Here is a 115,343-nt window from a genome sequence, read left to right as displayed (position 1 = left end):
CGATGATGGCTGTGGGCAGCGCGATCAAACCCCGCGCATGGGCGGTCATCGCGGCGGAACCGAAAGTGAACGAGCACCCGCTCGCGACGAGGTTCGACATGGCTTGCACGACCGCGCAGCGCGAGACCGGCTTGTAATTCAGAAACCTCCAAAGCAGCGGCGCGCCCGTGAAGGCAAGCGTCAAGGCCCAGACGAGGATCAGGAAGGGTCCGTCGAAAAGGCTAAAGAAAATGAAAGACAAGATCATCACTCTGAAGCGTCCGGCGTTTGACGTCATAGCCCGCGATCAGGTTCAAATGCGTCAGGTCTCTGCAGCTCCATAGACAGACTGCGGCCTGTCCCGTTGACGAGCCCGCGTTCAAACAGCTAAATTGGCAATGTCGGAAAAGGCAGATTTGGTCTGGTAAGCCCAAGTCCTTTCGGTAACGAAAGCTCTGGTCTTTGGCCTCAGGCCTGAGATCCCCACGACGAACGCGATCGCTGTTCAGGCGATCACATGTTCGTCCGTGAGGTCCTCAGGTCCGGGAAACGCTCCGGTCGATCATCGACAACGGAGCATTTTATGCAGACCCCCGACACGATTTCCTATGACGTCATCATCGCAGGCGCTGGTCCCGTCGGCCTCTTTCTGGCTTGCGAGCTGCGGCTTGCCGGCTGTTCGGTGCTGGTGCTGGAGAAGGCGCGAGACCCGCACTCGCCGCTGAAGAGCCCGCCCTTCGGCTTGCGCGGCCTGTCGGTGCCGACCATCGGGAGCTTCGACCGCCGCGGCTTGCTGGAGTGCTTGAAAGCTCGCGCGACGAGCCGCGACACGCCGGCGGCTGCGCACTGGATGCAGCAGCAGCGTCGCCCCGGCGGTCATTTTGCCGGCATCCAGTTCTTCCACGACCAGATCGACGCTACGCAATGGCCATACCGCCTGCCCGGCCCGATCACCAACATGGCCGCCGACATGGCAAGCATCGAAAACGTCCTTGCGATCCGCGCCAAGGCGCTGGGCATCGAGATCCGGCGCGGCTGCGGTGTCGAGGCGTTCGTGCAATCGATCGATGGCGTTGCCGTCGAGGTGAGCGGCGAAACCGTCCACGGCCGCTGGCTTGTCGGCTGCGACGGCGGGCGCAGCAGCGTGCGAAAAGCGGCTGGTATCGGCTTCACCGGGACCGATCCGGAGTTCACCGGCTATTCTGTTCAGGTCGAGCTGGCCGATCCAATCTTGCTAAAGCCGGGTCGCCACTACACGCCTTCGGGCATGTACACCTATGTGGCGCCGGGGACGATCGCGATGGTCGATTTCGACGGCGGCGCCGCCCACCGTAGCGAGCCGGAACGCGACCATGTCGAGGCGGTGTTGCGCAGGGTCTCGGGCATCGACGTGACGGTAACTGCGCTGCTGCTGGCCACAACCTGGACCGACCGCGCTTATCAGGCAACCGACTATCGCATGGGCCGAATATTGCTGGCGGGTGACGCCGCGCATGTCCATTCGCCGCTGGGCGGCCAGGGCCTGAACCTCGGCCTCGGCGATGCCATGAACCTCGGATGCTCGCGGCGACCATTCGTGGCGATGCGCCGTCCGGCCTGCTCGACAGCTATTCGACCGAGCGACATCCGGCAGGAGCACAAATCCTGGACTGGTCGCGCGCACAAGTCGGGCTGATGCGCCCCAGCAAGAGTTCGCGCGCGCTCGAAGCCATTGTGCGTGATCTCGTCAATACGCGCGACGGCACGACCTACTTCGCCGAGCGCGTGTGGGGCGTTTCGCTCCGTTACGATCTCGGCGGTCGGCATCCTCTGGTGGGCCGAAGCGCGCCGGACTTCAAGTTCGCCGACGGGACAAGACTGAACGAGCACCTTAGAACGGGACAAGGGCTGCTGCTGGATTTTGGCGTACGGCCATCGCTTCAAGCGCTTGCGAGCCGCTGGAGCGGCCGGATCACCTATGTCGCAAACGAAGCAAAGGATCGATTGGGCTTGATCGCTTTGCTCGTGCGCCCCGACGGCGTCGTGGCCTGGGCCAGCGAACAGGCTCCTGACGAGGAGGAAACCTCGCAGGCCGCAGCGCGATGGTTCGGTGAGCCCAATGTCTGCTAGGGCCGTTTCACGTCGCCGATATCGGCCTTACCATGCGCTAGCCTGAATTCGGACGGTGCTCCTGAAAAGCGGCTCTGAGTTCGGCCAGCTCATCGCTTGTCGCTCCCAGTTCCCCATCGGTACGGCTTGCAGGTAAATCCTTGTAAGCAATCGGCTGATCGAACTGGCTCGCCGTGAAGTCATACCGCCGGCCTGTGATGCGATTGTAAAAATGGTCGCCGGCCGGCAGCGGCGTCTTCAGCAAGTCGCCGCCGAAGAGCTCGTGAATCAGCAGCGAGGTGACGTTGCATTGCCCTGCCGCCGGATTGCTCGCCGTCCATTGACTGGCCGTTGCCAACGACCAGGCCTTGCGCAGCGCGCGTTGAACCTCATCGGGATCGAAGTTCATCGTCAACCCAGGCCAGCCGCCGAGGCGCTCATTTCGGATTTTGCGATAATGCCTTTATGCCACTGTTTTGCCCGACGAGTCAAACGATCTCGCTGAAGCACGCGCTTGGTGCGCCTCCCGCTTTCGCTCCCAAAATGCGAAGTTGCCATCGACCGCGCGATGCTCGGGCCCGCCTGCCAATAAACTCCATTGCATCAAGCTGTTGGCTCCACGCGCAACGCCTTGTCCTCTCATCCCTCGTCTACTGTGCATGGGGTTGTTTTTCAGATTTTTTGTTGGAGGCCCCGCCCGTACGCGGCGACAACGCCGCTCGGCGGCTTCCGCCTCGCCTGTTCCGATCGCGTCGTCCCAAAGAAAAAGCCCGGCCTCGCGAACGAGACCGGGCGTGTCGTCTTGCGACTTGTTCGAAGATCAGCCGCGGGTGCGCGAGCGGATCATGAAGCTGTCGTAGGTGTATTCGGCGACCTGCCACCACAGATATTCGTCGGAGCGGTAGGCCTGCATGGCATCGATCGATTTCTTGAAGTCGGGATTCTTGGCCGAGATCTCGCCCCACAATTCGTTGGTCGCCTTGAGACAGGCTTCCAGAACCTCATTGGTGAACGGGCGAAGCTGCGTTCCGCCGGCGACCAGACGCTTCAGCGCGCCGGGGTTCACCATGTCGTAGCGCGCGGCCATCCAGGTGTTGGTGTTGACGGTCGCGTTGGTGAGGATCGCCTGATAGTTCTTCGGCAGCTCGTTCCACTTGTCGATGTTGGCGAAGGCGTGAACGGTGGGACCGCCTTCCCAGAAGCCCGGGTAGTAATAGTACTTGGCGACCTTGGCGAAGCCGAGCTTCTCGTCATCGTAGGGACCGACCCATTCGGCGGCGTCGATGGTGCCCTTCTCCAGCGACGGATAGATGTCGCCGCCGGCGAGCTGCTGCGGCACCACGCCGACCTTCTGGAGCACCTGGCCGGCAATGCCGCCGATGCGCATCTTGAGGCCCGAGAGGTCGGCAACGGTCTTGATCTCCTTGCGGAACCAGCCGCCCATCTGGGTGCCGGTGTTGCCGCAGGGGAAGCCGACCACGTTCGACTTCTTGAAGAACTCGTTGGCGAGCTCGTTGCCGCCGCCCTGGTACAGCCAGGAATTCTGCTGGCGTGCGTTCAGGCCGAAAGGCACCGACGCGAAGATCGCGAAGGTCGGGTCCTTGCCGACGTAATAATACGACACCGTGTGGCACATCTCGACGGTGCCCTTCTGCGTCGCGTCCAGCGCCTGCAGGCCCGGAACGATTTCACCCGCCTGGAAGACCTGGATCTGAAACTTGTTGTCGGTCATCTCGGCGACGTATTTCGCCATCTGCTCGGCACCGCCATAGATGGTGTCGAGCGACTTCGGGAAGCTCGACGTCAGGCGCCACTTGATCTCGGGCGAGGACTGCGCGATCGCCGGCGAGGCCACCGCGGCGGTCGCCGCCGCACCGGCTGCCGACACTTTCAGGAAATCACGACGCTTCATCTTCAGTCTCTCCTTGTTGGGGCGTTTCCCCTAACTTCCTCTTTGCTGCCGCTCATTCCGGCGACGCGTTCTTGGGCCGCGTCGAACCGAAGGGGCTTGACTGCCGTGGGCCTTTAACACGGAAGCCCCGCTTTCGAAACGCGACATTGGCATGACAGGGCTCTACGAAAGTCGCATGTCCCCAGAGTATTGGTTTGAAGGGGTTGGCTTGAAGGTATTGCCTTGGATCTGCTCAGGCCGCGGCGATGACGCCCTTGAGCTGGTCCCGCACCTGCCCCGCAATGGCGCGGTAGATCGCCGCATGGGGACCGTCCGGCTCGCTGTCCACAACGGGCGTGCCGGCGTCCGAGGTGGCGCGAATCGCCATGTGCAGGGGGATCTCGCCCAGGAACGGCACCCCGAGCTTCTCGGCCTCGTGGCGCGCGCCGCCATGGCCGAAAATGTCGGATTTCGTGCCGCATTGCGGACATTGGAAATAGCTCATGTTCTCGACGATGCCGAGCACGGGCACGTTGACCTTCTTGAACATCGCAAGCCCCCGCCTTGCGTCGATCAGGGACAGGTCCTGCGGGGTCGAGACGATCACGGCGCCCTTCAAGGGGACGTTCTGCGCCAGCGTGAGCTGGGCATCGCCGGTGCCTGGCGGCATGTCGACGACGAGCACATCGAGCTGGCCCCATGCGACATCGCGCAGCATCTGCGTCACCGCCGACATCACCATCGGCCCACGCCAGATCATCGCAGTCTCTTCCTCCACCAGGAAGCCGATCGACATGATGGCCAGGCCAAAGCGCCTGAGCGGAATCATCTTGCGCTCGTCGTTCAGCTCCGGCTTCTCATGCAGGCCTGTCAGCCGCGGCACCGAGGGGCCGTAGATGTCGGCATCGAGCAGCCCGACCTTGAGGCCGAGATCGCGCAGGCCCAGCGCAAGATTGAGAGCGGTGGTGGACTTGCCGACGCCGCCCTTGCCCGAGGCGACCGCGATCACGGCCGCGACGCCCGGAATCTCGGACTGCCGCGCCATCGGCGATTGGGCGCCGCCCTGCGGCGGCGGCTTGTGGGCATGGACCGGCTGCACGCCTGGCGCACCGCGGCTGGGAGTTGGCGGCGGTGGTGGCGCCGCACCGGCCTTGCGCTCGGCGGTCAGCGCCACCATCACAGTGGTGACGCCGGGAATGGCGCGGACCGCGGCCTCGGCCTCGGCCCGGACGGATTCCCAGGCTCGCGCCTCGGCGGCATCGACATTGATCGAGAAGAACACCTTGCCGTCGGCCGCGCTGATCGCGCTCAGCACACTGGCATTGGTGAGCGCGACCCCGCGGGGCGACTTGATCCTGGCGAGGCTGTCGAGAACCTGTTGCTGCGTCACGCTCAAAGCGCATCTCCTAGAATTCAAGATGCCCCATTAGAGCGGAAACGCCCAAAAGGCTACTGCCTGCCGATATCGTCAGCCATCTCGGCGGGCGACGCCCCCTGCTCCAGGGCCGCCTCGTAGTTGAGCTCGATCATGACCCCGTTGGGGTCGTGGACGAAGATCTGCCAAAGCTCGCCGCCGGGCACCTGGCGGGAGTCGAACTTCATCCCCTTTGAGGCCAGCCGCTGCTTCATGCCGTCAAACCCGCGGCTGGCGAAGGCGACGTGGTGGACAACGCCGGAATCCGGCTTTTGTGGCTCGGCAGTCGGAGAAATATCGACGAGGTGCACCACCGGCTGACCCTCGCTGTACATCCAGGCGCCGGGGAAGGCGAAATTCGGCCGGGCGCCCTTTTCCAGGCCCAGCACGTCCTCATAGAAGCGGACGGTCTCGGCCAGATTCCGGGTCCGGATATTGAAATGATCGAGCACGCCCACGCTTACGCCGCCCATGCCTTCGCTCCCTTTTTTTGAAGTCCTTAGGTCCGCCATCCTAGCACAGGCGGGGGCCAAACGAAGCCGTTGCCCTCCGGCCTCAAGGGTTTATGGTGCGCCCGATCTGCCGCAATGGCGGAACCGGGCGCCCCCCGCCCGGCAAGAACCGTAAAACCCAAACTACGGACAAGGTACCACAGATGGCTAAAGTCGCTTTCCTCGGTCTCGGCGTGATGGGCTTCCCCATGGCCGGACACCTCGTGAAAAAAGGGGGCCATGAGGTCACCGTCTACAACCGAACCGCGGCCAAGGCGAAGGAGTGGGCGGACAAGTTCGGCGGCAAGACCGCAGCGACCCCGAAGGCTGCAGCCGAGGGCCAGGATTTCGTGATGTGCTGCGTCGGCAACGACAACGATCTGCGCGCGGTCACGATCGGTGCCGACGGCGCGTTTGCCGGCATGAAGAAGGGTGCGACCTTTGTCGACCACACCACTGCTTCCGCCGAGGTCGCGCGTGAGCTCGATGCTGCCGCCACCAAGGCCGGCTTCAAGTTCATCGACGCACCCGTGTCCGGCGGCCAGGCCGGCGCCGAGAACGGCGTGCTGACGGTGATGTGCGGCGGCACGCAGGACGCCTATTCCGGCGCCGAGCCGATCATCACGGGGGCCTATGCACGGATGTGCAAATTGCTGGGGCCGGCCGGCTCCGGCCAGCTGACCAAAATGGTCAACCAGATCTGCATCGCCGGCCTCGTCCAGGGCCTCTCCGAGGGCATTCACTTCGCCAAGAAAAGTGGCCTCGACGTCGCCGCCGTGATCGAAACCATCTCAAAGGGCGCCGCGCAGTCCTGGCAGATGGAAAACCGCTACAAGACCATGAACGAGGACAAATACGATTTCGGCTTCGCGGTCGAATGGATGCGCAAGGATCTCTCGATCGCGTTGGCGGAAGCCCGGCGCAATGGCGCCAATTTGCCGGTGACCGCGCTGGTCGACCAGTTCTACGCGGAGGTCGAGAAGATGGGTGGCAAGCGCTGGGATACGTCGAGCCTGCTCGCGCGCCTCAATCGCTGACACCTGACGAAGTGATCCTGCCTTGCTGATCGCACTCGCCGCAATCTTCGTCCTCGCCTATGCGGCGATCGCGCTCGAGCATCCCATCGGGGTGAACAAGAGCGCGTCTGCGCTACTCGGCGCAGGCGTGCTCTGGACAATCTACGCGCTCGCGACCGGCGATCATACGCTGGTCGGCCGTCAGCTTGATGAGTCCGTCGCCGCCACCGCGCAGATCGTGTTCTTCCTGGTTGGCGCGATGACGATCGTCGAAGTGATCGACGCCCATGACGGATTCGAGGTCATCACGTCCCGCATCAGCACGACCAGCCAGGTCCGTCTGATATGGCTGATCGGCTTCGTGACCTTCTTCCTCAGCGCAATCCTCGACAATCTGACCACCACCATCGTCATGGTCTCGCTGATCCAGCGGTTGATCGCCAAGCGCGACGACCGCCTGCTGTTCGCCTCCCTCATCGTCATCGCCGCGAATGCCGGTGGTGCATGGACTGTGATCGGCGACGTCACCACGACCATGCTGTGGATCGGCGGACAGATTTCGCCCCTGAAAATCATGGGCGGGGTGTTCCTGCCCTCCCTGCTCAACCTGCTGGTGCCGCTCGCATTCATCAGCTTTTCGCTCAAGGGCAAGACCATCGCAACGCCGCCGAAAGAGGACGGATTGCAGGGCGTCGATCCGTTCGAGCGGAACGTGATGTTCTATCTCGGACTCGGCGTACTGATCGCGGTACCCGCCTTCAAGACGGTCACGCACCTGCCGCCCTTCATGGGCGTCCTGCTCGGGCTTGGCCTCGTGTGGCTGGTCGGCGAGATCGTTCATCGCGACAAGGATGAGCATGTCCGCGGTCCGCTCACGCTTGCGAATGCGCTGACGCGGATCGACATGGGCTCGATCGTTTTCTTCCTCGGCATCCTGCTCGCGGTCGCCTGCCTCGAACATGCCGGCCTGCTCTCCATGCTGGCCAAATCGCTGGATACCGCGATCGGCCGACAGGACATCATCGTGATCGTGCTCGGCCTGCTCAGCGCAGTCATCGACAACGTGCCGCTGGTCGCCGCGACGATGGGAATGTACGACGTGGGGCATTATCCACCCGACAGCTTCCTCTGGGAGTTCATCGCCTATTGCGCCGGCACCGGCGGTTCGATCCTGATCATCGGCTCGGCCGCGGGCGTCGCCGCCATGGGGCTCGAGCGCATCGAGTTCCTCTGGTACGCCCGTCGCATCGCCCTCCCGGCGCTCGCCGGCTATCTGGCGGGAGCCGTGGTGTACATCGCACAGCACGCGGCGCTGCATTGAGCGGCTCACGCCGGATCCAAAATTAACGCCGGGTTAACGTAATTCTTTAGCTCCTTAAGTCACCTCTTAAGGATTTCTTGCCAGAGATAGACAATGCAGAAGGCCCGCCCCGCGCGGGCAGGAATTGTTGTTGTGCGATGAGTAAACCCGCTGAAAAGCCCGAGGTTGTGCAGCTTCCGGCCGAGCCGGTGAGCGTGCCGTCGGCGAGCCATCGCCGGGCTGCGGCACAACGGGTGCGCGAGGCGCGCGATAAGTTAACGTCGACCAGTGGAACCCGGCCGGCTTTCGACGCCGAAATGCTGCGCCATTACGCCCAGACGCGGCTGTCGGCCTCCTATGTCGTGATGCTGCTTGTGGTCGCGACAGGCGTGCTGTTTGGGCTGTGGATGCAGCCGATCCCGGCCGCGGCCTGGACCGCCGGCATGCTCTGCATCCATGCCGCGATGATCCGCAGCTGCCACCGCTTCCTGGCCGAGCCCGCCTCGCCCGCGGCAACGCGCGCATGGCAGACACGCTTCGTCGTGCTCGACCTGCTCTATGGCCTTTGCTGGATGGCGATCCTGATCCATCCCGTGCTCGACATGATCACGGAATCGCTGATGATGTTCCTGATGCTGCTGGTGATCGCAGTATCGAGCATGCTGGCCGCCAATCTGCCGATCGCCGCCCTCGCCGCCACTGCACCGGTCGCCGTCGCGATGGCGCTGAGCTTCGTGATGACCGGCTCGTTGGATAATTACATCCTGGCCGCGCTCGCCGTCGCCGCCGAAGGCTATTTCGTGCTGCTGGCACATCGCCTGCACTCTTCGACCTTCGCCACGCTGGAGGCGCGCGCCGAGAAGGACGCGCTGATCGGCGAGCTCGAACAAGCCAAGGCGATCTCGGACGAAGCGCGCCACCGCGCTGAATCCGCCAATGTGGCCAAGTCGCGCTTTCTGGCGCAGATGAGCCACGAACTGCGGACGCCGCTCAATGCGATCCTCGGCTTCTCCGAGGTGATGAAGAGCGAGATTTTCGGCGCGCATGCCGTGCCGGTCTACAAGGAGTACTCGGCCGATATCCACAATTCCGGCGTTCACCTGCTCAACCTCATCAACGAGATTCTCGATCTGTCGCGGATCGAGGCCGGCCGCTACGAGCTCAATGAGGAAGCGGTCTCGCTGGTCGGCATTGTCGCCGACTGCCATCATCTGATGAAGCTGCGCGCCTCGAGCCGCGGTATCACCATCCACGAGGTGTTCGAGCAGGCGATGCCGCGGCTGTGGGCCGACGAGCGCGCGATCCGCCAGGTCGTGCTCAATCTGCTCTCCAACTCGATCAAGTTCACTCCGCAGGGCGGCGAGATCTGGCTCAAGGCCGGCTGGACGGCCTCAGGCGGACAATATCTCTCGGTGAAGGATACCGGCTCCGGAATCCCCGAGGACGAGATTCCGGTCGTGCTGGCCTCGTTCGGCCAAGGCTCCAACTCGATCAAGTCGGCCGAACAGGGCGCTGGTCTCGGCCTGCCCATCGCCAAGAATCTGATCGACCTGCATGGCGGTACGTTCACGCTGAAATCGAAGCTGCGCATCGGCACCGAAGTGATCGTCACCTTCCCGCCCGAGCGCGTGATGAGCGCGCTGGCGCCGATGTCGGATGATTCTCCGCCGCTCCAGCCCGAGAGTTCCGCGGTAGCGGACGAGAAGCGCCGGCCCCGTCGCAAGCCGATCATGAGCGCAGGTACGGGCTCGTAACGAGATGCTTGCAGACATGCCCGACCATCCGCCACTATGTCCGAATGAGCAAAGAAACGCCGTGCGTGGCCGTCTGCATGATCGATCCCAAGACCAGGCTGTGCTTCGGCTGCGGACGCACATTGCCGGAGATCGCGCGCTGGCACGCCATGGAGAGCGCGGAACGGCTCGCGGTCATGGCGCTGTTGGCAGCGCGCATGAATCAGGCTGGACTTGCGCCGATCGCGGGATCGCCGGAACGGACCTGACCGGCCTGAGCGCATCGGGAGGTGCGCAATGATTCGCTTCCTGCTCGTTCTCATCATGCTCGCCTGCACGGCAGGTGCCGTCGTCGCCTATGGCGATTCCGACCAGATCGCACGCGCGAGCAGCAAGGTCTCGCATATCTTTCGCACGCAGACCGCAGCGCCCGCGCCCGCCGTGCAGATTCAGCGCGGCCAGGGCGGCGAATTCGCGCTGCGCGCGAAGATCAACGGCGTGGCCGCACCGATGGTCATCGACACCGGCGCGACCTCGGTGGTGCTGACCTGGGAAACCGCCAAAGCGATCGGGCTGCCGCTCGAGATGCTCGAATACGACGTCGATCTCGAAACCGCGGGCGGTCACACCAAGGCGGCCCGCCTCACGATCGACCGCCTCTCCGTCGGGCACCTCGTCGAAAAATCGGTGCCGGCCCTCGTCGTGCAGCGCGGGCAGATGAAGACCAACCTGCTCGGCATGAGCTTCCTGGACCGCCTGGAGAGCTGGGGCGTGCGCGCCGACAAGCTGATGCTCACCGGTTATCCGGAACTCCAGACCAGTCACCGCCGCTCTCGCATCGCGGTCGACTAGACCTTTGCAATCCGCCTCGTCATGCAACTACGGCTAGGCCGCCGCCTCTGCCGGCGCGGGCGCACCGACACGCGCAATCGCATCGCGCAGCACCTCCAGGCCGGCGCCCGGCTTCACCCCCTGCTCGGCAAGATGCCGGCGAAAGGCGCGCGCGCCGGGCACGGCGTGGAATGCGCCGACGAAATGCCTCGTCATGGAGTGCAGCCGCGTGCCGCGCGCGAGCTGTCGTTCGATGTAGGGCATCATCGCTTCGAGCGCATCCTGCATCGAGGCATGCGGCGCCGCCTCGCCGAAAATGTCGGTATCGACCGAGAGCAGCCGCCACGGCTCCTGATAGGCGGCCCGTCCGAGCATCGCACCGTCAACGTGATCGAGATGCGCTTTTGCCTCATGGACACCGAGGATGCCGCCGTTGATGATGACAGGCACATCGGGCATCGCGCGCTTGAGGCGATAGACGCGATCATAATCGAGCGGCGGGATGTCGCGATTCTCCTTCGGTGACAAACCGCTGAGCCAAGCTTTCCGGGCATGCACGATCAGCGCATCGCAGCCGGAGGCAACGACCGCGCGTGCAAGGTTGTCGAGCGCGACTTCCGGATCCTGGTCGTCGATCCCGATGCGGCACTTCACCGTCACGGGCACGGCAACCGCACGCTTCATCGCCTCGACGCACCTCGCCACGAGATCAGGCGCTGCCATGAGGCAAGCGCCGAAACGGCCGTCCTTCACGCGGTCGGAGGGGCAGCCGACATTGAGGTTGATCTCGTCGTAACCGAACTCCTCACCGACCCGCGCGGCCAGCGCCAGCTCGCGCGGATCCGACCCGCCGAGCTGAAGCGCGACCGGGTGCTCGACCACGTTGAACCCAAGCAGCCGCTCCCGGTCACCATGAATGATGGCGCCAGTCGTCAGCATCTCCGTATAGAGCAGCGCCCGCCGCGTCAGGTGACGGTGGAACACCCGGCAATGCCGGTCGGTCCAATCCATCATGGGTGCCACGGAAAAGCGATAGTCCTGATATTTCAATAGTTTATCTTACTCTTCAATGGGATGAATAGCGAACGTGTGCACTCCAAACTAGACGAAATTGCACACGCTTGTACCCGTTTTGACCTCTCAGTGCACACATAGTGCACACGAAAGTCGGAGTGCACACGCGTGGCGACCTTCACACAAATGGCATCTGGGAACTGGCGCGTCCAGGTCCGCCGGATTACCCGCTATGTGGCCGAGACATTCCGACGGCGTAAGGACGGCGAAGAATGGGCGCTCGAGATGGAGCGCAATATCGACCGCAACGGATCGTCCAAGCCACGCGTGGCGCGGAACGTTCGCACGTTTGGCGATCTGATCGACCTGCACGATGAAGACATGCATGAAGTTGGAAAACCCCCTCGCCGGTCAAAAGCTGCTGTGATGGCGTCGCTCAAGACTGAGCTCGGCAGCGTGAAGCTTCCCGCGCTCGATCGAGAACGGCTGATCGAATTCGGAAGAAAGCGCGCCAAGGAAGGCGCTGGCCCTGCAACGTTGGCCATCGATTTATCTTTCATCCGGACAATCATAACTCATGCCGCCGCGGTGCACGGTATCGAGGTTTAAGCCGAGGAAGCCCGCCTCGCACGCGTCGCGTTAAGTCACCTCAATTTGGTTGGAAAGAGCAAAGAGCGCGACCGACGGCCCACACAAGACGAACTCAACGAACTAATCGAATAAAGCAGATGTCGGCCAGGCTCACCCCCTCGCCGACCAGGGCTTGGCGCGCAGGCCGCAGGGCCCGGTCGATCCCGGCCATGTAGGTCGTGAAAGCTTCGTCGGCGCGAGCGTGGACATCCGCGGCAAGTTCGGAGCCTTGCATGGCGAGCAGGTAGATCTGCGCATCGCGGCCGAACACCAGACTGACATCCAGAAAGCTGTCAATCCGCGAGGCCTCGAATGGATCGTGGCCATATAGACCGCTCCGCTCCGCCTGGCGGGCGACCGCGCGCATGATGCTGCTGGACTCGAAAATGCCGACTTATCCGTCCCCGCTGAAACCCGCGGGGACCGTCCCGAACGGCTGCGCCGCAAGGAAGGCGTCGGTCTTGTAGAGCTTGCGGCCCTTGAACCCGATGCGGCCCACCCGCTCCGCGGCTGAGCGTTCCTCTGCGGGCACTTCGCTCAGCGGGCGAGCGTCAAAATCCCAAAGCCAGTCCACGAGTTCTGCGCCCGCGGCGCCCCGCACCTCCAACGCGACGCCGCCGATGCGCGCGGCGATGACCGCCTTCCAAACACGAGGATTGGGCAAGTAGGAAAAGATCCGCACCTCGGCCATAGTGCTGTCTCCGTGGCGCGCCGCTAAGCCGGTAGCGCAGTTATTCGTGCATTGGGCCGTGGAGCTGGACATGCTTGAGCCCTTATTCGACATGTTGAGGGGGACCAGCATGCGCGGAACGCCTGCTCGACGAAGAGGGCCGAAGCGGCCAAGGGGGGGAGGCAGGAGCGGCCACGCTGATGGCGCCGTTTGGCCAGAGGTATCCCTTAGCGCACCTGACGCGGTTGTAAATAAGCGCCGTGCCCCCATCGGCTTCCAACATTGAACCCACACGTGATGGGCATTCCGGTGATGGTTCAAGGAATTGGGCGGTGTTGGGCGGGGTCAACCTTCGGCGCCGATCGGGGGTCAATCCGTACGCCGATAACATGCGGCGACGCGAAGCGTCATAGGTCTCATACGACCGTGAAAGGAACGCGATAGAGAGCATTTCTCTTTCCGTCGTCCGGCTGACTCTCGCCGGAACGGGAGGTCGCGCGGGAAACGATGCTTTGTTGTCCCGCCGCCGCCTCGAAGTCGCACATGAATTGCGTCCACGAATGGCCGGTAGGCTTTTCGACGGCGCAGGCCTTCCAGGAAAGCCCCTCATCCAGGCTGATCTTCACGCCGGCCACGCCGCCATCCGCCCACGCCCAACCTGATGCCCGAACGACGGCCTCCCGCTCGAGCGAAGTCCCGGGCACAGGCCACACGATCACCGATTGCGGAGCGATGTTCCAGACCGGGCGCGTCACGCCCTCGGCGACGACATCGTTGTACCAACGTGTCGTAAAGGGACCAGGAGCGCGCTCTTTGCGAAGCTCGATCCTCCGGAGCCATTTCACGCTGTTGGTCCCATAGAATCCCGGTACGACCAGCCGCAGCGGATGACCGTGCTCCGGTAACAGAGGCTCGCCGTTCATTTCGTAGGCCAGGAGGACCTCGGCCCCCACGCGCGAGCGAGGGAGATCCTTCGTGTAGTGCCCGCAATCCGCGCCGCCGAACTCACCCGCGTCCGCACCGACGGACCAGACAAAGGTAGCCTCCGGGTCCGGTTCGACGCGTTGGAGGACATCGTCCAGACGCACGCCGCCCCATATCACGTTGCAAACACGCTGCGTCGGCTTGTCCGGAGCCAACGGGCTTCCCGCGCATTGGTGCACTGAGGCGACGGTTACCTTCGGCATCCGCTTGAGATCCCGCACGGTGACGCGCATTGGGCGGCCGATCATGCCGGCGATCTCGATCTCCCACGCATCACCGTCGCTCACCTCCAAGACGCCCAGGTGGCAGAGAACGATACAATCCTTCGTCGGCGTCGTCCGCTCGATCAGCTTGTGGGGTTCTGACGGGATCCGCGCGAAGAAGCCTTTGACCTTATATTCGAACGCTTCAGACATCCAATGTTTCCGTAGCAACTGCGCGATGGAGCCGACGCCGGCCGATGACCAACCGAGAAGGAGCGGTCGCATAGACGAGAAAACTAGAACTCGTTGAGGTAGGCGTTGTCCCGCTCGAAGATGCGCGATAGGTGACGGCTCACGGTCCGAACGCGCGCCAGGAACTGCAGGTCCTCGTGAACCGAGTGGAAGACGTCCCGATAGACCTTCACCTGATCGGGAAGCACCGGGATCAGCCTGGGATCGGTCTTCGCAGAGAACAAGGGCAGCAAACCGATGCCGGCTCCCGCAGCGATGGCCTGCTGCTGCGCGTGCATGCTCGACGATCTGAAAACCACGTTGGTGGGATCCAGCACGTCGAGCAACCAGTGAACGGGCTGGATCGCGATCAGATCCTCCACGTAGTCCACGAAGGTATGGGCCGCCAGTTCGTCCCGGTCCCTCGGCGCGCCGCGCTGGGCGAGGTAGGCTTGACTGGCGTAGAGCGCTAGACGGAACGATCCGAGCTTCTTGACCTCGAGTTTCGCTCCCGCGGGATGCACGAAGCTGATAAAGATGTCCGCTTCGCGCTTGGTGAGGCTGATGATGTGCCGTTCGGTCACCAGTTCGACAGTAATGCCGGGACTTTGAACCGCGAGCTCGGCGAAGCGCTGAGCAAGAAAAAAGGCTCCGATACCCTCCATCGTCACGACACGGACCCGGCCCGCTGCAGTCGCATTGTCCGCTCCCATCGCCGGCTCGACGGCCGAGGCCTCCTGTTCGATGCGTTCGGCGATGTCGAACAGACGATGTCCCCGCTCCGTCAGCACGAAGCCGTCCCGGTTGCGATCGAAGAGCTTGACGGCAAGATCCTTTTCGAGCTCCGCGATCCGGCGGCTTACCGTCGTATGATCGACCTTCAACCGGCGGGCGACCGGCGCCAGCCGCCCCTGTCGGGCAAGTTCCAGAAAGAATACGAGATCATTCCAGTCGAACAATGCGGCCGCCCGTGCCTCGATCCACTCGAATAGGCGCCCCGACAAAATGCGGGCCAGCCGACGATATCGACATCCTAGCCTCCCGTCACCCGGCGGCCAACAGCGCCAAGGCAGCTTCGGAGACCGTCGTTTCGGCAATCTCCGCGTTCAAAATGCCTTCCTGAAGCGTTCTGCTGTCCTTCGCGAATGGCCTTAAACTCATGTCTTCTGCAGCGTCGCCAGATATTCCTCCGGCTTCGCGGAGTCGAACTCGCGACCGAAAATCCGCTCCTTGCCGAACACGATCGGCGGAGGCTCGACACCCTCCTCCTTGAGGATCCGCGCCGCGTCGGTCGCCAGCATCACCTTCTCCGCGAGAGCCTTGTAGTCGATGTCCTCCTTGAGCATCTTCCATCGCTTCAACTGCGTCATCAGCCAGACGGCGGCCGAGTATTGCGGAAATGGCCGATAATCGACGCGCTTCGGATCCTCCTTGATCGCTCCCAACCCGTCCGCGTACCGCCCCGTGATGACCTGGTCGATGACGACTTCGGGCGCGTTCAGGTACTGCGGCTGCGACAGGACCTTCGCCATTCCAACCCGGTTTCGGTCGTCGGAGACGTGAAGGCTGGCCGCAACAATCGCCCGGTAGAAGGCCATGAAGGTGTTCGGGTTCTGCGTTATCCAGCTTTCCGCCGCCGATACCGCGCAGCACGGGTGCCCGTCCCATATTTCGCGCGAAATGAGGTGGATGAAGCCTGCCCCCTCGAACACGGCCCGCTGCCCGCCCGGCTCGCCGCCGAAGAAACCATCGATGCTGCCGACCCGCAGATTCGAAACGTATTCCGTGGGCGGCACCACTCGATATTTAACGTCGTTGTCGGGATCCAGTCCGTGGGCGGCGAGATAATTGCGCAACTGCAAGGCCTGATGGCTCTGGTCGAAGGGAATGGCAAACGTCATTCCTTTCCAATTCTTCGGATCGCGATTGTCCCGGTGTTTCATCGCGAGGACGAGCGAGTTGCCGTTCTGGTTCAGAATGGTCAGGATCTTGATGGATTGCTGGTTGCCACCGAGACCTGCCGTCATCGTCAATGGCACCGGCATGACCTGTTGCGAGACATCGAGCTCGCCGTTCAACATCTTGTCCCTGATCAGGGCGATGCCGGCGATCTTTTGCAGCGAGACCGCGAGACCCTCCTTGGCGTAGAAGCCGATCTGTTCGCCGTAGATCAGCGGCGCAGCGCACGTGATGGCCAGGAAGCCGACGTTGAGTTTGGTCTTTTCGAGCGGCTTCTTCTCCTGCGCGATGGCCTGCAGGGTCGACACCGGGAGGATGGTGCCCAGGGCCCCCAAAAGGGTCGCGGCCCCGACCGATTTCAGAAGCTGCCGTCGCAGAACCGGTTCCGGGAACAAGCCGTGCAGGAGCGCCTCCTCGATACCGTTCGCCACCGCCTGTTCAACCGTCGTCCGGGACGCTTGGGCCGGGGCACAGCAGAAGCAGCCCCGGAACCGGCTTAGTCGATCGCGAAATTCATTGCGCAATGCGGCCTCCTCTCGTTGTGACCTGTCGGATCGACGGATCAGCTTGCTGGCTGGATATCGGGGGATGTCTGGAGACGTTCACCCATCTCGATCGCGCCCATCTCGGTTGGCGTATCGACGAAGGTCGCCGGCATCAGACGCTTTCGGCTGACGGTCAGATCGAAGACGTCGAACCGGTTGTAGTAGCCGACCACGTCGTGGAACTGCTTGGGTTCGATGCAGCGGCGCAGATCGAACTCGGCGTATGCGATGCCCTCCTCGTCCTGCAGCGTGTCTCCCAGGGTTTCGCCAGTCGGATCGACGAAGAAGCTCACCGCGCGGGGCGTCGCGTCGATCACGTCTGCGACGGTTGAATCCCGTTCTATGAGGAAGTCGCGCAACGCCTTGTCCATGTAGCCGGCGGTGACGATGCCGAACGCCTTCGCCTCGAACGAGTGCGCGCTGGCACGGATGCGATTGGCGGCGACGTTGTTGAAGTTTCCTCCGCCTTTGGGCCGTCGGGTCGGCCACATGGGTGGCCAACTCGAAATGTGGACCTGCTCGGCCTGAGCCATCAGGGTGTACCTGGCGAGAGGGTTGGTGTTTTCCCCACAGATGAGGTTTCCGACGCGCCCGACCGGGGTATCGACGACCCGTAGACCTTCGCCGTCGCCGGCGGCCCATACGAGCTTTTCGTAGAAGGTCGGCACCAGCTTCCGGTGATGATTGAGCACGTTTCCGTCGGGGCCGATCATGATGTTGCTGTTCCAGATCAGCCCCACGCTGACCGGCGAGCTCTCGCTGATCCCGATCGAGACGGTGACTCCGAGCGTGCGTGCCTCGTTCCGGATGGCGGCAATCTCGGGACCGTTTGCGGCGACGGACTGCTCGGCCATGCGCACGAACAGATCGTGGTTGTCGATCGGCGCCCAGAGAGCGGCCCAGACAGGGAAAGCGGGAATGTAGGTTTCCGGGAACGCGATCAGTTGCGCTCCGGCCTTCGCGGCTTCGCGGATGATCGAAACGGCTTTCGCCGTAGTGGCCGCCCTATCGAGAAACACGGGAGCGGCATGGACCGCGGCGACCTTGACCGGTGAAGACATGACTTTTTCTCGTTTCAATTGGTATGTCGTGAATGTCAGGCGGACAGCTTCTCGCCATCGAAGTAGCTCGAGAGACCCGTCCCCGGCGTGCAGTTCACGTACTCGAAGACGTTCCCCTGCTTCGGAATGACGAACACCTCGTGCCACGTCCGCAACTGATTGGCCTTACCGTACTTGCGGTAGCGCGCGATCGCCGCCGAAAAGATCGCTTCGTGCGACGCGTGATGCTCGGCCCAGTTCTCCATGTGCTTGAGCGACAGGAAGTAGCCCAGCGCGTGCGTCTCGAGCACGGCTTGCCCGGCGACGTCGCAGGTCTGCTGAAAACGTAGCGAAGCGCACCCCGTGGCCGTGGGGCTCTCCTTGAGGAAATCCATACCGCGCAGAAGAGGAGCGCGCAGTTCGCGCATATAGTCGTCCGTCTGGGACGGATCGCAGCGCCCCCAGAAGGCCGCCGACCGGATGATGGCGAGATTTTCCGGGGTGACGATGCGCCAGCGAGCCCCCTTCGTCGCCCTCGCCTGCGGAGCCGGCAGATCGGGCATCGGCGACTCCAGCTTGTCGGCCGCAGCCAGCGGTATTCGGTCCCGCATCGCGCCGTAATAGCCGCAATAAGGCGTCGGATAGATCGCGACTTCCTTGGAGAGCATCAGCCCGGCGGGATAGTCCTGCCAGTAGATACTCTCCTGCCGGTCGACGGGAACGGTGATGCTTTCGCGGAAATAGCCGGTCGGCTCGGCCAGGCGCGCCTCGTCGCCCCACCAGGATTTCACATGGGGGTCGGCCAACCAGTCGTCGCGCTTCTGCCGGTCGACCCAATATGCGGCCACGATATGGGTGTACAGGCCGTTCTGATCGACGAACCACGCGTGATCGTGGACGGTCGGGCCGTTGCGCAGGACGAGGGCCGCTTCGATCCACCGGAAGAACGGCGATGCATGCACGTCCTCCGCCGACCTTCCCTGAACGCCATGGAAAGCGACGCAGATTTCGTCGCAGCCGTTCACGAACGCGGTCGACCAGCGCTGAACGACCGGTTCAAACCCCTTTGGCTTTCGCAGCGGATTGACCCGCTCGTAGATCTGGATGGTCATGTCCCTGCTCTCTCCCTTAATGGACGCCGAAATACGCTCTGTGCAGTTCTGGGTTCTGCATCAGCGTTTCGGCATCTCCCTCGGCCATTACCTGGCCTTGAACGAGTACGTAGCCGTAGTCCGCCACCCGTAGCGTCTGCCGGACGTTCTGCTCGACCAGCAGGATCGAAAGCCCAGCGGTCTTGAGCCTCTTCACGATCGCGAACACCTCCGACACGAACAGCGGCGAGAGACCGAGCGACGGCTCGTCGAAGACAACCAGTTCCGGATCCGTCATCAGGCCGCGAGCGATCGACAGCATCGAGCGCTCTCCGCCGGACAACGTTCCGGCGAGCTGCCTGGACCTTTCCTTGAGCCTCGGAAACGTCTCGAAGAGCTCCTCCATCCGGGCCGCGACGCGGGCATTGTCCCGAATGAGCAGGCCGCCCACCTTGAGATTTTCCGCCACCGTCATCTTCGGAAGGACGCGGTTGCCCTCCGGCACGGTCGCGATTCCGAGGGCGGCGATCCGATGCGTGGGCATGCGCACTATCGCGTCGCCTCCGAAGTAGATCTCGCCCTTCTGCGCCCGGTTGAGTCCAAGGATGGTCCGGATCAGTGTGCTCTTGCCGGCGCCGTTGGCCCCGAGGATGCACGTGACCTGGCCGGGCTTCGCCTCCACGGTCACGTTCCTCAGGACATCGGCCTTGTCGTAACCTGCCGTGACGCCAATGACCGATAGCTTGCGGGAGCTCTCGGAAGCGGTCCTCATGCGTCTTCTCCCAGATAGGCCGTCTGCACGTCACGGTCCGCCATCAGCGCGTCGAACGCCCCTTCGAATATCTTGCGGCCGAAATTCAGCACGACGCAGCGGTCGGATACCCTGCGGATCACGTCCATCTCGTGCTCGACCAGAACCACGGCGAGTTCCGGAAGCTCGGCGCGGAACGCCAGAAGATCGCCCATCAGTTGCCGGGTCTCGTCGTGGGTCATGCCGGCCGACGGTTCGTCCAGCAACAGCACGCGCGGCTTGGCTATCAGAGCCCTGCATATCTCGATGCGCCGCCGGTCGATCATCGTGAACGAGCCGGCGGGCTGGAACAGACGGTCGGCGATCACAGGATTGAAGCGGTGAGCGAGCGACCGGACCTCGCGGATCGAGGCGTCGACTTCGGCCCGCCAGCGTCCACGGCGGAAGATGTTCGTCGTCAGACCGAGATCGAGAGACGTGAGTTTGCCGACCACGATGTTGTCGAACGCGCTCTGTTCGAGCATGAGGCGGGACCGCTGGAATGTCCGGACGATGCCCGCCTGCCCGATCGTCTGGGGCGATTTGGCGAAGAGATCGAGGTCTCCCAGACGGACGGTTCCGGCAGTCGGGCGATAGAGACCCGTGACGACGTTGAAGAACGTCGTCTTTCCGGAGCCGTTGGGTCCGACGAGACCTACGGTTTCGCCGCAGTCGAGTGTAAAATCGAGACGGTCCAGCGCGACGAGGCCGTCGAAACGCATCGTCAGGCCCGTGCAGGCGAGCAGAGCTCCGGTCACAGCCCCTCCTCCCGCCCCGCGGAAAAGCGGGAAAAGTCGCGGAGCGGCCGCGGGAGAATGCCGAACGGTCTGAAGAGCAGGATGCAGAGCACCAGCACGGCAAAAATGAGCAGGCGATACTCCTGGATCGCCTGCAGCTTCTCGGGCAGGACGATGATGATGCAGGCGGCGACGACCGCGCCCCACATGTTTCCCAACCCGCCGAGCACGACGATCGACAGCATCAGGAGCGATTCGCCCAGACCCGCTCCGTTCGGGGTGACGAAGCCGTTCATCATGCCGTAGACGGCACCGGCGACGCCCACGATGGCGTTGCCCAGGATGAACGCGACGGCCTTCCAGCGCACGATCGAAAGCCCGAACACCGATGCGGCCGTTTCGTCGCTGCGGACGGCGTCCAGCGCGACCCCGATCCAGGAGGCCTCGAGGCGCTTGGCGAAAGTGAACGCAAGCGCGAACAGGACGATCGCGAGAATCGCATAAGGGAAGTAGAACGACACCTCCCACGAGCCGATTGATGTTGTCCGGCTGAAGTCGAAGCCCCAGACCGAAAAGCCCTTGATCTTCATTCCCTGCGGTCCCCCGAGGGTGTCGTTCACTTCGAGGAAGGTGCGGAGGAGAAGCCCGAACGCCATGGTCACCAGCGCCGCGTAGTGTCCGCGCGTGCGAAGGACGGGAAGCAGCAGGACGAGGCCCAGCGCGCCGGTGACCAGACCGCTGATCGCCAGGATCGCCAGATGAGGCAGGCCTGGATATGTCGTGAGCACCGCGGCCGCGTACGATCCGATCACGAAGAAGGCGGCCCCAGCGAAATTGACGATGCCGGCGAACGCGAGCTGGATGTTCAGACCAACGCATGCCGTCGCGAACAGGGCGACCGTCGACAGCATCAATAGCGTATAGTGCTCTCCTCTGAAGACAACGGCGATCGTCAAGGCGCCGATCATCGCGACCGTATTGCCGAACCCGCTGAAATCGCCGCAGATCGCCGCGATCTCCCTGCCCGCCGCCGATTTGTCGGCGAGCGCGAAAACGACCAGGAATGCGGCCAGCATGCCGAGCACCTGCGCCTGCGATTCCGAATGGATCACAAGCGCTCCACCTCCGAGAAGAAGCAGCACGGTGAAGACCGCGACCGCGCGCGGGAAACGCTGAAGCCGCATCATCAGGGGCAGGGATGGCGCGGGCGCCGGAATGCTGCTCATCCTACACCCGCTCGCTTCTGCGCTCGGCGATCAGGCCGGTAGGAAACAGCCCGATCAGCACAATCACGGCGGCGAAGGCGATTACATCCTTGTAGGCACTCGAGAACGGCAGCGCCACGACAACCAGCGTCTGCACGCCGGCGAACAGGAAGCCGCCAATGATCGGTCCGAGCAGACTTCCGAGTCCCCCAACGACGGCGGAAGCGAATCCGATGACACCGAGAAGAAGTCCCATGTTGAAGTTGATCTCCCGGTAGTAGAGCCCGAGCATGCAGCCAGCGAAGGCCGCAAGCGCGGAACCGAGGGCGAACGTGCCGAGGACGACCCGCTGGAAATCGACGCCCGCGAGCCGGGCCACTTCGCCGTCCTGCGCCACGGCGCGGATGGCCAATCCCATCGGGGACCGCGAAATCAGAAGGTGCGTCGCGAATACCAGCGCCAGCCCCGCACACAGGATGATGACGCTGTCGAAACCAACGCTGAAGGAGCCGAGCCGGATCGATCCGGCAGGCAGCAACGCCGGGAATGGCTTCGGATTGCCGCCGTTGGGAACGCCCAGTCGGATCGCCTCGCGAAGCACGGTACCCGCCATGAGCGTCGCGAGCAGCACGTTGACCGCGGGTGCCTGGCGCAGCGGCAGGATGAGGAAGCGGCCGATCAACGCTCCGACCAGACTACCGATGGCGATGGCCGCGGCGATGCCCGTCCCCAGCGCGACGAGCGGGGGAAGTGCGACCAGTCCGCCGACGAGCCCGATAGCGCCGAGGCTGGAAAACGCCCCGACCGTTACGACGTCGCCGTGGGAAAACTTGATGACGTCGAGCACGCCGAAGAACAGCGAGAAGCCGACGGCGATCATCGCGTAGATGACGCCCAGCATCACGCCGTTGAACAGCTGCTGCGCCAGTATTCCGAAGTCCATCGCACGATTCCGATGTTCGTGAGGGCGATGGCCTCCGCGCAGCCTGTGCGCGCGGCGGCCGTCCGATCGTCAGTCCTTTGCGAGCTTCTTTTTGCCGGCCGCGTAGTCGCTATCCGGCCAATAGACCCACTTCCCGCCCTGCGCGACGTAGACGTTCGCGCTCATGATGTTCTGACGGTGGTCGTCGAAGTTGATCTCACCGACGAGCGCCTTGTAGCCCTTCGTTCCGTTCAGTTCGGCCTTCACCTTCTTGCGGTCCGGGCCGACCTTTTCGATCGCGTCCATGATCAGGTTCGCGGCCGAGTAGGCAAACGGCCCGTAGGCATCCGGATCTTCGCGGAAACCAGCTTTGGTGTACGCCTCCTGGAAGGCCTGCCCCTCGGCATACTTGCTCAGCGGTGCACCATTGTGGAAGGAGATCGTCCCTTCGCTCGCCGCACCGGCGCCCCCAATGTAGCCTGCCGTCATGATGCCGGAGACGCCTGCGAACTGGGCCTGAACGCCCACGCGATCCATCTGCGACCGCAGGCGGACGCCGAGCGGCGTCAAGCCGCCAACCAAGATCACATCGGGCTTCAGTTCCTTGATCTTGGTGAGTTCTGCGGTGAAGTCTTGCTGGTCCGGGCTCACAGGAAAGGTCGCCAGGTTCTCGCCGCCCGTCGGCTTCAGATACTCGGAGAAATACTTGAACTGGCCTTTACCGTAGTCCGTGGTGTCGTGAATCATGACGAACTTCTTGTAGCCCTGCTTGGTCAGGAATTCCGCGGCCAGCTTGCCCTCGTTGATCATCGTGCCGTTGACGCGATGGACCTCCTTGTAATCGTTGCCGTAGGTGATCTCGGGCAGGATCGCTCCCCAGACGACAACCGGCAGACCGAAGCGCGCATAGGTGTCGACGGTCGCGATGCCGACGGCGGAGCAGTAATGGGTCACGCCGGCGACGATCGAATTGTCGGACGCCGCCTTGGTCGCTACTTGGATGCCGACATTGGGCTTGCACTCGTCGTCGTAAGTAACGAGTTCGTAGGTGTACTTCGCGTTCGCGTCCGCATTCCTCTGCTGCACCGCCAAGGTCGCGGAATTCCGTCCGCCGAGGCCCGGTGCAGAATTGCCGCCCGACAACGGGCCGATGAAGGCGATTTTGACGGTATCCTTTGCCGCTGCCACGACGGATGCCCAACCGCTCAGTAAGACCGCGCTGCCCAGAACAGAAAGAATTCTTCGCTTTGTGATCATGTTGCCTCGCTCCGTCCTCGATATGACAGGAGCGTAACTGCATCCGGATTTCCGCCACCATTGGGAATCTTCGCAAGGCGTCGTGCGGAGACGAACCCGCCTGCCCGTTTAATGCGCCTTGGCTGCATCCATGCGATGCATCGTGCCGACTACTTGGGCCAACGCGCCGGGTTTGAGGTGGCCCGGGGGAAGAAGCGGGCTTTTTTGCAAGGCGCCGCTTCGGCGAACCGGTCGAGCCGGCCTATCGCCTCTCCGCGCGGGATCGCGAACCACGTCCCGCAGCCGCGAAACCACGGCCGGCCGCGAGGCGATCGCGCGTGCGTTCAGGACTTTAGGCTGAAGTCATTCTTAAATTCATAGTCACCCACCGGCTCGCGCGACATATACCTCGCGGGCGTCCTAAACATCAGCGAGACCAATCGCCCCATCAGTGCCGGTTTCGCAGCGAGATCGAACCGCTCCAGTGGGAAGTTTGTGATGTAACTAGGCAGCCGCTTGTGGAAGAACGCGCCGCTATCAAAGGGGCGCGAAAGCGCCCCCCCTAAAGGATTGATAAATTTGCGTATTCGACGGATTTGGCGCCCGAGAGCCGATCGACGCGGTTCGCGCGGATCGTGTGGCCTGCGAAAGCTCGCCATATCGGCGAGACCTTGTCTCGATCATCTGAAAGCGTCCCAAAGATCTGGGCAGAACCGCTCGGTTGGCTCCGCCTCGCCTCTTGGAGCCGGCCGCCGGCCTTAAATCCGGTCGATCGCTGGACTTGGACAAGCATGCTCCAATCCGTGCAGCGTGGTCCAGGCAGCCCTGCACCGTACACTCGCTGGTATGGAGATGCTGCGCCATCTCGCGGGTGGCGCGTTCGGGCCGCGATGCAAGCGGATCTTGAAGCGATTGAAGCCTACTCGGCGGGCCGTGCGACCGCGGCACCAGAGCTCTCCGGGAGGTCGAGCGCAGCAAACGCCTTCGGTTTCCGCAAGCGCACGTAGATCTGCGCTGCCAGAAGCACCACGCACAGGAGCAAAAAGAACGCGCTGATCGGCCGCTCGACGAAGATCATGGCGTCGCCCCGCGAGACCAGCAGCGAACGGCGGAAGTTCTCCTCCAGGCGCGGCCCCAAGACGAAACCGAGCAGGATCGAGGCCGGGTGGAAATCAAGCAGCAGCAGCAGATAGCCGACCAACCCGACGACGACAGTCTCGCCGACCTGGAACATGTCGTTGTTGGTCGAGTAGACGCCGATCGCGACGAAGAACAGCGCGCTCGGATACAGATATTTGTAGGGAATCATCAGGAGCTTCACCCACAGCCCGATTAGCGGGACGTTGAGAAGCACCAGCATGACGTTGCCGATCCAGAAGCTTGCGATCAGGCCCCAGAAGATGTCCGGATGCTCCTTGATCAGCTGGGGGCCGGGCACGATGCCCTGGATCATCAGCGCACCAAGGATCAGGGCCATGACAGCGTCGCCGGGAATGCCGAGACTCATTGTCGGGATGAAGTCGCCCTGCACCGACGAATGCGTAGACGCCTCTGGACAGGCGACGCCTTCGATCATCCCGGTACCGAACTTCTCTGGCGTTTTCGAGACCTTTTTCTCCGCAGCGTAGGAGATGAAGGAGGCGATCGTCGGTCCCGTTCCCGGAATGAGCGAGCAAAGACTTCCGATGATAGTGCCCCGCAACATCGCCGGAATAGAGCGGCGGAGTTCGTCGCGTGATGGACGCAGATCGCGCAGACCGACGTTCGAATAGCGCGTATTCACGTCGGAATATTGATTCACGCTCTTCATGAACTCGGCGATGCCAAATAGACCGAGTGCGAGTCCGACGAGTTCGATGCCGTCAAGAAGGTTCGGAATGCCGAACGTGAAGCGCTCCGTGCCAGTCTCGACATCCGTTCCCACGATTCCCAGGAAGAGGCCCAGCAAGGTCATGGCAATACCCTTGAGAGGTGAGCCCTTCGCCAACGTCGAACCGGCGAGCAGGCCCAGAAGCATCAGTGAACAAATCTCGGTCGGACCGAACTCCAGTGCGACCTTCACCAGCACCGGCGCCAGAAAGATCATCTCCACTATGCCCCAAGAGGCGCCTACGAACGACGACAGTACCGTGATGCCGAGTGCAGCGCCGCCTCGACCCTGCTTCGTCAGCGGAAATCCGTCGAGGCACGTCACCGCGTGCGGTGGATGGCACGGCAGGTTGAGCAGGATGGAACAAATCGCGCCGCCGTATTGCGCTCCATAGAAGACGCCTGACAGCATCAAGATCGCGCCGACCGGGGGAATGCCGAACGTTAGCGGGAGCAGCACGGATATCGTGGCGAGAGGCCCCATTCCCGGCAGGACCCCGACCATGTTGCCAACCAGAACACCGACGAAACACCACATGAAATTCTGTGGCTCGAAGGCGACCCCGAAGCCGTACCAGAGATCGGAAAGCGCGCTCGCCAACATCTAGAACCCCCAACGGTAGAGCGGGAAAGGAACTCTCAGCACGCAGGAAAAGAGGAGACAGCCGGCGACGGTGACGACCGCGGCCAGAACGGCGGAACCTCTGACGGTAGCGGTCCGGTCGCCGAGCGCGGAGACGAAGACGCACATGAAGGTGGCCGCAGCCATGCCGAAATAGACGCCGAATAGGACGAACATCAGCGGACCCGCGAGGATGCAGGCCCAGCCTCGCCATTCCATCGCGGCCGGCAAGATGCGCTCTCCCTCTTCAAGAGGCGTCGCCAATCCCGTGACGAAGATCAACGCTCCAACGATCACCATCATGACACTGAGCATGAACGGAAACATGCCCGGTCCCATGTGCGCGAAGGTCCCGAGCGAATAGGTCGTAGAGTTGAGACCGATCCCGGCGCCCAGCAGCACCATGAGTAGCCCGGCGTAGAAATCCTTCTTTCGCAACGTGATCGGCATTCTCGGCACCTCTATGCGGTTTTGGTCGCTATCACGACGAGCGCCGATGCCGGTTCGGAAGACACCTGGATCAGCTTGTGCGGGATCGTGGAATCGAACTGAATGCAGTCGCCCGGATTGAGCGTTTCCTTGCGCTTCCCGATGACGAGTTCGATCCGGCCCGTGAGGATGAACAAGATCTCCTCACCTTCGTGGTGGCTCATGATGCGACCGCGTTTTGCCGTTTTGGTCGGCCTCACGACGAAGGCGCGCATCGTGCGTTCGGGAGCGAGTCCAGCGACGAGCGACAGGTGCGTGTCGACATCGCCCGCTTTCCCGTTCTTCGCGCGGACAATCGTGATCGGATCGTGGTCGTCGGGCTGGCCGTAGAAGTGGTCCAAAGTCGTTCCGAGAGCCTCGGCGATCTTGATCGCGGAGCCTATCGATGGAGAAGAGAGCCCGCGTTCCAGCTTGGAAAGATAGCTGCGGGTCAGACCGGAATCGGCCGCAAGCTGCTCCAGCGTCATGCCGCTCTGCACGCGGAGGAATTTGAGGTTGAGTGTCATTGCGCTCGGATCTTTCCGAAATGATTGCCTGCATCGATCTCGCACCAAACCATCGACAATTCAAACCGTAGAATGGGTTCTCCAAACGATCACAGATCAAGCACCAGTCGCTGTCCCGCGCAGTCGCCCACACAGACGATGAGCTCATTCTGTCGTTCGGCGGGCGACAGCACGCGATCGCGATGGATGGGCGGCCCCTCGGTCCAGCGCGTGCGGCAGGCGCCACAGATGCCTCCGCCGCAGGACACGGGGACGTCGACGCCGAGCGCATCCAGCGTCCCGAGAAGACCGACATCCGGCGTGACGGTTGCCAACTTCTTGCTCGCCGACAGATAGAGTTCGTAGGGAGGCACGTCGCTTTTGGCGGAGACTTTCGGCGGCGTGAACATCTCAATGTGCTTTCGCTCTTCCGGCCAGGCCGAAACGGCATCTTCGAAGGCCTGCAGCATCAGGGCAGGTCCGCAGCAGGCCGCCAGACCAGACCCGACGAACTCCCCCACGATCGCGGCGATGACGGGCTTGGCCTGGGTGGTCGTGTCGTACAGGCGAACACGGCCCGCTTCGATCGCTTGCACAATCATGTCGGGCAGGACCGGCTGCCCGCGACTGGTCCAATGCAGCACGTAATTCGAACGCCCCCGACGCTCGAGATGCCGGATCGCGGAGATGAACGGGGTCACGCCGATGCCTCCCGCAACGAACACGTTCGTTGCCTCCGGATGCAGCGCGATCCCGCCGCGCGGCAGCGAGACGGAAAGCGGCTGTCCCACCTCCACGCGTTCGTGCAGGAAATTCGAGCCGCCGCGGCCCTCGCGTTCCCGCTTCACCGCTATCACGTAGCGCCGATTGTCGTCCGGCTCGTTGCAGAGGGAGTAGGTCCGGACGAGACCCTGCCCAAGATGGACGTCGATATGCGCCCCGGGCCGAAACGGAGGCAGCTCCCAATCGTCCTGATCGACCAGCGTAAAGCGCTTAGCGTCGTTGCCGAGATCCTCGACCTTAGAGACAACGGTGGAGACCGTCTTGATCGCCTTCGCCATCTATATCGGCCTCACTGCGTCACCGACACGCAGCGTGCCTCCGGCGACGATCTTGCAGTTCAGCCCCGACCGGTTGATGAGCGGATCGAAGACCGGCTTGCCGAGTATCTCTTCGATGTGCCGGCACGGCGTCGAAAGACGGGTCGCCTCTACGATCGTCTCTCCCAGCCGGAAGCGACGGCCGACGAGATGATTCAGCGGGACGCCTTCGACGGTCACGTTGCGGCGATGTTCCTCGGGCAGCAACTCGATCTTGTGGTCGCGTCGCAGCGCCTCGAGCGTCTCCACCTCGAACAGGGTGACCTGCCGTCCCTCCTCCGGCTTGTGGGAGTAGAATCCGGTTTCGTGACCGACGAAATATCGATCACCCTCGATCCCGCGTCCGGCGACGAGCTCGAGCGAAGGAAACGAGCGCATCGGCAGAAAGGCTCGCGGGGTCTTGTGCAGGAAGCGCACGACGCCCTGCCAGGACGTCGCGACCTGGGACTTCTCGATTGCGATGGCGTCCATCTTGGTTCTCCTAGGCCTTGATCCGAACGATTTCAGCGTGAAACGGCGAGCGATTTGTCCAGCGTCTGACGCACATCGGATCGCACCTCGATGACGACCGGTCCTTTGGCCGTCATGGCCTCAGCGACCGTCGACGGAGCGCTCTCCGCGTCCTCGACGACGAATCCCTTCGCGCCGAAGGCACGTGCCAAGGCGGCGAAGTCGGGGTTCGAAAGATCAGTGCCGTACGGACGATCGGGGAAGGCCCGCTCCTGATGGGATCGGATCGTCCCGTAGGACCAGTTGTTCGATACGACGATCTTGAGGTCCGCCCCTCTGGCGACGGCCGTCGCCAGTTCGTTGCCCGTCATCAGGAAGCCTCCGTCTCCGCAAAAGGCTACGACCTGCCGCCCCGGAAAGCGAAGGCTCGCGGCGAGCCCGGACGGGACCCCGCTGCCCATCGCGCCGCAAGCCGAGCCGAGTAGTCGTGCGGTCGGCTCGAAGCTGAAGATGCGATGGACCCATCCGGCGAAATTGCCGGAGTCCGTTGTGACGACGCCGTCGGGCTTGAAGTGTATGGCGATGGCCGCCACGGCGTGACCGAAGACGTCTGCGGACGGTACGCCGAAACGAGGCCAACCGTGCGTGGCCGTCCGCACCGCGGCGGCTGCTCGGAGCCACTCGGTCCGGTCCGGCGCTGCCGTGGAAACGGCCAGCATGGCCGACACGAACGCATGCGATCCGGAAACGACCGCGACGTCGGTCTGGACGCGCTTTCCGATCGCATCGGGATCCGGATAGACGTGGACCAACGGCTGGCGCGGCTCGGCCTGTCTCGGAAACGCAAAGCCGAGCGAGGACAGGTCGCCCAGACGCGTTCCGACGGCAACGACGAGGTCGGCTCGTTCGAGCAGTTTGGCGTGAGGTTGGGAGGGAAAGAACCCAAACTGACCGCCCCACAGCGGGTGAGCGTTCGGAAATTGGTCCTGCATCTTGTTCATGGTGACGACTGGGACGTTCCACTTCTCGGAGAACGCGACCAGATCTTCGCGGAACGATGCCGTCCGGCATTCGCCGCCGACCAGCAGGATCGGCCGCTCCGCTGCCGTCAACGCCGCCGCCGCTTTTTCGATGGCCGCACTGCCTGGCTCCGGGCGCGCGAGTCCATTAGTCCTGATGGCAAGTCCCTCTGCCGCTTCCTCTAGGAGATCCTCAGGCAGCTCGACGGCGACCGGGCCGGGCGTTCCCGCATGGGCCACCGCGAACGCGCGGGCCATCATCTCAGGAACGAGATCCGCCGAGTTCAGACGCACGGACCATTTCAGCACGCCATCGAACGAACGGCCACAGTCGATCTCCTGCACAGCGTCCCGCGCAAGGTTCGGACGGTCGACTTGACCGACCAGCATCACCAGCGGAATCGCTTCCTGCGCGGCGACATGCAGTCCAAGCGCGGCGTTGAAGGCGCCTGGGCCACGGCTCGCCATCACGACTCCGGCGCGACCCGTGAGCTTGGCGTCGGCGACGGCCGCAAGGCTTGCACTTCCTTCGTGCCGACAGGTCACCAGATCGAAATCGCTGCGGTCGCGCAGCGCATCCAGCAGCGCCAGAAAGCTTTCTCCCGGCACGCCGAAGGCCCGGTCGATCCCATGGGCGACGAGACTGTCTGCGACCAGTTCGGCGACGCAATAGGTCATGCGACGCTCCCGTCCTGCTTGATGGTCCGGACCTCGCCGGCGACGTGCAGCGGCGCCTCCGTCCGATCGCGCAGCGCCTGAATCGTGAGGCCGTCGAGCAGCGCCCAGACCGCCAGCCCTCCCTCCGTCACGTCGATGATGGCGAGGCTGGTGAATATCCGGGTCACCACTCTACGCGCGGTGAGTGGATACCCGCATCGCTCCACGATGCGGGGACGACCATCCTTCGTGGTGTGATCCATCATCACCCAGATCGACTTCGCGCCGACGGCTAGATCGATTGCTCCACCGATGCCGGGCGGAGACCCATTGTCTCCGGTCGTCCAGTTGGCAAGGTCGCCGTCCTTGGAGACCTGGAACGCGCCCAGCACGGCGACGTCGAGATGGCCGCCCCGCATCATCGCGAATGAGAGGCTGGAGTCGAAGTAGGAGCCACCTGTCCGAAGCGAGATCGGCATTTTCCCGGCGTTGATGAGATCCCAGTCCTCTTCGCCTGCCGCTGGCTTTGGGCCTACGTTGAGGATGCCGTTCTCGCTGTGAAGGATTACGCCCGAACCGGCCGGCAAGTAGTCGGCCACGTGCGTAGGAGCGCCGATCCCGAGATTCACGAAGCCCTCCGCCGGCAGATGAAGCGCGACCGTGCGCGCCAATGCGTCGCGTGAAAGCGGGGTCATCGAAGGCTCCTTGCGAAAACGCGGTCGACGAAGATGCAGGGCGTGACAATGGCTTCCGGATCCAGATCGCCGGCTTCAACCACGCGGTCGACCTCCACGGCCACCGTCCGGCCGGCGGTCGCCATGACCGCGCAATGATTGCGCGCCGTCTTGTTGTAGGTGACGTTGCCGAGCGTGTCGGCGAGATGCCCCTTGACGAAAGCAAAATCTGCCCGAAGCGGAAGCTCTAGAATGAACTCTCGTCCTTCGACGACGATCTTCTCTTTGCCCTTCGCAAACACCGTTCCGACGCCGACGGGAGAAAGGAAGCCGCCAAGACCGGCGCCACCCGCTCGGATGCGTTCCACCAACGTGCCCTGCGGAACGAGTTCGAGTTCGACAGTGCCGGCACGATATTGCTCAGCGAATTGCTTGGCACTGCGCGGGTAGGAGCAGACGATCTTACGGACGATCTTGGCCTCGAACCACAACGACAGATCGTCCTCTGTGGAGCCCGCGTTGTTCGATACCAGCGTCAAGTCGCGGACCCCCCTGTCGAGCACCGCCTTGACCACTCCGAGCGGAAGACCCGCTCCGCCGAACCCGCCCATCATGACAGTGTCGCCGTCCTTGATGCCTTCCACGGCCGCTGCCGCATTCTCAACCACTACGTTGCGCATCGTTTCGTCCGCCGTGTTTGCTACGGGATTGACTTGGGGTACGTCGTCGACAGGCCGCGACCGACCCGATCGAGCAGCATCTCGTTGGTGCCGTCGGCGTAGGCCGCCATCCGGACCTCGGCGAAATGCATGTTCAGACGGTGGGCCCCGCTGGCGCCGGTCGCGCCCACGATCCGGACACACTGATCGATGCCCCACAGCGCCGTATCGACCGCGAACTTCTTGGCTTGCGCGGCGAGCGCGACCGGATTCCCGCCGATCTGTATCTGCTCGGCGGCGCGGAAGACGAGCGCGTTGGCGGCCTCGAGCCGAACCGACACCTCCGCGAGCTCCCAGCGCAGGCCCTGATGTCCGGTCAGCGGCTTTCCGAAGGCCTGCCGGCCCTCGCAGTAGTCGACCGCCTCGCACAGCGCCGCATGCAGCGTCGCGACGCACATGGCGGCCACGTGGACGCGAGCCGCGTTGACGGAAGCCATCGATGCCTTGAGAGCAGCGCCCGGCGCTGCGATCAGACACCACTCGGGAATGAAGTGAGCGTCGAAGGCTACCTCGGCCAGGCGGAAGGAACGCGCTCCCGGAACGACGATCTCGCTTCGCCGGACCGTATTGGCCTCACCGAACGGCACGTAGAAACTGGCGATGTCCCCTGCCCCCGCCGCATCGCCCACGCGGGCCAGGACGATCAAGCCTCCGACCAGCAGGCCGTCCGTCATCCAGGCCTTGGTGCCGCTCAGAGCCCAGCCACCGTCGACCGGAACGGCCGTCGTGGTAAGCGCGGAGACATCGCTCCCGCCCGCAGGCTCGGTCATGGCCGTCGTCAGGAGAAGCTCCCCGCGCAGCGCGGGCTGCAACAATCGCTCGATCTGGATCGGCGCACCTGTCTGGGAAAGGCGCGTCGCTCCGCCCTGGTGATGGTTCAGGCAGAACGCCGCCGCGAAGCCGTGGCGCGCCATTTCCTGCGCGACCCGGATTTTGCAGAGGTAGGACGCTTCCAGACCACCGTGAACTCGCTTCGCCTGAAGCCCCAGCATGCCGAGCTCTGCCCACTCGGCAATCCACTTTTCCGGAAACGCCTCGCCCGCCATGTGCGCGGCCAAGACGCTCTCGGAAAAGGCGCCGGCACAAAATGCCCGTGCCGTCGCCACGTGATCGCGCTCGTCGGCGGAAAGATGAGCGTCGTACTGCTGATAGAAGTCCATGGGTTATCCTTCGGCGGGCTACTTCTGCAGAGGCGCCCCGATATCCTTGGCCCACTTATTCCAGTAGGCCTCTTCCTTTCCGACATCGGACGTGAAGCTCTCCACCGTCGAACCGGTGATCAGGGTGGCGCCGATCGTTTCCAGTTGCTTCAGGAACTCTGGATCACTCGAAGCCTTGTCGAGGGCAGCGCCAACCTTGGCGACGACGTCGGCGGGGAGGCCCGGCGGACCCGCGACCCCGAACCACGGGGAGATATCGATAGGCTTGCCACCCGCCTGTTCGATCGTCGGCAGATCCGGGAAGGCCGGCGACCGCTCGGCTGACGTCACCGCGAGCGCCTTGAGGGTGCCGGCCTTGACCTGCTGACCGATCGTGGCTTCGGTAAAGAAGCCCACCTGTAAAATCCCCGACATGCAATCGACTATCGGTTGATTGCCGCCCGAATAGTTGATGAACGACATTTTCGTGTCGTAGGCCATATCGAACAGCGTGCCACCAATGTGGGATGTCGCCCCGAACGTACCGCCGAAGTTCACTTCTCCCGGGTGCGCCTTCAGATAGGCGACGAGCTCCGGTACGCTGGACACGGGAAAAGTCGGGTTCACGACGAGCAGATTCCGCTGCTTCGCGACCTTCCGGATGTAGGTGAAGCCCTTCTGCTGATCATAGCGCACAGACGCATAGAGCGCCTTGGCGCGAGTATTCGAGGACTCCACCGCGACGAGGAGCGTGTACCCGTCGGGCTTCGCGCGGGAAACGTTTGACGCGGCGATCATTCCGCCGGCACCGCCGTTGTTCTCGATGATGACGGTCTGGTTCAACTCCTTCGAGAGAAGGCGGCCGATCACGCGGCCAATGATGTCCGTCGGACCTCCAGGCGGGAAACCGACGACCAGCTTGATCGTGGTGGAGGGATAAACATCGGCCGCCTCGGCCGGATCGGCGATATGTCCGACGCAAAGAACAGCCACGCCGACGACGATGGACGCGGCTTTTCGGAACAAGCGAAACATGCGACACCTCTCTCGAAGAATGGCCAACCTTCGAACCAAGGACACTTTGTGTCAAGTATGAAACTGACGTAACGCGACGCATAACCGCACAACGACTCGGCAAAAACTGCGAAAAAAGCATTCACTTGCAGCATTTTGTGGCATTTTCAGCGCTATTTCGGTCTCCAGTTCGTCAGGTATTGCGGTTCCATGCTTGCTCAAATTCGGCTTTTGTGTTCTAGACGATCGGTCTATTAAGGACACAAATGGCAAAATCTTCAGATAATCGCCGCCAACCGGCCGAGGCGCGGCGACACGACATCGGATACTCGCCGACACGCGACGTTCTGATCCGTTGCGGAATGGAAGTGATGACTCAACAGGGATTTGCCGCCACGGGCCTGGACGCACTGCTGCGCCGCGCCACCGTGCCGAAGGGCTCGTTCTACCATTACTTCGAGAGCAAGGCGGAATACGGTCGCGAAATCATGAAGGAGTACGATTCCTTTTTCCGGCACAAGCTGGACCGCGCCCTCAACGACGAGAGGCTCGCGCCGCTGGCACGCATGCGAGCCTTCGTCGAAGACGCCAAGGCAGGTATGGCGAAATACAGCTACACGCGCGGCTGCCTCGTCGGAAATCTCAGCCAGGAAGTCGAGGCGCTACCCGACGATTACAGGTCCGCTTTGGACGAAATCATCAAGGGCTGGCAGCGGAAGGTGGCGCATTGCCTGGAACTCGCGCGCGACGCCGGCGAGATCGGAGATGCCGCGGACTGCGATGCCTTGGCCGAGTTCTTCTGGATCGGCTGGGAGGGGGCGGTGATGCGGGCGCGCCTCGTCAGGAACGGCGTGCCGCTCGATACCTTCATCTCCGGCTTCGTCGCCGGTCTCCCGCGCCCGGACGGGGCGAAGCCGCGGTCCAAAAGAAACGTGAAATAGGAGTTCAAATTGTTCAAAGCCGTTTTGATCGAAAAGGACGAGCAAGGATACCGCGCCGGGGTGGCCGAGTTGCCCGAGGCTCGCCTTCCCGAAGGAAACGTGACCGTCGACGTGGAGTACAGCACCCTGAACTACAAGGACGGCCTTGCGATCACCGGCAAGGGTCCGATCGTCAGATCCTTCCCGCTGGTGCCGGGGATCGACTTCGCGGGTCTGGTCTCGTCGAGTTCCGACTCGACCTTCTCGCCGGGAGACCGGGTCGTTCTCAACGGCTGGGGGGTCGGCGAACAACACTGGGGCGGCCTGGCCCAGCGAGCCAGCGTCAAGGCCGACTGGTTGATCAAGCTGCCGGATTCGATGCCTTCCCGCCGGGCGATGATCATCGGCACCGCCGGCTACACGGCGATGCTATCGGTCATCGCCCTCGAGAAGTTTGGCATCCGCCCTGGCACGGGCGACGTGCTGGTGACCGGTGCCGGCGGGGGCGTCGGCAGCATCGCGATCATGCTGTTGCACAAGCTCGGATTTCGCGTCGTGGCTTCGACTGGAAGACCCGACGAAGAGCCGTACCTCAAGAGCCTGGGCGCAAACGAGATCATCGACCGGTCCCAATTGTCGCAACCAGGCAAGCCGCTGCAGAAGGAACGGTGGATCGCCGCGATCGACTCGGTAGGCAGCCACACCCTCGCCAACGTGTGCGCCGGCATCAAAGCGGACGGAGCCGTCGCAGCTTGTGGCATGGCGCAAGGTTTGGACTTTCCCGCAAGCGTTGCCCCCTTCATCCTGCGCGGAATCGCCCTGTTCGGCATCAACAGCGTGACGCGCCCGAAGGCGGAACGCGTCGAAGCCTGGGACCGTCTTGCCGCCTTGCTCACCGAGGCCGATCTGGAGAGATCAGCGGTCGAAATCGGTCTGAGTGACGTCGTCGCCTCCGCGGAGCGCCTCATGAGTGGCCAAGTGCGCGGGCGCACGGTCGTCGACGTCAATAGGTGACTTCGACCCCGAAAAACTGCGATGCGACTGTAGCGGGCCGGGCCGTCGAAACCAGACGACGACTACGGCCCACCCAAACGGGAGATTTCGAAACGATGGCCGCTTCGGAACGAACTGCAAGCGAGGAACCCCTGCTCGGGTTCTCGACGCGAGCGATCCACCATGGGTACGACCCTGGCCATCACTCTCGCGCGGTATCCCATCCCATTTACACGACGTCGACCTTCGCCTTCGACAGCGTCGCTGAATTGGATGCGGCGGCTGCATCGGGAGGCAGGCTATACGCGCGGGAGTTCAATCCGACGACCGCGCTGCTGGAATCCCGCTTGGCAAGCCTGGAAGGCGCCGAAGACGCAGTCGTATTCGCATCGGGAATGGCTGCCTTCGGAGCGTTGATCCTTTCGCTGCTATCTCAGGGTGACGAGCTCGTCGTTCATCGAACGCTGTATTCGAATACGACGACCATGACCGAGCAGGGTTTACCCAGGTTCGGTATCAAGACCGTTCCAGTCGATCTGAGCGACCCCGCCAATCTCGATGCTGCTGTTACTTCACGCAGCAAAGCTGTCTATTTCGAGACCCCCATGAACCCAACTGGCGACGTCCTCGACATCGTTGCCGTTGCGGACCGTGCGCGACGAGCCGGCCTCTTGGTCTTCGTCGATGGTACGTTCGCATCGCCTGCGCTGCAAAGGCCTCTGCAACATGGGGCGGACGTCGTGCTGCACTCACTCACGAAGTACATCAGCGGACACGGAGACCTACTTGGAGGCGCTCTCTTGGGTCAGGCCGAACTGATCGAAAAAATCCGAGATCGTGGCCTCCGATATATCACGGGTGCCGTCCTGTCACCTGTGGCTTCGTCACTGATTCTGCGTGGTATCAAAACGCTTCCTCTTCGGATGGAGCGCCACGGATCCAATGCACTTGCAATCGCGCGCATGCTCGATGCCCACCCGTTGGTTGAATGGGTGAACTATCCATTCCTTCCGTCCCATCCACGGTACGCAATCGCGAAAAAGCAGATGTCGGCAGGATCCGGCATGCTGTCCTTTGGTCTCCGTGGAGGCTTTGAATCTGCCCGGCGCTTTCTTGACAATCTCAAACTCATTACGCTGGCCGTCAGCCTCGGAGACGCCGAAACGCTCATAATGCATCCTGCCAGCTTAGTTCACGCCCGGCTCGCGGTTCGTCCGGAAGCGCATCTTCAAAGAGGCGTCGAAGACGATTTGATCCGTCTATCGGTCGGACTTGAGGACGAAGCAGATCTACTCGGAGATTTCGAACAGTCTTTAAGTAGGCTCTAGGGACCTCGGTCCGCAAAGCAAGGATTAGAATATGATCGCCGCACCGCCCGGACTCGAGCCGGCCATGGACTTCGGTCAAATCCCTCTGTCTCAGCAAAAGTAAGTCGTCCGGAAATTCTACAAAGATATGTGGGACCGCGCGGATATCGCTCTGATCCCGGAGATATTTCAGCCGGGCTTCACGTTCAGAGGCTCCCTCGGCCCCGTCCTCGTCGGCTACGACCAATTTGCGGACTACGTCAGATGGGTAACGGACTCGCTCGAGTCCTACACATCGGACATCCTCACCCTGGTCGAGGAAAGCAACCGGGTTTCAGGCAAGCTTCGCTTCCACGGCATCCATCGAAGGCCGATGCTCGGTTACGCGCCGACCGGACGTCACGTCTGGTGGTTCGGAGCACCGTTTTTTACGTTTCACGATGGCAGGGTCACGGATCTGTGGGTTCTTGGCGACATCCACGGGCTCATCGCGCAACTCGCCCCGGACGCGGCGAGCAGACCCGAGTTCGCCACGAACGCCCGGTTGCAATCTTCGCCGTAAACGGACCTCGAAATGTTTAATCTTCAGATGTTCCTACTCTTTTTGGCCGCCGCACTGGTCGTGGCGGTCACTCCGGGACCCGGCATCTTCTACATCGTCGCGCGCACGCTGGCCGGCGGCCGCAACGAGGGATTGGCATCAAGCGTCGGCCTGGGGCTCGGCGGCTTCGTACATGTGCTCGCGGGCGCGATCGGCATCTCGGCCCTGGTGATGGCGAGCGCCGAAGCGTTCACCGCGCTGAAGGTCGCCGGTGCCTTCTATCTCATCTGGCTGGGCATCAAGACCTGGAGGGAAGCGCGCGTGACCGCGCCGACCGACGTCCGGACGACTGGGCCAGGCCATGCGCTGCGCGAAGGCATCGTCGTCGAAGCGCTGAATCCGAAGACCGCCGCATTCTTCCTTGCCTTCATTCCGCAGTTCGTTGACGCGACCGCGCACGTGGCTCTGCAGTTCGTCGTGCTCGGAACGATTTCCGTCGCTTTGAATACCAGCGTCGACCTGATCGTGACCCGTTGGGCGGCCAAAGCGAGGGATGGACTCGCCGGACGACCAAAGTTCATTGCGCGGACGAGACAGACCTCGGGAGCCGTGATGTGCGGCTTGGGAGTCGCATTGCTGGCCGCGCGACGCGCGAGCTAGGGTCCGCAGCCGGCAATACGTTCCCGATTCCGACAATTGAAATTGCTTCGTCGGCACTCGACCAACTCCCGCGCCATCCGAAATTCATCTCGTGAACATCGCACGACGCGGGGCGGCCTTACCCACTTCAGGAGGCCTGCTCACATAGGCTGTGATGAGATTTTTCTTGATCTCGCGGTGCACACGCCGCGCACACGCCGCCTTCTAAGCAATTGAAAAACTTAAATTCTCGCTCCAATCCATCATGGGGAAGTGTGAGCTAGGTCCAGCCAATCAAAGCCAGCGAAATCTAAGTTCGCACACCCGCGGACACAGTGGAGAAGCACTGTGGCGGAGAGAGTGTCAGTCAATCCCCGTTGAAACAGAAAGTATTTTCGATCTTTTTAGACCAAAACCCACCGTTCGAGCTACGGCTGAAACCGGGGTTTCTCCTGCCGGCAACCGCCTGTCCTGCCAGTGGCAACCCTCCGTGTTTGAAAAAGCCATTGTGCGGCTTTGTAGATCGCCATCTGCCTTATTTCTTTCCTGTCTCTGTTCGGCAGCAAGGACCTCAGCCCGGCGGTGGCTTGCAAGACTGAACCACTTCACCGTTACCGGCTGGGGCGAGACCGGCTATTGCCGCGGCTGCTCCTCCTCGCCATGCTGCCGTAGCAAATCGAGCAGGCGCTTGCGCATGATCATGCCGGGCCGATCGGACGGCATATGAATCTCGATCTTGCGGCCCATATCGACGACGGCGTCGGGATCCGTCGATTCCAGCATGTCGCGATCTTCGGCGATGATCGCGGCGTCCCAGTCGATCAGCTCCTGGGTTGAACAGTCGGCCTCGGTGTCGTTGCGGAACAGCAGCTGAACGACCTGGATCTGTCCATCGGAAATCGGCGTCGCGCAGTTGAAGATGATGTGACGGATGCCGGACGGATATTCCATATCGAGGCGCCGACAAAATGGCATGAACCATTTGTTGCGCTGATGCCGCCTCGTCATCGGCTCTTTCGTGCCGGTGATCCTGTAAGCATTGGGCGGATTGCGAACCGAGATGACGGTCTCGGCGTCGAAGCCTGCGGCGTTCTCGGTGATCTCGTACTTCTCGGGCTTTGGCTGATTGATGTCGCCGAAAGTCCCCTTGTGAACAAAAGCGAAGTGCGCGTTGTCGAAGGAGTTCTCCATCAGCCGTAGCGCCGCCGTGTTCCACTTGTCGTAGAATTGGTTGATACGGCGATAGCCGGGCATCTCGTCCTCGGGGATCGGCGGGATGTCGCTCAAGGGCTCATCGAGTGCCACCCAGACGTAACCGTAGCGAGCCTTAGCCCGGAAGGAGCGCGCCTTCGCGTCCGGAACCGGTTGCTCGAATGGAAATTGCGGGATCATGATTAGCTTGCCGTCGCGATCGTATTCCCAGCCATGATAGCCGCAGACGATGTTGCCGTTGTTGCACCAGCCTTTCGACAGCTTTGCGGTGCGATGGCAGCACCGATCTTCAAGCGCGGCAGGCTCGCCCTTGGCATCCAGGAACAGCACGATCGGCTCGCCGAGCAGCGTGAACGGCTTCGGCCCGTCCTTGAGATGATCGACCGGCATCAGCGCGTACCAGAACCGGCGCAACACCGGCTGCTTCGTGCTCAACATGATCTTGCTCCCGGATTCTAGGCTGCCAGACGCGTGATGACGCGCGCGGCATCGGTTTTGAGTTTTTGCAGATCGAGCCCCGGAATGGCTCCGTCCTCGACGACGATCCGGCCGCCAATCAGGAGATAGCGGAGTCTGGCCGAGCCGCCACACGTCACCGGCGCGATCAGGGGATCGTGCATGCCGAAATGTCGGGGCTGGTCGAGATTGAAGATGGCGATGTCCGCCTGTTGCCCGGGCGCGAGCGTGCCGACATGGGGCATGCCGAGCACGCGGGCGCCGCCGGCGGTTGCCCAGTGCACGACGTCCTCGGCGGTCACGGCGCCCGCGCCCTTCACCGCGCGGTGCGTGTGCCAGGCGCTATGCATTTCGCAGAGCATGTCCGCTGCTTCATTGGAGGCCGCCCCATCGACCCCCAGCGAAACGGCTCCACCGAGACGCGCCATCGCATCGGCAGGCGCAATACCCGAGCCGAGGCGGCAGTTCGACTGAGGACAATGCGCCATGCCGGTGCCGGTGCTCGCAAGGATGCGCACCTCCTCCTCGTCCAGATGCACCAGATGCGCGAACCACACGTCCTCGCCGAGCCAATCGTGATCGGCCAGCCATTGCACCGGCCGCTTGCCATGGACGGACAAACAGAACTCGACATAGTCGGCGGTTTCCGATAGATGGCTGTGCACCCGCACCCCCATGCGCCGCGCCGCCGCGATCACTTCGCGCAGCTCACCCGGATCGAGCGACCAGGTCGGCGTGGTCGGCGCCAGCGCAACCCGCGACAGGCTGTTCGGCGAGCCATCGTGGAAACGCTGCGCGCATGCCTCGACCGATTGCAGCATGCGATCGAGCGTTTCGACCGGCATCGCTGCAAACCTGTCCGTATCGACGTGGCGCGCCGTGGTGCCGCCGCCGCGGCAAAATACCAGGCGGAGACCTAGACTTCGCGCAACGTCGAAGATGACCTGCGCCGGATCGAACCGGAAGGTGTCGCTGAAGAGATAATGATGGTCGGCAACCGTCGTCGTCCCCGACAGCAGCAGCTCTGCGAGCCCGATACGAGCCGCGACCGCAAGCGCCTCCTCGTCGAATTTCGACCAGAACCGGTAAGGCACAGCGCGCAGCCAGCCGGCCAGCGGCAGGTCGATCCCGGATCGCACGCCCTTCAAGACACTCTGGAATAAATGATGATGCGTCGAGACCAGACCGGGATAGACCACACCCCCCCGCGCATCGAGCCGCTGCTCGCCCGGCTCCGGCGCGAGCGCACCGATTGCGACGATCACGCCGTCTCGGATGCGGATCTGACCCGCGGTGCGCATCGCAGCGCCCGGCAGGCCTGTGAAGATGCCTGCGGCATTGTCGATCAGGATCGCCGTCATGTTTCTGTCCTGGTCTCGCTGTCGTGCCAGTTGGACAGTACCAGCTGCGACAGCGCGACCATGGCCGCGAACAACAACACCCCGGTCAACGTGATCAGGAATAGTGCGGCAAACATACGGGGAATATCGAGCGAGAATCCCGCATCGAGAATTTCATAGGCGAGTCCCGATGAACGACCGCCGGTGCCCGCGACGAACTCCGCGACCACGGCGCCGATCAGCGCGAGGCCGCTCGATATCCGCAAGCCGCCAAAGAAATAAGGCAGCGCGCCCGGAATACGCAGCTTAACCAGCGTCTTGAAGCGGCTGGCACGATTCATTCGAAAGAAGCTCGCAAGTCCAGGGTCGACGCTGCGCAGTCCAAGCGTCGTGTTCGAGATGATCGGAAACAGCGCCACCAGCGTGGCGCAGATGGTCAGCGAAATCTGTGTGTTCTTGACCAGGATGATGATGAGAGGCGCGATCGCCACCACCGGTGTCACCTGCAGGAGCACCGCATAGGGAAACAGGCTGACCTCGATCGCCCGGCTCTGCACGAACATGAAGGCGATCAGCGTGCCGAGAATGACTGCGGCCACGAACGCCTGCAAGGTCACCCGCAAGGTCACGAGCAGCGCGCGGAGCAGTGAGGGGCCGTGCTGGAGGAAGCTGTTAAAGATGTCGCTGGGCTTCGGAAACAGGTAGACGGGAACGGAGGCGAGTTGAAAGCCGACCTCCCAGACGGCGAACAGCACAACCCCTACCGCAAGCGGGGCCGCGATGCGCACGAACACTTCGGATTCGAGCAGGGGCTTCACTTTTCTCCTCCCCCGACCGATTGCAGGGACGCCTCGGCAAGCCATGTCGACAGCTCGCGGCAATAGGCCGCAAATTGCGGGCTATCGCGAAATCCCTGATCGCGCGGTTGCGGATGATCGATGGTCATGACGCGAAAGATGCGCCCCGGGTTGGCGGCCATGACGATGATCCGGGTCGAGAGGAACACAGCCTCGTAGATCGAATGCGTGACGAACACCGTGGTCAGCTTGCGCTCCCACCACAGGTTGACAAGATCGTCGTCGAGCCTGTTGCGCGTGAATTCGTCGAGTGCGCCGAACGGCTCGTCCATCAACAGGAGATTTGGGTTCGTGACCAGGGCACGCGCGATGGAAACGCGCATCTTCATTCCGCCGGAGAGCTGCCTCGGAAAATGCCGGTTGAACGCCGAGAGACCGACGCGGGCAATGGCATCGGCAACTTTCGGATCCGCCGTGGCTCGCGGCATGTTGGCGAACTCCAGCGGCAAGCGGACATTGGCCTCGACCCGAGCCCAGGGCATTAAGGTCGGCTCCTGGAACACGAATGCGAGACGCCTGCTCTCCTGTCCCACTTGAGCGAAATCGCCGCGCCACCACAGCAGACGGCCGTCGGAGGGCTCGATGAGGTTGGCTATCAACTTGAGCAACGTGCTCTTGCCGCAACCGGACGGCCCGATCAGGGTCAGGAATTCGCCCTCTGCGATGGCAAGATCGATCGGCGCGAGGCCTCGCGCTCCGTTGGCAAACACCTTCTCGGCCGACAGGACCTCGACAGCCGGCGGGCGGTCATCAGCGGTCGTCATCTGCCTTGCCCTCTCGTCCAACGGCTCAACGGGCAACAGCACCGTCATATCGGCATCCCCTATTTCAGACCGATCTTCAGGTTCCTGACAAAACGGTCGTCGAACGACTTCTGCCAGTCCACCTTGGGGTCGAGCAGGCCTCCGGCGACCAGGAAATCGTAGATTTGCCTGTATCGGTCGGCCGTGATGATGCCGACGCCGAGCGTTGCCGCATCGCCACGGTCGATTGCCTTCATCTCCTTCATCCGCTCGACTGCGAATGCGAGCTGGCCATCCGTCATCTTGGGATTGTCGACCTTGATCAGTGCATTTCCGGGCGCCGGATTTTTCATGTAGTCGTACCAGCCCTCCAGCGAGGCCTTGACGAAGCGCTCCACCACACCGGGCTTTTCGGCGATCGTCTTCTCGGTGGTCACGATCGTGGAGCCGTAGGGTGGGTAGCCGCCGTCCGCGAGCAGGAAGAACTTGACCTTCTCTTGCTGCTGCTCGGCTTGATACGGCTCGGAGGACGGATAGGCCTGCTGCGCAATCGTCTTGTCGGCGAAGAAGGGTTGCAGGTTGAAAGTATAGGGACGGATCTGGTCGTCGGTATAGCCGTATTTCGTACGCAGCCAAGGCCAGAATGTTGTTCGGGACGACCCGGCAATCAGGATCTGCCTTCCCTTGAGCGCGGCGAGATCAGCCACGTCGTCATGAGCCATGATGCCCTGCAAGTCGAACTGGAACGAGGAAGCGACTGTCACGAGCGGCAGGTTCTGCTCGCGACCCTTGAGAACCTGGATGTCGTAGCCCATCATGAAATCGGTATCGCCGGCCAATAGAAGCTGTGAGCCGTTCACCTGCGGGCCGCCCATCTTGATCGTGACATCCAGGCCGGCTTTTTCGTACAGCCCCGTAGCCTTGGCCTGGTAGAAGCCGCCGTGCTCGGCCTGGGCGAACCAGCTCGTCAAAAACGTGACCTTGTCGGCGGCCTGCGCGGGCGCGAGGGACGCGACCAGTCCTGCGCTCGCCAACAGACCGGCTGCGATCATTCGGAATAGATTTTTCAAGGCCATGCTGGTGCCCTTCTGCGTCACGCCGGCGCCGGCCGGCAAGACCCGTGCTGCGAGACTTTCCGAATTGAGGATGCACAAGCGGACTGTCACCTCAAAGCATTTTGATTCGAGCAATCCGTTGCCTTTCGAGCAACGCCGTTTTCGTGTGCAGGTGACCCTGCCCTGCTGAAATGAGCCAGCTCTATCGGCTCGTCTGGTCGCAAGCCTCGGTTCGGTAACAGCCGAACCTGGGCTTGGCGGAACGGATCAAGCGCTCCGCATGCTTTTATGCTCTCCAGCACTGCCGCTTTGGCAGGCAACTCGCCGCGAGAAAATGGGCACGCTATAGCGGGAAAAGATGCGCTCCGGGTGCCGGTGACTGGCCGGTCGTCGGCACCCGAGCTCGTCAGAATTTCATTGTCACCCCGGCATAGACCGTCTCTTCCGTGCAGCTATTGTTGCTGGCGCCCTTGAACAGACAGCTTGCACTGCGATTGTGATCGAGGCCGAACTTGTTCTGCCAGTAGCGATAGGCAACCCAGAGATCGACGAAGTGGGCGTATCGCGGTCCCCAGAGGGCCTTGCTGGCGTCGAATGTCAGACGAATAGGTTCGGAGTTCAATGTCACGACGGTCGGCGTGCTGACGACCGGATTTTTCTCGTAGCCTTTCGGTCCCTGCCAGGCGGCCCGGCCGCTGATCGACCAGAACTGCATGCTCTCGGGCAGGAAGCCTAGATCCATGTAGTAATTGGCCTCCACCGACCATGTCACGTCGAAACTCCGCTCGCCGTCGGCGAGACAGGTCGCGCCCGGCGCGGGATACGGAACGCCAGCGCCGAACAGGCCGCATTGGGCGAACGCGTTACGGCTCGCAAACTCCCAATAGGCGAGCGGCGCCACGTTGAAATAGCCCTTGTACGGGAGGTCGAACGCAAACTGGAGACCAGCGACGACCGCGCGCTTGGAGTTCGCAAGGAAGCTGTTCTCCGTGTTCGCATCCATGCCGACTTCGAATGAAATGTTATGGAGCGGTCCGATCGCAAACGCCTTGGTATTGAATATGTCGTTCCAGCCGAAGGTCGAACGAAACAAACCGTAGATCTCCGTCATTCCGGCGCAGCTGGCCGGTAGACCGGAGACGCTGCTCACGATCGCCCCGGATGCGTTCGTGACACAGGGATTGGCAGGATCGTTGTGATCCGACTTGAACATCGAAAGCGAAAGGAAGTTGGTGCCGTACGCCCAGACATCGAAATGCGTGAATGCATAAACCTGCTTCGCCGTCGTCCCGTTGATGGCGCCGTTCGGCTGAACGCTGAAAAGACCTGGGTCCGTCGCCTTCGGCATCCACGCATATGTCAGGCGATCATCGACGACGAGGAAGAATGGAAGATCGGGTGTCTTCCGGGCGGATTTGACTGCGAGGTCGTCCGCGCGGGCAAGACCGATTGATGCCGCAGCCATCAAGGCTAGGGTCGCGGCGGTGAAGAAACGTCGAAGATCGAACATTGTGTGCCCCCTGGTTTGACAAGCGGGCGCCCGCAACCGTTCGCAGCGACGACGTCGTCGCTACGCTCATAGCTCAAGCTCTTTTCAGGGAGCCGCCCCCGGACGGCTGCGTGCTCGCCCGTACTCAAGATGCACAGCCAAGCAGTCGCCTAGAAGCATTTTGATTCGCGCAATGCGTTGCCTTTCGGATGACGCGCGATCGTTTCGGCGAAACGACGTACGGACATCGCCGATGCATGACAATGTTCGTGCGTAGGCAGCATCAAGCACGCAGCTGATGTTTTCGTTAGTGGCTGACGGAGCAAGAGGATCCGCGCGATTTGTCGTCGCTTTCGGAGCGAGCGGCTAGAACCGGCTCATGTCCCGCCGCAGCCGAGCGAGAAAGCGCTTGCGTTTGCCCGCGGTCGCAACGTTCATGTGATAGAGCGCGTAGTAGCGCACGCGCGCCTTGCCGCCGGCGAACCACGGCAGATAGCGCTTGATGATCTTGCGCGGCGGATCAGCCATGGCGATCGCCTGCCAGCGCGGCCGACCATAGGTCGCGATCCCTGTGATGCGTTCGATGTGTAGCAGCATCGGCCTCGCATGAGCGGGATCGGACAAATCGAGCGCGATACCCGGACCGAACATGCGGTCGAACCAGCCTTTGAGCATCGCCGGCGGCCCGAATGACCAGGTCGGAAACTGCACGATCAGCGCGTTCGCCGCCATCAGGCGTACGACATGGGCCTCGTTGTTGGCCCGGTTTCGCAGGGGATCGTGGTAGTCGCGGCGGCCCTCCGCGTTCAGGACGGGATCGAACCCCTCGGCATAGAGGTCGAGCAGATCGACCAAGTGGCCGGCCTCGGCGAGGCCGGCCATCGCCTCGCTCCGAATGGCGGCGTGAAAACTGTCGGCGAGTGGATGGCAATACACGTAGAGCACGCGCATCGCTCATCCCCTCGCGCTGACGAAGCTCCGCATCTTGCCGGGATTGAGCAGGCCATGCGGGTCGGTCTCATGCTTGAACCCGAGCTGATCCGCGTCGGCGCGCTTGTAGCGGCTGCCGTCCTCGATGGTGAAGACGTGCGGATTGGCGATGAAGACGCCGCGATCCTCGTGCAGCCGTATGATCTCGTTCAGGCGGTCGGCATCGCTGTATCGTATCACCGGGAGGCTGCTGCAGGTGAGGCGTCCGCCAAAGCGAATGAACTCGAGATGCTGCATCACCTCATCCGGAAACAGCTCGCGGATCTCAGCGACCTTTTCCAAGACACGGTCATGCGGGTAGAGGCACTGCAGGTAAGTCACGGAACGATCGCTCTTCAGGACCTGGAGCGTGGTGTGATTCCAGCAATATTCGTAGAGCGGCACGCGGCTCGGGCTCTCGTCGGTCGGCATCTCGAGCGTGATCGTGCCTCGACCGCCGAGAAGTGACGTGAAACTTTCGAGGGAGGGTTCGGCGATCATGGCCATGAGCACGCTTTTGCCCTGGGGACAGTACGGCTTCAACGCACCGAAATAGGAGGGCAACGGCCAGGTAATCGGTGAGAGAACCTTCTTCACGATCCCGTCGGCGAGGGCAGCCTCGTAGCCGAATGCTGCGGCCTCGATGAAATCGTCGAAGGCGACCACGACATCGATCCAGTTCCACGCAGGCGCGAGCGGCATTTCTAGCGCCGTGATGATGCCGGTCGTGCCATAGGCGCGGTTGACCTTCTGTGCCGCGTCCCCGCGCAATTCAATCACACGCGGCTCCTCCTCCAGGGTCACAATCCGCGCCGCCAGAATGTTGCCCGGCTCCCGCAAGCCGCCATAGGAGACGGAACCGATCCCTCCCGATCCACCCGCGACAAAGCCGCCGATCGTCGCCATGCGCTTCGTCGATGGATGCAACCGCAGCTCCCATCCCTCGGGCTGCGCAGCCGCATCGATCGCGCTCATCTTGGCGCCCGCGCCGACTCGGACGCTGCCGCGCTTGATCCACTCGATGCCGTCGAGACCCGAGATATCGAGGAGCACACCGCCTTCAAGCGGCACGGCCTGTCCGTAATTGCCGGTGCCGCCTCCGCGCACGGTGAGCGGTACGCGATGGCGGGCGCAAACGGATGCGATCCGAACGACATCATCCTCGTTACGCGGCAGCACCATCAGGTCGGCAGTCTTGCCATCGAGCTGCGCCTTCAGGATGGGGCTATACCAGAAGAAATCGCGCGAGCGCCGGCGCACGACGTTCCGCTCGGTGACGACTGGAATGTCGCCGAAATCTGCAACCAGCCGGTCAAGTGCGTCCACTGCGAGAGCGGTCACGATCGGCCTCCCCTCTGAGCATGCTGGGCGAGCCCGGCCGCAATCGCCTCTGACCCGACGACGAAGCCAAAGCACTGGTTAACATTGTAGATGGTGGCGGCCATGCAGTAGTCGGGCGATGTCGTGGCGGCGCAATCCTCCAAGAGAAGGCAATCATAGCCGCGGAAATTCGCATCCTGAAGCGTGCAGAGCACGCATTGATCGGCGTTCACGCCTGCGAACATCAGCGTGGTCACGCCGAGATTGCGCAGGATGCTGTCGAGCTCGGTGTCCTGAAAACCTGACATCCGATACTTCGCGACGTGGATGTCGGTCGGTTCGACCGCAAGCTCGTCGACAATGGCCGCTGACCAGCTGCCCCGCTCCAGCACCTTCGCGCCCGAGCCTGGCAGCGGGTCACCCAGACCAATGCCGACGCCCGTGGGATTGTACACGTGCAGCAGTGACGGACTGAGATTGAGCCGGTCGGGCCGATTGCCCCAGTTGAGCCAGATGATCGGCACCGACGAGCTGCGCAGGATCGGGAGCAGCCGGCGCAAGGGTTCAATCGGGCGACGCGCTGGCGTGACGTCAATTCCGATATGCGCCAGCCACCCCCCGGGATGGCAAAAGTCGTTCTGCATGTCGACGATGATGATGGCGGTCCGCGCAAGGTCGAGCGTAACCAGTTTGCCATGGGCCTGCACCGTCATCGGGCGCGGCAGCACCACTTGCCGCACCAGATTTGCGTGCGCCTCGGAAACCATCCAGCTGTTCAATCCGCTTGATCCGAGCGGCAACAAGCGCTCGTCCTGCGCGGCCGGATCAGCTGCTACCGCGCCCATCGGTCAGGACCCTTGCAGAACGCGGATGTCCTCGGCGTCGAGCTCCACCGGCTCGCCGCTGCGGATCAACTCGGAAAAACCCTCGTTCGGCGTCATCACCGTGAGCGTATAGAGCTTGCCGGGGCCCGTGTTCTCGATGACGTGCTCGGAGCCGGGATGCAACAGGAGCGAGTCTCCCTTCTTGATCGGCAAGGTCTTGCCGTCGCAGCGCGCGATACCCACGCCGTGCAGCACATGAAAGAATTCATGCGCGGCGGCATGCTCGTTGGGCGGCGTCGCGCCGCCGGGCCTGAATATCTCGATGACGAAGATGTTTCCGATCCGGTCCGTCACCTGATCGAACAGGACAGCAAAATAGTTGGTGTCCTTCGACGAGATGCGGAAAGCTTTCGCGTGCGTGAGTTCGGCGACGCTGAACGCCATATGATGAATTCCTTGAAGGCAGTACGCTTGTCGTCAGCATGGATGTTGCATGCCCCAACGTCACTTCAAAGCGCTTAGATTCGACAGGCCCGTTGCCTTTTCGGCAACGAGACTGCATCTTGCGAACTTCATGGGGGCAAGGATGCTTCACAGCCGGCTACTGAACTATATCGACGAGGTTGCCCGCACGGGCTCGATCCGCAAGGCTGCGGACCGTCTGAATGTCGCTGCGTCCGCGATCAGCCGTCAGATCCTGGCTCTAGAAACCCAGCTTGGAACGCCGATCTTCCAGCGCCTCCCCAAGAAGCTGATCCTCACGGCCGCGGGCGAAGTTCTGATCGGACATGTCCGCCAGACGCTGAAGGAATTGACGCGCGCACAAGTGAAGATCGAGGAATTGAAGGGCCTGCGCCGGGGCGAGATCACGGTGGCGATGATGAGCGGCCTCGCCTCGAACCTCGTCCCGACCACGGTGATGGAGTTTCGAGCTGCCAATCCGAGGGTCAAGCTCAACTTGACGCTGTTCAATACAGGGACGGAAATCCAGCTCGCTGTTGCCAATGGCGAGGCGGATCTCGGCATCGGCTTCGACTTTGGCAAGGACAGCAATCTGAAAGTCTTGGCACGCGGCGTCGGGCGGCTCGGCGCGGTCATGGCACCCAATCATCCCTTGGCAAAGCGAACCAGCGTCCGACTCAGCGATTGCACCGATTACCCGCTGGTCATCGCCGACAGCACCAGCGCGATCCGTCCCTATCTGGATACGGCCTTCGCTCGTGTCGCGATCGACCTGCACCCGGCCATCGAGACGAACTCGATTGAGATCATGCGGCACGCGGTCATTTTGAACGACGGCATTACTTTCCTGACGCCGTTTGACGTCGAGTCAGAGCGGCGCGCCGGCCGGCTTGCCTATGTGACCATACGGGAGCTCTCCCAAGACGCGCAGGCGCTGATGCTGATCGGCCATACGCGTGGGACCAGCGCCATCGCAAGCGTATTGGCAGAGATGCTGAAGACGATGATCGGGGACGTTGCCGACTGAGGCATGGCTAAAACGGAAGCTTGATCATCGCTATCCGCAGCGGCTGCGTTGCCAAAAGGGCAACAGAACAGACGAAATTAAGCACTTTTCATGTCGCTGCCGATATCTGACATTGATCAGCGCCACGCTGGTCCTTCGAACTCGGCGCGTGAGAGCACGATCGTGTGCATGCCGGCAGCCAAAACGGAAAGCGACTGAGATGAAGCTGAAATCGCATTGGTGGTGGGACCTCTCCGCCGAGGACTTCCGTCTCCTCGACATGGAGAGGATCGTCGCTGTACTCCCGGTGGGCGCCGTCGAGCAACACGGACCGCATCTGCCGGTCCGCGTCGACACCGCCATCGTCGACGGCATCGTGCAGCACGCAGTTGCACGGATGGCCGACGACTTCCCGGCCCTGATCCTGCCGACCATGTCCATCGGGAAATCGAACGAGCATTCGGCGTTCCCCGGCACGTTGACGCTATCGGCGGAAACTCTCGGACGCCTCTGGTACGAGGTCTGCGAAAGCGTTCACAGAACTGGAGTCCGCAAGGTTATCTTCGTCAATTCGCATGGAGGACAGCCGCAGATCATGGAGATCGTCTGCCGCGAGCTCCGTGTCAGATTGGGAATGCTTGCCGTCTCCTCACAATGGTCGCGCTTCACGGACATGTCCGACCTTTTCACCCCGACCGAACGCAAGCACGGAATCCATGCGGGTGAAATCGAGACCAGCGCGATGCTTTATCTCCATCCGAATCTTGTCGACATGACCCTTGCCGAGGATTTCCGGTCCCTGTCCCAAACTCTGGAGACGGAATGCGAAATCCTGATGCCGGAGAGCCATGCGGTCGGATTCGGCTGGCAGATGCAGGACATCAATCCCAAGGGAGCATGCGGCAATGCCAGTCTAGCAGACGATAGGCGTGGTCAGGCGGCAATCGACCGTGCAGCTGATCGCTTGATCAAGCTCATCTCCGAGGTCGACAAGTATCCGCTCTCTCGCATCAGAGCGACATCGGACGTTGCGCCGTAGACCACGCAGCGGGTCCATGGCATCCGGCCTTTCGCATGCACGAATTCACTTCGATTGAGATCTGAGCAGATGTCAGCAGAGTCCTTCCGGCTACCCGTCCTTCCGCCCGCGATTGAAACGATGACATTGAAGGACGGAACGCGGCTCGATGCGGACGTCTATCGCCCGGCGGCGCCTGGGCCCTACCCCGTTCTGCTTCAGCGTCAAGCCTACAGCAGGCGCATTGCGTGCAGCATCTGCTATGCGCATCCGGCATGGTACGCCTCGCACGGCTATATCGTCGTGGTGCAGGATGTCAGGGGGCGCGGCACATCGGAGGGGACATTCCGCCCTGGTGAAACCGAAGTCGAGGACGGCGCCGCGACGGTTGAATGGGCAGCGCGTCTTGATGGTTCGAACGGCGACGTCGGGATGTATGGCTTCTCCTACCAGGCCTACAACCAGCTATTGGCGGCTGCGGGAGACTGCCCCTCCCTGAAAGCCCTCGCGCCAGCGATGGGACCTTGGAATCCCGCACATTGGGCCTATGAGAACGGCGCCCTGCAAATGAAGCACATGATCGGCTGGGGCATTCAGATCACGGCCGAAGCCGCACGGCGCGCGGGCGACAACGAGGCCTTCAGCGCGCTGCAGGCGGCGGGAAGCAACTTGCCGCTTAATGGGGCCATCGCGGCGATGCCCCAGCTGCTTCAGAAATACCGGCACTATTCGCACGTCATGGACTGGCTCGAAACGCCGCCCGATTCGCCCTATTGGGACAGCATCTCGCCGGTAACATATGTCGAGGCCATTCGCGCCCGCCGACTTCCAATGCTGTTTGTCGGCGGTTGGTTCGACCCTTTTCTGCCGGCCACGATCAAGTCCTTCCGGGCCCTTGCAAGCAGCAACGAGGAAACGCGGCTCATTGTCGGCCCCTGGATCCATTTTCCGTGGACCCGCAAGGTGGGCGCGGTCGACTTCGGTGCGGAAGCGCAACGCAACGTTGACGTCGATCACATCCGGTTCTTTGACCATGTTCTCAAGGCTGTATCGAATGATGCGGAACACCAAAGGGTCGAGCTGTTCGACATGGGGCTGAAGGCATGGCGACAATACCAGGCTCTGCGTGATGACACGTTGTCATTCTTTCTGGGCGGAACGGGTCGCGCAGCGACGGACGTTGAGGACGGTACTCTCGGTCTTCGGCCGACCCGGAGGATGACGTCGAGCATATCGTGCATGATCCCTGGCGACCCGCACCGACGGTCGGAGGCTACTATGGCATTCCGACAGGGCCGGTCGATCGCCGGGTCACCGATGAACGCGGCGACGTTCTGACCTTCACAACACAAGCTCTTGAAGACGCGATCGAGGTGGTCGGCGAACCCGAAGTCGAACTCGAGCTGAGCTGCGACCATCCGAGCTTTGATCTCTGCTGCATCCTTTCACTCATCACTTCTGACGGAAGGGTTCTTCAGATCTCAAGCGGATACGCGCATTACCGTGTCGCGACCGCTGGCCGATACGAGCTGAAGCTGGCCACTACGTGCACGACGCTCAGGAGGGGTGAACGGTTGCGCCTCTCCATCGCGGGCGCGGACTACCCAGCGTACCCCGTGAATCCGGGGACAGGCGAAGATCCGGTGAGCACCCCAAAGACGCATGCTGTCGTGACCACGATTGCGGTCCATCACGGCCCATCGCGGCCATCGCTTCTGCGCCTGCCTGTTGGGGGCGCCTTTGAAATCGGCTCCGACGGACTCTAGTTGCTTGTCTCTTGAGGACTCCGAGCACCCCAGACTTGCTTACGGCAAGCAGGCCGCGAATGTTGAAGCCTCCAGCCTGCGGACCTTGCACCGATCTGAGTTGAAAAACACAGTGACAAATTCTCGTGTTGAAACGGTCGCCAGTGGAATGCCCATGACAAAGAACGAGGGCCGACGGCCCTCGCAGTTTGGGAGAACAGACTCGCGCAGTATCCGGGCGCCGTCATAACATCGTCGGCATGACGAACTCCGACGTGAAGCGGGTGCAGTGGCACCAATGGTTCACCGCGAATGGCTTGGAAGCACCTGCGCTTCACGGCATGAGATTCGACCGGAGCTTTGTCTGGTCGAGCCTTACCGAAAACACCTGAGCGCCCGGTATTCGCTAGCGCTTGCGCCAATCCACGGCGATGTTTGATCTCTTAGTGCACACATCGTGCACACGGCGCCTTCTAACTGATTGAAAAACTTGAACTCTCGGTCCAATCCATCAAGGGTGCTACAGCAAAGCGTCTCTCTAACATCCTGTTTTCAGTCATTTTTGTAGTTCAAGTCGGTCCAACCGATTTTTGGGCCAGCAAATGATCGGGAGCATAGAACTAGCGTATTTTTCTTTCTTTTCAACTGATTAAAGCAATCCCGGCTTCTTCACGTATTTCGCCTTCGTCGATTCTTTCCTCGAAGCCAGTACTGCATTGCAGTACTGGCTGTGCGCGTGCAGTCTCGCGTTGCTGCATGCTGCCAGCGGCGACTTCGACCACTGCCGTCTCGGTAGCGTCGCACAAGCGAAAGCCTATCAAGTCAGAAGCGAAGTAGCGCTGCGCTTTGTCGGTGCCAAGTCCTCCAATGCGCGGATCGTAATTTCGGCGGCCGTCTTGTGCGCAAAATTAAACCTCGTAGGCTCAAATCAAAAACACGCGACACCCAATTCTTGCAATTGGTCGAACAGGCGAGTCCCCCGGCTCCCCGCACAGCAAGGCCTACTATGGCTAGGGACGCGGGTCCGAAACCCTGCACGTCCTACATCCCGCCTAATCCGCGACATAGCGCGATATTCCGCTTCCTAATCATTCACGGGACGCTTTTTGCGTATGAACAGCCGCTTCGCGCCAGAAGCGGCCGTTCCATGATGGGCGCATTCAACGAATTGACTCTTCGACAAGCGATCGGCGCAAATTTGGCTTGGCGACGACGTCACTCCCCTCCCGATACATCGGCCCGCCGCTGACACTGCAGCGCATTCAGTTAGCCTACTCAGGTTGGTTGTCTCTAGATTTTCTTTCATCTCTCGGTGCAAACGAAAAGGCTACGCGACAATTATCCGATCCGACCTGAGCGGATACGTCTCGATCGCAGCACCAATCCTGGACTGGAACGGCGATGTTGGCTTCACCCTAAGTCTCGTCGGCACCCGGGCCTCCATCAGGATAGAGCCTTTCGAGCGATCACTTGAAAGCACTACTCCACAGGGCCTATCGCAACGCAAGCCCTTTGGCGGCAAGACCGAGGGCCGCGACTAGCCTATTGCTCGGACAACGACAGCCCGTCACGGCAGCCACGCCATGATCCGCCCACTCATCGGCCCGGGGCACCTAGCATATCAGCGCGCGATGCTCCTGGAAAAACGCGCGCAGGGTCGTCGGCTTCCTCTGCAAGATCCGCTCTGCCAAATCGTTCAACGATTGGAATGCAGAATTCTCGGCTTCGTACCTCAAGAACTCCCAAAGGTACTCCGCGACCCCCTTCCTGTTGTAACGCTTCTCCCAGATCCCGGTAAATTCCCGAAGAAACGCCTCCTTTGACCCGTCATGAGAAATCGGCTGGAGCAGAACCTCGCTCATGATCGCTGCAACCGCATCCGAGGTGAGCAGATCCTGACCGTTGTTGATGGTCAGCAACTGGTTGACCTAGCGACGGTCGGGAGACAGCAGAAGACGGGCCGCAATCTCTCCGACCTCCCGCGGGTCGATGTAGGGAATATAGCGTTGCGGCCACACCAGGGACTTCGTCCGCTGGGTAATTTCCGCGATCCTGATGAAATTATCCATATAGGAGGCGCCGATATTGAGGTAGGTGATCGGGAGCCCGCTCGCATCCAGCACCTCACGCGCGATGAAATGTTGTGTCGCGGTGCCGCTTCCGAAGTCACGCAGCCTCTGCGGAATCTGGTCGATCTTCTGTTCCGGCTCGTGCCCGACGATCCGAACGATGTGGACCACCGAGCCGACTGCCTTGATCGAAGCGACGAGGTTGGTCATCGCGACCTTTTCGTCCAGATAGGTCGGCGTGACGATGAATATCCCCTCCGCATCCCGGAGCGCTTCGTCCAAGCGATGCCTGATCGAAATAGTCGGCGCGACATATCTGCGCATCCGGGAACTGCTGCACGAGATGCTCGTCGTTGCCGGATTGCTCGAGATCAACCGCAACTTCACGTGCGGAGCCTTGAAGCGCACAAACCTCGCAAGCGGATTTCCGATGTGCGCGTTCGCCCCGAACACGGCAATGGTGTTCGGAGGCTTGTCTAACGTCGTCGTATCATAGGCGCTGCCTGGCTAGGAACGGTCGCCAGTTCGCGGGCCGCTGACATGCACCGGTCAGATCCAAGCTTCGCAACAAGCGATGCTGACGTTTGCTCGATTGAATGTAGCGCAGCTCTCAGTCAGGAGCTCCGAAGCAGTACTTCAGCTAACGAATTGAAGCTTTGATGTCGGTTAGAACGACGACGCCAGCGTTACACGCCAGGCTCGCGGTTCGCCCGGATGCACATGACGGTCGGCGATGCCGCCGATCGGCTCACCCGGTAGACGCGATAGATAGTAATATTCGACCTGGTTGGTCTGGGCGCCGAACAGGTTGAGCACGTCCAGCTGCAATCGCGCACCATTGTCAAATCGGTAGCCTGCGCGCGCATTGAAGATCAGCGAGGAAGCCGAACGTACGCTATCGTCCTCAATCAATGGACGGGGGCCGAAATAGCGCGCCTTCAGCGCGCCGAACCAGCCTATTTCACGACCGACGATGATGCTGCCGCTGGCGATCCAGGCCGGGGCACCAGGAATGCGGTCGCCCGTGGGATCGAGATCGCTGAAGCGCGCGCGGGTATAGGCAAGATCAAGGTCGAAGGTCAGCCAGGGCGCGGGCTTGTAACTATTGGTCCACTCCACTCCGACACGTCGGCTTGGCCGGCTGGGTTCGGTCGTTCCGGCATCGCCGACGAACAGGAGTTCAGAGTCGAAGTCGAGCACAAACACTGCGACCGAGCTGGTAAGGCCATCGATGGCCCTGGTGCGGATACCCAGCTCGGCGCCACGCGAGCGCACCAGGAGCGGAACACGATCGAGCGAGGTTACCTTATCGCGGGGATCAACGCTGATGGTGGCGCCGCGGATATCATTGCTGTGCAGGCCGTAGCCGGCATTGCCGTAGAATTCGGTCTTGAACCAGGGTCCAAACACGATGCCAGCTTTCGGACTCATCATCGACGCTTGGGCGTTACCAGAATTCTGCGGCGTGTCGCTGAGAACGCGTCCGGCAAAGATGTCCTCGCGAATTCCAACAGTGGTCCGCAACCAGTCGGCCCAGCGCGTGGTGCTATCCATCCAGATGCCGACGCTTCCTTCCTCCACGCGGTCCGCGCGTACGGTCGAAAGCCATGCGCGCTGCTCGGTCCCAAATAAGCCGACCTGGATATGGTCGTGGCGGCCCTGCCCGCCAAAACGGGTCTGTGTTTCGAACCCACCGAAACGCCAGTCGAATGCATGCCGCGCATCGAAGCCGCCGAGTGTGCGACGATCGAGTTGGCTGAATTGGTCGCCGTTCAGCGGATCATCGAGGACATAGGTGAAGTTGTTGAAGAGCTGAAGCTCAGAACGGACGACATAGGCGCTGATATTGCTTTGGCCGTACTCGCCTGAACGAGCCCAACTGCCGGAGAGACTGAAGCGGCTGGAGGTGCCGCCGTCGGTCGGATCGAGCGAGCCGAAGCGGCCGATGACACCCAGATCGACGGCGCGCTGCGCGATCTGATCAGTCGAATTCCAGCCGTTGGAGTAGGCCATTCCAGTGAACGTGAATCCGTCGGTCGCGATACCCTGACTATAGCGCAAGACGCTGTTGATCTTCCGCACCTTGTCCGGCACGTCCCAGGGACCGCCGTATTTGCTGCTCTCGGCAGCGGCGAGCAGTGTACCGTCGCCCACCGCGGTGGAACCCGCCACCAGCGCTCGGCGATACCCAAAACTGCCAAAGGTCATCTCCGCGATGTTTTTCGGCAGCTTGCTCATGTAGTCGATGCTGACCGCGCCAGCGGACGCGAAATCGCCGACGTCCGCGAAGTATGGACCTTTGCGGATGCCAACCGACTGGATCAGCTCGGGGATCAGGAAATTGATGTCGGCGTAGCCCTGCCCGTGTCCGTGCGTTGGCATGTTGACAGGCATGCCGTCGACACCTATCGCGAGGTCCGTACCGTGATCCAGATTGAAGCCCCGCAGAAAATATTGATTGGCTTTGCCTTCGCCGGAATGCTGCGTGACGATCAGTCCAGGAACGACCTCCAGCGCCTCGCCTGGCCGCGAGAACGGAATGGCATTCACCTGCTCACCGCTCACAAGCAAGGCGCTCGCGGCGGCGGACTGAAGAGCTCCCACGGGGCTTGACGATGCACCCCGCATGCCCCCGCGAGTGCCTTCACTGCCTGTTTGCGGCTGATCCGACGGCACAATATTCCTGGTTCGCGATGCCCTATTTTGCGCCGCTTTTGCCCCGACAGTCCGCCTGCGCGGCGCGACATCCGGCGACGTCACCGTGACCGGAGGAAGCTGCATTGGCTGAGCCACCGCAAGCTCTTGCGCCGCCGAGGGCACTGCCGGACCGGTTAGGGCAACGAAAGCTGCCGAGCAGACCAATCGCCGCAGGAATTGCTTCGTCCGGTCACTTCTCACAATGCCACTCTGACGCACCTCTAGAACAGCAGTGCATAGAGACCGACAGAGCTCGCAAACACGAATAGCTCCACTCATGCCCGGCCAAAGCGGATGCCGCCTAGGTTGTCGCGTAACTGTAAGCGATTGCCGTGGTATAGACAGTCAGAGCCCCCAGACCGATTGTAACAGCGCCAACGACACCTTGGATCGCGCGGTTGGTCCACGTCAGCCACCGGGCCGAGATTGCCAGCGGCACGGCGATGATGATCGAAAGGCAGCCCATTCCAAACATCGACCCGATGCCGAACAGCCCGACGTACAGCATTCCGTAAACGGGATTGCTGATTTGCGATACCGCGAGCACCAGCAACGCGGCCGAACCGGCAATCCCATGGACAAGCCCCACCAGCAACGAACGCCAGCGAAACCCGTGGTCATGGGTATGCGCGCGTTGCTGATCTATCGATCTTTCATTCCGATGGCTATGAACGTGAGTGTGCTTTGTTCCGTCGAAATGTCCGTGGCGATGAAAATGAACGCGATCACGCCATAGCTTCCAGAGAACATTGATGCCCAGACCGATCAACATCACGCCAACGGCAGTTTCGAGCGGTAGCGCAAGGCTTTCGGGGATCGCGTGGCCTAGCAGGATGGCGACACCAGCGAAGACGAAAAGGGCGAGCGTATGTCCGAGTCCCCAGGTCAGCCCATGCCTGACGATATCGCCGACATTGGTACGCCGGGCTGCGATGCTGGAGACTGCAGCGATATGATCCGCTTCCAGCGCATGTTGCATGCCGAGCAGGAATCCCAGCCCCAAAATCCCGAACATCTGCGCCCCCGCGGTCTGTGGCAGACATACCCCGCTGCATATCGGGGAACAGCCGGCCGTTCGCACAACAATCAACGTTCGCGCAGATCGCGTATATCCATCTGCGATAGAGAAGCGTCAGAGCAGAACATTGAAGCGAGGACCTAGTCGGCGCAATCAATGCTCTAGGCGAACACAGCCTCGCCTGCCTTGCTCAATTCACGGCGCAACCAGTCGTACCAATCGGCAAGTCCCTCGCCGGTACGCGCTGAAAGCTGAAACACCGTGATGTCCGGGTTAACAGTCCGCGCATTAGTCACCGCCCGCGAGACATCAAAGTCGACATGCGGCAGCAGATCGAGTTTATTCAAAATCATGATCTCTGCAGCACGGAACATGTGGGGATATTTCAGCGGCTTGTCTTCGCCCTCGGTCACCGAGAGGATCACAACCTTTGCGCGTTCTCCGAGGTCGAACATCGAAGGACACACCAGATTGCCGACATTCTCGATCATCACCACTGATCCCGCCCCGGGTTGCAGCTCGCGCAACCCGCGGGCAACCATGTCGGCCTCGAGATGGCACCCCGTGCCGGTGTTGACTTGCACCGCCGGCGCTCCTGCGGCCCGAATTCGCTCACCGTCATTGGCGGTCGCTTGATCGCCCTCGACCACGTAGATCTTTAGCTCGGCAGACAGGTCGCGAATCGTGTGCTCCAGCAGCGTCGTTTTGCCCGAACCCGGCGAGCTGACCAGATTGAGCGCGAGGATTTCGCGACCCGCAAACCATGCCCGGTTTTTGGCCGCCAGCGCATCATTCCTTGCGAGGATCCGTGTCTCCAGCTCGATCACGCTGCCCCCAGCGTGATCGTGTCGATGCTCCACGCTGTGATCATCGTGGGCTGCATGACTATGGCTATGACGTGTGCCATCGGCGTGAACATGATCGTGGACATGATGATGGTCGTGGAGACCGTCATGGGGGTGGTGGTGATCGTGACTATGCATGACACCATCGCCCAGCAAATGTTCATGTTTCAGGTGATGCGCATGCTCATGGCTATGATCATCGTGATGGGAATGGCCGCTCATATCGATTTCCTTCCCGGTCTGAAGATTTAGGACTGTGGCGCCTCGCTTGTCTCCGCATCCGCAATGACCACACATCAAGCGACCTCCTCTTCCAGTTCCATGCTCTTGATGTTCAATTCTTCGCCCTGCAATCGCGTCAGCCGGCGCGAACCGCAGCTACACGCGCTGAACAGAGTCCGGGTGACGAACTCCAGTCCACAAGAATCGCAGCGGGCGCGTCCCTCGATCTTCCTGATCTCCAGCGTTGCGCCTTCCAGCATCGTCCCCCGGGCAACCGTCTCGAAGCAGAAGGCGATCGCGTCCGGCATCACGCCGGACAATTCGCCAACATCAAGATTGACGCGGCGAACCCGACGGCCCTTGGCGGCGTCGCCAACGATCGCGATAACGTTGCGAGTAATACCTAGTTCGTGCATGAGGAGCCTCAGCAAATCCGCGGCAATTGCTCGCCCACCAACATGTCGACGATCCGCTGCCCGCCAAACACGGTGCGCATGGTGACACGCCCTGGCTCTCCCCGTTTGACCCTGCCGACGACTGCGGCCCCCGCGCCCAGCGGGTGAGCCCGCATGGCTGAGAGTGCGGCATCGGCCTGTTCGGGAGGCGTGATCACCACAATCTTCCCCTCATTTGCGAGATAAAGCGGATCAAGGCCAAGTATTTCGCAAAAGGCCTTCACCTCCTCGCGAATAGGAGTGGCGCGTTCGTCGATCTCAATCGCAACCTGGGAGGCTTCGGCGATCTCGTTGAGTACTGTCGCCAATCCACCGCGCGTCGCATCGCGCATGAATCTAACTTCGGGTGCCGCCTCTAAAAGTCTTTCGATCAGGCCATGAAGGCAGGCGCAATCGCTTTCGATCGTCGAATCAAGCGCCATGTCCCCGCGCGCGCACAAAATCGCTGCGCCGTGGTCACCGAGCAAACCATTGACCATCACCACATCGCCTGGCCTGGCGTTGCCGACTTCGAGTTCGAGGTTTCTGCGGATCACACCGATGCCCGTGGTGGTGATGAACAGCTTGTCGCACGCGCCACGTTGCACCACCTTGGTGTCGCCAGTGGAGATGACAACGCCGGCTGCTTGGGCGGTCATTGCCATCGAGCGCGCAACTTGGCGCAAGAGCTCGATGCTCGTCCCCTCCTCGATGATCACTGCACACGATAAATATAGCGGCTTCGCTCCCCCGACCGCGAGGTCGTTGACCGTTCCGCAAACCGCAAGTTCTCCAATATCGCCGCCGGGGAAGAATAACGGATCAACTACAAAGGAGTCCGTCGTGAAAGCGAGCCGGTCTCCATAGCCAGCCAGTTCGGCCAGGCTGAACCGAGCCTGGTCTTCTAGGGGCGCGAGCGAACGATTGTCGAAAGCCGCGACGAACACGTCGTCGATCAGATCCTTCATTGCCTTGCCTCCACCACCGTGGGCAAGCGTGACCTTATCGACACTGACTTTGCCGAGCTTCCGAGCGTGAATGAACGGCGCGACGTTCATACTGCCTCCTTGTAGCTCTTCTGGCCGCCATATTGGTAATAGGCTGCGCAGGCGCCCTCGGACGAAACCATCAACGACCCGAGCGGCATCTCCGGCGTACATGCCGAGCCGAATACCTTGCACTGCCACGGCTTGATAACGCCCTTGAGCACCTCGCCGCACTGGCACGACTTCGGATCGGCGATCTTTAAGTTGGGGATGGCGAACTTTCGCTCAGCGTCGTAGCCAGCATACTTTTCGCGTAGCTTGACACCGGAGTGGTCGATGGAGCCAAGCCCGCGCCATTCGAAGAACTCACGCAGTTCGTAGACGCGTGAGACCGCTTGCAGCGCGGCTGCATTTCCGCCATCCGGAACGATGCGGGCATACTGATTTTCAACCTCGCTGCGGCCATCCTTGATCTGCTTCAACACCATCCAGATGGACTGAAGGATATCGAGCGGCTCAAAACCGGCCACCACCATCGGCTTTCGGTAGAAATTGGCGATGAATTCGTAGGGAGTTGTGCCGATCACCATTGAGACGTGACCGGGTCCAAGGAAGCCATCGAGCTGGAGGCCCGGGCTGTCCAGGATCGCCTTGATTGTGGGAACAATGGTGATGTGATTGCAGAACACCGAGAAGTTGGTAATTTCCTCGGCTTCCGCCTGCAGGACGGTCAACGCCGTCGATGGCATCGTGGTCTCGAACCCGAGCCCGAAGAAAACGACCTCGCGATCCCTGTTCTTGCGGGCAAGCGCCAGCGCATCCATCGGCGAATAGACCATCCGGACGTCGGCACCATCGGCCTTCGCCTGCAGCAGGCTCTTCTTCGAACCCGGAACCCGCATGGCGTCGCCGAAAGTTGCAAAGATGACGCCAGGGTTCTCTGCAATCGACACGCAATCATCCACGCGTCCCATAGGCAACACGCAAACCGGGCAGCCCGGTCCATGAATCAGTTCGATCTCCTTGGGCAACATGCCCTCGAGGCCGTAGCGGAAGATTGAATGCGTGTGACCGCCACAGACCTCCATGATATAAATTGGCCTGTCGGGCGGCAGCGTCATGGTTGAGACCAGCGCTTCGATTTCCCGGACCAGGAAGCCAGCCTTTTCAGAATCGCGAAATTCATCGACATATTTCATGCTGCGGCCCCCTTCGTGGTGGCTGATCCGCGGTCGTCCGCCAGTAGCGTGTGCACGAGATCCCACAAGATATGATAGGCCGCCACGTGACATTCCTGGACGCGGTGGATGGATGTCGTTGGCACCACTAGGCAGAAGTCGACCAGACCTGACGATTTCATCTTGCCGCCGTCGCCGCCCGCAAGGCCGATCGTGACGATGCCAATCTCCTTGGCTTTGGCGAACGCAGCCATCAGATTGGTAGAATTGCCGCTGGTGGAAATGCCAACCAACGCGTCACCGGCTTTTCCCTGCGCCAACAGCTGACGGACAAAGACGTGCTCGAAGCCGAGATCGTTGCCAACGGCGGAGATCATTGCGAGGTCCGCAACGAGATTGGTCGCGGCGAGCGCCGGCCGGCCTGCAGTGATGGGATGAACAAATTCCACGGCCACATGGGAAGCATCGCAGCTTGACCCGCCATTGCCCATCGAGAACAGCCGGCCGCCCCGCCGGTAGACGTGGGCTAGAGCCTTGGCGGCGGCAACCAGAACCGGCCCCTGCTCGTCGAAGAAGCGGGAGTTGGTCTCGCGGGAGTCGCGAGCTTTCTCATTGACCGAATGCAGGAGCGCCGCGTCTAACCGCGCCGGTGACTGAGGTTGTCCGTGCAAAAACGGGTAAAGTGCCGTGAGATCGCTCTCGTTGGACATGGTGAGACCCTCCTTACTGGGCCGCCGACAGCTTCATTGCCTCGATCTCAGCCTGGGCTTCGCCGAGTTCGATCAGTATTTTCAAGGTCTGGGCCGCCTCTTCCTCGTTGATCCGACTCATCGCGAAACCGACGTGAACCAGCACCCAGTCGCCTACGCACGACTCGACCGGATGGTCGTCGTTCACGATGCAGGCGATGTTGATTTGTCGCTTGACGCCACCAACGTCGACCGTTGCGAGGCGCTTGGTCACATCGTCGATCTTCACGATGCGTCCGGGAATGCCGAGACACATGACCTGCTTCCTTCTGTTGACGGCCTTTGTTTATCGATCAGATGCGCGGCAGCGATGGTCGCTTGCCCCAGTGCAAGTCCACCGTCGTTGGCGGGAACCTGAGCATGCGAGAGCACCGAAAACTTCGCCTGTTCAAGACGACGGCTGACTTCCTGGAATAGAACCCTGTTCTGGAAGCAGCCGCCCGACAAGGCGACCGTCGAGAAACGCGGCTGCGTCGCATCGTCCTCACCGCCGGCGAGCTTTCTCGTCATAGCGACTATCGATATCGCCAAGCCCTTATGGAAGCGTGCGGCCATGACTGGCGCCGGCGTGTTCAGGATGAGATCACCGAGCACTGCGGCCCACATTGCTCGCGGCTCGATATAAGGCAGTCCTGACCCGGGCAAGTTCGGAATTGTCAGGGGATAGCCGAGCTCATCCCCCTCATTCAGCATCGTATCAGGATCGACAAGGGCTTCCAGTCGCGCCGCGGCCTCACCCTCGTAAGCCTGCCGCTCACGGCAGACATCCAGCGCCGCGGCAACGGCGTCGAACAGCCGACCACATGACGACGCCGGCAGCGCGTTGATGCCCTTCTTGATCATGGCATCGAGGGTGCCGCGCGGCTTGCCTGAAAAATAGCCATGTAGTGAGAGCTGGTCGAAATTCATCGAGAATTCAGGCCACTTCATCTCGGCCATCAGGTGCGCGTACAGGTTTCGCCAGGGCTCGCGAGCTGCAGTAGCCCCACCGATCATCGCGACCGGCTTGAACGTGCCAAGCCGTTGATAGCCCCGGTAATCGGCGAGCAAGAATTCGCCGCCCCAAAGCGTACCGTCGCCCCCCCAACCCAAACCGTCGAGCACGATACCGAGCACCGCAGGGGCATCCAACGGATAATTGTTTTCGGCAAGGCAGCTCGCGACATGGGCGTGGTGGTGCTGAACTTCAACAAGCGGCAGCCGATTGGCGACGGCGCGCTCATGGGCGAACTTCGAGGACAGATATTCGGGATGCAAGTCGACGGCCAGAGCGGCCGGTGCGTGATCGAACAAGCGAGCATAGAGCGCGAGATTCTTCCGGTAGTCATCGAAACATCTCGCATGCTCCAGATCGCCCTGATGCTGCGACAGGATAGCGGCACCATCCTTGAGAAGGCAGAAAGTCGATTTCAACTCGCCGCCCATCGCCAGCACGTCTGGCGCTGCCTCGAATCCCCTGGGCAGGACTATCCACTCCGGTGCGTAGCCGCGGGCTCGGCGCAGCAGTCTCACGCGGCCGCCGACGACGCGCACGACAGAATCGTCAATTCGGTTCGCGATTTCACGATCGTGGATCAGCGCATAGGAAGCGATCCCGCCAAGCCGTTCGCGCGCTTCCTCGTCTAACACAACCTGCGGCTCGTCCGAGAGGTTGCCGCTGGTCATCACCACCGGCCGGGCCATCCTACGCAACATGATAAGATGCATCGGGGTCGTCGGCAGCATGAACCCCAGCGTTGCAAGACCCGGCGCAATTGAGTCCGGCAGTCTTTCCGGGCCATTGGCCTCGAGCAGCACGATCGGCCCTGAGGGCGCCGCCAACAATGCTTCTTCCTGGGCGCTAACGCTGCAATAGCGACGAATCACGTCGAGATCACGGGCCATTAGGGCGAACGGCTTGGCGTCACGATGCTTCGTTCGGCGCAGCCTTGCTACGGCGGCGGCGTTCGTGGCATCGCAGGCCAACTGATAGCCTCCGAGACCCTTGATCGCGACAATCTCGCCATTCTTTATCAGGCCACACGCGGCATCAACATCATCCATCATCGAGAACTGGTCGAAGCTAAACGCCCGGCCGTCGAAACGAACCAACCTCGCCTTCGGCCCGCAGGCATGACAGGCGATTGCTTCGGCATGGAAGCGGCGATCGGCGGGGTCTTCGTACTCGAGCCGGCAGTCTGCGCACATCACAAATGGCGCCATCGTGGTACTGGCGCGGTCATAGGGGATAGCGCTGACGATGCCGAGCCGTGGTCCGCAATTGGTGCAGTTGGTGAACGGATAGCGATAGCGGCGGCCGAACGGGCTGGTGATCTCCTCGGCACATTCGGCGCAAATCGCGGCATCAGGTGCAACTTGGGTGTTTGCGCCACCGGTAAAGCTCCCGGCGATGACGAATTGCCCTGGCAGACCGCCACGAGCGGGCCTTGTCTCGACTGCATCGATACGGGCCAGTGGTGGCGAGTCAGTGTGGATGCGGGCGATGAGCGCAGCTATGGTGCGCTCGCTGCCGTAAAGGCGGATCAGCACGCCGTCCGCGTCATTTCGAACGTCGCCTGACAAACCAAGCTCACGCGCGAAACGCCAGACCGCCGGCCGAAAGCCAACTCCTTGCACGCGGCCGCGCACTCGAATCTCCGCTCCGACATTAGCGTCCGGTTGCGCGATGCTGCTACGATCGGTCACGAAACCGTCTCCCAGAGGAGCACGCGATTATTGCCAGCGTCAGCCACGACCAGCAGATCATCGCTGGCCGAAGCAGCGTAGGGCCAGCACAGGCTATCGCGCGTGGCAGAACGCCACCTATTGTCTCCTTTGGCCGAGAACATGGGCTGCCCAGCAAGCGCTATGGCAGGAGAATCCATTGATAGCCCGTCTAGTTCGAATCCAAGCAACCGCGAATTGGCGGTATCGGTCACGATCAGCATTCCGCCTTGCACGGTGAGTCCGTACGGCATGTTCATCGCGCTGGATGTCGGGTAATAGGAGGCGCGGTTGTGATCAAGGTTTGCGAAATCGCACTGGCCGAGCACGAAATCGCAGGGCTGTCCGATAGAACGCGGAAACGTTCTCCATGCCATTACGCGATTATTGCCAGCGTCAGACACGAATAGCATTCCGTTGCAGGCCGTAATGCCGTGGGGCCAGCGCATGCCGACCGCGCCGCCGGCCTGCCCAGCATTGTCATCGCGGGTCACAAAGTCGAGCTGCCCCAAGACCAGATCGGCCGGCGTGCCGTTCGAGATTGGAATACGATCCCAAACCAGTACACGGCGATTGCCCGTGTCGCAGACGATGAATTTCCCGTCCACGATCGCCACCCCGTAACACCAGTTCAATGTGTCCGCTTGGGGCGCGTTCGCGCCGCGATTGGCAAGCCCACTGGAAAAATCTGTCTGCCCAAGCACCACATCTGGGGGCTGGTTGGATGTTTCGGGGTAGCTATGCCAGATCAGAATGCGGTGGTTCCATGCATCGGCTACGGCTAGGACGCCATTGGACGCTGCGATTCCAGTCGGCATGTTGAGCGTCGCCGGTCCCACGTCGCCTTTGGCGTTGCGCCCTTCCCGCGAAAAGTCCGGTTGACCGATCACCAGATCAGCCGGTGCCTGATCGGCCAATGGCAAAGATCGCCAGATCATGAGCCGATGATGGCCTGTGTCACAGACAAACAGCGGCCCTTGCGCGCCGGCAAGGCATGCCCCACGCGGGCCGAACAGGGTTGTCGGGCCTGGCACGATTGATTGCGCCAGACCACTCGGCAGCGCCTCGCCCCCAAGGACAGCGCGCGCGCCGCCATGAGCCAAGAGCGGCCGCGCGACATGGTTATCTCCGGCCCTGGCAAGAGCCTGATGCAATCGGTGCGGGGCAAAGGAAACCTGCATGGCTACACCGAAATCCTGACCTCGACCCGAGCGCCTATAACGCGAACAGCATGGGATTGGAGCGCCACCTCCGGAGCGGTGAGGCATTCGCCGCTTGAAAGGTCATACTGAAAGCCATGATGCGGACAGGTGATAATGCCGCTTTCCACCTCGCCGTCGTGCATCGGAAAGCCGAGATGGGCACAAGCATTCTGGAAGCAAGTGACACTCGCACCCGCGCGCGACAACAATAGCTTCTCTCCCCCAATGGTGATCGCGCGAACCCCACCTTCCGGAATGTCGGCCAAAAGACCAGCCGAGAGCCAGTTCCCTTGTGCGTCAAGCGCGAACGGACTGACAAAGCGAACTCCGTTGTCCGTGGAGCTGCCCAGTCCTTTCACCTGTACAATCTCTGTAATTTCTGGACATGCCTCCTCGACTGCCTTCTTCACGCCGGCGTGGAACGTCAATGCGGACGCGGGGCAGCCGTCGCACGCCCCAATGAAACGCACCTCCACCTTGGGTGGGTTCACCTGGACGAGCTCCACGTTGCCGCCATGCGAACCCAACATGGGGCGGACGCCCTCAAGCGCCGCTTCGACTCGTTCGTTGAGACTGGGTTTGACGATCTGATGCCGGCGCAAGACCGCGTAGACGACCTCGTCGGCGACCGCATTCTTCATCGCCGCAAGCGCGGCAGGATCAGTCTTGAGCGCGCGGATCAACCGGCGCAACGCCTCTCCATCCAGCGCCTCGATGGCCAGTTTGTAGGCGCCGACGGCCGCCCGCTGGGTATCGTCCCATGTCGCAAATATGGCCTCCAGTTGCTCGATGTCGCCGACCAAGCCGGCAAGATCGTCGCGCGTGGTCGAGATCATATCGTGGGCGTTCATATCGTTCTCACATGCGGATTCCCGCAGCATCACCGATAGCGGAGGTTCCGAAAGAGATAGGGCTGCAACCCACCGCCGACGAACGCCGCGACGGGCGCCGCCATCCACACCGGGGCACCCAGCTTTGCGATCATGACCAGCAACGATGCAGTCACAAGCACGCCTACAAAAATCATGAGGAATGCTTTGCGCGGTTCGGCAAACAACTTGCCGCGGAAGAACAAAACGATTGAATTCTGAGCCATTGCCCACATGATATCGTTCTCCTCAGCCGACAATTGTAAGGATGGCGAGCCCAAGAAAGGCCCCGGCAACGCCGGCCAGGGGCCCATAGAAGCCCCCCAGTAGCGCGGCCAGTTCATTCCCCAACACCTTGCCGCCGACGACTACGCCTCCGATGACGCCGCCGCCAATCGAGGCAACGACGCCCAGGATAAACGAAACAACCAACATTTCTGGAGAAGACGGTAGGGTCATAGATCGGAAGCTCCGGTTTCGTTCGGTTGACGATTGCTGGGATGAGAACGCACGACCTGGCCATCGGCCGAATTCGATGCCAGCAACTCGCGCTGAATCTGGTCGATCGCTTCGGCAACAACCTTTCCCTTCTCCAAGTCGCCATGCGCCATGAAGATCTCCCGCGCTTCGCCGTAGTAGGCGCGCGCTTGTAAAAGATTGGATCGATTGCCACCGTTCGGATCGGAGGGATCGTCGGGCAAATTCCACAGACAGTTGGCTTTGTTGCAAATAGTGTTCGCGTATTCGAGCGGGGTCGTCTCGGGCGTCCGCACCTTCAGCGCTTCGTCGTAGGCTTCAAGTGCGCGTATGTTGTTTGCGATCGTGTGGCTCGAGGACACATATTGCAGGGCGTTGCCGAGATTGTTCTGCAGCATCGCATATTCAGTTGGATTGTCGATCAGCGTGATGACTTTGAGACCTTCTTCGAAAGCCTGCACTGCAAGTGCTTCACGCATTTTTCCGCGCTCGTCCGTCATGGGGATCGAGAGAAACGCCGTGGCAAGGTTGTTCTGCAGGATCACGAACTCCTGCGGAAACTCAGATCGCGTGAAAGTCCGCAGCGCACGTTGATAAGCGGAAATGGCGTCTGTGATGCGGGCCTTGTTCACGCCTGCAAGATTCTGCAATACTAGCCCGAAATTCATCTCTGCTTCGGCAAGCTCCTCAGGCCTGCCGAGCTCGGTCATGGTCCGGATTGCCTGCTCAAAGGCCGAGCGCGCCTGCTCAAGCGCCGCTGTACCTTCCTCCGGTATGGCCTGTAGCGCAGTGCCTTTGCGCGCCAGAATTCGAGCCGATAGAAGCCGCATGTCCCCAGGACAAATCGCCAGCGCCTTGTCATAGAGGACAACCGCAGCATGAAGCTGATCCGGCGATTTGGGCTGCCGCTGCAGACCCATCGCAATCTCCATCAGCATCTCGGCCCGCTCGGAGGGGCTCGCCTCGGCGTCATCAGCAGCCGCGAGGGCCGCACGCACTTCATCGCCGAGAAGTCCTGTAATCACTGCTTCCTCCGACCAGCGCATTTTTGGCTGCACGCTTGGTACGAGAGCTACTCTAGCAGCACGAAATCCGAACTGTCTATCTATTATGCGTTATGCAAACTTAGTTTGCAGGAAAGCGCCAGCGGCGATGAGCGCACCAGCTTCCGGCGACCACGCGACCGGCAGCTGTGAGGCGACGTATTCATCGACGGCGTGCTCGCGCAGGAAATCTGGCGCATGCACCACTCGGTCTCCTCGGCTGTTGCGAAGCTTGAGGAGATAGCCCCCGGCGGCGGCGTGACGGACTGGCATGATCCAGAGGTCATCCGCGCGGCGTAACAGGATGACCGCCTCCAACCCTGCAAAATAGCCGTCGTATGTTTCGCGGCTCAAATAAAGTGCCCCGCGCGCTATTCTGACAAAAAAGACAGCGGTCACGACGATCCCTCTGGGCCAAGACGTGCATCGATGAGCGTGGCAATGCGGTCGGTCACTTTCGCGACAGCGGCTGATGCGGCATCTGAGAGGCCGATTCCCAATTCGACTGTCTGCGCTTCAATCAAAAGCACGACGACGTCAGAGGGAAAGTCGTCGCGAAAGATCTTCCGGCCTGCGAAAAGTGCGTGATCCCACCGGAAATCGTGCAGGTTAAGCGATGGCTCGTAGCGCTGCTCCAGCTCGCTCCCTGGCACTTCGAAAACCGCCCCTGGCGAAGAGCCCGAGCGACACGCATCTACAACAATCAGCGTCCGGCACCCACGCGCCGCAAACATGGTCGCCATGCCGTCAGTTCCTGCAGCCAGCAGGCGGACGCTTTGTGGGCCCGCTCCAACACCGCGCGCTTCCAGCAGGCGCAGGACTTCAAGACCTGCACCGTCATCGAGGCGATTTGGATTTCCACATCCTATGACCACGATCATCGGGAGCCCGGTACGCTATTCGTCACCATCTGCGATCCCGCACCAGGCGACGATGTCTCATCGTGACATGATGCGCCGGGAACGACGCGGCGTATAGATCTGGTATCGGTCGCCTTCCGGCGCAGCATCGACACCTAAATGCGCCAAAGGCGGCAGGACCATTGGGGCTCAACGGGCACATCCAGCTCAGGCAGCTCGCAATAGCGGCGGTGGACCTTGTAATACATGCACGTTTCACACAGTTGCTCGAGACCCTCGTGTTCGACCGGTTCGAGGGTAAATCCGCCGAGCACGAGCTTCCTCTTCAGCTCGTTTCCTGCGGCTTTCAGCCGGGAAACGATGGCCTGGATGTCTTCATGGGAATCGGCCCGTGGCAGTACCTCCGTTTTGAGGCCACCCGCCAGAAGAGCGCGAATCTCGTCCCGGATCTTTCCGTCGCACACGGCGTCATCTCTCCTGAGGTTCGCTCTCGCGGCTGTCAGTCAAGACATCAGATTCGCCACAATCGGCACCACCACTCTGGCTCGACAGGGACCGCAAGCTCCGGCAGGTCGCACCATCTTCGATGCACCAGATAGTACATGCACTCCAGGCATCGCTGGTTATCCGGGCCGTACGGATGGTTTACAAAGCCTCCGACCACCAGCTTGCCTTCAAGATCCTTCGGATCCAGCCGGCGAAGCTGGAGCAAAATATCGCCAAACTCCTTGTCGGTTTCGGGAAAAGGCTCAACTTCCGTTTTGAGCCCATTCTCGAGCATCTCGGCGATCGCCTTGAGCACAACCTCTTTGTCAGACGCCATGCGCGACCGCCTTTCGCTCGAAAAATTCAGCATATGACGTTACAACCGGCAATTTAAGCACCAGCGTCCCGATACCCACAGCGTGCCCGATGAGCGAACCTCAGGCCGTTCGGAAGCGCGCCAATTCCTCGCCTGTCTTTGCGTCATGTGCGTGGACGGTGCAAACCAGACAAGAATCGTACGAGCGGCAAACGTGACCGACCTCGACTGGGTCGTGCGGGTCCCTGATCGGAGAACCGATCAAGGCCTGCTCCATCGGACCGCGAACGCCATCGGCCGACCTTGGGCCAACATTCCAGGTCGTCGGGGCAATGATCTGGTAATTTTTGATCTTGCCATCCTTGACCTCGATCCAGTGGCAGAGTGCGCCACGAATGGCCTCTGTAGCTCCCCAGCCGCGTCCATCCCGTTCGGTGGGCTTGATATACCAGGGGTCGTTGAGCCGAAATTCACGCAACGCGCGTTCGGCCTGGCGATAAAGCTTAACGCCTTCATGCATGCGGGCGAAGTGCCGCAACATGACGTTTGCCCCACCCAACTTCCTGTACATGTCGAGTACCAGTGGATCGAAGTGCTGCCAGGCTTCCCCATGCGTGCCGCCGGCGATCAGCTGACGAGACAGCGGTCCAGCCTCCAGGCGTCCTGATTCGTCGTGGCGCACGGCCGTCGACCAGGAATATTGGCCGTCCATATTGATTGTGTTCTTCTGCGTAGGCACCGTCTTGCGATCGAAAGGATGCACCCCACCCGGCTCATCGTACCAGGAACGCATCGTATCTTCCCGCGTGTGCTTCTGATCCATCAGCTTAAAGCTGTTGGCGTTACCGTCATAAACACCGCTCTTCATAATCAAAGCAGCGTTACGCCCATCGATCGTCGGCTTCTGATATTTGTCTTCATGCGGCAAGTACCCCCACGAGACGAACTTTTCGTGGCCCTTCCCGAACTTGTCCATCCCACAGTCAACGCTCATCCGCCAGAACATTCCTAGGTCGGAATTTGCGTGCTCGGGCTTCTCGTCGAGCCAGGCCATGAAGTCGTCATAGGATTTAATCTCTTCGTAGCGCTCCAATGAACATCCGAGCCAGATTTTCTCCATCCAGTCACGGCGGAAATATTCCAGGATCGACCACGCTCTCGTGACGTCGGTCAAGGTCGGTGCGCACATCACGCCGCCCGGGACCATGTAGCTTGAGTGCGGCCACTGGCCGCCCAAAAGCGCGTAAATTTCCACTGGCTTGCCAGAGATCGTGACGCCGATTTCGTAATTGCTTCCGGTGAACGGTGCCCAGCGTTTGACGGCTTCTTCGTAGTATTTCGATTTCGAGTAGTTCTTATGCGTGTAATCGATCATGAACAGACCGTAGTGATGACGCGGCAGGCTCTGAAGGCTTTCGACAAGCTGACCGAGATTCCGTGCCAGAATCGCATTGCGGGGCACTTCCGTTTGCCACGCGGTATCGAGCGCCCAGGCCGCGCACGTCAGATGCGAAGCACCGCAAATTCCGCAGGCCCGAGGTGTGACCACAAGGCCTGCCTGGGGGTCCTTGTCACGCAAGATCACCTCGAAGCCGCGGAACAACTCGGCCTGGGTCCAGGCGTCGACGACGACTCCATCCTGAATGTTGACGCGGACATCAAGGTCGCCTTCGACGCGCCCGACGGGAGAAATATCAAGTGTTTGAACGGCTGAGGGCATAGGAATGCATCCTGATTTTACAAGGTGAAATGTCTGCGCGGTTGTTGGGTGAGCTCGCAGCTCAAACGACGAAGATGTCTTCCTCGGCCCAGGCCGGAGACGCCGCCTTGGCTGCTGCCGTGAGCTTGATGTACCCGGCCTTGTCGACGCCGAGCGGCATGTCCTTTGGAACACCCATCATCGTTTGCGTCTTGAAAACCGTGCCCGGCATCAAATCGAAGAATGGGAATTCCGGCTCCGTGCACCCCATGCAGGGCATGCCGGCTCGCGTCTTCGACGACTGGCGATTCCACAGGATACGATTGCAAGGCGAGTGCGTCATCGGGCCGCGACATCCAAGGTCATAGAACAGGCAACCCTTGCGCTGCCCGTATTCGGTCGCGGACACCTTGTAGGCGAAGTGCATGTTGCGGGTGCAGCCCGTTTGCGTGAAACTCGTAAAAAACGTTTTCGGACGCTGGAATTCGTCTAGCGTCAGGTCGCCGCCGCGTCCCGTAGCGACCGCAACAACGATTTGCGTTATCCAATCGGGATGCGCGGGGCAGCCTGGGACATTGATGACGGGCAGCCCGGCCTTGGATTTATAGGACGGCCCGAGAAATCCGCCGTGCTTGCGCTTCAGGAATTGCAGCCCTTCGCTCTCCGACGGGTTCGGTGCCGTTGCAGGAATCCCGCCCCAAGTCGCGCAGTCGCCGATTGCGACGGTATAGCCCGCCACTTTCGCAAGATCGGCGACCCAATCCTTCATCGGACGGCCCGCAAACCGATTCCATTCGCCCGTGCCGTTCGGTGCGTTGACCACCGAGCCTTCGAAGACGAAAATATCCAGTGGCATGGCACCAGACACAAGCGCATTCAGCATTTTTCTGAGATTCTCACCGAGCTCCATGCCGAGCGAGGGGTGCCAGAGAACATTGATGCCAAAATCAGTGACTAGGTCGCAGGCGCTCGGCTCCTCCGCATTGAGGAACGACATCGTATTTCCCGAACATGCGCCGCCTTGGAGCCAAAGAAGATTCGCCATCAATTTCCTCCACTATGTTCTATCGCCAACCAATACGGCGCTTGAACAATAGTACAGCAAGACCTGTGCCGGATTGGGCGACCCTGAAAAGACCTTGTAAAGACAGATGCTTAGTGTGAAGTCGCCCAAGACGCCGAGGTGTTTCTTCTCGTGCATTAGCTGCAAAGAACGTTAGCTATGCAAAGTTAGTTTTCAAATTCGCTGACCGACGTAACGCGATAATGCGCGTCAACGAGCAGGTGCTCACGAGGGAATGACGCTCCAGGAAGAACATATTGCAGGCGGCCAACGCGGAGGGCTCGCTGCGCACACCTTTGGCCTCTTCAGAATTCGCCGCGCGCTTGGCACGCTTTCAACGCACCGGATGTTCTCTAAAATCCTGGCGTCTAGGTGCCGCGTAGTGAATTGTCTATTGAGCTCCGCGCATCGACCGCAGCGAACCGCCATCAGACCGGCAGGCTCAGCGCACGGCGGCTTGCGGCTATCCGTGACGGTTGCCACATGCCGGGCATGTCACTTCCAGCAAGTATCCATACCAGATGCCGCGACACCGGCTGCACCAATGGCCGGTGGCCTGACGCTCGGGCAAGCCAAGAGCTTTCGAAAGCTGACTAGTGCCAAGCTCCCTGAAAGGTTCGGAGCTTCCTGCCGGGTTTACTCGCGATTGCGGGAAGCGCACAATTCGCGCTAAGGGATCGCTGCCGTTTGCATCCTTATTGTCGGGCATCGCAAACTTTCACTTAGCTTCGTCGAGACCATATCGCTTGATCTTGTTGGCTAAGCCAACGCGCGACAGACCGAGTTCGTTCGCAGCCCGGCTTTGGTTCCACCGATGGCGGCTCAGCGCTTCGTTCAGAACCTGCTTTTCGAGGCTCTCGACCTTATCCTTCAGTGTCGTTCCCTGCGGCACAAATGCAAGCGCTGCGGTTAATCGCGGACGTGGTGGCGCTGCGAGAATGGAGGGCGACATATACTTTGTTGTCAAATACTCACCATCTTCCGCCAAGGAGACCATTCTGCGGATTTCGTTTTCGAGCTCGCGGACGTTTCCCGGAAACTCGAACGCTGCCAGCTTTTCAAGGGTCCCAGCGGAAATGCCAAGAATTTTGCGGCCCATCGCATCGGCATGTTTGGCTGCGAAAAACTCCGCAAGGGCCGGAATATCGACAGGGCGTTCACGAAGCGGGGGCACCTCGAGTTCGAAGCCCTTGAGACGAAAATAGAGGTCCTGCCGATATTTTCCCGCGGCAACGAGCGCCTGCAACGGCCGATTTGACGCAGCGATGATGCGAACGTTGCAGGTCTGCGTTTTGTCGGAACCGAGTGGTTTGACTTCGCCCTCCTGAAGAAACCGTAGCAGGCTCACCTGAAAGGATGGCGACACTTCCGATATTTCGTCCAGGAAGACCGTTCCGCCGTCGCCGGCGCGAAACAAACCGAGACGATCGGAGATGGCGCCCGTAAACGCACCGCGCTTGTGGCCAAACAATTCCGAATGAAGCAACTCATCGGACATACCGCCGCAGTTCTGGACCATCAACGGACTGGTCTTACGTGTCGAATTGTAGTGAATTGCGCGAGCCAACAATTCCTTGCCTGTGCCGGTCTCTCCTTGGATCAGAATAGGTAATTCTGTTCGCGCCGCCTTCCTCGCAAGATCGCACAGCTCGCTGAGCTTTTCGCTCACATAGACCAATTTTTCAAAACGCTGGCTCTCGACATGCAACGAAGCGCCATTACGTTGATGAACTCCTACCGTATCGCCTCGAATCTTGAACTCTCGCGACAGCATGCGATGCCGGCGTGAAAGCTCCCGCGACTCCAGCCCGCGCTCGACAACCAAGCCGATTTGCTTTGCATCCAACGGTTTTCGCACAAATTGATAGATCGCCGCCGGCGAAATCGCTTGTTGGCTCAGCTCCGTTTTAGCCTCAAGCGCGAGGACACGAACGATGTCCGGATGGCTGACACGCAAGCCGACGAGGAATGTCAAACCTTCTCCGCCTGACCCGTGTTCTGCCAGAACGAGATCTACGTGAGCGTCCGACAACGCGCTCGTCGCCTCTTCCGCCGAGCGGACGACCAGGACGCGATAGCCATATTCTTCCGATAAAACCACCTCGGCCGCCGACCATTGCGGTCCGCCTCGGGCAACGATGAGGACTGTTCCCTGCGTTTCCATGCAATGCTTCTTGGCTAATTGAAAACCTTCTTAGCAGCAGCGAGCGGAACCTTCAATGGGCATTCCGGGTGGCTTTGAGTGCTTAAAAAAGGCTGGCCGACACTGCTTGCCGCTAAAGGCGGAGAGAGCGGCCTTCACGGATTGCGATCAGACAACGGCCGCGATGAATGTTGAACGTCGGATAACCAGCTCATACAGCCTCACTCAAGCGCGGCTGCTTCTGAAGGACCCTCCGCCCGGGACGCTAACGTTTAGAGGTGGCGGCGTCATTGTCTCGCGCAACTGACCACACACGATCGGCGGCGAGTCGAACCGCACGCGCAGCAATCATACATAGTCGTACGCACCGATTTCCATACGGCCAATGAAGTATAATGAGTTCTGCTGCTGCTAGTCGGAGGCGCTTCTGAGTTGTCATCGCTCGTCGCTGACGTGCTTTCGGCGGATTCTCCGAACGATTGACCAAATCATGATTGCGGCAAGCGGAACAAATCCCGCAATCATGTAGTTCGGCTCAATCGGTACCCGTCCACTGTCATGAGCAGCTTTGACAACATATGCAAATAGCCCCACGACGTAATAAGTTATGGCCGCGACGGATAACCCCTCGACCGTTGTCTGCAGACGCAATTGCAGGCGAGTCCGGGCGTTCATTGATTGCAGGAGTTCCTGGTTCTGTTGCTCGAGCTCAACATCGACACGCGTTCGCAGGAGGTCTGCAGCGCGCGAAAGTTTGACCGAGAGATTGCCTTGCCGCGCATCGAGAGTGATGCAAGTGCGCATAGCAGGAGCCATTCGGCGCGCCAGGAAGGATGACCAAGTCGGAAACCCGCTCAGCTTTCTCTCACCAATCGTCTGCAGCCGCTGCGCAACTATCTCTTCATAAGCACGACTGGCTCCAAAGCGAAAACCGCTGGCGGCTGCGCCTGCCTCGACCTTCGCCGCCATCTCCGTTAGTTCATTCAACAACTGCCTGTTGCTGGCAATGTCGTTCGCCCTGCGCATTTCGTCCATTACTTCAGCTAACCGCTTTTCGACAAGACCTACGGTGGGCGCGAGCCGATGAGCTTCGGGCAAGCCAAGAAGGGCGAATGTGCGATAGGTCTCAACCTCAATGACGCGCTGAACGAGTGCTCCCGCGCGCTCTCGGTCTAGTCCTCGGTCGACAACGAGAATGCGAACAAATCCGCAGGAATCTGGCTGGAAATCGGTGGCATAAACGGCCTTCCCATCCGAGTTCTCTGCCATTGCCAGACTTGCGCGATCAAACAGAAGCTGCGGTGCTGGCCGATCTTGCTGTTCAGGGAGCAGATGCAAATCGAGAGCAACTAACAAGGGGCCTGGCTGGGGAACAAGCCCCATTACAGCTGCGAGCGACGTCGCTCCTGGGCTGAATGGCTCGACGTCGACATCTGATGGAATTTCCCAGGTATAAGTCGTGAACTCGGAATGCTGCTCCCATCGCAGAGCCGTCGTGCCGAGTTGCATGCGATGGTACCTTTCCTCCAGCGACGGTACCACCGGCCCATGTTTGCTGCATAGCTCTGCGAGATTGGCACGATCTATCCGCGCGCGTCCTTCCGAGGTATCGAAAGCGAAGTGCAGGATTCGGCTGGGAATGGAGATTGGCGTAAATGGACGAGCATGCAACTCGCCCAAGACCGCCGAACGCAATTCATGGGTTGATAGACTGCGCGCCTCATTATCAACGAGCAAAACGACATCATTCATTTGCAATTCCCGTGATCTTTAAAAGATGGACACTTCATCAAACGACCGGTACGCAAACTCCAGTGTACGGATGGGCTTCACCACGGCTGCGTTGTAACATCGCACATCCCAGATCCCACACCCCACATCCGAATTCACAAAGGGACGACTGTTCAAGGCTACTCGCCGCAAGCCGACGCCGTTCTGGCTGAACTATGTCGACATTGCCATGATAGTCGGGGGCTTGCCGGCATGGTCCTCGACGGCGCAATTCGCGGAAATCCGTGGCCGCACTTCTCCTGTGTACGCGCGCGGCGTCACCCATCGTGGTCCATATGCCCGTGAACGCGGGCGACATTATTGTAGGCGACCAGGACGGCCTCCTCGCATTCTGCCGTCCCTGGCCGCAACGGTCATCGAGAAAGCATTGGCGCAGGAGCAAAATGAACACGGCACTATCGACGCGGTCCCTGAGGGGCGATGGCATCGCGCCTTCGTCGATACGCTCGGGGCGCGTTGCGCGAACTGAGCGGCAAACGATGACATTCTGATCGCGCAGCCGTCCTATTTGCTCGTCCCACTATCCAAATCTACGACGCGCAAATGGTCGACCTGTACCATTGGGTCTGCGCACGGTGTTTCGGTGGCGTGAGGGCTGCGGAGAGAGTGGCACTCACACACGCAATTTTTTGATCATTCCACCTAGAATGACTGGGACTGCTAGTGGGCACTCACCCGCGCCGGCCCCGGCAAATTCAGAGCCTGCACATGGGCCACAAGCCGGCTGACGTTGGCCGTGACAGGATTTTCCCGGTGCATACGTCGTGCACACGACAGCTTTTAACCGGTTGAAACAATTGAACTCTCGGTCCAATCCATCAGCAAGTTTGAGCTAGCTCCAGCAATGGATATCCGACTGGAGCCAATCAAAGGAAACGTTCGTCCACCCCCTTGCCCGCCGTACGTTCAAATCGTGGAGCTACCGCCGCTTCGACCGCGAACGGCTTGGACTTTGCGCGCCGCGCTAGATCTGGCCTACGGTTTGAGTGGACAAGCAGTGGGCGGAAGGGGTGTCTGGTCAACCTTCTTGAAGTTGCTCCACTTTTTCGAGCTCCGCGCGAGCAATCTACGGTCCTATCCACGGCGAGTTTCGCAGCCTCACGGCCGTAGTTTTCGGCCATCTCGCAGCGCGCCAGCCCCGGCGGACACCCTGCTCTCCTCCCCCAGCCCCCGACACAGTCGCTCCATGCGTGCAAGTTTGTCGATGTCGTGCTGATGGCGCCCTGCAGGCGATCAGACTCCGGATTGCGGCCACCCGTCAAGGAGCGTCCTTATTCGCAAGGGACTTCCTTTTTAATTCCGCGAAGGAAATGCCATTCCCAGTCGTCTGCGGCGTTGACCATCGGCAGCCTGGTTCTGCGTAGGGAAATGCTGAGCCCAATCGTCCGGGAAGTATACGTTCCTTTCAAGTGTAAATGGGCGCGTTGCCGTAGCTAAGACCTCCATCACTTCGGAGCGCCGCAAGAGAATACCCAGATCATGACGATCTCCCAATCCTGCAGAGATCGCATGAACGAGGTAGGTCGCGTTTTCCGGTTGGGGGTAAAGATTAGCGAAGAGAAGGAGACTCTCCAGCTTCTCCGCCACGTCGCCCGCAGAGACGGACCTATTTTTGCTTCCGACCATTGAAAGAAGCTCTTCGATCCTCTCGTTAAGTCCTTCCGTTTCGTATTCAAGAGGATCGCCTCTGACTATCCTCACCTGTCGCCTGGCTAGTGGCTCAAGATGGAAGCTCCTGATAGCTCGTCGACCGACATCGGTAATCAAAGCCCATAAAGCACTCTGATGCGTGGGGACAGGCCTGCACATTGCAAAACTGCAGTTCACAAGCTCAACCGACAGCTTGGCTGAGCGTTACCAGAAAATGCGCCAGGTTGATTATCCATTTGTTCTCACGGTGCGCATTATACGGTGACGTCATTTGCAACCGATTTGCGGATTAAGTGTTCTGGAATATGGAGAGAATGAGCCAGCAAGGTATTTTTGTTCTTCATCGAGCTTTCAAATGGGATCGCGCCGCTCGTGGCGGCACGTTGCCGAAAGATGACCGAAACGTTGGGCGATGGTCAGGTGCGTGATGACGGCATCACGTAGCGTGGCATCGATTGGTCTGGTCCGGCATGCGAACTCAAACCCTCTCGGAGACATCCGCGCCGCTGACGCCAATGAGCGTTCAGAACACCGCTAGCATTGGTTGTTGCTGGATTTTCTTTGATCTCCCGGTGCACACACCGTGCACATGGGCGCCACGGAAAAGCTATAGTGATGCGATTTCAACGACTTACCTTATCGCCTCAATAGGAACGTGCGCATTCTAACCTAGCCGAAATTGCACACGTTTGTACCCGTTTTGAGCTCTCGGTGCACACGTCGGGCCCTAGGGAGTGGAGCTGGTGCGTCCAAGTCCGTCGCAAGAACCGCTATGTGTCAGAGACTTTCCGCCGTCGCAAGGACTGTGACGATTGATATGACCGGCATGATCTGTGGACTTGAGACGGTCATCGCCGCCGCGCACGGCCGGCACAGTTGCGCAGCAACGTGTTGAGCCCGATCAGATCAGGCTCGACCTGCCGCGGCTGAGAACGTCGCCGGCGCCTTTGTCGCCCACGATCCTGCCGTGCTCGTACACCACCCGGCCACGGGCGATCGTCGTTACCGGCCATCCCGTGACGTCGAACCCTTCCCATGGCGTGTAGTCCGAGCCGTGATGCAGATCCGCCTGCCGAATCGGTTTCTTCAATTTGGGGTCCCACAGCACGATATCCGCATCGAAGCCGATGCCGATCGAGCCCTTGCGCGGATAGAGGCCGTAGATGCGTGCATGGTTGGTCGCGGTCAGCTCGACGAATTTTTGCAGGCTGATCCGTCCCTTCGACACGCCTTCCGAGAACAGGATCGGCAGCCGGGTCTCGACGCCGGGAATGCCGTTGGGCACCCAGCGGAAGGAGGTGCGGCCGTTCGGCGTCAGCTTGCCCTTGGGATCGTCGTAGCGGAACGGGCAGTGATCGGACGAGAAGGTCTGGAACACACCCGTGGTGATGCCTTCCCAGATCGCCTGCTGGCTTTCCGCGTCCCGCGGTGGCGGCGAGCAGACGTATTTCGCGCCTGACATGTCCATGTTCAGGCTCTTCATGTCGTCGGCCGTCAGCGTGATGTATTGCGGGCAGGTCTCGGCATGAACGGGCAATCCGCGCTGCTGGGCCCAGCGCACCTGCTCCATCGCCTCACGGCCGGAGACATGCACGATCATGATGGGAACGCCGATCACCTCGGCATGACTGATGGCGCGATGCGTGGCTTCACGCTCGACGGCCTGCGGCCGCGACGCGCCATGGAAATATGGGGCGATATGCCCCTCTCGCTCGAGTTTTGAGGTGAGAAAACGGATGGCGTCGTAACCCTCGCAATGGACCATCACCAGCGCTTCTTCGCGGCGCGCGACCTCGAAGACCTCGAGCAGCTGCTTGTCGCTCAGCACGAGGTCGTCATAGGTCATGAATACCTTGAACGAGGTGTAGCCGTCCTTGACCAGCGCCGGCAGCTCCTGCCCGAGCACGACCGCGGTCGGATCGGAGATGATGAGATGGAACGCGGTGTCGATATAGCACTCGCCTTTGGCGAGCTTGCGGTAGTTCTCGACGCACGCCCGCAGCGAGGTCCCCTTCTCCTGCAGCGCAAAGGGCAGCACCATGGTGTTGCCGCCGGCGGCTGCCGAACGGGTCGCTGAGGCGAAGTCGTCGGCCATCACCACGTCGGGGCCGGAGGCCTGCGAGATGTGGACGTGGCTGTCGATCCCGCCTGGCAGGGCCAGCAGCCCGGTCGCATCGATCTCGCGGGCAGCACCCTCCAGATGATCCGCAATGCTGACGATGCGGCCGTCGCGAATGCCGATATCGGCGCGGAACTCGTCGCTGGCCGTCACGATGGTGCCGCCGCGAATAGCGAGATCGAGCTGCGTCACAGGAGTCTCCGTCACTTGATGACCGTCGATGTCTGGAAGATCCGCCCCCAATCGGCAAGAGCCCCGGTGTCGCCGCCCGCGAGCTCCAGGGTTCGCCACAGCGTGACCGCGACCGAATCGAGCACCGCGACATTCAATTCCCGTTCGAGCGAGGCCGTCAGCGCGGCGCCTTCGAGGTTGGTGCAGAGGATGACGACAGCATCGGCGCCGTCAGCCGCCACTGCGCGGATCATGTCCGCGATCGTCGCGGGCGCGACCTCGCCGAAGGAGAAATTGTCGCGCAGTCCGAGGTGCCGCTCCGCATGCGGGGCGATCCCCTCCTCGGCCCAGACGTCACCGATCCGCCGCTGCACGTCATCGGTATAGGGCGAGACCAGGCCGACATGTTTGGCGCCGAGCGCACGCGCGGCATCGATGCAGGCAAACGTTGACGTTGTCGCGGGCACGCCTGTGCGCAACGTGATTGCCTCGCAAAGGCTCCGGTCTCGACCGATGCCGAGCCAGCTTGCGGACGTACCGTTCCAGGCGATGGCATCGACCTTCGCATCGGCGAGCAGGTCCGCCGCGGGCAGCATCACCGAGGCGTCGAACTGGTTCAGCGCGGCAGCGTCGAGTGCGATCTCGGTGACGCGAAAGCGCGAGAAGTGCGCGGTGACGCCGTCAACGCCATCCAGCATGGCACTGGTGACAGGCTCCAGCACCGAATTGGAGGACGGCGTGATCATGCCGAGGCGTTTGCGTACAATTGGCATCGATCGCAGTCGCTCCGTTGCGGCGAAAGCGCTCCTCCGCTTCCTCAAAGATCATCCGCGTCCGCATCCGTCCGCGCAACCCGCAATCTGCATGCTGCATACAATTTATTCGATATGCATTTGTTTTTAGCCACATACGTCTCCTATTTGGGCACCTCACATGAAGGAAATTGGCTACGATCGCACGTCAGCAGGAAGGCCGGCGTGCCGCAAAAATCCGAACCGAACCCGGGCCGAAAGTCGCCCAAACTCAAGCGGATGGGCCTGCACGAGCGCGCCGCCGCGCGGATGCGGACGATGATCATTCGCGGCGAGCTGCCGCCGGGATCGCAGACCCGGGAAACCAGACTGTCGAAGGAGCTCGGAGTGTCGCGCACGCCGCTGCGCGAGGCGATGAAGGTGCTGGCAGCCGAAGGATTGATCGAGCTGCGCCCCAACCGCAGCCCGCGCATTGCCGACATCGCGGTCGACGGCATCTCGGAATTGTTCGAGGCGCTGGCCGGCATCGAGCGGCTGGCCGCCGAGCTCGCCGCGGAGCGCGCCACCGAGCGCGATCTCGCCCGCCTGCGTACGCTTCAGACCCGCATGGAGGGTCATCATCGCAACGGCAAGCTCGACGAGTACTTCGCCATCAATGGCGAGATCCACAACACCATCGTCCGCATGGCGCGCAACACGCCGTTGCGGGAAGCGCACGAGACGCTGATCTCCCGCGCCGAGCGCGCGCGCTATCTCGCGCTCGGCGCCGACCGCCGCTGGAGCAATTCGGTCGACGAGCACGCCGATATCCTGGCGGCGCTCGAGGCGCGCGACAGCGAAGCAGCCGGTCGCCTGCTCGGCGCCCATGTCCACCGCACCGGCACGGCGCTGCTCGAAGTCATCGCGGCCTCTCAAGCCAAGCAGACGGCGGCGTAATCATGAAGCTGCTGCTGCTCAACCCGAACACCAGCACCGCAGTCACGCAGCTGATGACGGGAGTCGCTCAGCGCGCGGCCGCGCCCGGCACCGAGCTGATCCCCTGCACCGCCATCCGCGGCGTGCCCTACATCTCGACGCGCACCGAGGCACAGATCGGCGGCGCCATTGCGCTGGAGATGCTGGCCGAGCAGCACCGCAAGGCCGACGCCGCGATCATCGCCGCCTTTGGCGACCCCGGCCTGTTCGCCGCACGCGAAACCTTCGACATCCCCGTGGTCGGCATGGCGGAAGCGGCGATGCTGACGGCCTGCATGGCTGGGCGCCGCTTCGCCATCGTCACCTTCGCCCAAGCGCTTGGCCCCTGGTACGAGGAATGCGTCCGTGCTCACGGGCTGTGGGAGCGCTGCGCCGGCATTCGCATGCTCGACGCGCCGTTCCAGGCGATCTCCGACGTCGGCACCGAGAAGGAGGATGTGCTGGTCGATCTCGCCCGGCGCGCGATCGTGGAGGACGACGCCGACGTGCTGATCTTTGCGGGCGCGCCGCTCTCGGGCCTGGCCGAGCGCGTCGCCGACCGGATCCCCGTCCCCGTCGTCGATCAAGTCATCGCCTCGGTGAAGCAGGCCGAGGCGCTGGTGGCGCTGCGCCTGCGCAAGGCGACCGCAGGCACGTTCCGCCGGCCCGCTGCCAAACCCACCCTTGGTCTTGCCGATGCGCTCGCCGCCCGGCTCGAGCATCGCGACAGCTAGAGGAGTTTTGGCCGGCGATGCAAAAAACCCAGCTCGTTCTCGATGGCACGGCCGAAGCCAAACAGGCGGGATTCGCATCCCGGTGGTGCGATGATCTGGATGCCGAACGGCAGCTCGCTCTCCCCTCGCGGCGCCGGCAGCGTCAGCACCGGGAAGCCGACCAGCGACACGATGAAGGTGACGGCGAGATAATCGATCGGCGTCTCCAGCGCAGCGCCATCGATCGCGGCGACGTCGCTGATTTCATTGGGCCAGGGCAAAACGGACGCCGCCGGCGCCACCAGGAAATCGGTGTGGCTGAACAGCTCGCGAAAGCTGCGGTAGATGCCGGTGCGGCACCGCTCGGCGTTGAGATAGTCCTCCGCGGAGAGCTTTGCGCCCGCCTCGATATTCCAGATCACGGCGGGCGTGAGCTCGGCGCGGCGCGCCTTCAGCAGCTCTCCATAGCTGTTGGCGATGTGCGCGCCGCGCAGCGTCCGAAATGTCTCGATCGCACCGCCGCAATAGGGCGCGGACGGTACCACATCGGCAACGACCGCGAGTGCCTCGCAGGCCGCGGCGAACCGCGCACGGACATCGCGCGCCACGGGCGCGACACCGAAATCGGGCGTCACTGCGATCCGGGGACGGATTACAACCGGCCGCTCGTCATTGACGACGCCCATCGAGAGCGGGTCGTGCGCATCGCCCCCCGCACAGACCGACAGCGCCAGTTCGAGATCGTCGACGCCGCGGGCCAGAAAACCTTGGGTGGCGAGCATGTCCCAGCCGAGCGGGCGGCGCGGCGACGGAATCCGGCCGGGCGTCGGCCGGATCGAGGCGACATCACAAAAACTTGCGGGGGTGCGCACGGAGCCGCCGAAATCGGTGCCATGGGCCAGCGGCACCATGCCGGCCGCGACCGCAACCGCGGAGCCGCCGGAGGATCCGCCCGAGGTCAGCGCGGGATTGAAGGGATTGCGGGTCGGCCCACGCAATTTGTTGGTGCAGACCGCGCCGAAGCCGAATTCGGGCGTGTTGGTCTTTCCCAGAATGATCGCGCCGGCGCGCCGCAGCCGCGCGACCACGAGATCGTCTTCGGCCGGAACGTGATCGCGAAACAGAGCCGATCCGTACGTGGTCGCGAGTCCCGCGGTGTCAGTGAGGTCCTTGATCCCTATTGGCACGCCATGCAGCGCGCCGATCGGCGCGGGCGCGGCGTCGCAGACATCAGCGGCACGGCGGGCCCCCTCCGCATCGACAGTCACGAATGCCGCCAATTGCACGTCACTGTGCGCAATCCGCGCCAGATGCGCCTCGACGACCTCACGCGAGGACAGCTGGCCCTTCGCGATGGCGCGCGCGAGGATCGTGGCGGTGAGATCGCAGATCGATGTCATCGCCCCACCATGCCAAACCTCGAATCGAAAAGCGACCAGCCCGGGCACGAGACTTGCTTTCTTCCTCGGGAGAACGGGAGGCAACATCATGGCTGAAGCGCAAGGCGGCCGATCGCTCGTCGTCGACGCCGTCACCCACCGCTATCCGAGCGGCGCGCTCGCGGTCGAGAACATCAATCTCGACATCAAAGGGGGCGAGATCATCGCCCTGCTCGGCCCCTCCGGCTGCGGCAAGACAACGCTGCTGCGCATCATCGCCGGCTTCATCGCGCAGACGCAAGGGCGGATCATCATCGGCGACGACATCGTCGACGCGCTGCCGCCGAACCGTCGCGCGGTCGGCATCGTGTTCCAGAACTACGCACTATTCCCCCATCTCAGCATCAGCGAGAACGTCGCTTACGGGCTTGCCGCGCGCGGCATCGACAAGGCGACCCGCCAACGCGAAGCGCAGCGCCTGCTGGATTTGGTGCAGCTGCCGACCATGTCGGAACGGTTGCCACGGCAGCTCTCCGGCGGCCAGCAGCAGCGCGTGGCGCTCGCTCGCGCGCTGGCGATCAAGCCGTCGATCCTGCTGCTCGACGAGCCCTTTGCCGCGCTCGACAAGAATTTGCGGCTGGACATGCAGATCGAGGTCAAGCGGCTGCAACGCGTCTCCGGCATCACCACGCTGATCGTGACCCATGACCAGGAAGAGGCGCTGTCGATGGCCGATCGCGTCGCCGTGCTGAGCCACGGCAAGCTCGAGCAGTTCGGATCGCCATCGGACGTCTATGACCGGCCGCAGACGCTGTTCGTCAACACGTTTGTCGGAGCCAGCAACCGCATGACTGGCGTCGTCGTCTCGGCGGATCGGACGGCAGCAAAAGTCCGTCTCGATGCCGGCGCGGAAATTATCGCGCGCCCCGCCGGCGGCGCTCTCACCGAAGGCGGCCGCGTCACCGTGTGCATCCGCCCCGAGCATCTGCAATTCGTCGGTGACGAGACCGGCTTTGCCGGCGTAGTCGGCATGTCGCTGCCGTTAGGAGCCACCGTGGTCCACGAGGTCAGGACCGCCGACGGCTCCGGCGTCAAGATTTCCCAGGCGCGCATCGGCGAGACGCGCACGCTGGAGAGCGGCGCCGCGGTACGCCTTGCCCCGCTCGCCCCATCGCTCGCCAACGCTTTTCCAGCAACGCTTTAGATCCAGTCTCTGTCCAGAGGGAGTTCGACATGATTATGAACCGCCGAAGCCTGATGACGACCGCACTCACACTCGGCGCCATGAAGGCGTTTCCCGGCCTTAGCTTTGCTCAAGCCCGCCCGCTGGTGTTTGCGACCTTTACCGGAAGCTGGGAGGAGGCGCACAAGGCCGTGCTGGTCCCGGCCTTTCGCAAGGCCAACGCGGACGCCGCGATGGTGCTCGACCCCATGCTCTCTGTCGACCAGATCGCCAAGGTGAACGCCGCCAAGGCCAATCCGCCGATCGACGTCATGCTGCATGATCCCGGCCCAGCCCTGGTCGCGATCGGCCAGGATCTCGTCGAGCCATACCCCGTCGAGAAGAGCGCCTATTACAAGGACCTGATCGCCGAGGCCCAGGAGCCGATGGGCCCTGCCCCCTTCTTTCAGGTCGTCGGCCTCACCTACAATCCGGAAGCCGTCAAGACGCCGCCGACCTCCTGGGCCGATCTGTGGAAGCCCGAGTTCAAAGGCCGCGTCGGCATCACCAACCTCAACTCGACGCTCGGCACCGGCTGGCTGGTCGAGATCGCCAAGATGCGCGGCGGCTCGGAGGCCAATGTCGATCCCGGCTTCAAGGCGATCGAGGAGCTGAAGCCCAACCTCGCCGCGGTGGCCGCCAATCCCGGCGCGCTCGCCACCCTGTTCCAGCAGGGCCAGATCGACATCTCGCCCGGCAATTTCAACGCCATCCAGATCCTGAAGGCGCGCGGCGTGCCGGTCGAGTTCGTGGCGCCGAAGGAAGGTGCCATTGCCTTCAAGACCACGATCCACATCGTCAAGAACTCGCCCAACCGCGAGCTCGCCTTCAAGCTGATCGAGGCGTCGTTGACGCCGGAAGTGCAGACCACGCTGATGAATCCGCCCTACTTGATCGTGCCGACCAATTCCAAGGTGACGATGGGCGGCGAGATTGCCCGCGTGCTCGCCAAGGACACCGCCGAGCTGAAGCAGAAATTCGTGTTCCAGGACTGGAAGAAGATCAACGAGCAGCGCTCGGCCTGGATCGAGCGTTTCAATCGCGAGATCAAGATCTAAGAGCTTTAGGGACCTGACGATGGGCGCAGCACCGGCACCACGGGACGTGACCTCCTACGGGATGGGATTGGCAGTGCCGCTGGCGCTGTTCTTCCTGGTCTTCTTCGTGGCTCCGCTGCTGCAACTGCTCTGGCTCTCGCTCCACAACGACACGGCCGCGCTTCATTGGGGGCTCGGCCAATATTTGCACTTCCTCACCGACCCCTTCAGCCTCAGCGTGCTCGGCTCGACGCTGCTGCTGGGGGCGGAGGTGACGGCCGTCTGCCTCGTGCTCGGCTTTCCCATCGCATGGCTCTACCAGCGGGTCGGGGCGCGGCTTCAGACCATCATCATCCTGATCGTGCTGCTACCGCTTTTGACCAGCGTCGTGGTCCGGACCTTCGCGTGGATCGTCATTCTCGGCCGCCAGGGCATCATCAACGCGACGCTGCAATCCCTCGGCATCATCGATACGCCGTTGAAGCTGCTCTACACCCAGTTCGGCGTGGTGCTCGCGCTGGCGCAGGTGCAGATGCCGCTGATGACGTTGCCCCTGATCACCGCGCTCGGCCGCATCGATTCCAATCTCGACGACGCCTCCTGCTCGCTCGGCGCCGGAAGCTGGCGCACCTTCTTCAAGATCGTGCTGCCGCTGTCGCTGCCCGGCGTGATCGCCGGATGCACGCTGACCTATGCCGCCGCGATCACGGCCTTCATCACCCATTCGCTGATCGGCGGCGGGCAGATGTTGTTCATGCCGATGTATCTCTACCAGCAGGCTTCGACGCTGCAGAACTGGCCGTTTGCCTCCGCAATCTCGATCATCTTTTTGCTCGCCGTGCTCGCGGTCGTCTCGCTCTTCACCACGCTCGGCCGCCTGTCGCGCGGCTACGGAGGCGCATCATGAGCGGGCGCAAACGTACCCTGGAGGCGTTCAGCTTCGAGCTGGTCATGACCGTGGTCGCCGTGATCGCGCTGATCGTCATCATCGCGCCGTCGCTGGTGGTGCTGATCGTCTCCTTCACCAGCGGCTTCTCTCTGCGTTTCCCGCCGCCGGGCTATTCGCTGCGCTGGTATGCCGAATTGTGGAACGCCTGGCAGCTGCACTTCGCCGCCAAGAACAGCCTCATTGTGGCGCTGTGGGCGACGGGCCTGTCCGTCGTGCTCGGCGTTGCCGCCGCGCTCGCGATCTCGCGCTCGCCGACGCTCTCGGCGCGGCTGCTCGATTCCCTGTTCATGTCGCCGCTGGTGCTGCCGGCGCTGGCCTTCGGCCTTGCCGCATTGATGCTGTTCTCGCTGGTGGGACTTCCGGTGTCGCCGCTGACATTGGTGATCGGCCACACCGTGGTCTGCGTGCCCTATGTCGTGCGCAACACGATTGCGGCGCTTGCCCAGCTGGAGCCGACCCTGCTGGAAAGTTCGGCCGTGCTGGGCGCCAGCCGCATCTACACGTTCCGCCGCATCGTGCTGCCGCTGATCCGGCCGGGCATCATCGCGGGCGCCTTCATCGCCTTCATGTCGTCGTTCGACAATGTGCCGGTGTCGCTGTTCCTGCGCGACGCCGCCACTGACATGCTGCCGATCCGGATGTGGCAGGACCTCGAGGGCAAGCTCGACGTCACCATCGCCGCGCTCTCGGGCGTGCTGATCATTGCGACGGTCGCGCTGGTCGCGATCATGGAGCGCGTCACGGGATTGTCGAGGCGGCTGACCAACTGATCAGGCGCCGCGGAACAGCGAGTAGCCCCAGCGCGTGAATTTCAGCGGCAGATGAAAATGCTCGTCGACAGCCTTGATGCGGAAACGGAACGGCGTCACCGTGAGAAAACCGTCGCGCTCGCCAAAGAACTCGCCGAGATGAAACAGGACCTCGTACTCGCCTGCCGTCACGCCCGCGCCCTCGGAAATGGGATGATCGAGCACGCCATTCGCGCCGAGCCTGCCGTCGGCGACGCGCGAGGAGTCCGGATCGATCCGCCAGATCTCGACGCGCAGGCCCTGCGCCGGGCGTCCGCTCGCCACATCGACCGCATGAATGGAAATGCCGCCTGCCACAATGTTCCTCCAATGAACGCAGCGCCATGCTAGACGCAAACACGGCCGTTCGGCCAGCGCCCGCATTGTTGCCGGCGCTTGGCGCCATGACCTCGCTTCAGGCGCTGGTGGCGCTGGCTCTGTTCGCGCCGGGCGTGGTGGCACCGCGCGCCCATATCGAGGTCTGGCAACTCTCGATATTCTCCTGCGCCGTGTTCGCGGTCGGCATTCCCGCCTCGTTCTGGGGCGGCGGGTTCATCGCTCGCCTCGGGTCGCTGCGGATCGCGAGCCTCTGCGCGGCGGTGATCGTCGCCAGCATGGCGCTGGCTTCGCTCGGCTCGACGGCGGCCCTGTTCGCAGCCGGCCTCTGTCTTGGCCTCGCCTTCGGACCGGAGACGCCCGCAAGCGCGGCGCTGCTGGCGCGGCTCGTGACGGCCGAGCGGCGCGCATTCGTGTTCTCGGTTCGCCAGACCGGAAACCAGATCGGCGCCATCTGCGGCTCGCTGGTTCTGCCCGCGATCGCAATCTCGCTTGGACCCGCCTGGTGCTATGCCGCCGTGGGCGCGTGTGCGCTGCTGGCGATGGCGTGGTTCGAGCGCCTGCGTCCGGCGTACGCCGCCAAGGTCATTCCACAGCCGGAGCTTGGCCTTCGCATGCGGCTGGCACTGGTGACCGCGGACCGGCGCATCGCAATGCTGGCGCTGGCCTCGATGCCGTTCAGCGCGATGCAGGTGTCGCTCAATACGGTCTTCGTCACGCTCGGCACCCGCGAGCTCGGCCTCAGCCATGTCGAGGCCGGCATGGCGCTTGCTTGCGCCCAAGCCGGCGGCCTGATCGGCCGGCTCGGCTGGGGCCTCGTCGCAACGCGCCTCAATGCCGCGCGCGGAGTTCTCGTCGTCATCGGCCTCGGCATGACTTTCTGCGCCGCGCTGCTGAGTCTCGATGGCGCATCGCTCGGACGGACCGGCCAGTTCGCGATTGCAGCTCTGTTCGGCCTGACGGCATCGGGCTGGAACGGTGTCTTCGTGGCCGAGATCGCACGTCTCGCTCCGCAGGAGAGGATTGGCGAGACCACCGGCGCGGTGCTGACAGCATCCTATGCCGGCCTCTTGGCAGCACCTGCGCTGGTGTCGCTCCTGGACGGCGCAGCCAGTCTTGGTGCCGCCTTCTTCGCCTTGGCGTGCCTCGCCCTCTGCGGCACATTGGCACTGATCTGGGGAGGCCATGACAAAGGGAAGAAGTAGCGCGTGCGAGATTGCGGCCGACGTCTCCGCCGGACGAACGAGTGCGGTCGAGACCGCCAAGGCCGCGCTTGCGCGCATCGAGGCCGCCAAGGTGCTGAACGCAGTGGTGACGACCGCTCCCGCGCGTACGCTTGCCGACGCCGCAGCGGTCGATGATCGCCTGCGCGCCGGCGTGACGATGCCGCTCGCCGGCGTCCCCGTCGTCATCAAGGACAACATCTGGGTCGGCGACTGGCGTGTGACACAGGGCACGCGCCTGTTCGCCGAATTCGTCGCGCCGCGGGATGCGATTGCGATCGAGCGGCTGCGCAAGGCCGGCGCCGTCGTCGTCGGCATCGCTGCAACGTCGGAATTCGCCTGCAAGGGCGTGACCACCTCGCCGCTGTATGGGCCAACGCGGCATCCGCTCGATCTCACGTTGACGCCCGGTGGCTCGTCGGGCGGCCCTGCCGCCGCGGTTGCGGCCGGCCTCGTGCCGCTAGCGATCGGCACCGATGCGGGCGGCTCGAGCCGCAGGCCGCCGGCTCATGTCGGCGTCGCCGGGTTCAAACCGTCCTATGGCGCGATCCCCTATGGGCCCGGCTTCGCCGAACCGTTCTTCAGCCTCTCCGTCATCGCGCCGATCGCCACTGACATTGCCGATATCGCGCTAGCGTTCGAGGCCATGGCCGGCGTCGATCCGCGCGACCCGGATTCAGCGGGCATCGCTCAAGAGGCCAAAAACATCGCCGGTCTGCGCATCGCGTTTTCGCCGCGCCTGGGGCTCGACGTCGCCGTCGATGATGTTGTCGCTGACGGGCTCGTTTTCGCCATCGCGCGTCTCTCCGCCGCAGGCCTCGGCATCGCGCAGCGCGATCCCGTCTGGCCGGCGGGCGCTACGGAAGAGGCCATCATGCCGCTTCAGCACGCCGGCCTCGCCGCACTCTATCGAGACGCCTTCCGCGAGGATCCGACCGTCTTCGATCCTGACATCGCCAGACAGATCGAGCGAGGACTGACGTGGTCGGGCGCCGATGTTGCCGGTGCGCTGCTGGCAAGCGCCGCGATCGCCAATGCTTTCGCGGCATTCTTCGCCGAGGTCGATCTGCTGTTGGCGCCGACCGTCCCCTGTGTCGCCTGGCCATTCACCCAGCTCGGACCCGAGACGATCGGTGGCCGCGCGGCGAGCCCGCGCGCGCACGCGGTGTTCACGCCCTTTGTCAATCATGCCCGCCTGCCGGCGATTTCGATACCGTGCGGAACGGATCGGCGCGGACTTCCATTCGGCCTTCAGGTCATCGCCGCGCGCGGACAAGACCGCACGCTGCTTGAAGCAGCGCAAGAGATCGAGGCCATGTTGCGAACGTAGTCCCGAGAGGCGCGCGGTGCGTTAATTGCCCGCTCAGTCTCCCAGCGGCCCTTTGGCGTCCCCGCCGCTCCCCTTCAGCAACTCGTATTTGATCCGCCGCATGCGTGCCTGGGCTTCGAGCGGCTTGCAATAGGCAGTTGACGCTGCGAGCAGGTCGATGGTGGCGAGAAATGCATAGCGCGACGCCGTCGGCTTGAGCGCGTCGGGCGCTTCGGGCACGTGTACGCCAAGCGCAATATCGGCGATCGAGGCCAGCCTGCTTTGCGGCTTGGTAATTGCGACGACCAAGGCGCCGTATTGCTTGGCGATACTGGCTGCTTCGATCACCTCGTTCGCTGCACCGGTGGTCGAGATGGCAACGACGACATCATCCCGTCCGAAGGTCGCGGCAATCATGCGCATCAAGCTCGGATCGGAGGCATGCGAGACGGCAATCCCAAGACGAAAAAACCGGTTCTGAACCTCCGCCGCCGCAAGAGTGGAACCGCCCCCTACCCCGAACGCTGCAAGCTTCGAACAGCGGGAGATAGCTTCGGCGGCCCTCTCGATGTCCTCCTTGCGAAGTCCTTCCTCGGCAGCGGCGATCGCACGACGAATTTCCTGAAACACCGACCGCCAGAGTGCGGGGCGCGCCAGATCGGTTCCGACATGCGGGGGAAGCTCAACGTAAATCCGCCCGACCGCCATTGCTTGAGCCAGCCTCACCTTGAGGTCGCGGACGCCCCGGCAACCAACGGAGCGACTGAACCGAGTTACCGTCGGCTCGCTGACGCGCGCCCGAAGAGCCAACTCGGAATTGCTGGCGTGAACGGCAAACTCCATATCGGCCAGCAGCACCGTGGCAACGCGTTGCTCGGACGGGCTGAGGCTTGGAGCGCTCTGCCTGATGAGGGAGATGATGTCGCCGGCCACGACATTGTCGTCGCCGGGCGGCTTCGAGACTGCTGCACCAACGGCTCTCGCCGGGTGATTTCGCTTTGCACGCGCCATTGCCCGCCCTTCCCCAGGTCAGATCAACCTGCGCCCTTGGCAAGAAGCTGCCGTAAGAAACCTTCAGTATCGACCAAACGTATATCGCCATGCCTCATCAAGAATAGCATTTTTCGCTTGATAATCGTCGAATTGTGTATGTAACTTTCAAACAAGCAATAGCGTGCCATCGGCCCAACAGCTGAAAGGCACATCCCCTGCACCGGGAAGCAGGCGGTCCAACAAGGCGGGAGGGCGATCATGAGATACGGTCCAAGTGTCTTGATGCGTAGCGTCGTGGGGCTGGCCACCGCGTCGTTCTTGATTGCGCAGGCCAATGCCGCCACCCTGCTGCGCGAAGCCACAATCGGAGAACCGCCGCCGCTCGATGTCATGCTGACGACAGCCGACGTCGCATCGGTCATCGGCCGCCACATCTTCGAGACCCTGTATGCCCTGGACTCGACCTACACGCCGCGTCCGATGCTGGCCGAGAGCGATCGCACGGAAGACGGCGGTCGGACCATCGTCATCAAGCTCCGCGAAAGTGTCCTCTTCCACAACGGCAAGGAGATGACCGCCAAGGACGTGGTCGCCTCGATGACGCGATGGGGCAGTTTCGGTGCGCGCGGCAAGCTCCTGATGGCGGCGACTACGTCGGTCGAGGCGACCGGAAAGTACGAAGTCACGCTGAAATTATCCGCGCCGAATGGCGCCTGGAAGGCTCTCATTGCGGACGTAAATGGGGGTCTTGCGATCTATCCGGAAGACATTGCCGCCAAAGCGGGAAACCGGCCGATCGAGCAAAAGGACTATATCGGCACCGGGCCTTACAAGTTCGTGGAGTGGCGGCCGAACCGCTATGTCGAGGTGGAGAGGTTCGAGGGCTACAAGCCGGTGAAGGAAAAGGGCGACGGTTTCGCCGGCGCCCGCGTTGCAAGCTTCGACAAGATCCGGTTCATTCCGGTGCCTGACGTCGGCACGCGCGTGAGCGGCGTGCAGGCGGGTGACTACGACTACGCGGAAATGATCTCCGGCGATCTGTACGAGTCCCTGAGCAAAGATCCATCGGTTCAGGTGCAGCGTACCAACGCGCCGATCTTCGGCCTTTTCTTCATGAACTCGAAGCAAGGAATCCTGAAGGACAATTACAAGCTCCGCCGCGCCATCCAGGCCGCGCTGGACAAGTCGCAGGCGCTGCGCGTCGCCTTCGGTCCCAAGGACCTGTGGAATGCCGAGGGATCGATCTTTCCCAACGGCACACCCTGGTACTCAACCGAAGGCGTCTCCAATTACAGTGCGCACGATCCGAAGAAGGCCAAGGAGCTCGCAAAGGAGGCGGACTACACGGGGACGCCGATCCGCCTGCTGGTCTCGACGAACTATCAGGCACACTATGACGAGGCCTCCGTCTTCACCCGCCAGCTGGCCGATGCCGGCATCAATGTTCAGATGATGGTCGTCGATTGGGCGACCCTTCTGAAGATGCGGGGCCAGCCGGAACAGTGGGACATCTTTGTCACCCACCATTCCTTCGCACCTGATCCGTTGCTGCTCACGTTCCTCAATGCGAGCTATCCCGGCTGGTGGGACAGCCCCGAGATCGGCTCGCTTAGGACTGAGTTGATCAACACGACCGATCCAGCCGCGCGCAGGTCGACATGGGACAAGATCCAGTCGCTGATCTACGAGCAGGTACCCGTGATGAAAGTAGGCGATGCCTACACCTATGACATTGCTTCTCCCAAGCTCAAGGGGCTCAACCCAAACGGTCCCGTGTTCTGGAATGTGTCCACGAGGTAAGGACAGGCAATGAGGCCGCGAAGACTGTCGAGCGCCGGCGCCGGCGCGCATCGCTGCCGCTGATCAGGCGCTCAATCACATGTGGTCTTACGCATTCAAGCGCGCAGGAACGACGGCGGTGACGCTGCTGGCAGCGTCCATCATCATCTTCGCGTTCATCCATATCGTGCCGGGTGACCCGATTTACGTTCTGCTCGGTGATACCGCGACTCCCGACCAGATCGACGCCTTGCGACACCAACTCGGTCTCGACCAACCGATCATCCTGCAATATCTCACTTGGGCCGGCCATGTTCTCGAGGGCGACCTCGGGCGGTCGATCTTCTTCCAGGCGCCCGTGCTGTCGGTGATTGCCGATGGCGCCGAGACCAGCACCTTACTCGCCACCATGACGATGATCTGGGTTGCGGTCATCGGGGTGCCGATCGGCATGATTGCGGCGGTCCGGCACGGCACGTGGCTCGATCAGGGATTGTCCGGTGGGGCGATGCTGATGGCCTCGATACCCACGTTCTGGGTCGGGCTCTATCTGATCCTGATCTTTGCCGCCTGGCTCGGCTGGTTTCCGAGCTCCGGTTATCCATCGATCTTCGAAGGCGGTGTCGTCAATCTCCGCTATCTCGTTCTCCCCAGCCTGGCGCTTGCGGCTCCGAATGCCGCTTTGATCCTGCGGTTGACGCGCGCCAGCATGCTCGACGTCTCCCGCGAGGACTACGTGCGCACGGCGCGTGCAAAGGGAATCCGGCCGTGGCAGGTCGTGCGCCGCCACATCTGGCGCAATGCACTCCTGGCGGTCGTCTCGGCATTTGGCTTCACCTTCGCTGCGCTGCTGTCCGAAGCGGTGGTGACCGAAACCGTGTTTGCCCTGCCCGGCATCGGCCGGCTCGTCGTTCAGTCGATCCTTCGCCGAGACTACCCTGTGATCCAGGGCGTCATCCTGGTCATCGTGGTGGTTTATCTCCTGATCAATTTGATCGTCGATCTGAGCTATCGTCTGCTCGATCCGCGGGTTGAACTTCAATGAGCAGCAACAGCGTGATCTTGTGGCTCAAGCCGTTCATCGCCCGCCCGATCGCGCTGGCCGGACTCGGGGTCCTTCTGGCGACCGTGCTCGCCGCGGTCTTCGCACCCTGGCTGTCGCCTTACGATCCGTATGCCATCGATCCCCTGATCCGCCTGACGCCCCCGAACGTGACCCACTGGTTCGGCACCGACCAATTCGGCCGGGATACCCTGTCGCGTACCATTCATTCAGCACGCATGGCACTTCTGATCGGTTCGGGCGTGGTCGTCTTCGCTCTCGCGACCGGCGTTCCGGCCGGCGTACTTTCCGCTCTGTTCCCGCGGCTGGGTCACCTGCTGATGCGCATGGTCGACGTGCTGATGGCCTTTCCGACTCTGCTTCTCGCACTTGGCCTGATTGTCATCTTGAGCCCGAGTGTGGCCACCGTCATTCTGGCCATCGGGATCGGCTACATGACGACGACCACCCGCATCGTCTACGGACTGACACTGCGCTTGCGCGCGGAAACCTATGTCGAGGCGTCCCGCAGCATGGGCGCCGGAGCGGCATGGCTCATCAGTCGGCACATCTTGCCGAACCTCGTCTCGCCACTTCTCGTGCAGGCCAGCTTCGTCTTCGCGTTCGCGCAGCTCGGCGCGGCTTCACTCGATTTCCTGGGCCTCGGCGCCCCGCCGGACATTCCGAGCTGGGGCAATATGCTGGCGGAATCACGGACCTTCATCACCCGCGCTCCGTGGCTGCTGTTCTTCCCGGGCATGATGATCGTGGCGACGGCATTTTCTCTGAACTTGGTCGGCGATGCATTGCGCGATCGACTCGATCCGCGGTTCCGTCAAGTCTTCGGTGAGAAGGGTTAGGCCGTGCTGACAGTTTGCGACCTTACGGTGTCAGTGGGGCCGGAAACCGCGCCGGTCGACATCGTCGCGGGCGTGTCCTTCGGCTTGGCCAAGGGCGAGATCCTCGGCCTCGTCGGCGAGTCCGGTTGTGGAAAGAGCATGACCTCGCTTGCGGTCATGGGATTGCTGCCGCAGCCCGGTCCCCGGGTCCGGGCCGGGCGGGTCCTGTTAGAGGGCTGCGACGTAACGCAGCTGCAGCCCTGGCAACGTGTCGAAGCCGGCCACGGCCGCATGGCAATGATCTTTCAGGAGCCGATGACCTCACTCAACCCTGTACGTCGGATCGGCGATCAGATCGCGGAAGCCGTGCGCGTACATGAGGGGATTTCGGGCGCAGCGGCGCTCATCCGTGCCCGCGAACTGCTCGAGCTGGTGCGTATGCCGGACCCCAAAATGCAGCTGTCCGCGTACCCGCATCAGTTGTCCGGAGGACAACGCCAGCGGGTCATGATCGCGATTGCGCTGGCCTGCAGGCCACAGGTGCTGGTCGCCGATGAACCGACCACCGCGCTGGATGTCACCATACAGGTTCAGATTCTCGGGCTCTTGCGCGAGCTCTGCAATCGGTTGGATATGGCGATATTGTTCATCACCCATGACATGGGAGTCATTGCGCAGCTCGCCGATCGCGTCGCCGTCATGTATGCCGGCCGGATCGTGGAAACCGCTGCAGTCGATGCGCTGTTCGGCGCACCGCGTCACCATTACACCCGCGGACTGATGGATTGCATGCCGTCGCGAAATTCCGGCGCGCGCCGGCTGCCAACCATTTCCGGTCAGCCGCCGCTGCCAGGTTCGGTCGCTGCTGGCTGCGTGTTTGCCTTGCGTTGCGCAGCGGTACGCGATGAGTGCCGCGTGGCGACCCCGCCTCGCCTGGAGGCCTCCCAAGGGCACGCGGTGCTTTGTGCGTTTCCGCTGGCCGGCGGGGAGCTGCCATGAGCTGCAATGCCATCCTCGACGTCCGGGACATGATGGTCTCGTTTAGTGCCACGCGAGCCGGTCGGAAATACCGGGTGCAGGCGGTGGACGGTGTATCGCTGTCGTTGGCCGAAGGCGAGGTCCTCGGGATTGTCGGCGAGTCCGGCTGCGGCAAGACCACGCTGGGCCGCACCCTCGTCGGACTGGTCCAGCCCGACGGCGGCAACATCAAATTGAAGGGAACCGAAATGATCGGAGCCGGCGGCTCCGGCGTCCGCGAGATGCGCCTCAGCGTCCGAATGGTTTTCCAGGATCCCAACGCATCCCTCAACCCACGACGTGCAATTGGAGATTCGGTGGCGGAGGCGGCCGACATCAGCGGCTTCTTCAAGAGCCGCGCCGAGCGCAGCGCGGCCATAGCTGCCACCTTGACGGCCGTCGGGTTGAACCCGTCTTTCGCCGCTCGCTATCCCTACGAGCTGAGTGGCGGGCAGCGGCAGCGGGTCGGAATCGCACGCGCCATTCTTCCCACCCCGTCCATCATCGTCGCCGACGAGCCGGTCTCGGCCCTCGACGTTTCGGTGCAGGCGCAGGTGCTCAATCTGATGATGGATCTGCGTGACCAGTTGAGACTGTCGATGCTCTTCATCTCGCACGACCTTGGCGTGATCGGACAAATCAGCAGCCGCGTTGCTGTCATGTATATGGGCCGGATCGTGGAGCAGGCCGGGACTCGGACGGTGCTGGACCATCCGCTCCACCCCTATACGCGCGCATTGGTGGCAGCAATTCCGAAGCCGGATCCATCGAAGCGGATCCTGGGCGCGATCGAAATGGGTGAACCGCCAAGTCTCTTCACGCGACCGCGCGGCTGTGCATATGCGCCCCGCTGTCCAATGGCCAGCGATCGCTGCCTCGTCGAAGTGCCACAACTTCGATCTGCCGGTGCGGACGGTAGGACAATCGCCTGCCACAACGCATAACCAGCGAGTGCCGCGCGCGGCGAAATCATGCAACGCCTACGAATTATTTCTCCTCTTTTCGAGCGATCCCATTGACGCGGCGGCAGTCCGCGACCGCCAGGCGGCAGGCGCATGCAAATTCAGGAAGCCGGACGCCTGTTGCAACGCGATGTTAATCGCGACGCAACATTCAAAATGAGACTGCCCGTTAAGCCGCGTACGGCTCCGGCACGTGCGCTGCATGCGAGTTCGGTTAGCCTCCATTTCAAGAACCGTTGGCCTTGCCCGAACGCCGCACCGCGCAGCGGACGCGTCAGGGCGCGGTGAAAAACAGCGACAAGAGCGCCCAGGGAGGAGAGCAATGTTGAAAGGCAGTCTAGGACTGATCGCGTTGAGCAGCCTGTTACTTTCGGGCACCGCCTTCGCACAGGAGAAGATCAAGGTCGGCGTCACCGCGACGCTCGAAGGCACCTACACCGTGCTCGGCGAGGACGGCATCCGCGGCTTCCAGACGGCCCTCAACGTGCTCGGCAAGAAGGTCGGCGACAAGGAACTCGAATTTGTCATCGCCTCGACCGACGCAACACCGGACTCCGCCGTACGAGCCGTGCGCAAGCTGATCGAACAGGACAAGGTGCAGATCCTGCTGTCACCGCTGTCCGGAGACGAAGGCATCGCGGTCAAAAATTTTGCAAAGACCCATCCCGAACTGACCTTCATCAACGCCGCATCGGGTGCCCAGGAAACGACCTATGTCGATCCCGCTCCGAACTTTTTCCGCTACAACATGGACGGCGCGCAGTGGCAGGTGGGCCTCGGCAAATACGCTTATGACCAAAAGAAGTATCGCAAGATCGCGACCGTCGGCGAAGACTACTCGTTCATCTATACGCAGGTGTTCGGCCTCGTGCTCGAGTTCTGCGGTGCCGGCGGACAGGTCACCAACCGGCAATGGGTGCCGCTCGGCACCAAGGACTTCGCCTCGGTTATCGCCGCACTGCCCGACGACGTCGACGCAGTCTATCTCGGCCTCGGCGGCGCCGACGCCGTCAACTTCCTGAATCAGTACCAGCAGGCCGGCGGCAAGGCGCATCTGATGGGCGGCTCGATCATGATCGACCAGACCATCCTGTCGTCCAAGGGAAACGCCAAGAATGCCCTGATCGGCACGCTGGCCGCGAGCGGCCAGGCCGACACCTGGGAGAACCCGAGTTGGCAGAAGTTCGTGAAGGACTATCAGGACGCCTTCCCGCCCAACAAGCGCTTCCCGAGCCCATCTCTGCTCGCTACCAACTACTATGGCTCGACCATGGCGCTGATCCTGGCGCTGCGTCAGGTCAATGGAGATCTCTCCAACAATCAAGCCAAGTACAAGGAGGCCCTTGCCAAGATCGAACTCGACGCACCCAATGGAAAGATCAAGCTGGACTCCAACCGCCAAGCGATCGGCACTAACTTCGTTACCGAGGTTGTCGACGATGGCAAGGGCGCGCTGTTCTCAAAGGTTGTGAACGTAATCCCGAACGTCAACCAAACGCTGGGCTACGATCCCGCGGTGTTCGCCAAAATCGGTTTGCCGAGCCGCACAGTACCGGAATGTAAGAAATACTGACCTAGTCTCGTTCGCGAACGATGACCGGCCGGGGAGAGATTTGCCAGAAGCGCGACACGTGCGCCCTTGCATTCTCTCCCCGGTTGTTGAACGCTAGCAAAAAACACCAAGAGCTTTTGGGAGGAGAGGCATGAGCCGGGCGCTCGCCGTCTTCCACGGCCGCTTTGGTCGGGCGACGGTCTATCAGTTGAACCGCCCTTTCAACATTCACGCACATCGCGAAGGTCATTTGATCTTCCATGTCGGCGGGCGTTCCGCATGCATCGATGTCAGCGATGGACGCTACGAGCTCACCGAAGGTTCCGTCGTCGCGGTCAATCCGTGGGAGCCGCATAATTTCCTGCCGTCCGATCTCGAAGGCGGCGCCGTTTTCTTCGTGCTCTACGTCAATGCGGAGTGGTTTGCGCCCGATGCGCCCGGCGCCGACCGCCTGCGCTTCGGCCGCACCCAGTTCACGCGGTCCGTTGCGCTGGACAAGCATATCAGGCACGCAGCCGCCCTCGTGTGCGGCGCTCCCTCGCTCAACAGCCTCGATGGCGAGCTGAGAAGCCTGATCGACATCTGTTACGACGAAAGCTGGCAACAGGCGGCGACCGCGCGCGATCCGCGCGCAAACGGTTCCGTCACGGATTTTCGTGTGCGCAAGTGCATCAAGATGATGTCGGAGAGTCCTGGCGCCGAGATCGAGCTCGACACCATCGCGCGCGAATCCGGCCTGTCCCGGCCGCATTTCTACCGGCTCTTCCGCACCCAGACCGGCGTCACGCCACACCTCTATCTCAACACGCTGATGATGGAGCAGGCGCTGGAGGCGCTGGTAGCAAGCGAAGCGCCGATCGCCGATATCGGCTTCGATCTCGGTTTCTCGTCGCAGAGCGGATTCACCCGCTTCTTCGCCGCCAATGTCGGCATGGCGCCGACCGATTATCGCCGTGCGGCCAAGGTTTTGCGCGCCTGAGGCCACGCGAAAAGATACTCACGATCAAGCGCCTCCCTTACAGCCGCATTAGGATGCGACAAACGCGGTCCCGAAACGAGGATCGCGCTCGATAGGGAGCGCACGTTCATGGCAGGGCTTGCGGCCGGCAACGGTCTGCGTGCCCCTCCGCCCCGCTTGCTGGGTGAGAGATGGGGTGACGTGAAGACGGAGCGGCGATCATGACCCGCTTTGTCGAACGCCATCCCGCCTGGGCACTGATCGTCATCATCGTGATCGCGGTAGCACTCTGGCTGATTTTCGCGGTGTGGCCGCAGGGCGTCGAAGATGCGTTCGGCCGCAAGCGGGTCTTCCTCAACGCGCTCTTCAACGGCATCACGCTCGGCGGCCTCTATTTCCTCGTTGCCAGCGGCTTTACGCTAATCTTCGGCCTGATGCGCAACGTCAACCTCGCGCACGGCTCGCTCTATTTGTTCGGCGGCTATGTCGGCTATGCCATCAGCGCCGCGACCGGCTCATGGATCCTCAGCTTCATCGTCGCTTTCATCCTGACGGCACTGGTCGGCGTCCTGCTCCAGGTCCTCGTCTTCCGCCGCATGGAGGGCCAGGACCTGCGCCAGACCATGGTGACGATCGGTCTCTCGATCGTGTTCGCCGATTTGATGCTCTGGGCCTGCGGCGGCGATTTCTATCAGATCCAGACTCCGAACTGGCTGATCGGACCTGTCGAGCTGCCGCTGGTCACGGCGGTCAAATCCTCAGGCGAGCCGGTCTATCTCCGCTATCCCATGGTCCGGCTCGTGATCTTCGCCGCCTCCGTCGTGATCGGCGTGGCGATGTGGCTGGCGCTCAACCGCACGCGGATCGGCATGATCATCCGCGCCGGCGTCGACGATCGCGACATCCTGGCTGCGACCGGGGTACGGATCCAACTCGTTTTCGTGGTGGTGTTTGCGCTCGGCGCCGGCCTCGCCGGAATCGCCGGCGTCGTTGGCGGAACGTTCCAGTCGCTCTCGCCCGGCGAGGATATCCGCTTCCTGCTCGCCTCCCTCGTCGTCGTGATCGTCGGTGGGATGGGCTCGATTCCTGGGGCTGCGCTGGGCGCGCTCATCATTGGCCTCGCCGAACAGCTCGGCTCGGTCTACATTCCGACCTACGCCATCGTCGTAACCTTCCTGATCATGGTTCTGGTGCTGGCAATTCGGCCGCAGGGCCTGTTGGCGAGGCGCTGACATGTCCCTCGCTCACGACGCCCGCGTCACGGTTCGTCCCACCGCTGCGGTACAGCGCTCGAAACTGCGCGGATGGCCGGAGATCGACAATCCGGCGGCCTGGACCGTCGCGGCCATTCTCCTGATCATGCCGCTGATCGCCAACGGCTTCTTCCTGATCGAGATCTTTGCAACCACGCTGATCCTCGGACTCATGGCGCTGAGTCTGATGTTTCTTGCCGGCTATGGCGGCATGGTCAGCCTGATGCAGCTCACCATCGCTGGCTTCTCCGCCTATATGGTCGCGGTGTTTGGCGTCAGCGGCAACGCCAATATCAGCCTGGGCTGGCCGTGGTGGCTTGCGGTCCCGATGGCGCTTGCGCTCGCGACCATCTTCGGCACCCTCGGCGGCGCGCTGGCGGTGCGCACCGAGGGCATCTACACCATCATGATCACGCTCGCGATCGGCGCGGCGTTCTATTATTTCACCAACCAGAACTGGGCGATTTTCAACGGCCATACCGGCATCAATACCGTTGCCACGCCGCACTTCTGGGGCGTCAACTGGCGCGCCGACATTCCTTTCTATTATATCGTCCTCGCCGTAGCCGCGCTGTGTTACTTCGCCGTCGACTACATCTCCCGCGCGCCGTTCGGCCTCGCGTTGCAAGGTGTCCGCGACAATCCCCGCCGCATGGCGGCACTCGGCTTCAACGTCAATGCGCATCGCGTCGCGGCCTACGTCTTCGCGTCCTTCGTCGCGGCACTGGCAGGGGTACTCCAGGTCTGGAATTACCGGCAGATTTCGCCGGGATCCGTGAGCGTCGGGGCCTGCATCGATATCCTCATCATCGCAGTCGTCGGCGGCATCACGCGCCCCATCGGACCCTTTATCGGCGCGCTGATCTTCGTGCTGCTGCGCACTTTCGCACTCGACTTCCTGGTCAAGCTGGGGCTCGACGGCAACCGCTTTCGGCTGCTGATCGGTCTCGGCTTCCTCGCGATCGTGTTCTGGTCCTCGGACGGCGTGATCGGGCTCTGGCAGAGCTGGCGCCGCCGCCAACGCTTCAGCGCGGCGAGTTCAAGCGGACGACCAGGCCGAAAATCTGGCCATGGATCCAACCAAGGATCCAACCATGGATAGCGTCGCGCAACGCCTCTCTGTGGTGGGCGCCGGCGCGGCGCTGGAGCTGCGCGGCGTGACGCGTCTGTTCGGCGCGCTCGCGGCACTCACCGACATCACCATTACCGTCCGCCCAGGCGAACGGCGCGCCGTGCTTGGCTCCAACGGCGCCGGCAAGACCACGCTATTCAACTGCATCACCGGCGACTTCCCACCTTCTAGTGGCACCATCCGCTTCTTCGGCGAGGACGTCACGCACTTCCCGCCCTATGAGCGCATCCGCCGCGGCCTGCGCCGGACTTACCAGATCTCCGCGCTGTTTCCCGGCCTCACGGTCCAGGACAATGTCTATCTCGCCTGCCGTGGCGTCTCACGTGGGCGCTTCTCGTTTCTCCGCCCCGGCCAGAACGATGCGTTGATGCACGCGGCCGAAAATCTCGTGCAGGCCGTCCATCTCTCGGGCGTGAAGGATCAGCGCGTTGCCGAGCTCGCGCATGGCCAGCAGCGCCAGCTCGAGATCGCACTTGCGCTTGCCGGCGCGCCACGATTCGTCCTGTTCGATGAACCCGCCGCGGGACTGTCGCCGACCGAGCGCGCCGAGCTGATCGAAATATTGACCTCCCTGCCCGCGCATATCGGCTACATCATCATCGAGCACGACATGGACGTCGCCCTGCGCGTCGTCGAGAGCGTCACGATGATGCACAACGGGCGGATCTTCAAGGAAGGTCGTCCGCAGGAGATCGAGTCCGATCCCGAAGTGCAGGAGCTTTACCTCGGAGGCGGCCATGAATGAGGTCCGCCGTACGGCCGCCGCCCTCGAAGTGCGCGGCTTGGACGTCTATTATGGCCATTCGCATGCGCTGCAGGGCGTGGATCTGACGCTCGAGGCCGGCGTGTTCTCGGTTGTCGGCCGCAACGGCATGGGCAAGACCACGCTATGCAAGGCCATCATGGGGCTGGTGCCGGTCAGCGGCGGCTCGATCCGCATCCGCGGGGATGAGATCACTCGACAGCCGCCTGCCCACATAGCCCGACTCGGCGTCGGCTACGTTCCGCAGGGACGGCGGCTGTGGCGATCACTCAGCGTCGAAGAGCATCTGCAGCTTGCCGCCGGCTTGCGCCGCGGCGCCTGGACGGTCGAGCGCATCTACAAGACGTTTCCGCGGTTGGCCGAGCGCAAAGATCACGGCGGCGGCCAGCTCTCCGGCGGCGAGCAACAGATGCTTGCGATCTCGCGCGCGTTGCTCACCAACCCGCGGCTTCTGATCATGGACGAGCCCACCGAGGGGCTCGCTCCCGTCATCGTGGCCCAGGTGGAGGAGATGCTGCTACGGCTCGGCGAGGACGGCGACATGTCCGTGCTCGTGATCGAGCAGAATATCGGCGTGGCGACCGCCGTGTCGCGCAACGTCGCGATCATGGTCAACGGTCGCGTCAACCGCATCATCGATTCGGTGCGGCTTGCCGCCGATCGCGAACTGCAGCAGCGCCTGCTCGGTGTCGGAATCCACGCCGGACTCGAGCTCGATCTCGACGTGCCACCGGCGGATACGGAAGCGAAGCCTCCTCCGCAGCAGACGCGGCCAGGCGGCGCGATCCGCATCTACATGTCAAACCCGACGCCGCCGACACGGTGGTCGCAGCCTGTGCCGATCGCCCGCATCGAGGCTGCCGCCCGCACGTTCTCGACACAGGTGATGCGTCTCGACGAGACGGCACGGCGACGGCGCGAACCCGTTGCCACCCAAACGCAGGGCCCTCCGGTCGTGCTCGTCGTCGGTACGCTCGACACCAAGGGCGCGGAGCTCCGCTTCATCCGCGACATCATCGCCGGGACCGGCCTGCGAACGCGATTGGTCGATGTCTCGACCAGCGGCAGGCACGCGGCCAGCGACGTCTCCGCCCAGGAGATCGCCTTGAACCATGGTCGCGGCGGATCGGCGGTATTCGGACCCGACCGCGGCGCCGCCGTCACCGCGATGGCCGAGGCCTTCGCCAGCTGGTTGCGGCGCCAGAACAATGTTGCTGGCGTGATTTCGGCGGGCGGCTCGGGCGCAGCGTCGCTGGTCGCGCCCGGTATGCGGATGCTTCCTGTCGGGGTGCCGAAGCTCATCGTCTCGTCCGTCGCCTCCGGCGACGTCGGGCCCTATGTCGGCCCCGCGGACATCACCATGATGCATTCGGTCGCCGACGTGCAGGGCCTCAACTCGATCTCGCGCGCCGTGCTGGCCAACGGCGCCAACGCGCTGGCCGGCATGGTAAAGGCGCGCCTAGATCAGCACGCACGGAAGGATCGCGACGACAGCGGATTGCCGTCGGTCGGAATCACCATGTTCGGTGTGACCACGCCGGCGGTGCAGAAGATCGCGGCCGACTTGCGCGAGGATTTCGAGTGCCTGGTCTTCCACGCCACCGGCGTCGGCGGGCGCTCAATGGAGAAGCTCGTCGATTCCGGGCAGCTCGCAGGCGTCATCGACCTCACGACCACGGAGGTCGGGGACCTCCTGATGAGTGGCGTGTTCCCGGCCACCGACGACCGCTTTGGCGCCATCATCCGCAGCCGAGTGCCTTATATCGGCTCGGCGGGCGCGCTGGACATGGTGAATTTCGGCGCCCCCGAGACCATCCCGGAGCGCTACCGCGGCAGGAAATTCCACGTCCACAACCCGCAGGTTACCTTGATGCGGACCACGGCGGAGGAGAACGAGCGCATGGGGCACTGGATCGCCGATCGGCTCAACCGGATGGACGGCCCGGTGCGCTTCTTCCTGCCCGAGGGCGGCGTCTCCGCGCTCGACGCGCGAGGACAGCCGTTCTGGGATCCGGACGCCGATGCGGCGCTGTTCCGCACGCTGGAGCGCAATGTACGGCAGACCGCCAACCGTCAGCTCACCCGCGTTCCCAAGAACATCAATGACCCCGAGTTCGCCTCCATTATTGTCAGCGCGTTCCGAACATTGTTCGGCCGCATTGGGGCGCGTCGGAGACTAGCGAGGTGACCGATGGCCCGGTTTGAACGCGCTGCACTGTTGAAGCGCTTCCGCGACATGGCAAGGCGCGGCGAGCCGATCGTCGGCGGCGGCGCCGGCACCGGCCTTTCGGCCAAGTGCGAGGAGGCCGGCGGTGTCGACCTCATCGTCATCTACAATTCCGGCCGCTACCGCATGGCCGGCCGAGGCTCGCTCGCGGGATTGATGGCTTACGGCGACGCCAACGCCATCGTGCTGGAGATGGCCGGCGAAGTGCTGCCCGTCGTGACCAGGACGCCAGTGCTCGCAGGCGTCAACGGCACGGATCCGTTCCGCGACATGGATCTTTTCCTGGACCAATTGAAGGCGCTCGGCTTCGCCGGTGTGCAGAACTTTCCGACCGTCGGCCTTATCGACGGCGTATTCCGCGCCAATCTCGAAGAGACCGGCATGTCCTACGCGCTAGAGATCGACATGATCGCAAAGGCGCGCGAGAAGGACCTGCTGACGACGCCCTACGTCTTTAGCGAGAAGGAAGCCGCCGCGATGGCCATCGCGGGCGCGGATATCATCGTCTGTCACTTGGGCCTGACGACCGGGGGCAGCATCGGCGCGCAGACGGCACTCAAGCTGACGGATTGCCCAGCGCACATCGACACCTGGGCCTCCGCTGCGCTCGGCGTCAATCCGGACATTCTGGTGCTCGCGCACGGCGGACCGATCTCCGATCCGGACGATGCCGATTTCATCATGAGGAACACACGCAATTGCCACGGCTTCTACGGCGCCTCCTCGATGGAACGGCTGCCGGTCGAGCGGGCGCTGACGGATCAGGTTCGCAAATTCAAGGCGATCGGCGCGCGATAACGCCGAAAGGTCGAGGGAGAGAAACATGTCAGGGACTCTGGTCGGTGAATTGATCCTCTGGCTGATCGTCGCCGTCGTGGTGATCGTGGTCGGCGTCTACATCGTGAACTGGCTCTATCACCGCTCGTCCAAGGAGACCTCATTCGTTCGGACGGGCCTGCTCGGCGAGCGCGTCGTGATCAACGGCGGCGCCTTCGTGCTGCCGTTCATCCACGACTACACGCCAGTCAACATGAACGTGCAGCCGATGGGCATCGTTCGCTCCCGCCAGGACGCCGTGATCACCCGTGACCGCATGCGCGTCGACATCGAGGCCGATTTCTATGTCCGGGTGCAGGCAACCCGCGAAGCCGTGTCTATCGCGGCTGCCACGCTCGGCCGCCGCACCATGGAGCCCGAACAGCTCCACGCCCTTCTCGCCGGAAAATTCATCTCGGCCATTCGGTCCGTTGCCTCGGAGATGACCCTCGAGCAGATGCACGAGCAGCGCGGTGAGTACGTCGCCCGCCTCAAGGCGAACGCGGCAGAGGCACTTGCCCAGAACGGACTCGAGTTGGAATCCGTGGCGATCACCGATCTCGACCAGACCGATCTCGAATTCTTCAACCCCTCGAACCGCTTCGACGCCGAAGGTCTGACCCGTCTGATGGAGGACATCGAGGCCAAGCGAAAACTGCGCAACGACATCGAGCAGGATTCGATGATCAAGATCCGCTCCCGCAACCTGGAGGCCGAGCGGCAGGCTCTCGAGATCGAACGCGAAAGCGAGACGGCGCGCCTCGAACAGGAGCGTGACATCGAGATGCGCCGGGCCCTGCAACGCACCGAGGTCGCACGCGAGCGGGCCCTCCGCGAGACCGAAGCCGAGCAGGCGCAGATTTCCGCCCGTGAAACTATCGAGAAAGCACGAATCGCCAACGACCAGGCAATCGCCGAAGCCCGCATCGCCTCGGAGCGTGAGACCCGCCAGCGGGAGATCGAGCGCACCCGGACCATCGAGGAGAAGGAGCTGCTCGCACGCGAGGAGATAGAGAAGACCCGGATCGCCAACCAGCGCTCGATCGACACCAGCCGCATCGCTTCCGAACGCGAGGTCCGCCAGCGCGAAATCGAGCGGATGCAGACCATCGAGGAAGCCGAGATCACCGCCCGCGAGGCGATCGAGAAAGCGCGTATCCAGCAAGACCGCGTCGTGACCGACGCCCGCATCGCCAACGAAGAGGAGACCCGGCGCCGCGAGATCGACCGGACCCGCGCTGTGGACGAAGCCGAGATCGCTGCCCGCGAGACGACCGAGAAGGCCCGCATCGCCCAGACCATGATCGTCAATGTCGAGCGCATCGCGTCTGACGAGCGCACACGCGCGCTGGAGATCCAGCAGGTGCGTAACATCCAGGAAGCCGAAATTGAGGCGCAGCGCGCGGTCGAGGCGGCGCGCATCGCCCGCGAGCACAGGCTCGCCGTCGAGCGCATCGCGGTCGAGCAGAATACCCGGCAGTTGGAGATCGAACGCAATCAGACGCTCGAGGTCGCAGAAGTCACGGCGCGCGAAGCCACGGAAGCTGCCCGCATCACCCAGCAAGAACGCGTGCGCTCCCTGGAAATCGCCCGCAACCGCGCCGTCGAGGAAGCCGACATTGCCTCACGCGAAGCCATCGAAGCCGCCCGGATCGCGCAGGAGAAGTCCGTTGCAGCCGAGCGTATTCAGGCCGAGCGTGACACACGCGCGCTCGAGATCGAGCGCACCGCCGTGCTCGAGGCGGCCGAGTTGAAGCGACGCGACGCCATCGAGCGCCAGCGCATCGGCGTCGATCTCGCGCTCGAAGTCGAGCGGATCACGTCCTCCAAGAAGCGCGAAGTCCTCAACATCGAGCACAAGAAGGCGATCGAGATCGCGGATGAGGACCGCGTCATTGCGCTCTCGACCAAGAAATCCGAGCGCATCGACGCCGACCGCCAGGTCAGGCAGGCTGAGATTGTCGCGCGCAAGGAGGTCGAGACCACCGATGTCTCGCGCGAGCATGCGCTGGAGGCGGCGCGGATCGAACGCCGCCGTTCGATCGAACAGCTCGAAGTCGCTCGCGTCCAGTCGCTCCAGGAAGCGGAAATCGCCGCGCGCGAAGAGGTCGAGCGCTCCCGCATCGCCTCCGATCGCGGCCTCGACGAGGCCCGTATCGGCCGCGAGCGCGAGCTGCGCAAGCTTGAAATTAATCGCGAGAGGGAGGTCGAGACCGTTCTCATGGAGAAGGCGATTGCCATCCACCTCAAGTCGTTGGAAGAATCCGCGGCCAAAGCCTCGGCCGAGGAGGCGCGGGTGCATGCCACTGAAGCCACCGAGCGCGTCATCACCGCGCGCGAGAGCGAGATCGCGAAGCGTCGCAAGACCGTGGAAATCCTGATCGCCGAGAAACAGGCCGAGGAAACGCGAATTGCCGCGGAAGCCGAACGGATCCGCGCTGCAGTCGAGGCCGAGGCCCAGCGTATGCTCAACGAGGCCGAGAACGTGCTAACCGACCAGGCGCGGTACTCGCTGTTCCGTAGAAAGCTGCTCGACCGCATCGAAGGCATCGTCCGCGAGAGCGTCAAGCCGATGGAGAAGATCGAGGGCATCCGCATCCTTCAGGTCGATGGCCTCAACGGCAACGGCCATGGCGGCAATGGCGGCCGTAGCGCGACCGACGAGGTGATCGACTCGGCGCTGCGCTACCGCGTCCAGGCGCCGCTGATCGACTCGCTTCTGGCGGACATCGGCGTCGAAGGCGGCAGCCTCGCCAAGATGCCAGGCCTGATCCGGGAGGCTCGCGACATGCAGGGCATCAAGGACTCCGCACGCAAGGGCGGCGGCGGTGGCGAGAAGCCAGCCGCTGCGCCCTCGCCTTCGGCCGACGGCGAGCCGCCCGCCGAGCGCAGCCCTCGGAAGAAGAGCTGAGGTCGCACCATGGCCCGCGTCTACGTCTCAACCGTCGTCAACGCGCGCAACGATCGCGTCTGGGCGCGGGTACGCGACTTCAACGGTCTGCCGAACTGGCATCCCGCGATCGCGGAAAGCCGCATCGAGGGCGGTGAACCCTCCGACAAGATCGGCTGCGTCAGGGATTTTCGCCTGCGCAACGGCGATCGTATCCGGGAAAAGCTGCTCGGCCTGTCCGATTACGACATGTTTTGCACCTACTCGATCCTCGAATCCCCGATGGGGGTCGAGGACTACGTCGCGACGCTTCGGCTGACGCCGGTCACGGACGGCGACCAGACCTTCATGGAATGGACCGCCGAGTTCGACTGCGCACCCGAGCGGGAGGCGGAACTCGTCGCGAATATCGGCGGCGGCGTGTTCCAGGGCGGCTTCGACGCCCTCAAACGCCAGTTCGGAGGCTGAGCGCGGTGCCGCATATCGTCAAGAGCACGATCCTGGATGCGCCGACCGACTCCGTGTGGGCCGTGCTGCGCGACTTCAACGGGCACGATCGCTGGCATCCGGCGGTCGCGACCTCCACGATCGAGCGTGCGCAGGCCTCAAACAAGATCGGCTGCGTCAGGCGCTTCAAGCTGCAGGACGGCTCGGAGCTGCGCGAGCAATTGCTGACGCTGTCGGATCTGGAGCAGACCTTCAGCTATTGCCTGCTCGATACGCCGGTCCCGATGTTCAACTACGTGGCCCACGTCCGCCTGCTGCCCGTGACGGACGGCGACCGCACCTTCTGGCACTGGGAATCCCGCTTCTCGACGCGGCCAGAGGACAAGGACCGCCTCACTCAAATGGTCGCGGAAGACATCTACCAGGCGGGATTCGACGCGATCCGCCGGCACCTCAAGGAGGCCGTGTCAACATGACTGTGACCGTGAAGACCTTCACGAGCTCGAGCGAGGCCGCCGCCGCGCTGTCGTCCGATCGCAACGCGCGCTATCTCGGCGGCGGCACGCTGGTGATGCGCGCACTGAACGAAGGCGACATCTCGATCTCGACCGTCGTGCGCGCAAATGACCATGCCTTGACGCGCATCGACCCCTCCGGCCCGCGGATCACACTGGGTGCGAGCGTAACTTTCGCCCGGATTCTGGGCGAGCGCGACCTCGCTTTCCTGCACGCCCCTGCCCGCTCGATTGGTGGCCCGGCGGTGCGCAACATGGGTACGGTGGGCGGCAATCTGTTCGCGCCCAATCCCTATGGCGATTTCACCGTCGCCCTGCTTGCGCTCGATGCCACCGTGGCTCTGCAAGGCGGTTTTGGATCGCGCGACATTCCAATTGAGGAGTTTTTGCAGTCGCGTGAAAGGCAGGCGGGCACGCTCGTGCTGTCGGTGTCGTGCACACGACCAACAAGCGCGGAGGCTTTCCGCTACCGCAAGATCGCACGGATCAAGCCCAAAGGCGGCTCGGTCATCACGCTCGCCGCACATCTGCCAATCAGTGGCGGACGGATCGCCGGAGCACGAATTGCATTGGGATCGATGGCGCCGACGCAAATACGTGCACGGGCGGCCGAACGCGCTCTGGAAGGCCGCTCGCTCGATGCCGCGACCGTTGCGGCCGCCGCCTCCGCAGCCGCGGAAGGAACATCGCCGTCCGACAATGCGCTCGGCAGCGCCTGGTATCGCCGCGAGATCGTCGGCGTACACCTGCGTCGTCTTCTTTTGGATCAGGAATAGATCGTATGGCCAAGACTGCCCTGCAATTTCGTCACAACGGCAGCGATGTCGCCATTTTCGTCGATGGCGGCACCAACCTGCTCGTCGCGCTTCGCGAATTGATCGGCGATATGACGCCGAAATTCGGCTGCGGCCAGGGCGGCTGCGGCACGTGCAGCGTCCTGATCGACGGCGAGCTCCATCTCTCCTGTCTGACACTGGCCGAGACCGTCGCCGGCCGCTCCGTCGAGACGCTGGATAGCCTGAAGCAAGGACCCAACCTCCACCCGCTGCAACACGCTTTTGCCGAGAACTTTGCTGCCCAGTGCGGCTATTGCACGCCGGGCATGCTGATGGCTGCCAAGGCACTGCTTGATCGCAATCCCTCCCCGAGCCGCGCCGAGATCGTCGAGGCGATCTCCGGCAACATCTGCCGGTGCACCGGTTACGAGCCGATCATCAACGCCATCCTCGCCGCCTCCGGCGGCCGGGTGAGCGCCTGAAGGACCACATCATGCTGGAACTGCGCAAGGATATTTTCGCCGACGAGCGCGACGACAATCTCAACGAGATCGGCAAGGGAACGCAGCGCCAGGACATGCTCGGCCATGTCACGGGCACATCGAGCTATTTCAACGACCACAAGCTCCAGGGCATGCTGCACCTGAAAGTCGTCCGCTCGACCCATTCGCATGCAAGGATCCGACGGATCGACACCGCGGACGCCGAGCGCTCAGCCGGCGTGCGCCGGATCATCCGCGGCTCCGACGTGCCCCGTAACCTCAACACACTTTTGAGCCTGATCAATTTCGGCAAGGACGACGAGCCGTCGCTGGCTGTCAACAAGGTCCGCTACAAGGGGGAGCCGATCCTGGCCATCGTCGCCGACAGCGAGCGCGAGGCGTTCGAGGCAATCGCAAAGGTGCGGATCGACTATGAGCCGCTGCCGACCGTGCTCGACGTTGAAGATGCTCTGAAGGCCGGCGCGCCCGTCGTCAACGATACCTATCCGAAAAATGCCTTCATTTATCACGACGCATACGACCACCAGAAACTCCGCTTTGGTGACGCCGATGCCGCACTCGCGACCGCCGATCACGTGCTCGAACAGCGTTACCAGATGTCGCCTATCGAGCACGCGCCGACCGAGACCAATGGGGCGATCGCAGCGCCCGACACCAACGGCCGCTATGTCGTCTATACGTCGACGCAGGCGCTGTTCTTCTCGGTTGACACCTGCGCCAAGATCCTCGACGTCCCCTCCAACACCTTCCATTTCATCGGCGGCACGGTCGGCGGCGGCTTTGGCGGCAAGGTGGACACGCTGACCGAACCTTTATGCATCCTGGGTGCGATGCTGACGGGACGTCCCGTGCGTTACGTGTTCGGACGCGAAGAAGAGATGCAATACGGCCCGCCGCGCGGCGCCGAGCGCATCTACATCAAGGACGGCGTGATGCGCGACGGCCGGGTCGTCGCGCGAAAGGTCCGCGCATATTTCGACAGCGGCGCATATACGCGGCTATCGAGCTATGCCGCGGTGAAATGCGCAGCCCATCTGCCGGGCCCCTACACCATCCCGAACGTTTATGGCGACGTCTACTGCGTCTTCACCAACCGTACGCCGGCAACCGCGATGCGCGGCTTTGGCGTCACGGCAATGGATTTTGCGATCGAGTGCCAGATGGACAAGCTCGCGAATCTCGTCGGCATGGATCCGATGGAGTTCCGGATCCTCAATGCCTATCGCGACGGCGACATGAAGGCGCATCGGCGCGAGGCCAAGAACACGGCGCTGATCGAGTGTGTCCAGGTCGCAGCGGAGAAAGCCAAATGGCCGATCCGCGACGAGTTCAAGCGCGCCTCCTCCCGCAAGGACGGTGGCGGCAGCCGCGCCGCCATCCCGCGGACGCCTGCCGATACCAAAGCGCGGACAGCTGCGCCGGCGCAGCAGCGCACGAGCTATGATCGCCTGCCGACGGCCGGGTTACGGGAACCACCGCGCGAGCCCCCACCACCGACTCCGCCCTCGCCGCAGCCACCGCGGCCGGCATCGCCGGCGCATGGGGCGGGCCGCTTCTCATCCGTGTTCGGCACCAGGAGACGTTGAGATGACCCGACATCGCGGACGCGGCATCGCTTCGGTCAATTATCCCATCGGCATGAACCTCGGCGGCGATCCCAGCCAAGCCCTGGTTCATTCCAATCCAAGCGGCAAGTTCACCGTGGCGCTATCCTCGATCGACCTCGGTCAGGGCATGAAGTCGGTAACGCGACAGATTTGCGCAGAGACACTCGGCGTACCCGTCGAGGACGTCTATGTCGACACCGCCGATTCCGACACCGGCCCGCATTGCATGGGCTCGTTTGCCTCGCGCGGCACCCACCGCGTCGGCAATGCCGTGATGGCGGCGGCGCGCGAGGCGCGCGGCGTGATGATGGAGGCGGCCGCAGAGGAACTCGAGGTCAATGCCGCCGATCTCGAAACCGACGGACGGGGCAACATCCACGTCAAGGGTGCGCCGCACCGCTCGATCTCCACCAAGGACGTCGCCATCGCGGCGCAGTTCAAACAGGGCAAGACCATCTCGGGCCGTGGCATCTTCCTGGTGCCGCTCTCGAACGTCGATCCGGAAACTGGCGAGATGTCGCCGGCGACCTGCTATGCCCATGCCTGTCTCGTCGCCGAGGTCGAGGTCGACGACGAGACCGGCGAGGTCACGATGATCCGCATGGACTCTGCCTATGAGCTCGGCCGTGCGCTCAACCCGCGTCTGGTCGAGCAACAGCTCGTCGGCGGCGCCTGGATGGGCGTCAG

Annotated in this window: 109 protein-coding genes and 3 pseudogenes (2 of these 112 running past the window's edge); 44 read left to right on the top strand and 68 right to left on the bottom strand. The window is 62.2% G+C overall.

Annotation, left to right across the window (positions count from 1 at the left end; all coding sequences use genetic code 11):
* A protein-coding gene (locus AC0L3C_RS10075; protein ID WP_473278266.1) for a hypothetical protein crosses the window boundary here: on the bottom strand, positions 1-247 show its 5' portion. Its footprint begins 77 nt before the window's first position; only the first 247 of its 324 coding nucleotides appear in the window; the start codon lies at positions 245-247; the stop codon falls past the left edge of the window.
* A 315-nt stretch (positions 248-562) separates the two neighbouring features.
* On the opposite strand from AC0L3C_RS10075, the pseudogene AC0L3C_RS10070 reads away from it, so the two are divergent.
* Positions 563-2,088 (top strand): annotated as a pseudogene (locus AC0L3C_RS10070) (FAD-dependent monooxygenase).
* A 37-nt stretch (positions 2,089-2,125) separates the two neighbouring features.
* On the opposite strand, the gene AC0L3C_RS10065 reads toward AC0L3C_RS10070, so the two are convergent.
* The 4 genes from AC0L3C_RS10065 to AC0L3C_RS10050 all read right to left on the bottom strand — a co-directional run bounded on the left by AC0L3C_RS10065 (position 2,126) and on the right by AC0L3C_RS10050 (position 5,845).
* On the bottom strand, positions 2,126-2,476 hold the full coding sequence (locus AC0L3C_RS10065; protein ID WP_473407837.1) for a YunG family protein: 351 nt from the start codon (positions 2,474-2,476) through the stop codon (positions 2,126-2,128).
* A gap of 411 nt (positions 2,477-2,887) precedes the next feature.
* Positions 2,888-3,979: a TRAP transporter substrate-binding protein gene (locus AC0L3C_RS10060; RefSeq protein WP_027517246.1), complete on the bottom strand. Its 1,092-nt coding sequence runs from the start codon at positions 3,977-3,979 to the stop codon at positions 2,888-2,890.
* Between the two features lie 232 nt (positions 3,980-4,211).
* Positions 4,212-5,354, bottom strand: coding sequence for an Mrp/NBP35 family ATP-binding protein (locus AC0L3C_RS10055; RefSeq protein WP_473407836.1), 1,143 nt, complete (start codon positions 5,352-5,354; stop codon positions 4,212-4,214).
* A gap of 53 nt (positions 5,355-5,407) precedes the next feature.
* On the bottom strand, positions 5,408-5,845 hold the full coding sequence (locus AC0L3C_RS10050; RefSeq protein WP_473257829.1) for a VOC family protein: 438 nt from the start codon (positions 5,843-5,845) through the stop codon (positions 5,408-5,410).
* 182 nt (positions 5,846-6,027) lie between these two features.
* Between AC0L3C_RS10050 and AC0L3C_RS10045 the strand changes: the two genes are divergently transcribed.
* The 5 genes from AC0L3C_RS10045 (at position 6,028) to AC0L3C_RS10025 (ending at position 10,764) form a co-directional block, all read left to right on the top strand.
* Positions 6,028-6,900, top strand: a complete 873-nt coding sequence (locus AC0L3C_RS10045; protein WP_473407835.1) for an NAD(P)-dependent oxidoreductase — start codon at positions 6,028-6,030, stop codon at positions 6,898-6,900.
* A 22-nt stretch (positions 6,901-6,922) separates the two neighbouring features.
* Positions 6,923-8,200 carry a sodium:proton antiporter NhaD gene (gene nhaD / locus AC0L3C_RS10040; protein WP_473278263.1) on the top strand — a complete coding sequence of 426 codons (1,278 nt, stop codon included), beginning with the start codon at positions 6,923-6,925 and terminating at the stop codon, positions 8,198-8,200.
* Positions 8,201-8,337: 137 nt separating this feature from the next.
* A complete protein-coding gene (locus tag AC0L3C_RS10035; protein ID WP_473257835.1) occupies positions 8,338-9,933 on the top strand; it encodes a sensor histidine kinase in 1,596 nt (531 codons plus the stop codon).
* A 44-nt stretch (positions 9,934-9,977) separates the two neighbouring features.
* Complete coding sequence (locus tag AC0L3C_RS10030; RefSeq protein ID WP_473257838.1) at positions 9,978-10,181, top strand: DUF1289 domain-containing protein; 204 nt, start codon at positions 9,978-9,980, stop codon at positions 10,179-10,181.
* Between the two features lie 28 nt (positions 10,182-10,209).
* Positions 10,210-10,764 carry a TIGR02281 family clan AA aspartic protease gene (locus tag AC0L3C_RS10025; RefSeq protein ID WP_473407834.1) on the top strand — a complete coding sequence of 185 codons (555 nt, stop codon included), beginning with the start codon at positions 10,210-10,212 and terminating at the stop codon, positions 10,762-10,764.
* Between the two features lie 33 nt (positions 10,765-10,797).
* Here AC0L3C_RS10025 and dusA read toward each other — a convergent pair whose 3' ends face one another.
* Entirely contained in the window at positions 10,798-11,793 is a 996-nt protein-coding gene (gene dusA / locus AC0L3C_RS10020; protein WP_473407833.1) for a tRNA dihydrouridine(20/20a) synthase DusA, read from the bottom strand.
* A gap of 132 nt (positions 11,794-11,925) precedes the next feature.
* On the opposite strand from dusA, the gene AC0L3C_RS10015 reads away from it, so the two are divergent.
* Positions 11,926-12,366, top strand: a complete 441-nt coding sequence (locus AC0L3C_RS10015) for a hypothetical protein (protein ID WP_473407832.1) — start codon at positions 11,926-11,928, stop codon at positions 12,364-12,366.
* 94 nt (positions 12,367-12,460) lie between these two features.
* On the opposite strand, the gene AC0L3C_RS10010 is transcribed toward AC0L3C_RS10015, so the two are convergent.
* From AC0L3C_RS10010 to AC0L3C_RS09905, 22 genes are all read right to left on the bottom strand, one after another.
* Positions 12,461-12,754: a hypothetical protein gene (locus tag AC0L3C_RS10010; RefSeq protein WP_473407831.1), complete on the bottom strand. Its 294-nt coding sequence runs from the start codon at positions 12,752-12,754 to the stop codon at positions 12,461-12,463.
* Positions 12,755-12,781: 27 nt separating this feature from the next.
* Positions 12,782-13,078: a hypothetical protein gene (locus AC0L3C_RS10005; protein WP_473407830.1), complete on the bottom strand. Its 297-nt coding sequence runs from the start codon at positions 13,076-13,078 to the stop codon at positions 12,782-12,784.
* Positions 13,079-13,473: 395 nt separating this feature from the next.
* Positions 13,474-14,457, bottom strand: a complete 984-nt coding sequence (locus AC0L3C_RS10000) for a molybdopterin-dependent oxidoreductase (RefSeq protein ID WP_473257849.1) — start codon at positions 14,455-14,457, stop codon at positions 13,474-13,476.
* 83 nt (positions 14,458-14,540) lie between these two features.
* Positions 14,541-15,434, bottom strand: a complete 894-nt coding sequence (locus AC0L3C_RS09995) for a LysR family transcriptional regulator (RefSeq protein ID WP_473257851.1) — start codon at positions 15,432-15,434, stop codon at positions 14,541-14,543.
* A gap of 198 nt (positions 15,435-15,632) precedes the next feature.
* Positions 15,633-16,865 carry a CmpA/NrtA family ABC transporter substrate-binding protein gene (locus tag AC0L3C_RS09990; protein ID WP_473407829.1) on the bottom strand — a complete coding sequence of 411 codons (1,233 nt, stop codon included), beginning with the start codon at positions 16,863-16,865 and terminating at the stop codon, positions 15,633-15,635.
* A gap of 131 nt (positions 16,866-16,996) precedes the next feature.
* Positions 16,997-18,040 (bottom strand): carbon-nitrogen hydrolase family protein, encoded by a 1,044-nt coding sequence (locus tag AC0L3C_RS09985; RefSeq protein WP_473278203.1) that lies wholly within the window; start codon positions 18,038-18,040, stop codon positions 16,997-16,999.
* Between the two features lie 35 nt (positions 18,041-18,075).
* Positions 18,076-19,131 (bottom strand): phenylacetaldoxime dehydratase family protein, encoded by a 1,056-nt coding sequence (locus tag AC0L3C_RS09980; RefSeq protein ID WP_473257857.1) that lies wholly within the window; start codon positions 19,129-19,131, stop codon positions 18,076-18,078.
* A 16-nt stretch (positions 19,132-19,147) separates the two neighbouring features.
* Positions 19,148-19,882, bottom strand: coding sequence for an ABC transporter ATP-binding protein (locus tag AC0L3C_RS09975; RefSeq protein ID WP_473257859.1), 735 nt, complete (start codon positions 19,880-19,882; stop codon positions 19,148-19,150).
* Positions 19,879-20,658 (bottom strand): ABC transporter ATP-binding protein, encoded by a 780-nt coding sequence (locus tag AC0L3C_RS09970; protein ID WP_231145885.1) that lies wholly within the window; start codon positions 20,656-20,658, stop codon positions 19,879-19,881. The genes AC0L3C_RS09975 and AC0L3C_RS09970 overlap by 4 nt, the downstream gene beginning before the upstream one ends.
* Positions 20,655-21,863, bottom strand: a complete 1,209-nt coding sequence (locus AC0L3C_RS09965; RefSeq protein ID WP_473407828.1) for a branched-chain amino acid ABC transporter permease — start codon at positions 21,861-21,863, stop codon at positions 20,655-20,657. Before AC0L3C_RS09965 ends, AC0L3C_RS09970 begins: the two co-directional genes overlap by 4 nt.
* Before the next feature lies 1 nt (position 21,864).
* Entirely contained in the window at positions 21,865-22,785 is a 921-nt protein-coding gene (locus AC0L3C_RS09960) for a branched-chain amino acid ABC transporter permease (protein ID WP_473257867.1), read from the bottom strand.
* A 69-nt stretch (positions 22,786-22,854) separates the two neighbouring features.
* The gene (locus AC0L3C_RS09955) at positions 22,855-23,952 is read right to left on the bottom strand and encodes a branched-chain amino acid ABC transporter substrate-binding protein (RefSeq protein WP_473257871.1); all 1,098 of its coding nucleotides are present in this window, start codon (positions 23,950-23,952) and stop codon (positions 22,855-22,857) included.
* Between the two features lie 967 nt (positions 23,953-24,919).
* Entirely contained in the window at positions 24,920-26,473 is a 1,554-nt protein-coding gene (locus AC0L3C_RS09950; RefSeq protein ID WP_473257875.1) for a tripartite tricarboxylate transporter permease, read from the bottom strand.
* A complete protein-coding gene (locus tag AC0L3C_RS09945; protein WP_473257878.1) occupies positions 26,474-26,941 on the bottom strand; it encodes a tripartite tricarboxylate transporter TctB family protein in 468 nt (155 codons plus the stop codon).
* Between the two features lie 11 nt (positions 26,942-26,952).
* Entirely contained in the window at positions 26,953-27,486 is a 534-nt protein-coding gene (locus AC0L3C_RS09940; RefSeq protein ID WP_283843491.1) for a helix-turn-helix domain-containing protein, read from the bottom strand.
* Between the two features lie 89 nt (positions 27,487-27,575).
* Positions 27,576-28,526, bottom strand: coding sequence for a PDR/VanB family oxidoreductase (locus AC0L3C_RS09935; RefSeq protein ID WP_473257881.1), 951 nt, complete (start codon positions 28,524-28,526; stop codon positions 27,576-27,578).
* Positions 28,527-29,036 (bottom strand): MOSC domain-containing protein, encoded by a 510-nt coding sequence (locus AC0L3C_RS09930; RefSeq protein ID WP_473257883.1) that lies wholly within the window; start codon positions 29,034-29,036, stop codon positions 28,527-28,529.
* A 32-nt stretch (positions 29,037-29,068) separates the two neighbouring features.
* Positions 29,069-30,712 carry a thiamine pyrophosphate-dependent enzyme gene (locus AC0L3C_RS09925; RefSeq protein WP_473257885.1) on the bottom strand — a complete coding sequence of 548 codons (1,644 nt, stop codon included), beginning with the start codon at positions 30,710-30,712 and terminating at the stop codon, positions 29,069-29,071.
* The gene (locus tag AC0L3C_RS09920) at positions 30,709-31,386 is read right to left on the bottom strand and encodes a 3-oxoacid CoA-transferase subunit B (RefSeq protein ID WP_473407827.1); all 678 of its coding nucleotides are present in this window, start codon (positions 31,384-31,386) and stop codon (positions 30,709-30,711) included. The genes AC0L3C_RS09925 and AC0L3C_RS09920 overlap by 4 nt, the downstream gene beginning before the upstream one ends.
* Positions 31,383-32,045 (bottom strand): CoA transferase subunit A, encoded by a 663-nt coding sequence (locus tag AC0L3C_RS09915; RefSeq protein WP_473257892.1) that lies wholly within the window; start codon positions 32,043-32,045, stop codon positions 31,383-31,385. Before AC0L3C_RS09915 ends, AC0L3C_RS09920 begins: the two co-directional genes overlap by 4 nt.
* Before the next feature lie 20 nt (positions 32,046-32,065).
* Positions 32,066-33,244, bottom strand: a complete 1,179-nt coding sequence (locus AC0L3C_RS09910; RefSeq protein WP_473257896.1) for an acyl-CoA dehydrogenase family protein — start codon at positions 33,242-33,244, stop codon at positions 32,066-32,068.
* Between the two features lie 18 nt (positions 33,245-33,262).
* Positions 33,263-34,258, bottom strand: a complete 996-nt coding sequence (locus AC0L3C_RS09905; RefSeq protein ID WP_473257898.1) for a Bug family tripartite tricarboxylate transporter substrate binding protein — start codon at positions 34,256-34,258, stop codon at positions 33,263-33,265.
* A gap of 245 nt (positions 34,259-34,503) precedes the next feature.
* On the opposite strand from AC0L3C_RS09905, the gene acuR reads away from it, so the two are divergent.
* The 5 genes and pseudogenes from acuR to AC0L3C_RS09880 all read left to right on the top strand — a co-directional run bounded on the left by acuR (position 34,504) and on the right by AC0L3C_RS09880 (position 38,658).
* Positions 34,504-35,178 (top strand): acrylate utilization transcriptional regulator AcuR, encoded by a 675-nt coding sequence (gene acuR, locus AC0L3C_RS09900; protein ID WP_473257901.1) that lies wholly within the window; start codon positions 34,504-34,506, stop codon positions 35,176-35,178.
* Between the two features lie 9 nt (positions 35,179-35,187).
* Positions 35,188-36,171 carry an acrylyl-CoA reductase (NADPH) gene (gene acuI, locus AC0L3C_RS09895; RefSeq protein WP_473257903.1) on the top strand — a complete coding sequence of 328 codons (984 nt, stop codon included), beginning with the start codon at positions 35,188-35,190 and terminating at the stop codon, positions 36,169-36,171.
* 95 nt (positions 36,172-36,266) lie between these two features.
* Positions 36,267-37,478, top strand: a complete 1,212-nt coding sequence (locus tag AC0L3C_RS09890; protein WP_473407826.1) for a trans-sulfuration enzyme family protein — start codon at positions 36,267-36,269, stop codon at positions 37,476-37,478.
* A 118-nt stretch (positions 37,479-37,596) separates the two neighbouring features.
* Positions 37,597-38,019, top strand: a pseudogene (locus AC0L3C_RS09885) (ester cyclase); the annotation flags it as partial.
* A gap of 12 nt (positions 38,020-38,031) precedes the next feature.
* Entirely contained in the window at positions 38,032-38,658 is a 627-nt protein-coding gene (locus tag AC0L3C_RS09880) for a LysE family translocator (protein WP_473407825.1), read from the top strand.
* A 612-nt stretch (positions 38,659-39,270) separates the two neighbouring features.
* Here AC0L3C_RS09880 and AC0L3C_RS09875 read toward each other — a convergent pair.
* From AC0L3C_RS09875 to AC0L3C_RS09830, 10 genes are all read right to left on the bottom strand, one after another.
* Positions 39,271-40,287, bottom strand: a complete 1,017-nt coding sequence (locus AC0L3C_RS09875; protein WP_473257914.1) for an aromatic ring-hydroxylating dioxygenase subunit alpha — start codon at positions 40,285-40,287, stop codon at positions 39,271-39,273.
* 17 nt (positions 40,288-40,304) lie between these two features.
* A complete protein-coding gene (locus tag AC0L3C_RS09870) occupies positions 40,305-41,666 on the bottom strand; it encodes an amidohydrolase family protein (RefSeq protein WP_473257916.1) in 1,362 nt (453 codons plus the stop codon).
* Positions 41,663-42,508, bottom strand: coding sequence for an ABC transporter permease (locus tag AC0L3C_RS09865; RefSeq protein ID WP_473407824.1), 846 nt, complete (start codon positions 42,506-42,508; stop codon positions 41,663-41,665). The genes AC0L3C_RS09870 and AC0L3C_RS09865 overlap by 4 nt, the downstream gene beginning before the upstream one ends.
* A complete protein-coding gene (locus AC0L3C_RS09860; protein ID WP_473257921.1) occupies positions 42,460-43,266 on the bottom strand; it encodes an ABC transporter ATP-binding protein in 807 nt (268 codons plus the stop codon). Before AC0L3C_RS09860 ends, AC0L3C_RS09865 begins: the two co-directional genes overlap by 49 nt.
* 59 nt (positions 43,267-43,325) lie before the next feature.
* The gene (locus AC0L3C_RS09855) at positions 43,326-44,399 is read right to left on the bottom strand and encodes an ABC transporter substrate-binding protein (protein WP_473407823.1); all 1,074 of its coding nucleotides are present in this window, start codon (positions 44,397-44,399) and stop codon (positions 43,326-43,328) included.
* A 307-nt stretch (positions 44,400-44,706) separates the two neighbouring features.
* A complete protein-coding gene (locus AC0L3C_RS09850; RefSeq protein WP_473407822.1) occupies positions 44,707-45,810 on the bottom strand; it encodes a hypothetical protein in 1,104 nt (367 codons plus the stop codon).
* A 345-nt stretch (positions 45,811-46,155) separates the two neighbouring features.
* Positions 46,156-46,740: an NAD(P)H-dependent oxidoreductase gene (locus AC0L3C_RS09845; RefSeq protein ID WP_473407821.1), complete on the bottom strand. Its 585-nt coding sequence runs from the start codon at positions 46,738-46,740 to the stop codon at positions 46,156-46,158.
* Between the two features lie 3 nt (positions 46,741-46,743).
* Positions 46,744-48,099 carry an FAD-binding oxidoreductase gene (locus AC0L3C_RS09840; protein WP_473407820.1) on the bottom strand — a complete coding sequence of 452 codons (1,356 nt, stop codon included), beginning with the start codon at positions 48,097-48,099 and terminating at the stop codon, positions 46,744-46,746.
* Positions 48,096-48,923, bottom strand: a complete 828-nt coding sequence (locus AC0L3C_RS09835) for a cysteine hydrolase family protein (protein ID WP_473407819.1) — start codon at positions 48,921-48,923, stop codon at positions 48,096-48,098. Before AC0L3C_RS09835 ends, AC0L3C_RS09840 begins: the two co-directional genes overlap by 4 nt.
* Before the next feature lie 3 nt (positions 48,924-48,926).
* A complete protein-coding gene (locus AC0L3C_RS09830; protein WP_473407818.1) occupies positions 48,927-49,346 on the bottom strand; it encodes a cupin domain-containing protein in 420 nt (139 codons plus the stop codon).
* A gap of 142 nt (positions 49,347-49,488) precedes the next feature.
* On the opposite strand from AC0L3C_RS09830, the gene AC0L3C_RS09825 reads away from it, so the two are divergent.
* The 5 genes and pseudogenes from AC0L3C_RS09825 to AC0L3C_RS09805 form a co-directional block, all read left to right on the top strand.
* Positions 49,489-50,391, top strand: coding sequence for a LysR family transcriptional regulator (locus AC0L3C_RS09825; protein WP_473407817.1), 903 nt, complete (start codon positions 49,489-49,491; stop codon positions 50,389-50,391).
* Positions 50,392-50,590: 199 nt separating this feature from the next.
* A complete protein-coding gene (locus AC0L3C_RS09820; RefSeq protein WP_473407874.1) occupies positions 50,591-51,409 on the top strand; it encodes a creatininase family protein in 819 nt (272 codons plus the stop codon).
* A gap of 120 nt (positions 51,410-51,529) precedes the next feature.
* Positions 51,530-52,726, top strand: coding sequence for a CocE/NonD family hydrolase (locus tag AC0L3C_RS09815; protein WP_473407816.1), 1,197 nt, complete (start codon positions 51,530-51,532; stop codon positions 52,724-52,726).
* Complete coding sequence (locus tag AC0L3C_RS09810) at positions 52,624-53,154, top strand: CocE/NonD family hydrolase (protein ID WP_473407815.1); 531 nt, start codon at positions 52,624-52,626, stop codon at positions 53,152-53,154. The genes AC0L3C_RS09815 and AC0L3C_RS09810 overlap by 103 nt, the downstream gene beginning before the upstream one ends.
* A gap of 239 nt (positions 53,155-53,393) precedes the next feature.
* Positions 53,394-53,498: pseudogene (locus AC0L3C_RS09805) on the top strand (LysR substrate-binding domain-containing protein); the annotation flags it as partial.
* 276 nt (positions 53,499-53,774) lie between these two features.
* Here the strand turns inward: AC0L3C_RS09805 and AC0L3C_RS09800 are convergent.
* The 27 genes from AC0L3C_RS09800 to AC0L3C_RS09670 all read right to left on the bottom strand — a co-directional run bounded on the left by AC0L3C_RS09800 (position 53,775) and on the right by AC0L3C_RS09670 (position 82,696).
* Entirely contained in the window at positions 53,775-53,915 is a 141-nt protein-coding gene (locus AC0L3C_RS09800; protein ID WP_473407814.1) for a hypothetical protein, read from the bottom strand.
* Positions 53,916-54,746: 831 nt separating this feature from the next.
* A complete protein-coding gene (locus tag AC0L3C_RS09795; RefSeq protein WP_473407813.1) occupies positions 54,747-55,052 on the bottom strand; it encodes a hypothetical protein in 306 nt (101 codons plus the stop codon).
* 9 nt (positions 55,053-55,061) lie between these two features.
* Positions 55,062-55,610, bottom strand: coding sequence for a Rossmann-fold NAD(P)-binding domain-containing protein (locus AC0L3C_RS09790; protein ID WP_473407812.1), 549 nt, complete (start codon positions 55,608-55,610; stop codon positions 55,062-55,064).
* A 258-nt stretch (positions 55,611-55,868) separates the two neighbouring features.
* Positions 55,869-57,983, bottom strand: a complete 2,115-nt coding sequence (locus AC0L3C_RS09785) for a TonB-dependent receptor (protein ID WP_473407873.1) — start codon at positions 57,981-57,983, stop codon at positions 55,869-55,871.
* A 217-nt stretch (positions 57,984-58,200) separates the two neighbouring features.
* On the bottom strand, positions 58,201-58,914 hold the full coding sequence (locus tag AC0L3C_RS09780) for a HoxN/HupN/NixA family nickel/cobalt transporter (protein ID WP_473407811.1): 714 nt from the start codon (positions 58,912-58,914) through the stop codon (positions 58,201-58,203).
* A 164-nt stretch (positions 58,915-59,078) separates the two neighbouring features.
* Complete coding sequence (gene hypB / locus AC0L3C_RS09775) at positions 59,079-60,059, bottom strand: hydrogenase nickel incorporation protein HypB (RefSeq protein WP_473407810.1); 981 nt, start codon at positions 60,057-60,059, stop codon at positions 59,079-59,081.
* Complete coding sequence (locus AC0L3C_RS09770) at positions 60,059-60,415, bottom strand: hydrogenase maturation nickel metallochaperone HypA/HybF (RefSeq protein ID WP_473407809.1); 357 nt, start codon at positions 60,413-60,415, stop codon at positions 60,059-60,061. Before AC0L3C_RS09770 ends, hypB begins: the two co-directional genes overlap by 1 nt.
* Positions 60,409-61,476, bottom strand: coding sequence for a hydrogenase expression/formation protein HypE (gene hypE / locus AC0L3C_RS09765; protein ID WP_473257961.1), 1,068 nt, complete (start codon positions 61,474-61,476; stop codon positions 60,409-60,411). Before hypE ends, AC0L3C_RS09770 begins: the two co-directional genes overlap by 7 nt.
* A complete protein-coding gene (gene hypD / locus AC0L3C_RS09760; RefSeq protein WP_473407808.1) occupies positions 61,473-62,603 on the bottom strand; it encodes a hydrogenase formation protein HypD in 1,131 nt (376 codons plus the stop codon). The genes hypE and hypD overlap by 4 nt, the downstream gene beginning before the upstream one ends.
* Entirely contained in the window at positions 62,600-63,292 is a 693-nt protein-coding gene (locus tag AC0L3C_RS09755) for a D-sedoheptulose-7-phosphate isomerase (RefSeq protein ID WP_473407807.1), read from the bottom strand. Before AC0L3C_RS09755 ends, hypD begins: the two co-directional genes overlap by 4 nt.
* A gap of 13 nt (positions 63,293-63,305) precedes the next feature.
* Positions 63,306-63,587 carry a HypC/HybG/HupF family hydrogenase formation chaperone gene (locus tag AC0L3C_RS09750; protein WP_007594357.1) on the bottom strand — a complete coding sequence of 94 codons (282 nt, stop codon included), beginning with the start codon at positions 63,585-63,587 and terminating at the stop codon, positions 63,306-63,308.
* Positions 63,557-66,016: a carbamoyltransferase HypF gene (gene hypF / locus AC0L3C_RS09745; RefSeq protein ID WP_473407806.1), complete on the bottom strand. Its 2,460-nt coding sequence runs from the start codon at positions 66,014-66,016 to the stop codon at positions 63,557-63,559. The genes AC0L3C_RS09750 and hypF overlap by 31 nt, the downstream gene beginning before the upstream one ends.
* Positions 66,013-67,215, bottom strand: a complete 1,203-nt coding sequence (locus AC0L3C_RS09740) for an NHL repeat-containing protein (protein WP_473407805.1) — start codon at positions 67,213-67,215, stop codon at positions 66,013-66,015. The genes hypF and AC0L3C_RS09740 overlap by 4 nt, the downstream gene beginning before the upstream one ends.
* Positions 67,216-67,217: 2 nt before the next feature.
* The gene (locus AC0L3C_RS09735; protein WP_473278180.1) at positions 67,218-68,087 is read right to left on the bottom strand and encodes a NifU family protein; all 870 of its coding nucleotides are present in this window, start codon (positions 68,085-68,087) and stop codon (positions 67,218-67,220) included.
* Between the two features lie 29 nt (positions 68,088-68,116).
* The gene (locus AC0L3C_RS09730; RefSeq protein WP_473278179.1) at positions 68,117-68,341 is read right to left on the bottom strand and encodes a hypothetical protein; all 225 of its coding nucleotides are present in this window, start codon (positions 68,339-68,341) and stop codon (positions 68,117-68,119) included.
* 13 nt (positions 68,342-68,354) lie between these two features.
* Positions 68,355-68,564 (bottom strand): hypothetical protein, encoded by a 210-nt coding sequence (locus tag AC0L3C_RS09725; protein WP_085395754.1) that lies wholly within the window; start codon positions 68,562-68,564, stop codon positions 68,355-68,357.
* Positions 68,561-69,607: a hypothetical protein gene (locus AC0L3C_RS09720; RefSeq protein WP_473407804.1), complete on the bottom strand. Its 1,047-nt coding sequence runs from the start codon at positions 69,605-69,607 to the stop codon at positions 68,561-68,563. Before AC0L3C_RS09720 ends, AC0L3C_RS09725 begins: the two co-directional genes overlap by 4 nt.
* A 90-nt stretch (positions 69,608-69,697) precedes the next feature.
* Positions 69,698-70,024 (bottom strand): hypothetical protein, encoded by a 327-nt coding sequence (locus AC0L3C_RS09715; RefSeq protein ID WP_473257988.1) that lies wholly within the window; start codon positions 70,022-70,024, stop codon positions 69,698-69,700.
* A complete protein-coding gene (locus tag AC0L3C_RS09710) occupies positions 70,021-70,506 on the bottom strand; it encodes a hydrogenase maturation protease (RefSeq protein WP_473257993.1) in 486 nt (161 codons plus the stop codon). Before AC0L3C_RS09710 ends, AC0L3C_RS09715 begins: the two co-directional genes overlap by 4 nt.
* 134 nt (positions 70,507-70,640) lie before the next feature.
* Positions 70,641-70,949, bottom strand: a complete 309-nt coding sequence (locus AC0L3C_RS09705; protein ID WP_473407803.1) for a hypothetical protein — start codon at positions 70,947-70,949, stop codon at positions 70,641-70,643.
* Positions 70,950-70,996: 47 nt separating this feature from the next.
* Positions 70,997-71,308 (bottom strand): hypothetical protein, encoded by a 312-nt coding sequence (locus AC0L3C_RS09700; protein WP_473258001.1) that lies wholly within the window; start codon positions 71,306-71,308, stop codon positions 70,997-70,999.
* A gap of 100 nt (positions 71,309-71,408) precedes the next feature.
* Complete coding sequence (locus AC0L3C_RS09695) at positions 71,409-73,007, bottom strand: nickel-dependent hydrogenase large subunit (RefSeq protein WP_007594382.1); 1,599 nt, start codon at positions 73,005-73,007, stop codon at positions 71,409-71,411.
* Between the two features lie 61 nt (positions 73,008-73,068).
* Complete coding sequence (locus tag AC0L3C_RS09690; protein ID WP_473258381.1) at positions 73,069-74,031, bottom strand: NADH-quinone oxidoreductase subunit B family protein; 963 nt, start codon at positions 74,029-74,031, stop codon at positions 73,069-73,071.
* A gap of 736 nt (positions 74,032-74,767) precedes the next feature.
* Positions 74,768-76,213, bottom strand: a complete 1,446-nt coding sequence (locus tag AC0L3C_RS09685) for a sigma-54 dependent transcriptional regulator (RefSeq protein WP_473278175.1) — start codon at positions 76,211-76,213, stop codon at positions 74,768-74,770.
* Positions 76,214-76,627: 414 nt separating this feature from the next.
* Entirely contained in the window at positions 76,628-77,944 is a 1,317-nt protein-coding gene (locus tag AC0L3C_RS09680; protein ID WP_473278174.1) for a DUF3422 family protein, read from the bottom strand.
* A gap of 2,590 nt (positions 77,945-80,534) precedes the next feature.
* Positions 80,535-81,944, bottom strand: coding sequence for a dihydropyrimidinase (gene hydA, locus AC0L3C_RS09675; RefSeq protein ID WP_473407802.1), 1,410 nt, complete (start codon positions 81,942-81,944; stop codon positions 80,535-80,537).
* 11 nt (positions 81,945-81,955) lie between these two features.
* Positions 81,956-82,696 carry a maleate cis-trans isomerase family protein gene (locus AC0L3C_RS09670; RefSeq protein ID WP_473407801.1) on the bottom strand — a complete coding sequence of 247 codons (741 nt, stop codon included), beginning with the start codon at positions 82,694-82,696 and terminating at the stop codon, positions 81,956-81,958.
* Between the two features lie 204 nt (positions 82,697-82,900).
* On the opposite strand from AC0L3C_RS09670, the gene AC0L3C_RS09665 reads away from it, so the two are divergent.
* The gene (locus tag AC0L3C_RS09665; protein WP_473407800.1) at positions 82,901-83,611 is read left to right on the top strand and encodes a GntR family transcriptional regulator; all 711 of its coding nucleotides are present in this window, start codon (positions 82,901-82,903) and stop codon (positions 83,609-83,611) included.
* A gap of 2 nt (positions 83,612-83,613) precedes the next feature.
* Positions 83,614-84,363: an aspartate/glutamate racemase family protein gene (locus AC0L3C_RS09660; protein ID WP_473407799.1), complete on the top strand. Its 750-nt coding sequence runs from the start codon at positions 83,614-83,616 to the stop codon at positions 84,361-84,363.
* Here the strand turns inward: AC0L3C_RS09660 and AC0L3C_RS09655 are convergent.
* A complete protein-coding gene (locus tag AC0L3C_RS09655) occupies positions 84,360-85,742 on the bottom strand; it encodes an amidase (RefSeq protein WP_473407798.1) in 1,383 nt (460 codons plus the stop codon). The two genes, AC0L3C_RS09660 and AC0L3C_RS09655, sit on opposite strands and share 4 nt — an antisense overlap.
* 88 nt (positions 85,743-85,830) lie before the next feature.
* Here AC0L3C_RS09655 and AC0L3C_RS09650 point away from each other — a divergent pair, with 88 nt between their 5' ends.
* Genes AC0L3C_RS09650 through AC0L3C_RS09635 form a run of 4 tightly spaced genes read left to right on the top strand, consistent with a single transcriptional unit; the run spans position 85,831 to position 89,699 of the window.
* Positions 85,831-86,925 (top strand): ABC transporter ATP-binding protein, encoded by a 1,095-nt coding sequence (locus tag AC0L3C_RS09650; protein ID WP_473278168.1) that lies wholly within the window; start codon positions 85,831-85,833, stop codon positions 86,923-86,925.
* Positions 86,926-86,954: 29 nt separating this feature from the next.
* Positions 86,955-88,001: an ABC transporter substrate-binding protein gene (locus AC0L3C_RS09645; RefSeq protein ID WP_473278167.1), complete on the top strand. Its 1,047-nt coding sequence runs from the start codon at positions 86,955-86,957 to the stop codon at positions 87,999-88,001.
* A gap of 19 nt (positions 88,002-88,020) precedes the next feature.
* Positions 88,021-88,887 carry an ABC transporter permease gene (locus AC0L3C_RS09640; protein WP_473407797.1) on the top strand — a complete coding sequence of 289 codons (867 nt, stop codon included), beginning with the start codon at positions 88,021-88,023 and terminating at the stop codon, positions 88,885-88,887.
* The gene (locus tag AC0L3C_RS09635; protein WP_473258026.1) at positions 88,884-89,699 is read left to right on the top strand and encodes an ABC transporter permease; all 816 of its coding nucleotides are present in this window, start codon (positions 88,884-88,886) and stop codon (positions 89,697-89,699) included. Before AC0L3C_RS09640 ends, AC0L3C_RS09635 begins: the two co-directional genes overlap by 4 nt.
* Here the strand turns inward: AC0L3C_RS09635 and AC0L3C_RS09630 are convergent, their stop codons facing one another.
* Positions 89,700-90,035: a hydroxyisourate hydrolase gene (locus tag AC0L3C_RS09630; RefSeq protein WP_473258030.1), complete on the bottom strand. Its 336-nt coding sequence runs from the start codon at positions 90,033-90,035 to the stop codon at positions 89,700-89,702.
* Positions 90,036-90,061: 26 nt separating this feature from the next.
* Here AC0L3C_RS09630 and AC0L3C_RS09625 point away from each other — a divergent pair, with 26 nt between their 5' ends.
* Both AC0L3C_RS09625 and AC0L3C_RS09620 read left to right on the top strand, forming a co-directional pair.
* On the top strand, positions 90,062-91,258 hold the full coding sequence (locus AC0L3C_RS09625) for an MFS transporter (RefSeq protein WP_473407796.1): 1,197 nt from the start codon (positions 90,062-90,064) through the stop codon (positions 91,256-91,258).
* Complete coding sequence (locus AC0L3C_RS09620; RefSeq protein ID WP_473407795.1) at positions 91,239-92,606, top strand: amidase; 1,368 nt, start codon at positions 91,239-91,241, stop codon at positions 92,604-92,606. The genes AC0L3C_RS09625 and AC0L3C_RS09620 overlap by 20 nt, the downstream gene beginning before the upstream one ends.
* Positions 92,607-92,639: 33 nt before the next feature.
* Here AC0L3C_RS09620 and AC0L3C_RS09615 read toward each other — a convergent pair whose 3' ends face one another.
* Complete coding sequence (locus AC0L3C_RS09615) at positions 92,640-93,596, bottom strand: MurR/RpiR family transcriptional regulator (RefSeq protein WP_473258040.1); 957 nt, start codon at positions 93,594-93,596, stop codon at positions 92,640-92,642.
* A gap of 240 nt (positions 93,597-93,836) precedes the next feature.
* Here AC0L3C_RS09615 and AC0L3C_RS09610 point away from each other — a divergent pair, with 240 nt between their 5' ends.
* The 19 genes from AC0L3C_RS09610 to AC0L3C_RS09520 form a co-directional block, all read left to right on the top strand.
* Positions 93,837-95,378 carry an ABC transporter substrate-binding protein gene (locus tag AC0L3C_RS09610; RefSeq protein ID WP_473407794.1) on the top strand — a complete coding sequence of 514 codons (1,542 nt, stop codon included), beginning with the start codon at positions 93,837-93,839 and terminating at the stop codon, positions 95,376-95,378.
* A gap of 79 nt (positions 95,379-95,457) precedes the next feature.
* Positions 95,458-96,402, top strand: a complete 945-nt coding sequence (locus AC0L3C_RS09605) for an ABC transporter permease (protein WP_007608695.1) — start codon at positions 95,458-95,460, stop codon at positions 96,400-96,402.
* Positions 96,399-97,259, top strand: coding sequence for an ABC transporter permease (locus AC0L3C_RS09600; protein WP_473278160.1), 861 nt, complete (start codon positions 96,399-96,401; stop codon positions 97,257-97,259). The genes AC0L3C_RS09605 and AC0L3C_RS09600 overlap by 4 nt, the downstream gene beginning before the upstream one ends.
* Positions 97,260-97,262: 3 nt before the next feature.
* Entirely contained in the window at positions 97,263-98,237 is a 975-nt protein-coding gene (locus AC0L3C_RS09595) for an ABC transporter ATP-binding protein (RefSeq protein ID WP_473258054.1), read from the top strand.
* Positions 98,234-99,199, top strand: coding sequence for an ABC transporter ATP-binding protein (locus AC0L3C_RS09590; protein ID WP_473407793.1), 966 nt, complete (start codon positions 98,234-98,236; stop codon positions 99,197-99,199). The genes AC0L3C_RS09595 and AC0L3C_RS09590 overlap by 4 nt, the downstream gene beginning before the upstream one ends.
* A gap of 340 nt (positions 99,200-99,539) precedes the next feature.
* Positions 99,540-100,790 carry an ABC transporter substrate-binding protein gene (locus AC0L3C_RS09585; RefSeq protein ID WP_473407792.1) on the top strand — a complete coding sequence of 417 codons (1,251 nt, stop codon included), beginning with the start codon at positions 99,540-99,542 and terminating at the stop codon, positions 100,788-100,790.
* A gap of 130 nt (positions 100,791-100,920) precedes the next feature.
* The gene (locus AC0L3C_RS09580; protein ID WP_027569321.1) at positions 100,921-101,748 is read left to right on the top strand and encodes an AraC family transcriptional regulator; all 828 of its coding nucleotides are present in this window, start codon (positions 100,921-100,923) and stop codon (positions 101,746-101,748) included.
* Between the two features lie 200 nt (positions 101,749-101,948).
* Positions 101,949-102,959, top strand: a complete 1,011-nt coding sequence (locus AC0L3C_RS09575; protein ID WP_473407791.1) for a branched-chain amino acid ABC transporter permease — start codon at positions 101,949-101,951, stop codon at positions 102,957-102,959.
* A 1-nt stretch (position 102,960) separates the two neighbouring features.
* Positions 102,961-104,082: a branched-chain amino acid ABC transporter permease gene (locus AC0L3C_RS09570; protein WP_473407790.1), complete on the top strand. Its 1,122-nt coding sequence runs from the start codon at positions 102,961-102,963 to the stop codon at positions 104,080-104,082.
* A complete protein-coding gene (locus AC0L3C_RS09565) occupies positions 104,075-104,857 on the top strand; it encodes an ABC transporter ATP-binding protein (protein WP_007593014.1) in 783 nt (260 codons plus the stop codon). The genes AC0L3C_RS09570 and AC0L3C_RS09565 overlap by 8 nt, the downstream gene beginning before the upstream one ends.
* On the top strand, positions 104,850-107,063 hold the full coding sequence (locus tag AC0L3C_RS09560; protein WP_473407789.1) for a Tm-1-like ATP-binding domain-containing protein: 2,214 nt from the start codon (positions 104,850-104,852) through the stop codon (positions 107,061-107,063). The genes AC0L3C_RS09565 and AC0L3C_RS09560 overlap by 8 nt, the downstream gene beginning before the upstream one ends.
* A gap of 3 nt (positions 107,064-107,066) precedes the next feature.
* Positions 107,067-107,900, top strand: coding sequence for a phosphoenolpyruvate hydrolase family protein (locus AC0L3C_RS09555; RefSeq protein ID WP_473278154.1), 834 nt, complete (start codon positions 107,067-107,069; stop codon positions 107,898-107,900).
* Positions 107,901-107,925: 25 nt separating this feature from the next.
* Entirely contained in the window at positions 107,926-110,829 is a 2,904-nt protein-coding gene (locus tag AC0L3C_RS09550; RefSeq protein ID WP_473407788.1) for a flotillin family protein, read from the top strand.
* Positions 110,830-110,838: 9 nt separating this feature from the next.
* Positions 110,839-111,276, top strand: coding sequence for an SRPBCC family protein (locus AC0L3C_RS09545; protein WP_007593021.1), 438 nt, complete (start codon positions 110,839-110,841; stop codon positions 111,274-111,276).
* A 5-nt stretch (positions 111,277-111,281) separates the two neighbouring features.
* Positions 111,282-111,731: an SRPBCC family protein gene (locus AC0L3C_RS09540; RefSeq protein ID WP_473407786.1), complete on the top strand. Its 450-nt coding sequence runs from the start codon at positions 111,282-111,284 to the stop codon at positions 111,729-111,731.
* Positions 111,728-112,546 (top strand): FAD binding domain-containing protein, encoded by an 819-nt coding sequence (locus tag AC0L3C_RS09535; protein ID WP_473278151.1) that lies wholly within the window; start codon positions 111,728-111,730, stop codon positions 112,544-112,546. The genes AC0L3C_RS09540 and AC0L3C_RS09535 overlap by 4 nt, the downstream gene beginning before the upstream one ends.
* A 5-nt stretch (positions 112,547-112,551) precedes the next feature.
* Entirely contained in the window at positions 112,552-113,028 is a 477-nt protein-coding gene (locus AC0L3C_RS09530) for a (2Fe-2S)-binding protein (RefSeq protein WP_473278150.1), read from the top strand.
* A gap of 11 nt (positions 113,029-113,039) precedes the next feature.
* On the top strand, positions 113,040-114,635 hold the full coding sequence (locus AC0L3C_RS09525) for a xanthine dehydrogenase family protein molybdopterin-binding subunit (protein WP_473407785.1): 1,596 nt from the start codon (positions 113,040-113,042) through the stop codon (positions 114,633-114,635).
* Between the two features lies 1 nt (position 114,636).
* Positions 114,637-115,343, top strand: partial view of a xanthine dehydrogenase family protein molybdopterin-binding subunit gene (locus AC0L3C_RS09520; protein WP_007593027.1) — the 5' portion only. It continues 316 nt past the right edge of the window; the window shows 707 of its 1,023 coding nt (coding positions 1-707); its start codon is at positions 114,637-114,639; the stop codon falls past the right edge of the window.

This window comes from Bradyrhizobium sp. WSM4872 (assembly GCF_055811715.1).
This window is presented reverse-complemented; position numbering and strand designations above follow the sequence as displayed.

Excerpts from the sequence above, each read along its gene's own strand:
- AC0L3C_RS09550 (WP_473407788.1), top strand. The coding sequence starts at position 107,926 with ATGTCAGGGACTCTGGTCGGTGAATTGATCCTCTGGCTGATCGTCGCC.
- AC0L3C_RS09835 (WP_473407819.1), bottom strand. The coding sequence starts at position 48,923 with ATGGGCGCGGTAGCAGCTGATCCGGCCGCGCAGGACGAGCGCTTGTTG.
- AC0L3C_RS09815 (WP_473407816.1), top strand. The coding sequence starts at position 51,530 with ATGACATTGAAGGACGGAACGCGGCTCGATGCGGACGTCTATCGCCCG.
- AC0L3C_RS09945 (WP_473257878.1), bottom strand. The coding sequence starts at position 26,941 with ATGCCGATCACGTTGCGAAAGAAGGATTTCTACGCCGGGCTACTCATG.
- AC0L3C_RS09615 (WP_473258040.1), bottom strand. The coding sequence starts at position 93,596 with ATGGCGCGTGCAAAGCGAAATCACCCGGCGAGAGCCGTTGGTGCAGCA.
- AC0L3C_RS09820 (WP_473407874.1), top strand. The coding sequence starts at position 50,591 with ATGAAGCTGAAATCGCATTGGTGGTGGGACCTCTCCGCCGAGGACTTC.
- AC0L3C_RS09605 (WP_007608695.1), top strand. The coding sequence starts at position 95,458 with ATGTGGTCTTACGCATTCAAGCGCGCAGGAACGACGGCGGTGACGCTG.
- AC0L3C_RS09785 (WP_473407873.1), bottom strand. The coding sequence starts at position 57,983 with ATGCAGCTTCCTCCGGTCACGGTGACGTCGCCGGATGTCGCGCCGCGC.
- AC0L3C_RS09935 (WP_473257881.1), bottom strand. The coding sequence starts at position 28,526 with ATGGCGAAGGCGATCAAGACGGTCTCCACCGTTGTCTCTAAGGTCGAG.
- AC0L3C_RS09830 (WP_473407818.1), bottom strand. The coding sequence starts at position 49,346 with ATGGCGTTCAGCGTCGCCGAACTCACGCACGCGAAAGCTTTCCGCATC.
- AC0L3C_RS09625 (WP_473407796.1), top strand. The coding sequence starts at position 90,062 with ATGCTAGACGCAAACACGGCCGTTCGGCCAGCGCCCGCATTGTTGCCG.
- AC0L3C_RS09570 (WP_473407790.1), top strand. The coding sequence starts at position 102,961 with ATGTCCCTCGCTCACGACGCCCGCGTCACGGTTCGTCCCACCGCTGCG.
- acuR (WP_473257901.1), top strand. The coding sequence starts at position 34,504 with ATGGCAAAATCTTCAGATAATCGCCGCCAACCGGCCGAGGCGCGGCGA.
- AC0L3C_RS10030 (WP_473257838.1), top strand. The coding sequence starts at position 9,978 with ATGAGCAAAGAAACGCCGTGCGTGGCCGTCTGCATGATCGATCCCAAG.
- AC0L3C_RS09670 (WP_473407801.1), bottom strand. The coding sequence starts at position 82,696 with ATGCCAATTGTACGCAAACGCCTCGGCATGATCACGCCGTCCTCCAAT.
- AC0L3C_RS09910 (WP_473257896.1), bottom strand. The coding sequence starts at position 33,244 with ATGGACTTCTATCAGCAGTACGACGCTCATCTTTCCGCCGACGAGCGC.
- AC0L3C_RS09845 (WP_473407821.1), bottom strand. The coding sequence starts at position 46,740 with ATGCGCGTGCTCTACGTGTATTGCCATCCACTCGCCGACAGTTTTCAC.
- AC0L3C_RS09650 (WP_473278168.1), top strand. The coding sequence starts at position 85,831 with ATGGCTGAAGCGCAAGGCGGCCGATCGCTCGTCGTCGACGCCGTCACC.
- AC0L3C_RS09780 (WP_473407811.1), bottom strand. The coding sequence starts at position 58,914 with ATGTTCGGGATTTTGGGGCTGGGATTCCTGCTCGGCATGCAACATGCG.
- AC0L3C_RS10045 (WP_473407835.1), top strand. The coding sequence starts at position 6,028 with ATGGCTAAAGTCGCTTTCCTCGGTCTCGGCGTGATGGGCTTCCCCATG.
- AC0L3C_RS09725 (WP_085395754.1), bottom strand. The coding sequence starts at position 68,564 with ATGACCCTACCGTCTTCTCCAGAAATGTTGGTTGTTTCGTTTATCCTG.
- AC0L3C_RS09730 (WP_473278179.1), bottom strand. The coding sequence starts at position 68,341 with ATGTGGGCAATGGCTCAGAATTCAATCGTTTTGTTCTTCCGCGGCAAG.
- AC0L3C_RS09890 (WP_473407826.1), top strand. The coding sequence starts at position 36,267 with ATGGCCGCTTCGGAACGAACTGCAAGCGAGGAACCCCTGCTCGGGTTC.
- AC0L3C_RS09880 (WP_473407825.1), top strand. The coding sequence starts at position 38,032 with ATGTTTAATCTTCAGATGTTCCTACTCTTTTTGGCCGCCGCACTGGTC.
- AC0L3C_RS10065 (WP_473407837.1), bottom strand. The coding sequence starts at position 2,476 with ATGAACTTCGATCCCGATGAGGTTCAACGCGCGCTGCGCAAGGCCTGG.
- AC0L3C_RS09985 (WP_473278203.1), bottom strand. The coding sequence starts at position 18,040 with ATGTCTTCACCGGTCAAGGTCGCCGCGGTCCATGCCGCTCCCGTGTTT.
- AC0L3C_RS09870 (WP_473257916.1), bottom strand. The coding sequence starts at position 41,666 with ATGACGGCGATCCTGATCGACAATGCCGCAGGCATCTTCACAGGCCTG.
- AC0L3C_RS09530 (WP_473278150.1), top strand. The coding sequence starts at position 112,552 with ATGGCCAAGACTGCCCTGCAATTTCGTCACAACGGCAGCGATGTCGCC.
- AC0L3C_RS09525 (WP_473407785.1), top strand. The coding sequence starts at position 113,040 with ATGCTGGAACTGCGCAAGGATATTTTCGCCGACGAGCGCGACGACAAT.
- AC0L3C_RS09875 (WP_473257914.1), bottom strand. The coding sequence starts at position 40,287 with ATGTTGAGCACGAAGCAGCCGGTGTTGCGCCGGTTCTGGTACGCGCTG.
- AC0L3C_RS09925 (WP_473257885.1), bottom strand. The coding sequence starts at position 30,712 with ATGACCTATTGCGTCGCCGAACTGGTCGCAGACAGTCTCGTCGCCCAT.
- AC0L3C_RS09980 (WP_473257857.1), bottom strand. The coding sequence starts at position 19,131 with ATGACCATCCAGATCTACGAGCGGGTCAATCCGCTGCGAAAGCCAAAG.
- AC0L3C_RS09545 (WP_007593021.1), top strand. The coding sequence starts at position 110,839 with ATGGCCCGCGTCTACGTCTCAACCGTCGTCAACGCGCGCAACGATCGC.
- AC0L3C_RS09965 (WP_473407828.1), bottom strand. The coding sequence starts at position 21,863 with ATGAGCAGCATTCCGGCGCCCGCGCCATCCCTGCCCCTGATGATGCGG.
- AC0L3C_RS09575 (WP_473407791.1), top strand. The coding sequence starts at position 101,949 with ATGACCCGCTTTGTCGAACGCCATCCCGCCTGGGCACTGATCGTCATC.
- AC0L3C_RS09585 (WP_473407792.1), top strand. The coding sequence starts at position 99,540 with ATGTTGAAAGGCAGTCTAGGACTGATCGCGTTGAGCAGCCTGTTACTT.
- hypB (WP_473407810.1), bottom strand. The coding sequence starts at position 60,059 with ATGTGTGGTCATTGCGGATGCGGAGACAAGCGAGGCGCCACAGTCCTA.
- AC0L3C_RS09555 (WP_473278154.1), top strand. The coding sequence starts at position 107,067 with ATGGCCCGGTTTGAACGCGCTGCACTGTTGAAGCGCTTCCGCGACATG.
- AC0L3C_RS09825 (WP_473407817.1), top strand. The coding sequence starts at position 49,489 with ATGCTTCACAGCCGGCTACTGAACTATATCGACGAGGTTGCCCGCACG.
- AC0L3C_RS09700 (WP_473258001.1), bottom strand. The coding sequence starts at position 71,308 with ATGGCGTCTGACAAAGAGGTTGTGCTCAAGGCGATCGCCGAGATGCTC.
- AC0L3C_RS09685 (WP_473278175.1), bottom strand. The coding sequence starts at position 76,213 with ATGGAAACGCAGGGAACAGTCCTCATCGTTGCCCGAGGCGGACCGCAA.
- AC0L3C_RS09695 (WP_007594382.1), bottom strand. The coding sequence starts at position 73,007 with ATGCCCTCAGCCGTTCAAACACTTGATATTTCTCCCGTCGGGCGCGTC.
- AC0L3C_RS09750 (WP_007594357.1), bottom strand. The coding sequence starts at position 63,587 with ATGTGTCTCGGCATTCCCGGACGCATCGTGAAGATCGACGATGTGACC.
- AC0L3C_RS09560 (WP_473407789.1), top strand. The coding sequence starts at position 104,850 with ATGAATGAGGTCCGCCGTACGGCCGCCGCCCTCGAAGTGCGCGGCTTG.
- AC0L3C_RS10060 (WP_027517246.1), bottom strand. The coding sequence starts at position 3,979 with ATGAAGCGTCGTGATTTCCTGAAAGTGTCGGCAGCCGGTGCGGCGGCG.
- AC0L3C_RS09565 (WP_007593014.1), top strand. The coding sequence starts at position 104,075 with ATGGATAGCGTCGCGCAACGCCTCTCTGTGGTGGGCGCCGGCGCGGCG.
- AC0L3C_RS09680 (WP_473278174.1), bottom strand. The coding sequence starts at position 77,944 with ATGAATGATGTCGTTTTGCTCGTTGATAATGAGGCGCGCAGTCTATCA.
- AC0L3C_RS10005 (WP_473407830.1), bottom strand. The coding sequence starts at position 13,078 with ATGGCCGAGGTGCGGATCTTTTCCTACTTGCCCAATCCTCGTGTTTGG.
- AC0L3C_RS09690 (WP_473258381.1), bottom strand. The coding sequence starts at position 74,031 with ATGGCGAATCTTCTTTGGCTCCAAGGCGGCGCATGTTCGGGAAATACG.
- AC0L3C_RS09660 (WP_473407799.1), top strand. The coding sequence starts at position 83,614 with ATGAAGCTGCTGCTGCTCAACCCGAACACCAGCACCGCAGTCACGCAG.
- AC0L3C_RS09865 (WP_473407824.1), bottom strand. The coding sequence starts at position 42,508 with ATGGCTTGCCGAGGCGTCCCTGCAATCGGTCGGGGGAGGAGAAAAGTG.
- AC0L3C_RS09950 (WP_473257875.1), bottom strand. The coding sequence starts at position 26,473 with ATGTTGGCGAGCGCGCTTTCCGATCTCTGGTACGGCTTCGGGGTCGCC.
- AC0L3C_RS09580 (WP_027569321.1), top strand. The coding sequence starts at position 100,921 with ATGAGCCGGGCGCTCGCCGTCTTCCACGGCCGCTTTGGTCGGGCGACG.
- AC0L3C_RS09975 (WP_473257859.1), bottom strand. The coding sequence starts at position 19,882 with ATGAGGACCGCTTCCGAGAGCTCCCGCAAGCTATCGGTCATTGGCGTC.
- AC0L3C_RS09590 (WP_473407793.1), top strand. The coding sequence starts at position 98,234 with ATGAGCTGCAATGCCATCCTCGACGTCCGGGACATGATGGTCTCGTTT.
- AC0L3C_RS10050 (WP_473257829.1), bottom strand. The coding sequence starts at position 5,845 with ATGGGCGGCGTAAGCGTGGGCGTGCTCGATCATTTCAATATCCGGACC.
- AC0L3C_RS09930 (WP_473257883.1), bottom strand. The coding sequence starts at position 29,036 with ATGGACGCCATCGCAATCGAGAAGTCCCAGGTCGCGACGTCCTGGCAG.
- AC0L3C_RS09635 (WP_473258026.1), top strand. The coding sequence starts at position 88,884 with ATGAGCGGGCGCAAACGTACCCTGGAGGCGTTCAGCTTCGAGCTGGTC.
- AC0L3C_RS09735 (WP_473278180.1), bottom strand. The coding sequence starts at position 68,087 with ATGAACGCCCACGATATGATCTCGACCACGCGCGACGATCTTGCCGGC.
- AC0L3C_RS10025 (WP_473407834.1), top strand. The coding sequence starts at position 10,210 with ATGATTCGCTTCCTGCTCGTTCTCATCATGCTCGCCTGCACGGCAGGT.
- hypD (WP_473407808.1), bottom strand. The coding sequence starts at position 62,603 with ATGAAATATGTCGATGAATTTCGCGATTCTGAAAAGGCTGGCTTCCTG.
- AC0L3C_RS09960 (WP_473257867.1), bottom strand. The coding sequence starts at position 22,785 with ATGGACTTCGGAATACTGGCGCAGCAGCTGTTCAACGGCGTGATGCTG.
- AC0L3C_RS09600 (WP_473278160.1), top strand. The coding sequence starts at position 96,399 with ATGAGCAGCAACAGCGTGATCTTGTGGCTCAAGCCGTTCATCGCCCGC.
- AC0L3C_RS10035 (WP_473257835.1), top strand. The coding sequence starts at position 8,338 with ATGAGTAAACCCGCTGAAAAGCCCGAGGTTGTGCAGCTTCCGGCCGAG.
- AC0L3C_RS09655 (WP_473407798.1), bottom strand. The coding sequence starts at position 85,742 with ATGACATCGATCTGCGATCTCACCGCCACGATCCTCGCGCGCGCCATC.
- AC0L3C_RS09740 (WP_473407805.1), bottom strand. The coding sequence starts at position 67,215 with ATGCAGGTTTCCTTTGCCCCGCACCGATTGCATCAGGCTCTTGCCAGG.
- AC0L3C_RS09940 (WP_283843491.1), bottom strand. The coding sequence starts at position 27,486 with ATGACACTCAACCTCAAATTCCTCCGCGTGCAGAGCGGCATGACGCTG.
- AC0L3C_RS09640 (WP_473407797.1), top strand. The coding sequence starts at position 88,021 with ATGGGCGCAGCACCGGCACCACGGGACGTGACCTCCTACGGGATGGGA.
- AC0L3C_RS09610 (WP_473407794.1), top strand. The coding sequence starts at position 93,837 with ATGAGATACGGTCCAAGTGTCTTGATGCGTAGCGTCGTGGGGCTGGCC.
- AC0L3C_RS09860 (WP_473257921.1), bottom strand. The coding sequence starts at position 43,266 with ATGACGACCGCTGATGACCGCCCGCCGGCTGTCGAGGTCCTGTCGGCC.
- AC0L3C_RS09915 (WP_473257892.1), bottom strand. The coding sequence starts at position 32,045 with ATGCGCAACGTAGTGGTTGAGAATGCGGCAGCGGCCGTGGAAGGCATC.
- hypE (WP_473257961.1), bottom strand. The coding sequence starts at position 61,476 with ATGAACGTCGCGCCGTTCATTCACGCTCGGAAGCTCGGCAAAGTCAGT.
- AC0L3C_RS09535 (WP_473278151.1), top strand. The coding sequence starts at position 111,728 with ATGACTGTGACCGTGAAGACCTTCACGAGCTCGAGCGAGGCCGCCGCC.
- AC0L3C_RS09850 (WP_473407822.1), bottom strand. The coding sequence starts at position 45,810 with ATGTTCGATCTTCGACGTTTCTTCACCGCCGCGACCCTAGCCTTGATG.
- AC0L3C_RS10010 (WP_473407831.1), bottom strand. The coding sequence starts at position 12,754 with ATGCGCGCGGTCGCCCGCCAGGCGGAGCGGAGCGGTCTATATGGCCAC.
- AC0L3C_RS09920 (WP_473407827.1), bottom strand. The coding sequence starts at position 31,386 with ATGACCCCGCTTTCACGCGACGCATTGGCGCGCACGGTCGCGCTTCAT.
- AC0L3C_RS09645 (WP_473278167.1), top strand. The coding sequence starts at position 86,955 with ATGATTATGAACCGCCGAAGCCTGATGACGACCGCACTCACACTCGGC.
- AC0L3C_RS10000 (WP_473257849.1), bottom strand. The coding sequence starts at position 14,457 with ATGTCTGAAGCGTTCGAATATAAGGTCAAAGGCTTCTTCGCGCGGATC.
- AC0L3C_RS09710 (WP_473257993.1), bottom strand. The coding sequence starts at position 70,506 with ATGATCGTGGTCATAGGATGTGGAAATCCAAATCGCCTCGATGACGGT.
- AC0L3C_RS09905 (WP_473257898.1), bottom strand. The coding sequence starts at position 34,258 with ATGTTTCGCTTGTTCCGAAAAGCCGCGTCCATCGTCGTCGGCGTGGCT.
- AC0L3C_RS09620 (WP_473407795.1), top strand. The coding sequence starts at position 91,239 with ATGACAAAGGGAAGAAGTAGCGCGTGCGAGATTGCGGCCGACGTCTCC.
- AC0L3C_RS09755 (WP_473407807.1), bottom strand. The coding sequence starts at position 63,292 with ATGTCCAACGAGAGCGATCTCACGGCACTTTACCCGTTTTTGCACGGA.